The organism is Neobacillus sp. NPDC097160, assembly GCF_044762155.1.
GTDB lineage: Bacteria > Bacillota > Bacilli > Bacillales > Cytobacillaceae > Neobacillus.
On sequence record NZ_JBIWDU010000008.1, the window covers coordinates 57,672 to 173,014 of the forward strand.

The window sequence follows — 115,343 nt, forward strand, 5'->3', positions numbered from 1 at the left end:
GCCGCCAAATAGACGAGGAGAAAGTTTTACATTTGACCTTGCAAACAGAAATCCTGTTCCTTTTGGGCCATTAATTTTATGGGCAGAAACGGATAATAAATCAATCAAGCTCTCATTGACATCAATGTCTTCCACCCCATAAGCCTGAACCGCATCGGTATGGAAGATGGCAGGATGATTTTTTAAAAGTTGTCCAATTTCCGAAATCGGTTGAATCGTTCCGACTTCATTGTTTCCATACATAACAGAAACAAGAATGGTATCATCCCTTAATGCTGCTTGGAGGTCTGCTACAGTGATTCTTCCAGTTTCATCGACTGGCAAATAGGTGACCTCAAAACCGATCTTTTCTAATTTTTGGCAAGCATGGAGAACGGCATGGTGTTCCACCTGGGTAGTAATAATATGCTTGCCGTTATTCTGGAAGCTTTCAGCGACCCCGAATAAAGCCATATTATCCGCTTCGGTTCCACCGCCTGTAAAAATAATCTCACTTTCCTTTGCCCCAATGCTTTGGGCCATCGCCGCACGTGCTAAATCAATATAATGGCGGGCTTCCCTGCCATATGAATGAATGCTTGAAGGATTCCCAAAAGTCGCATTCATGACTTCAAGCATTTTTTCTATAACCCTTGGGTGCATCGGAGTGGTTGCCGCATGGTCGAGATAAATTCGTTCCATCATTACACCTTCAATCAAAATAAGTCTCTAGCATTACTTTTTACATTAAATATAAAACATATAACCGTCTGGTTCATGATCCTCACTATGACTTGCCAAGTCTTCTAATGTCGTATTATCCAATACGTCTTTAATGGCATCGCGAATGCGGATCCAAAGCTCACGCTTGGCCGGTTCCTCATCTTCAATTCCTTCCACGGGAGTAATCGGTCCTTCTAGCACGCGAATCACATCCCCAGCCGTAATTTTAGAGGGCTCATTTGTAAGAATGTAGCCGCCGTAAGCACCCCTGATGCTCTTTACTAATCCGGCATTCCGAAGTGGAGCAATTAACTGTTCTAAATAATGTTCCGATAAATCATTTGCTTGGGCAATCGTTTTTAAGGAAGTAGGACCTTCACCATGTTTTTTCGCAAGTTCAATCATGATAGTCAGACCATAACGTCCTTTTGTAGAAATTTTCATCACTTGCACCTCTATTCATAATCTATATATAAAAATATCTCAGTAAATTGATAGGCTTTAGAAATTATATCATATTCTTCTTCAATATGCTTTTGCAAGGGAAAATGGTATTGTAATAAGTAGGGAACTTTGTTTTTTGGAGAGATGATTATGCAGCAAAAACCATTAGCTTTTCGTATGCGTCCTAGAACGATCGAAGAAGTTGTCGGCCAACAGCATCTGGTTGGCGACGGAAAAATCATTGCCAGAATGGTAAAAGCGAAACAGCTGACATCAATGATTTTATATGGACCGCCAGGAATTGGCAAAACTTCGATTGCCAGCGCTATTGCCGGTAGTACGAAATATGCCTTTCGGACACTAAACGCGGTCACCAATAATAAAAAAGATATGGAAATCGTCGCTGCAGAGGCAAAAATGTCTGGGAAAGTGATTCTGCTTCTTGATGAAGTCCATCGGTTAGATAAAGCGAAGCAGGATTTTTTACTGCCTTTTTTGGAAAACGGGATGATTGTGTTAATCGGAGCAACCACGAGTAACCCTTATCATGCAATTAACCCAGCAATCCGCAGCCGCTGTCAAATTTTCGAGCTAAAACCGTTAACACCTGATGAAGTGAAGCAAGCATTGTTGCGCGCCGTTGACGATGGAGAGCGCGGCTTTGGCGGATTGAAAATTGAGATTTCCGATGAAGCTTTACAGCATTTTGCCCAGGGCTCTAATGGGGACGTAAGAAGCTCTTTAAACGCACTGGAATTGGCGGTGTTATCAACGGATCAAGATGATGACGGCATCATCCAAATCGATGTGGGGACAGCCGAAGAATGTTTGCAAAAGAAAAGCTTGGTTGCCGATAAAGACGGGGATGGGCACTATGACGTCCTATCAGCTTTTCAAAAATCAATTCGCGGAAGTGACGTTAATGCGGCTCTCCACTATCTTGGCAGATTAATCGAAGCGGGCGACCTTCCAAGTATCAGCCGTCGTCTAATTGTCATAGCGTATGAAGATATCGGCCTAGCCAATCCGCAAGCAGGTGCACGTACATTGGCTGCGATTGAAACAGCAGAAAGAATTGGCTTTCCCGAAGCAAGGATTCCATTGGCCAATGCCGTCATTGAATTATGCTTATCACCAAAGTCTAATTCTGCAGTCATGGCGATTCAAGCAGCCCTTGATGATATTCAAAAAGGAATCGTCGGCGAAGTCCCAGACCATCTTAAAGATGCACATTACAAAGGGGCAAAAGAACTTGGCAGAGGGATTGGCTATATGTACCCACACGATTATGAAAATGGCTGGGTCCCGCAGCAATACCTACCGAACAAATTAAAAAACAAACAATACTACAAGCCCAAAAAAACCGGGAAATTCGAACAAGCCCTAGCCACAGTCTACGAAAAGTTAACAAGATCGAAAAAGTAGTAATAGTAGCTAAAGTAGTAAAGGTGACAGGCACCATGTGAAAATTTCACATGGTGCCCGTCACCTTTTACATTATCCAGATATTATTATGCGGCTACGTCTCGTTTTTTGAAGACGTAGAAGGCTAGGAATTGGAATATCGCAAAGTAGAGCAGCAGCATGATGACGGAGAAGGATATGGTCATCCCTTCTACCATTGGCGTGCCCTCGAAGTATTGCATCAGATCTGTGTTAGCAAACAAGATGTATTTTGCCCAGTCAAATTTCATTGATAACAACGCTGTAAACTGCCCGCCAGTAAACAATAAGAACAGTGACAACCCAATTGCCAGTGAGCTATTTCGGAATACAGACGAAATCATGAAGGCCATTGTCACTAACATAATCGTGTCGATCGAACTTAAACCGTAATAGATTAACAAATGAACAACCGTATTTTGCTCGGTCACTTGACCATTGAAATAATTTAAATACGGAACGGCTTTTTCCGGCATCCCAAACATGATCGCACCAAGTGCAGTTGAGAAAGCAAACAAAATCGCTAAAATAAATAAAGCAAACAATAACACCGTCAAATATTTCGATAGGAGGATTTTCGTCCGATTGATAGGCCGAATCAACAACAGCTTGATGGTTCCCCAATTAAACTCACTGGCAACAATTCCGGCAGAAACAATGATGATAAATAATCCTGCTAGCATGATCAACTGTGAGGTATCTTTTACGAATGACCAAACCGTATATCTTTCACGCGGTGGAATATCATGCTTGATCCGATAATCATTGATGGCGATTTCCTTTTTGAAAAATTGCTTTTCTACCTTGGTTCGACTTTGCTCCATCTGCTGTTTTAACGCGTTATTCTCATCTTGTAATACTTGCTGCCAATTTTTATCCTGAACAAAGTCCTTTTGTTGTGTCTTAACCACGATCCCGACTAAGGTAATGGCAACGATAAGGATCCCAATCATCACAAAGGTACCTGGGCGTTTGAAAATTTTCATCCATTCATTTTTGATTAAATTAACCACGAGTTGCAGCCTCCTTTTCCGATGTCACTTCAAGGAAGCGATCTTCCAACGTTTTCGCCACTTCTTTGATTCCAAAAATTTGAATATCTTCGCCTACCAATTTTTTCACGAGATTCGGTATTTCTTCTTTAGGCAGCTCCACTGATAATCCGTTTCTCGAACGGTTGGCCCTTACTTCGGGATAATTTGTCTCAATAAGTTTTAATGCCTTGTCGGTTGGAACAACCTCCAATTCATAGGTAACTTCGGTACCATGAACAAATTCCTGAACAAGCTGTACATCTATCAATTTACCATTTTGGATAATCCCGATCCGATCACACATCATTTCCATTTCCGATAGCAAGTGGCTGGAAACGATCACGGCCATATTTTTTTCACGGGCAAGCTGGCGGACATAGTCACGGATCTCCCGGATCCCCGCCGGATCGAGCCCATTTGTCGGCTCATCAAGGATAAGGACATCCGGGTCATGCAAGAGACATTGCGCCAAGCCTAGGCGTTGTCTCATTCCAAGGGAATATGTTTTTACCCTGTCATTGATTCGTTCTGTTAAGCCGACAAGTTCAACCGTTTCGGCAATTTTCTCCTTGGTGATACCTTTTGACATTCTGGCATAATGAACAAGATTTTGATAGCCGGTCAAAAATTTATACATTTCTGGATTCTCAACGATGGCTCCTACATGACCAACAGCATCTTCAAAATTAGTTTTAATGCTTGAGCCGCCGATGGTAATATCACCCGAGGTAATGCCCATTAAGCCGACGATCATTCGAATCGTAGTTGTTTTTCCCGCTCCATTTGGGCCAAGAAATCCAAATACCTCACCTTTATTCACTTGGAAGCTGATATCGTCAATGATCGTTCTTCCTTTAATTACTTTTGTTACATTTTTTAATTCAACTATGGTTTCCAAAACCTCTCTCCTCTCGATATGTCCCAACATAGTTTAACTGTTTGTCATGGAAAATTCCTATTTTAAGTATAGCCTTGTTACGTTATTTTCAAAAAACGTCTGTAGGTGGATTCGTGTCTAAGTCTGAAGACTGAGAAGTGTTAACAAAATATTCGTACATTTCTTTATTATGGAGCAAATTTTTATATAAAATAAATATGGAGCTTTTAAAATGCGGGAGGAAGTGGGACATGATATTACAAACTTTAAAAACTCGTTCCGAACCTACGGAATTAATTAAATTAAGATTTCTAAACGCACGAATGATGCTTGGACCAAAAGAAAAAAGGTATTATTTTAATCTTGAAAAAGGGTATCAAGGTGAGGTTATGTTTGACCAATTAACTCAGAAGCTCCAAAATGATTTGTATATAATTAATGATTTACGCCTGGAATCTAATAACGCTGAGTTTCAAATTGATACCCTAATTATTGCTCAAGAAACCATTTATCCTTTTGAAGTTAAAAATCATGAGGGTGATTATTATTACGAAGCAGGTAATTTCTTTTCAATGTTAACTGAGGATGAAATTAAGAATCCATTGGACCAATTAAAACGCAGCAAGTGGTTTCTACCTCTTCGGGCATTATTAGCCCTTTCTTTTTACCTTGGCTACAGCCCTTCAACCTCTTCGGGCATTATAATACCCTTTCTTTTTCAAAAAAGCCCTGAACCATTAAAGTCCAGGGCTACCAAAAAGGTTATTTCTCATCCGAAACACGATGAATCTTAATATCTTTCAGTAATTCCATCACCACATAGCTCGCCATGATCAAACCGGCAGCGGAAGGGACGAAGGCATTGGATGCAGGCGGCATTTGCGCTTTGCGAATTGGGGCATTTTCATTCCCTACTTCTTTCTTAATGTCTTCGCGAATGACAATCGGGCTCTCATCAGAAAAGACAACGGGGATACCCTTGTGAATACGTTCCTTACGCAACTTAGTACGAATTACCTTCGCAATCGGATCCGTATGTGTTTTTGAAATATCGGCAATCTTAAAACGGGTTGGATCCATTTTATTGGCTGCTCCCATGCTAGAGATGATTGGAATTCCCCTATTTAAACACTCTTTCATCAAATGGATTTTGTAAACAATCGTATCAGAGGCATCCACAACAAAATCAATATTGTAGTCAAAAATTTCTTCATATGTTTCCTCTGTATAGAACATCTTTAGCGCAATGACCTCACAATCAGGATTAATATCTTTAATCCTCTCTTGCATGATGTCTACTTTCGGTCTGCCAATCGTTGACAGAAGCGCAATAAGTTGACGGTTGATATTGGTAATATCCACATCATCTTTATCGATTAACACTAAACGGCCAACTCCGGATCGCGCTAGAGCTTCAGCAGCAAAAGAACCGACACCGCCGACACCTAACACAGCAACCGTACTGTTTTTCATAATTTCTAATCCTTCTTTACCAATCGCAAGCTCATTTCGGGAAAATTGATGCAGCATGTATGTTCACTCCAAATTAAATATCAATTTACGTTTATTTTTTCACCATAAAAATATATCATACCACCCTATAAAAGCAAGTATTTTTATAGGAATTATCAAAAAGGTAAACTCGACATTACACCTATGCCAATAGGATTTTTCGACAATCGCATCCGCCAATAAAAGCAAAATCCTTCCGACATCTGCCGGAAGGTTAATTTTACCCATAAGAAAAGAGTCCCAATGGTGCCGTTGCTTCTTGATCCTTAGTTTTGATCCCGCACTCAGCAGGGGGGTGTCCTGTTTCCGGTATTGTAAGTCCCCATACCCGAAAAGGGCGAGGCATTTACGCAATCAGAAAACTCTAGACTCCCGAATAAAAAATGTTCGGTCAAAACTTCAGGTAACACAACGTACATTTCAGGACTCTTCTTTAATTGCTTTTTATAATAGCATATTTTCAAGCGTTCTTCAAGGGATTCATGAAAGCGAATTCCTGTTATTTTTTAACATTTAGTGACAAATTTAATTCCTTTAATTGTGCCTCGGAAACTTCGCCAGGTGCATTCGTTAACAAGCAACTTGCGCTGGCTGTTTTCGGAAAGGCAATCGTATCCCGTAAGTTTGTGCTGCCGGCAAGCAGCATTACTAAGCGGTCAAGGCCAAGTGCGATTCCTCCGTGCGGCGGTGTTCCATATTCAAAAGCATTCATTAGGAAGCCGAATTGTTCCTTCGCATCCTCTGGTGAAAACCCAAGGACACTAAACATCTTTTCTTGAATCGGACGTTCAAAAATCCTCAAAGATCCGCCGCCGAGCTCATAGCCGTTCAACACAAGGTCGTACGCTTGAGCACGGACCTTAGAAGGGTCAGAATCTAAGTATTCAAGGTCTTCCCTAAACGGCATCGTGAATGGGTGGTGGGCTGCATAATAACGGCCTTCTTCCTCATCGTATTCCAAGAGCGGCCAGTCCGTAACCCATAAGAAATTAAACAGACTTGGGTCGATTAATCCTAATTCTTTCCCTAGCTTTAGTCTTAAAGCTCCGAGCGCATCAGCAACAACACTTTTCTTATCAGCAACAAACAGGAGCAAATCTCCTTCTGAAACCTCAAGGGTGGCCATCAGGTCTTTTGTATCTTCCTCAGAGAAAAATTTCGCTATCGGGCCCTTCAAGCCATCAACATCCACTTTAAGCCAGGCAAGACCCTTTGCACCATAGACAGCAACAAACTCTGTTAAGGCATCAATATCTTTACGTGAATACTTGTCTGCTGCCCCTTTGACATTTATCGCTTTAACTTGTCCGCCGCCAGCGACAGCGGAAGCAAACACTTTAAAGCCGGATTCTTTGACGATTTCAGAAAGGTCAACGAGTTCCAAGCCAAAGCGAGTATCCGGTTTATCGGAACCAAAGCGGCTCATTGCTTCATCATAGGTCATGCGCGGGAAAGCGTGCGGAACTTCCACACCCTTAACTTTTAGCATCAGCTGGGACATCATATTTTCCATCATGCCCATGATATCTTCTTGGCTCATGAAGCTTGTTTCAATATCGATTTGGGTAAATTCAGGCTGACGGTCTGCACGCAAGTCCTCATCACGGAAACAGCGGGCGATTTGATAATAGCGTTCAATTCCGCCAACCATGAGCAGTTGTTTAAACAATTGTGGTGATTGTGGCAGCGCATAGAATTCACCTGGATGAACACGGCTTGGCACCAAATAATCACGCGCCCCCTCAGGCGTGCTTTTTGTCAAAATTGGTGTTTCAATATCTAAAAATCCTTCGCCATCGAGGAAATCTCTCACTTGCTTCGTTACTTGATGACGCATTTTTAATGTTTCAAAAATAACCGGGCGGCGGAAATCTAAGTAACGGTATTTTAACCGGATATCTTCTGACGCATCTGTTTTATCAGAAATCGTAAATGGCGGTGTTTTCGCTTCATTGATAATCGTTACTTTTTCCGCATGTACTTCAATTTTTCCCGTTTTAAGGTTTTCATTGATGGTTGAAGGCTCACGGCTGACGACCGTTCCAACCACATCAAGGACATATTCATTGCGGATTTTTTCCGCTGTCTCTAGTGCTTCCTTCGATAAATCAGGATTAAACACGACCTGAACAATGCCGGAACGATCACGCAAATCGATAAAAATTAATCCGCCAAGGTCACGTCGCTTTTGAACCCAACCTTTTAATGTTACCTTTTCCCCTACCGAGGACTCTGGAACTTCACCACAAAAATACGATCTACCAAACATTGTTTTTCCCCCTTTAAGATTGCAATTCCTGAAATTGTTTAATGAAAGTGTCTAGGCCTAATTCTACTTGTTCACCTGTAGCCATATTTTTTACATTAATTTTGTTATTTTTAAGCTCATCGTCCCCAAGAACGACAACATATTTCGCGTTTAAGCGGTCAGCTGCTTTAAATTGCGCCTTAATTTTTCGATCTAAATAATCTCTTTCAGCGGAAAAACCGGCCATCCGCAGCTGCTGCAATAGCCCTACCGTGTAATCCTTTGCTTCCTCACCAAGAGCGGCGAGATAGCAATCAATCCCTTGATTCACCTCAAGCTCAATGCCTTCCGCGTTAAGCGCAGCGATAAACCGCTCAATACTTAAAGCAAAGCCAATCCCCGGTGTTTCCGGACCTCCAATTTCTTCCGCTAATCCGTTATACCGGCCGCCGCCGCAAAGGGTAGTAATGGCGCCAAATCCTTCGGCGTTACTCATAATCTCAAATGCCGTGTGATTATAATAATCCAAGCCCCGCACTAAGTTAGCATCCACCTCAAATGGAATATCGAGCTGCGTTAAATACTGCTGTAATTTTTCAAAATAGGCCTTGGAAAAATCATTTAAATATTCAAGGATCGATGGTGCTGATTTCATTAATTCATGATCGCGATCTTGCTTACAATCAAGGATTCTAAGCGGATTTTTTTCTAGACGGTTTTGACAATCATGACAAAACTCTCCGATCCGCGGTTTAAAGTGATTCACCAATGCCTCACGGTGTGCGGTGCGGCTCTCCTTGTCACCAAGACTGTTAATCATCAGCTTTAGCTGCGTCAAGCCCATTTCTTTGTATAGATTCATCGCAAGGGAAATAACCTCAGCATCAATCGCCGGATCGTTACTGCCTAATGCCTCCACGCCAAATTGGACAAACTGACGGAAGCGCCCTGCCTGCGGGCGTTCATAGCGGAACATCGGTCCCATGTAATAAAGCTTTACAGGCTGGTTGGCTAGCCCGAACATTTTTTTCTCGACAAACGAGCGAACGACTGCTGCCGTTCCTTCCGGTCTTAGGGTGATACTGCGTTTCCCGCGGTCCTCAAATGTGTACATTTCTTTTTGAACAATATCGGTAGAATCGCCCACACCTCTTGAAAAAAGATCGGTGTGTTCAAAGATTGGTGTACGAATCTCCTGGTATTGATATTTCTCACAAAGCTCGCGTGCTTTTGCTTCGATCAGCTGCCACTTTTCTACCTCTCCAGGCAGAATGTCCTGCGTGCCTCTAGGGATACTTATAGACATTGTGGAAAACCTCCTCTTTTAAAAAAAATTTTTATGTGAATATTTTTTAATACAAATAAAAAAACTCCCATCCCTTGTATAAAATACAAGGGACGAGAGTTCTGATCCCGCGGTGCCACCCTAGTTGAAAAGCATGTAAATGAATGCCCTTCCTCTTGAACAGTTAACGCCTGCTCACGTTCTTCTCCTAGTAGAGCCTTTAGCTTTTTCAGAGAGAAGCCTACGGAGTGTTCATTCATTAAGGCACATGCAGAAATGCTTTCAGCCTAAGGCATTTCCTCTCTTTTCATGGGTTAGCTTAATTACTATGCTCCATCATTGGTTATATCTTTATGTTTTATATTTATATAATAATACGGAGCATCGATAGTAATGTCAAGAGAGATTTACGACCTTTCTAAATGTTTTTTTAACTTTCTGACATCCGCCATCGATAAACCAAATTCGGATGCAAGCTCAAACGAGGTTGCATGCTGTTCTTTTTGAATAAAATCATGAAAATCCACACCAAATAGGCGGCCATCCATTGATTGAATGTTCATTCCTTTTTCACTCGACCTCATACCAAATCACCTCTGTCTTTTTTTCTATTATTTCCATCTATGGTGAAAAACTTGCATGTTAACAAGATATTTAGGCCCATCTTGGTCTTTTTTAACAATTAAGGAATGATTTTCTCTCCATTTTACGATAAAATAAATGACAAAGGAGGGAACCGATGTTCAAAAAGTTTATTCTTCTATTATTGTCTATCATTCTAGTTTTCGGGACTTTCCTGCCGCAAGGAAAAAGCAGTGCTGCGAGTGGTTCGCTAACCATTTCCAGTGATACTGTCAATGTTCGCGGTGGTCCGAGTTTAAGTTATCCCCTCGTAAAAATAGCAAAACGGGGCGAAAAGTATTCAATTGTGAAGGAAAAAGGTGATTGGGTCGAGATTCAATTATCACTTGGAAAAACAGGCTGGGTCGTCAACTGGCTTGTAACAAAAGACAACGCGCCCAAAACGACAGCTGCCGCATCGTCAGGTGGGAGCAAAAACACAATAGCCAAAGCCAACACTGATCAATTAAGAGTTCGCTCCGGACCTGGGACAAGCTTCCAAATTATCGGCTTCTTAACGAAAGGGCAAGTAGTCACTATCCTTGACCAGAATGAAAACTGGTATAAAATAACCTCTTCCTTTGGTGAAGGATGGGTTGTTAGAGATTTTTTAGAGCTTAAAACCGATAAGCAGGAAAACAAGCAAACTCCCGCCCCTTCCAAGAAAACGACCGATACAGGTGTGGTAAATGGCGATACCTTAAATGTAAGAAGAGAACCATCCGCATCAAGCCCTATTATCGGAAAACTAGCCAAAGGTACAAGCGTAACGATTTATTCCAAACAAAATAATTGGCTCGAGATTGGTTTTTCAAATCTTAAAGGATGGGCAAATGCTGAATTTATTAACACGGAAACAGGGGCATCAAAGGACACACCCACACCGAAGAAAGAATTGAGCGGGATCAATGGAACGATAACTGCCGGCAGTCTTAGTGTCCGCTCAGAGTCATCAATGGATTCCGACATTATTGGGACTGTGACAAAGGGGCAAAGCTTCGCTATTTTGGAGGAGAAAAACAATTGGGTAAAAATAGAATTTAAGAATGGTAGTTTCGGATGGGTTGCCGGTTGGTATCTTGATAAAACAACTGGAAAATCCCAATCTGGACAAGCTCAGAAGGAAAGTAAGATTACCATCTTACATAATGGGACAAATATCCGAAAGGAAGCAGACGGCCAATCAGATGTCGTCGTCCTGGCAAACGAAGGTGAAGTTTTTCCTGTTAAAAGGATTGTGAATGACTGGTATGAGGTACAACTAAAGGACGGAGAAACAGGGTATGTTGCCGGCTGGATTGTTTCGAATAACGGGACGAATTCACAGATTCAGAAGTCAGGTGCCGAAAGCTATCTTAAAAATAAAACCATTGTCCTTGATCCCGGACATGGTGGTGTCGATAATGGTACAACAGGTGCAAGCGGAACATTAGAGAAGGAGCTAACACTTAGAACAGCCCGGCTTCTGTATGATAAATTAAGGGCTGCCGGTGCAAATGTCTACCTTACGAGAAACAATGACTCTTTTATACCGCTTCCTTCCCGTGTAAGTGCGGCGGAGTCCTATAATGCAGATGCCTTCGTCAGTATTCATTACGACAGCAGCCTAGATCAAAGTACCCGCGGGATGACCGGCTATTATTATCATATTTATCAAAAATCACTTGCAGATACGCTATTTGCCTCAACGGTCGGGCAAACAAAATTAAATGATCGCGGCGTAAGAATTGGTGATTTCCATGTCATTCGTGAAAACAATCGAAAGGCTGTCCTGATGGAACTTGGCTATTTAAGCAATCCGGAGGAAGAAATGACGCTAAACTCGAGCGGATTCCAAGAAAATGCCGCTTCCGGTTTGTATAATGGATTGGCAAGATTCTTTAAAGCAAATTAAAAATGCACAAGGCACCAGAAGTTGGACAATTCTCAAAGTCGAAATTTCTTTCTTATTTCACAAAAAAAAGCTTGGCACTTAAATTAAAGTGCTAAGCTTTTTTATGCTTTACTTTCCAAAATCAACGTCACTGGACCGTCATTGGTTATTTGAACATCCATCATCGCGCCAAAAACACCTGTTTCAACAAGGATTCCTTTTTCACGGAGCATACCGTTAAAAGCATCATAAAGTTGTATTGCCTGCTCTGGTCTGGCTGCGTCGATGAAACTAGGTCTTCTTCCTTTTCGACAGTCACCATAAAGGGTGAACTGGGAAACGGAAAGAATTTCACCGCCTACGTCCATCAACGACAAATTCATTTTTCCAGCCGCATCTTCAAAAACCCTTAAATTGGCAATCTTATCTGCTAAGTATGCCGCGTCCTCTTCTTTATCCTCATGTGTCACACCAACCAGGAGGACAAATCCTTTTGAAATCTGCCCTGTTACTTCACCATCGACGGTTACTCTGGCCGCTTTGCTGCGTTGAACAACCACTTTCATACTTAAAACACCTTACCTTAATTCATAATCCGGCGGACCGAATAAATATCTGGGATTTGTTTAATTCGTTCAACCACCCTTTGCAAGTGGTTAACATTATGAATGGCAATCGTCATGCTGATCGTGGCCATTTTATTTCGATCTGTTTTCCCTGTAACAGCATTAATATTCGTTTTTGTTTCATAAACCGCCTGAAGAACCTCATTTAACACTCCTCTACGGTCAAAGCCGCTAATTTCAATATCAACGTTATACTCTTTTCGATCATTTAAGGAGGATTCCCACTCAACCTGAATTAATCTTGACTGGGCATCATTGGAATCAATATTCGTACAATCGGAGCGATGAACAGAGACACCGCGTCCTTTCGTGATAAAACCAACAATTTCATCTCCCGGAACAGGATTACAGCATCTCGATAAGCGGATTAATAAGTTATCAATTCCTTGGACGCGGACGCCCGATTCCCGTTTCTTATTAGATGGAAACGATTTTAAATCGGAAATCACATTCGTAATATTCGCGGACTGTTCTTGGTCGCGTTTTTTCCGCCATTTCTCGGTTAAGCGGTTGGCAACCTGCAATGCCGTTACACCGTTATAACCGACTGCGGCATACATATCCTCTTCATTGGAAAAATTAAACTTTTCAGCAACCTTTTTCAGATTGTCCAAAGTTAAAATTTCTTTCAGTTCGAACTCCATATTCCGGATTTCTTTTTCAACCAGCTCTTTGCCTTTAATTACATTTTCATCACGGCGCTGTTTCTTAAAGAATGCCCGAATCTTGTTTTTCGCTTGAGAGGTTTGCGCCAGCTTCAACCAGTCCTGACTTGGACCGTATGAATGTTTTGATGTGAGAATTTCGATAATATCGCCGGTCCTGAGCCTGTAGTCCAGTGTCACCATTTTACCGTTCACCTTAGCACCGATGGTTTTATTACCGATTTCGGAGTGAATCCGATAGGCAAAATCGATCGGAACAGACCCGGATGGCAATTCAATCACATCGCCTTTTGGTGTAAACACAAACACCATATCGGAAAACAGATCAATTTTCAATGATTCCATAAACTCTTCGGCATTGGCAGTATCATTCTGGAACTCGAGAATTTCCCTGAACCAGGTTAGTTTTTGTTCAAATGTTGAGCTATCGCTAATGATTTTTCCTTCTTTATACGCCCAGTGGGCCGCAACCCCGAATTCTGCAATCCGGTGCATTTCATACGTCCGAATTTGCACTTCAAGCGGGTCACCCTTTGGACCGATCACAGTAGTATGCAGGGACTGATACATATTCGGCTTCGGCATCGCGATATAATCTTTAAAACGGCCGGGCATTGGCTTCCAGCAAGTATGGATAATACCTAGGACCGCGTAACAATCTTTAATACTGTTAACCACAATTCGTACGGCCAGCAAGTCATAAATTTCACTGAATTGCTTATTTTGCAGCGCCATTTTTCGATAGATGCTATAAATATGCTTCGGACGGCCGGAAAGCTCAGCTTTAATCGACACTTCACCCATCCGCGATTTAACTTCTTCGATAACATCCTCTAAATATTGCTCCCGTTCTGCACGTTTCTTCTTCATTAAGTTTACAATCCGATAATATTGCTGCGGATTTAAATACCTTAATGCGGTATCTTCCAACTCCCATTTAATCTTAGAAATACCAAGACGATGTGCTAAAGGTGCAAAAATTTCAAGTGTTTCATTTGAAATCCGACGCTGTTTTTCTAAAGGAAGATGTTTAAGCGTACGCATATTATGCAAACGGTCGGCAAGCTTAATAAGAATAACCCGGATGTCTTGTGCCATAGCCACAAACATTTTTCGGTGGTTCTCTGCCTGCTGCTCTTCGTGAGATTTATATTTTATTTTCCCTAATTTTGTAACACCATCGACAAGCATGGCCACTTCGTCATTAAAAGCTTCCGCAATATCCTTTAAGGATATATTCGTATCTTCTACAACGTCATGGAGAAAACCAGCAGCAACCGTTGCCGGATCCATCTCAAGGTCTGCTAGAATACCTGCAACCTGTATCGGATGAATAATATACGGCTCTCCCGATTTTCGATATTGTTCACGATGAGCATGTTTGGCGTATTCATATGCCTTTTTGACTAATTCAACATGCTCGTCATTTAAGTAATTCCGTGTCTTGTCGATGACTTGGTCGGCTGTTAACACTTGATCATTCGCCATGAAATCACCTTTATTTTCATCTCAATTTATTTACTATATAAATGTCATCCTATAAAAAACGTTCCTAAATTAGAATGATTGTTTCTATTATCGAAAAAAATAGCGAAGATGTAAAGAGAATGGGATGTTTTTTCTGCAAATTATGAAAAAATAGGTCGAAAAATTATTATTTTCATTAAACTTCGATCATTTTCCAGTTTTAAAGGCCCGTGTACTTTCCTAAACTGGCGCATCCATTTTGCTCTATATAAAGAGAGCACTCGTTTTCTGAGTGCCCTCTTGCATCATTTAATAGTGCATTAATGTTAAAATATCATAGCCGTCAAGTTTTTTACGGCCTTCTAAATAACTTAACTCAACTAAGAAAGCGATACCAGCTACAACACCGCCTAACTGTTCCACTAATTGAATGGTCGCTTCAATTGTGCCGCCAGTTGCTAACAAGTCATCTGTAATTAATACTCGCTGCCCCGGCTGTATCGCATCTTTATGAATGGTTAGAACGTCTTTTCCGTATTCGAGCCCGTAGCCAACTTTGATCGTTTCCCTTGGAAGTTTACCATCTTTGCGGACTGGAGCAAAACCTATTCCAAGTGAATAGGCCACAGGACAACCAATAATAAATCCACGTGCTTCAGGTCCAACAATCAAATCAATTTCTCTTTCTTTTGCATAGGCAACGATTTGATCTGTTGCATATTTATAGGCTTCACCATCATTCATTAATGGGGTAATATCTTTAAATTTGATTCCCGGCTTTGGCCAATCGGGTACGATCGTAATAAATTTCTTTAAATCCATTCTGTAATTGCCTCCTCAGTTTCAACCGACTCTTGAATGACTTGATCGAACCAGCCTTTTAATTCCTGAAAGGAAGAAAATAATAAATCCCGTTCAAGAGCATATTGTGCCTGTTTTTTTTGATAGGTTCTTGAGTCAGTTAAATCACGCTTTTGCGCTTCAGTATTCAAAGTAATAAATCCATTGTTTATTGTAACAAAATCTAGTTCAGAAAACACCTTTGACATAAAATAAAGCGTTTCCTGTGACCAGCCACGGTGCTTGGCAATTGCATCCCCATGACGTTTTAGATCAAGCGGGCCTTTTTTCAAAAGATAGCCATAGAGCCATTTAAAATGGTCGCGAGTTGGAACCGTGCTGAAAAAGTCACTGGATTCTTTATAAAAATAGGCATAAATCCTTGACGGCCGTTTGCCATCGAATAAAACTTTTAGCATCTCTTTGGATGGTGGAAAATCAACTAAGGCGATATTTGCCCCGCAGGCATCAAATGCCTTTGCTTCTTCGAAATCTTGAATAAGGATTGTCTCAGCCTTCAAATCGGCGTCAAATTTTTCAAGATACTCTTTATTAAATAGTATGAATCTCCTGTTATCAGCAGGTACCTTGTTTGCAATGTTGTTGATCCGTCTCTGGCCGCGATAATCAAATAACTGCCATGATTCCACCTTGATATCGTGGATAAAAATTTGTGGTTTACGTATATTGTTCCATTCATTAATAGATAATTCCCCAATTAATGAAATTTTAGATGCAGGTGAAATTTGGTCAGCTAACGCACCCAAACCAAAGCCTACCCCATCAAGATTTGCACCATTTTCATTCACTAAAACCTTTAAATGGTTTTGCTCACTGCCAATTTTTCTCATACTCGTAATTTCAACATTATTTATTAAAACTTTTGGCTTAGGGTTGTCCATGCCAAAAGGAGAAAGCAAATTCAATTCTTCCAATGACGATAAATGAATATCTTCGAGTTGAATTTCCTCGTCAAGATACGTAACAGGGATAAAATCCTCTGCAGTCAACTGCTCTTCAGCAAGATTATTTAATCTTGTTCGAAGTTCGGCAACATCTTCAAGCTTCAAGGTCATCCCTGCAGCCATTGGATGGCCGCCAAAGTGCGGGAGAATATCGCGGCAGGTTGATAGGTTTTTAAACAAATCAAAGCCAGCAATGCTCCGGGCAGAGCCCTTTGCCACCCCTTTTTCCGGATCAAAATTTAACACAATGGTCGGACGGTAGTATTTTTCTACAAGCCTTGATGCGACAATGCCGATCACACCGGCATTCCAGCCTTCCTTGCCGATCACAAGAACATTATTCGTTTCAATCGGAAAATTGGTTTCTACTTCTTCGATTGCCTCGGCTGTAATTGTATTGACAATCGATTGCCTTGTCTTATTTAAGCCGTCCATTTCTTCTGCTAATTGTTGCGCTTCTTCCGGATCATCTGTCAAGATCAGTTGAACAGCTAAATCAGCATCTTCTAACCTGCCGACAGCATTAATTCTCGGTGCCAGCGTAAAGCCGATTGTTTCTTCATTGATGGCCATTAGGTCGACCCCAGCCAATTTTAGGATGGCTTTAAGACCAACATTTTTTGTAACTTTCAGTTTTTCAAGACCTTTTTTGGCTATCAAACGATTTTCGCCTTTTAATGATACTAGGTCCGCTATGGTCCCTATAACAGCTATCTCAAACAAATGCTCAGGAACTTCTCCGTAGAGGGCATGAGCAAGTTTAAACGCGACTCCTACACCTGCCAGTTCCCGAAACGGATAAATGCTATCAGGCAGCTTTGGGTGGATAATCGCAAGCGCTTCAGGTAAGATCGGTCCTGGTTCATGATGGTCGGTAATGATGAGGTCCATTCCCAGCTCTTTCGCAACGGCTGCCTCACGGACGGCAGATATTCCAGTATCAACAGTAATGATCAAATTTATTCCATTTTCCGCAGCTTGACGGAATGCTGGTTCATTCGGCCCATAACCTTCTGTAAAGCGATTCGGAATGTAAAATTGTACATTGGCTCCAAGGTCACGAAGTGTGATCATTAACACCGATGTACTGCTTACGCCATCAGCGTCGTAATCACCAAAAATAAGAATCGGTTCCTGCTTTTCAATGGCTTCTCGTATTCTTTTAACAGCAAGATCCATCCCTTTTAAGAGATATGGGTCATGGAACTCATCCTTCCCAAATAAAAAATACCGTGCAGAATCTACGGTATCCAAGCCACGATTGACGAGCAATGACGCAACTAGAGGTGTTATTTTCAATTCATTTGCGAACAGGTTGACTAGATTGTTATCAGAACTGCGAACAATCCATCTTGTTTTTGACTTTAACATTTGCTTGTTCACCCCTCAGACTTATTCATTATACAGGAGTGATAAAAACTCTTCAATAAAAAGAAAAACCGCAGATAAACTGCGATTTTTCTAAATTATTATACTTGTGGTTGATCAGAGTATTTTTTCTTTTCTTTTTCAGTTTTAATGGTGCCCTTCTTTTTCAACTCTTTACATTTCATAACATACCATAATGAACTTGCAATAAAGAGGGAAGAGTACACCCCTACAATTAAACCGACGAACAACGCGATCGAGAAATTACGGATTGATTCACTTCCAAAAATTATTAAGCATGTAGTAGTAATTAATACTGTTAATACAGTGTTGATTGAACGGGTTAATGTTTGATGAATACTAACATTTACTACATTAGCAATTTCCTGAACAGTTTTGAGACGCTTTTTCTTATGCAGATTTTCACGAATTCGGTCAAAGGTTACAATCGTATCATGGTTCGAATAACCAACAATCGTCAAGACCGCAGCTATAAAGGTTAAGTCGACCTCAAGTCTTGTAATACTGAAAAAGGCAACCATAAAGAACGCATCGTGAAGCAGGGAAATAACAGCCGCAATCGCCATGTACATTTCAAATCTAATGGTAACATAGAGAATTATTCCAGCGGACGCAATCAAAACTGCGATAAAAGCATTTTTCGCTAACTCTTTCCCAACTGTTGGAGAAACAGTACTGACATTCGGCTCTGAGCCGAATTCCTTTTTAAACTCTGCTTTTAAATTGGCAATTTCGTTTTTCGATAAAACACCAACCAATCGAGCAGCACCGATTTGTTTTTTATCACCCGATATGACTACATCATCTGTTTTTAAATGAAGCTTGGTAAAGGCCTTTTCAACCTGTTGCGATGTTAAAGGTGTCTTTGATAGAATTTCAACGCGCGTACCGCTTGAAAAATCGATACCAAGGTTCAAACGGAAAATGGAAAGAATGATTATACCAGCAACAAGAAGCACTCCTGAAAAAATGAAGAACTTGTTTCTCATTTTTACAATATCTAGTTTATCAAATCTAGTTGGGAGATCTATTGTATCAAAGTTTTCAGCAATATCTTTAATTTTGGACGGGTGTACTCCGAACCAGGTCGTTTTTTTAGTAAATAAACCACTGTGCACCCATAGCCCTAATAAAAACCTTGAAGCGTAAACATTGGTGAGAAAGCTCATAAAGATACTCACGAGCAACATGGTAGCAAACCCTTTCACTGAGCTTGTTCCATAGAAAAACAAAACACCCGCTGTCAGCATCGTTGTCAAGTTGGCATCAAGAATGGTCCTAAATGCATGGTTTTCACCAGCCTGAAATGCTGATTTAATCGATTTACCAACTTTAATCTCATCTTTTATACGCTCGTAGGTTATGATATTGGCATCGACGGCCATCCCAATCCCGAGGATAATCGCGGCGATACCCGGCAAGGTCAGGACACCGTTCATCCAGTCAAATATTAATAGGACTAGATAGATATAAATGGATAACGTAACAGTGGCAATGAAGCCAGGAAAACGATAATAGAAAAGCATAAATAGGTAGATGATTGCGACACCGATGATTCCGGCCAATATCGTATCATTTAATGCTTGTTCACCAAATTTTGCTCCGACTGAAGTAGAGTATACTTCCTTCAGTTTTACAGGTAATGACCCGGCATTTAAAAGATTCGCTAAGGTAGTAGCCTCTTTCGCAGTAAAGCTGCCGACAATCGAAACTGTATCTTGATTAAAAATTTGCCTTACGGTTGGAGCTGATAAAAATTTAGGATTCGGTTTTGTTATTTCCGTTTTAAAGGAGTCCTTCCCTTCTTCAAAATCAAGCCAAATGACAAGCACGTTGTTTGGAGAAGGCATGTTCATAATTTCTTCAGAGACTTTACGGAATTTATCGGCACTTTTTAATGTCAACGAAACGCTTGGAGCACCATTTTCATCAAACGTTTGTTTTGCCCCGCCTTGCTTTAAGTCTGACCCGTCCATCATTAGACGATCATTCGCGTCCCTGAATGTTAAATTTGCCTGTGTAGACAACATTTCACGAGCCTTGTTTTGGTCAGTGACCCCGGCAAGCTGAACACGAATTCGGTTCGTCCCTTCAATTTGGATATTCGGTTCACTTACACCAAGGACGTTGATCCGCTTATCGAGTGCTTCAGCGGTACTTGCCAACACTTCCTTGTCGATTTTTTGACCCTTCTTCGCTGGCTTAACCTCGTACAAAACCTCAAATCCACCTTGAAGGTCCAGTCCAAGCTTAATATTGTTTAAAATGTTCTTGGTTGTTGCTCCCATTGTGCTTCCGATAATTAGAACCAGAAGAAAGAAAGCAATAATTCTACTACGCTTCACCATTATGTATTGTTCCTCCTTAGTGCCTGTGCAATTGCACTGTTACAGACTAGCCTTATAGTAAAATAATTTAAAAGTCACTGTTTCTATTATGGAATAAGTAGGAATAGCTGTCAATTTGAAATAGGTAGGATTATTTCAACAGTTCTTTCAATTCAGCTTCATCGTCAATGGAAAATTCGGCTGTTTTATAGGCTTCAATCGTTGCGAAGCTAAGATAATCACTTACTTTTACAGAGAGAATTTCTTGGATCATTTCGTAAAGTCGTTTTTCTTCCTTTACTTTTTTCCACTTTTTTTTCAATAAGAATTCCCAAAGCTCTTTTTCGGTTACTGAATTAATCCCTAGCAATCGGAATTCAGCGAGTTTGCTTGCCAATGCAGGTTGTACTTGGGTACGAAAATGATCAAATTTGGAGCTACTTTCCATGCTAACTGCCTCCCCCGGGCCTCAAGGTGTCCTAATTATTAAAACCATTATAAAAAGCTTTTACTACTTGTCATGCTTTGTCCACCATAAGGCATATAGTTAATTGTATATGAATTCTTCTTTTTTGAGAAGGTGGGAAACAGCATGTCAAAGTTTTTAAAAGGGACTTTTATCCTTTTAGCAGCAGGATTCGTTACACGAGTTCTTGGTTTTATTTATCGAATTGTCCTTGCACGCAGCATTGGTGAAGAAGGCGTCGGCTTATATATGATGGCATATCCAACGTTTATTCTTGTCGTAACGATCACACAGTTAGGGCTGCCGGTGGCCATTTCTAAAAATATTGCTGAGGCGGAAGCCAGAAGGGATTATGCTGAAATAAAAAAAATCCTTGTTGTATCCCTTGCAATAACGATTGGCTTATCAATTATTATTACACCTGCATTACTCTTACTTGCTCCAATTCTATCTACGACACTGTTCACCGATCCAAGGACGTACTATCCTTTAATGGCGATTGCGCCGGCACTGCCGATTATCGCGATTTCTTCTGTTTTAAGAGGCTACTTCCAAGGACGGCAAAACATGCGTCCATCAGCGATTTCTCAAGTTTTAGAGCAGATTGTGAGAATCACCTTAATCGCTACAGCGACAAAAACCTTTCTCCCATATGGGGTTGAATATGCAGCAGCAGCAGCAATGGGCGCTTCCGTTTTGGGTGAATTACTCTCGCTAGTATACCTACTAACAACGTTTAAATTAAAAAAGCGGTTTAGACTGAGAAAAAATTTCTTTCAATTTGTTCATAAAGGAAAGCGGACGTTCAAAGAATTAATGGAGATTGCCCTGCCCACAATGGGAAGCAGGATGATTGGTTCAATTGCCTGGTTTTTTGAGCCAATTGTTGTTGCTCACAGTCTGGCACTTGCAGGGGTCATAGCGGTGAATGCAACAAAACAATATGGGTCCCTAACCGGCTATGCCATGCCACTGTTAATGCTGCCGTCATTTGTTACTTTTTCTTTATCTACATCACTTGTCCCGGCAATCAGCGAGGCCAATTCCAAAAATAATCATAAATTGATTGAATACCGCCTGCAGCAGGCATTGCGATTTGTCTTTTTAACCGGAGGACTTGCTGTCATTATCCTATATGTATTGGCAGACCCGCTCATGCAGCTCATGTACGGCTCAACAAAGGGTGCATATTTTATCCGTATTATGGCACCATTCTTTTTGTTTTATTACTATCAAGGCCCGCTCCAAGCCGTTTTACAGGCATTAAACCTTGCAAGGGCTGCGATGATTAACAGCCTTATTGGCGCTGTGATCAAAACGGCTGTGATATTTTTACTCGCTTCCCAGCCATCCTTCGGAATTACCGGGGTAGCGCTTGGGATTCTCGTTGGCTTTGTACTTGTTACGATTCTGCACTTTGCAACGGTATTGAAAAAAGTGGCGTTTTCCATTTATATCCTTGACTATTTGAAAGGATTTTTCGTGATGGGGGTATCAGGCTGGTTAGGCTATTGGATTTTCGAAAATATCTTTAAAAATGAACACCTGATTATCAGAGTGTTCACCGCAGTATCCGTCATGGCCGTTTCCTATTTCCTCATGTTGGTTTTTTTCCGCTTAATTAAAAAAGATGAGCTAAGCCGCATCCCCTGGATTGGGAATTTGTTTTCAATATAAATAAAGAAGACATGCCATTTATATACAGGCCTGTCTTCTAATTATTCATCCTGTAAATCAATAAAGAACTTCCCATTTTCATAGCTGCAAAAGGAAATTTTTTTTACATCGCGATATCCCTGTTTTTTCAATTCCTGGCGAAGCCACAGATTTGTCTTGTTAATTCTTTTTAAATTTTCTTCTTCAATATTGCCATCTAAAATGAGTGGAATCGTAATATCACCATTTTTAGATGGATTCTTTGGCTTGTTTGGGTCCTCTAATTTTTCAATGACAGATAAGCTTCCGGACGATTCTAATATGGCAAACTCCACGTCTGCAATACTGCGGATGTCCTTTTCTCGTAATTGGGTCATTAAATCATCGAAATTATAACGCTGCTTTCGCATTGCCACTTCGTCTATTTTCCCTCTGTTAATGATAATGCTGGGCTTACCCTCTACAAGATTACGAATTTTTTTGCTCTTTAATGAAATGATTGCCATGATGATTTGGATGATCATTAAAATAGCCATTGGTAATATCGCATGAAAAATCTTTACATTCGGTCTTTCTATGGCAACGACTGCTAATTCGCCTATCATGATAAAAACAACCAGATCGAGGATACTTAGTTCCCCAATTTCCCTCTTCCCCATTAAGCGGAAAATGACCAGGATGAGTAAATAAAATATTATCGTACGAACTAAAATCGTTAAATAATCTGCCACAGCTGTCGCTCCTTTTTTTCATTCTACGATATTGTTTACAATTCGAAGAGAAAAATGAGAGGAATTAACTACCAATCAAATCATTTCATGAAAAAGTTCTCAATTATTCATTCTACTTTTCCCACTTCATGAATACGCTTGTACTAGGAAAGAAACTTGTATTTACGGCCCTGCACTATAAAAAGAAGAAAAATCATGCAGGCCTAAAAGTTGTGAAGGGGGAGAGTCAAAATCGAATCGAAAAGCTTTGGTACATCCATTTTGTACGGATTGATTTTTATTTTTGCATTCGCCGTGTTAGTCAGCCTTATTTTTGCTTTTATCCTAAGGTTTACGTCCGCTCGAGAAGGATCGCTACAATATATTATAACGGCCTTATCATTCATTGGGCTATTTGGAGGCGGTTTTCTTTCAGGTGGAAAGCGGAAAGAAAAAGGCTGGCTTATTGGCGGAATAACGGGGCTTATTTATTCCCTTGTTGTCTTTTTATTTCAATACCTCGGCTATGATCGTTTGTTTGACGCAGAGCAAGTTATTTACCATACCTGCTACACGTTAATCGCGATGATGGGTGGAATTTTAGGGGTTAATATTGCAACCAACAATTCCAGGCGCTCAGCGTAAAATAAAAAGGAAGCCATAATATGGCTTCCTTTTTTGTTTACTATTTAGAAAGACTTACGCCTTCACCGGCGCTAGCATCAGTGACCTCACGAATAGCATTGCGGTCATATGTAAGACGGCTTCCGTCTCCACATTTAATCACGACTTTATTATCATCGATTGAGTCGATAAAACCATGCAACCCACCAATCGTGACAATTTTATCACCCTTCTTCAATTCGCTTTGCATATTCTGTACCGCTTTTTGGCGTTTTTGCTGCGGGCGAATTAATAGGAAATAAAATAACACAAACATTAATATTAATGGAATGATTGTACCCAAACCTTGCATCTTTGTTTCCCTCCTTTCAAAAATGTTCTATTAGAAATTTTTCGCGTTCGGTTTATTAAAACCATAACGTTCAAAAAACTCTTCTCGGAAATCACCAAGCCGGTCTTCCATAATGGCTTGTCTGACTTTCTCCATTAATCTTAACAGAAAATAGAGATTATGGTAAGACGTTAATCTTATTCCAAATGTTTCATCACATTTTATCAAATGCCGGATATAGGCTCGGCTATAATTTCGGCATGTGTAGCAATCACATTCCGGGTCAAGCGGCCCAAAATCTCTTGCATATTGGGCATTCTTCACCACAAGACGGCCATTGCTTGTCATTAATGTACCATTTCTGGCAATACGTGTTGGCAGAACACAATCAAACATATCAATTCCGCGAATGGAGCCGTCAATTAAGGAGTCGGGAGAACCCACGCCCATTAAATATCTTGGTTTATTTGCCGGCAGCAGCGGTGTGGTGAACTCAAGCATCCGATTCATGATATCCTTTGGTTCACCGACAGATAATCCGCCAATAGCATATCCAGGGAAATCAAGGGAAGTAAGATCTCTTGCACTTTGTTTACGAAGCTCCGCAAATTCTCCCCCTTGAACAATCCCAAACAGGCCCTGGTCTTCAGGGCGCTGATGCGCATGTAAACAACGCTCCGCCCATCTGGATGTCCGCTCGACCGACTTCTTCATGTATTCAAATGTAGCTGGAAACGGCGGGCATTCATCAAAGGCCATCATGATGTCAGAGCCAAGGGCATTCTGAATTTCCATCGCCTTTTCCGGTGATAAAAATAATTTTTCACCACTCATATGGTTGCGGAAATGAACGCCTTCCTCTTCAATTTTACGGAATTCACTTAAACTGAACACCTGGAACCCGCCGGAATCTGTTAAAATTGCACGGTCCCAATTCATAAATTTATGGAGTCCGCCAGCCTCCTTAATGATTTCATGCCCTGGTCTGAGCCATAAATGGTAGGTGTTGCTTAAAATAATCCCGGCGCCCATTTCTTTTAAATCTTCGGGCGACATGGTTTTCACGGTCGCAAGGGTTCCAACCGGCATAAATGCCGGGGTATCAAAGGACCCGTGCGGTGTATGTACACGGCCAAGCCTTGCCCCTGTTTGTTTACATGTTTTAATTAATTCATAGCGAATCGCAGTCAAATTTGTGTCTCCTTCCTTGTATTAAGGCGCTCCTTTAGATGATCATCATCGCATCACCAAAGCTGAAGAAACGATATTCTTCTTCAACAGCCGTATTATAGGCGTGCAGAATATTTTCTCTTCCTGCTAATGCACTGACAAGCATAATCAAGGTTGATTTTGGCAAATGGAAATTGGTGATCATACCATCGATGGCTTTAAATTCATACCCTGGATAAATAAAAATACTTGTCCAGCCGCTGCCCTCCATGAACTGTCCATCATTTTGGGAGGCAATTGTCTCCAATGTTCTCGTCGAGGTTGTCCCGACGGTAATAATTCTTCCGCCCTTATTTCTTACATCGTTCAGTAATTGTGCAGTCCCTTCTGTTACCATATAAAATTCGGAGTGCATATCATGCTCTAGCACATCATCAACACTTACTGGCCTGAAAGTACCAAGGCCCACATGCAGCGTAATAAAGGCGATATGGACTCCCATTTCTTTTATTTTTCCCAATAATGTCTCAGTAAAATGAAGCCCGGCTGTAGGAGCTGCTGCTGAACCAGGTTCACGTGCATAGACTGTCTGATAGCGGTCCCGATCATCCAACTGTTCTTTTATGTAAGGCGGCAGCGGCATTTCACCCAATTGGTCAAGCACCTCGTAAAAGATTCCTTCATATTTGAAGTCCAATACTCTTCCGCCATGGTCTGATGTCCCAGTGCAAATGGCTGTCAGAAGACCATCACCAAATTCAATTTCTGTTCCTTCCTTCACCCGCTTCGCAGGTTTGACAAGCGTTTCCCATTGGTCGCCCTCACGCTGTTTTAGCAGCAGGACTTCAATTTTGGCCCCTGTATCTTTTTTCACACCAAAAAGGCGTGCAGGCAATACCTTAGTATCATTTAAGACAAGGCAATCCCCTTCACGCAAATACTCGGTGATATCTTTAAACACTTCATGCTTAATCTCGCCAGTTTGCTTATTCAACACCATTAATCGGCTGTCTGTCCGATTTTTCAGCGGTACTTGGGCAATTAATTCTTCAGGCAAATGAAAATCAAACAAATCTACTTTCATCGTATGTCATCCTAATCTGTATTAAATTAATTACGGGGCAGGGATCTCCATCCCAAAATGTTGATATACTGCCGTCGTAACGACTCTGCCACGTGGTGTTCTTTGAAGAAATCCGATTTGAAGCAAATACGGTTCATACACATCTTCAATCGTTTCGGCTTCTTCTCCAATCGATGCGGCAATTGTATCTAAACCAACAGGGCCGCCGCGGAATTTTTCAATAATGCCTTTTAATAGTTTGTGATCGATATGATCAAGGCCAAGGCGGTCGACCTGCAGCAGCTCAAGCGCTTCTCTTGCAAGAGCAAGGTCAATTGTACCATTTCCCTTTACTTGAGCAAAATCTCTGACCCTGCGGAGGAGCCGATTGACAATCCTCGGGGTCCCTCTTGCTCTTCTGGCAATTTCTGCTGCAGATGGTTCATCAATTTCCGTATCAAATAACTCAGAGGTTCTCATGACAATATTTTTTAACTGATCTTCCTTATAATACTCGAGCCGGCTTAAAACTCCAAATCTATCCCGTAACGGGGCTGATAACGATCCAGCTCTTGTTGTCGCACCGACAAGCGTAAACGGCGGGAGGTCAAGACGGACAGACCTGGCACTTGGTCCTTTGCCGATCACGATATCAAGGCAGAAGTCCTCCATCGCCGGATATAGTACCTCTTCAATTGTTCTTGGCAGCCGATGAATTTCATCAATAAACAGCACATCCCCCGGCTCCAATGCCGTTAAGATTGCGGCTAAATCACCTGGTCTTTCAATCGCCGGTCCAGAGGTGGTCCGAATGTTCACGCCCATTTCATTGGCAATAATGACAGCAAGGGTCGTCTTCCCCAATCCCGGCGGGCCGTAAAGGAGCACATGGTCTAACGTTTCCTTCCGAAGTTTTGCCGCCTTTATAAAAATTTCGAGGTTTTCCTTCACCTGATTCTGCCCAATATATTGCTTTAAGGTTTGCGGCCGAAGGCTTTGTTCTATACTAATCTCGCTTTCGTTCACTTCACTAGAAATTATCCGCTCATCCATGAATGATCACCTATTTCAAAAGCCGCTGGAGGGCTTTTTTTATGTATTGGTCGGTTGACAGCTGTTCTTTTCGTAACTCAGGTGAAATCTTTTTAATCTCTTTTTCTGAATAGCCAAGGGCCTTCAGGGCAAGGATGGCTTCGTCAAAAGCCGTATTATTAGCATGTGCAGATAATGGAAGTTGATCGGCATTAAATAGATTCGGGAAGTAATCGGGCACAATATCCTGTAATTTCCCTTTTAGATCAAGAATCATTTGCCGGGCTGTTTTTTTACCTACACCCGGGAATTTAACAAGGAAGCCTTCGTCTTCATTTTCAATCGCCGTAACCACCTGCTGCACTTCACCAGAGGCAAGGATGGCGAGTGCCCCTTTTGGTCCGATACCTGAAACATTTAATAGTTTTGTGAACAGCCTTTTCTCTTCTCTTGTTTCAAAGCCGTATAGTGCCATAATGTCTTCACGAACGTAATGATACGTATAGATCGTTATCATTGTTTCCATTTTTCCAGCATAAATAAACGGATTTGGTGTAGAGATTTGAAATCCAATTCCATTATTTTCAATGACAATATATTCTGGACCGACAAATTCGACGGTTCCTTTTATAAATTCATACAATCGTATTCTCTCCCCCAGTTTCACTAAACTACATTCTACCATACAATTTCATGTTAGTTGTAGAAAATAGCTGCTCGGGGAAAGGTCGAACTATTCAGTTTTAGGCGATTCGCCGATATATCCTGAAATTCGCCGATAAAAGTTTAGAATTCACCGATATATCCTGAAATTCGCCGATATCTGATCAAAATTCGCCGATAAACTTAAATTGAGTTTAGAAAAAGTGCATGGAAAGGAAGATTCGCAAAAAAACAGGCTGATTTTTCTCAATCAGTCTGTTTAGGGGGCCGTTTCTATTCTATTTTAACGGAATAAGGCTTAAATGTTTCCAAAACTTCTACATAATGATCTTTTGATTTGATCGGGATACCTTGAATCAACTCTTCTTGTTTTTTACTTTCGAGCTTCTTAATATCTATTTGAAAAAAAGATTGAATGATTCGTGATTGACCCGGTCTTCCATTAAAAATGGTCAAAATACCATTTTCAGTAACTCCAAAAAACCCATTAGCTTTTAGCAATGGCGAAATATCATCCACTTGTTTTCTAAAGACAAACGTCGATTCATCCATGTCAGTTAGCTGCCACTGGTCATATTTAGCCCAAAAATTCTCCATTGACCAACAAGTCTCGTGGATCACTTCCTGACTAATTTCTCCATCAAGATAGATTCTTTCCAAAATAACCGTCATATTCAGCGGTAGCGCCTTTTGATCTGTTTGATGGTTATCTTGTTGTGCAGCCAGGCCTATAGGTACAGTCCCTGAAATGCTGCCGATAAACATGAAGAGAATAACAGTAAAAACGGCTATACCCAACCGGTACATTGCTATCCAATTGACCCTCATGTTACTCACCTCTTATTGTTAAAAATTGAACAATCTCTACAATCCTAGTTTAGCCTTTTTTTGCCTTTTTATCCGAGCCAGAATAAAAAGAGGGCAAAGCCTGAATGCTTTGCCCCTTTTTGACTTTAAGAATTGTCCAGCTTCAGCGTTTCTAATTACTTTCCACCCTTGTTGCGCTGAATATCATTATGAATGTTACGGTCGCGGCCGATGGTTCCCTCATCTGTAATAACGGTTACAGCTCGCCCCATCGCGTAAGGCTTTACCGCTTTTTTTATCGCTCTTTTTGTAGCAGCAGCTTTGTTGTTATCACGTAATGTCACTGATACAATGACTGTATTTCCGTAGGCTACGGACCTTACATCCTGGACATTATTAACAGCTGCCACTTTGTTTCGAATTTTATTGGAAAAATTGTCTTGGAAATCCGGATTCGTCGCAACTCCAGTATTTCCAATATTTGTACTTAAATGACCGTGATAATTCATATCGCTTGTACTGAAACGATTATCCCGCTGGAAAAAGTTTCGATCCTTCGTTGCTAACGGGGTCGTTGGATTTATGGGATTCCCATTTTTGTCCCTTTTTTGCAGCTGCCTTCTATTTTGTTCGTTGATTACTTGATCCTCAGCTCCAAGACTGTGGTCCATCATTTCTGTAATCGCACCATCATTATCTCTTACTAATTTATTACCATTATTCGGGTGGTTTTCATTAGAGTAATATCCAATCGGTCGTACCGGATTGTTAATATTTTCATTCACTCCGGCACGATTATTATTACTTGCACATCCCGCCACACCTAACATCAAAAAAGCGGAAAGAGGAATCATCCACTGTTTCTTGTTCAAGCGAAAAACCCCCTCGAAACAATCTGAGCATACATAACATGCTCATTTATAGGGTGTTATTATTGAGGGGATTTCATTCAGTCAAAATCATTTTTTAATAATTCCTGTAAATGGTCAATAAATTTTTTTCTTGTGTAAAACTGACTAATTGATAAATCCATTACTTGCCTGAGTTTTACAGGATCGGTATATGATTTTTCACGAATCAATCGGTTCCATTCGCGAAAAATATCGGCAGGAAAGGCTAAGGCATATAAAAAAGCCTCTTCCCGTAAATATTTTTGAATTTGTTTTAAACCTGCAAGCTTTTCAAATGACCAGTCGATATAGGGAAGAATCCGGTTAGCATATTGTAAATAATCGAATGACGGTGGACCGATACTGATTAAATCAAAATCAATTAAATGTAAACTTCCGTTCCTGTCTCGTAAAAAATTGTGATGGGCAACATCACCATGGAGGATGACAAAAGGCCCTTTTCGAAAAAAATCGCGATGCTTTTCCATGCCAATCAATGACCATTCGGCCCATGAAGTCATTTCCGAAATAAACGGTTCATTCATAAAATATTTAAGAAAGGGAAGATTATTTGAAAAAATATGAAGCCGCTCCGTCCATTTTTCCATTAAATGACCTTTTGGGAGCAATGTCCGATAGCGAGTCTCAAAAGCCGCTGTAGTCTTATGAAATTGTTCTATAAGTTCAATCCCTTCCCGCCGATTTTTTTGGGAATGAAAAGAAAAAGCCGTTTTATTTGGAGGGATGTACTCGATACAGCCAAAGTAATTCCCTTCAAAAAAAAGCTGTTCTTTTACAAGAGGGGCTAAAAATAAATATGTTTTTAAAAATCCTTCTTTCTTAAGTGTTGCGGTAAAAGCTTCTTGGAGCTTCAGCCTGCTATTCGTTTGATACCCTTTTATAATATAAGTATGTTTTTCTGTTTTTAGTAAAAAAACAGATTTTCGAATCGGGACCAGCTCGACGATTTCTTCAAAAAACTGTGACTGAAAATAAGAGAAGAGACGATTAAAATAATCATCGTCTCCTTTTTGGTTTACTGACCTATTAATTACTTTCATCTCGGTAACCCGGCATACCGTAGGGATTTGTTCCGACCGGCTCCATTCCATATGGATTCATATAGGGAGGCTGCGCAACATTGACTGGCCCCGTATATGGTGCACTGTAAATCGGCGGTGTTGGCGGGACAAAGTTATTCGGTATAGCATTAGGTGTCGCTCCGGCTGGCTGCATGGTACCCATAGAAGGTGCAGGCCCACAGCCGCAATCACCCATTGCACCTGTTCCTACAGGCAGCCCCTGCGGTGGAAGGCTCTGCATGGATGGCATTTGTCCATATGCAGCAGATGCAGCCAAATCGGACGATTCAAAACCGTGTACGCCCATTACTTGTGGTACTTGGCCACCCATTTGCGGATAACCGTATGGGGAACCTCCCGTCCCGTAAGGACTTCCTACTCCGGGATTTCCGTACATCGTTCCAGGCATGACTGGTGCTGATTGACCGAACTCAACCGGATTCTGTGCCGGAAACTCTCTTGCTGCAGGGTAACCAGTTGGCATCTGGCCGTATCCCGCTGGCATTTCTCCATAACCAGTCGGCATCTGGTCATATCCGGTTGGCATCTGGCCATAACCTGCTGGCATTTGGCCATAACCTGCTGGCATTTGGCCGTAACCTCCGTGCATTTGGTCAAATCCTGTTGGCATCTGGCCATAACCTGCCGGCATTTGGCCGTATCCTCCTGGCATCTGGCCATAACCTGCTGGCATTTCTCCATATCCTGCCGGCATTTGGCCGTATCCCCCTGGCATCTGGCCATAACCTGCTGGCATTTCTCCATATCCTGCCGGCATTTGGCCGTATCCTCCTGGCATCTGGCCATAACCTGCTGGCATTTCTCCATATCCTCCCGGCATTTGGCCATAAGCGGCTGGGTCCATCATCTGCTGCTGAAATGCCGGGTTTTGAGCACCCATCATAGCTCCCGGATTGTATGCCGGATTCACGACAGGCATTTGCGGCATAAAGGATGACGATTCATCATGGTAATATTGTCCTGGCATGTTTGATACACCAGCTACTGTTGGAGCAACGCCCGGAGTACCATGTATCATTCCCTGCGGCGGCATCATGGGCATTCCCTGCGGCGGTGCCATGGGCATTCCCTGCGGCGGTGCCATGGCCATTCCCTGGACAGGTGGATATGGCATCATTGGCGACACCGGGAACCCTCCACCAAACGGCGGACAGAAGCCTGGTCCCGGCATGACCGGTGTAACAGGGACACAATAATCTTCACAAGGCACTTCCTGTACAGGCAGTGGTGCTGGGATTGGAATTTCCTTCTTTGGAACTTCTTTTACTTCGGGAAGTATATTAGCTGGTTTAGGCGGCAAATTAGGCTGCATATTCGTCATGTTGGACATGTAATAATTGTTAATATCAATTTCTGGGACTACTTTCAGGGGCATTTTCGGAGTATAGGGTACTTTTGGTGCTTCTTTTAGTATAGGCTGTTCTTTAATTGGTACTTCTTTAATTGGTACTTCTTTAATCGGTATTTCTTTTTTTGGTATTTCCTTTAAGGGCATCTCCTTTTTCGGCATTTCTTTAATTGGTGCTGGTATTGGCTTCTCTTTGGCAAACGGATGCTCAGCGATTGGCATTTCTTTCTTTGCTCCCATTTTGATTGCAGTTCCGGATTTAGTTGTTCCCATAGGTGCTTCTTTTTTTATTGTTCCACCTGTTGTTGGGACTTTTATTTTCATACCGGGCATAATCATATCAGGGTTGCTGAGCTGTGAATTCATCTTTTTCAGATCTTCAAAATTCACGCCGTACTTCTTGGCGATCTTCCAAAGAGTATCCCCTTTCTGTACGATATGGATCTTCACTCTGATTTCCCTCCTATGGCATAAGTCCATATAGTGTATGTGGTAATGGGCAAAGTGCTAACATTCTTCAAAAAAACTTATGCTTATTTTTTGAAAAATATGAATAAGTCATGGAATAAAGGGGATTAATTCGATTCGCCGATAAATGCTCTTAATTCGCCGATAAAATGAAAAATCCGCTGATATAGTGGAAGGATTCGCCGATAAAGCGGCAATTTCCGCCGATATAGCAATTTGGAATGGGATATAGAACATAAAAAAGATGCAATTGGCTAAAATTGCATCTTTTTTTCGCTGTTTATGAATGTAGTAACATTTTTTCAAGTGCTACTTTTGCATTTTCCGCAATCTCGTCACTTACTTTAATGATGTTTTGATTATTTTCATCCTCAAGGGTATCCAAGCTCCAAACGAGGTGAGGCAAGTCGATTCTGTTCATCGTTAAACATGGACACATATGTGGATTTAACGAAAGAATCTGCTGCTCTGGATGATTTTTTATAAGCCGCTTAACCAAGTTCATTTCCGTTCCAATCGCCCACTTAGAACCAGGTTCAGCTGTTTCAATCGCATTAATAATATAACTCGTTGATCCCGCCATATCGGCTAATTCAACCACTTCACGACGGCATTCAGGATGAACAATGATTTTCATATCTGGATATTGGTAGCGGATATCGATGACATTTTTAACAGTAAAGTTTTCATGGACTGAACAATGTCCTTTCCAAAGGATCACTTTTATCCGTGAAACAACGCCCTCATATTCAAGTGTATGAGAAATTGGGTTCCAAATGGCCATTTCATCGAGACCTATTCCTAAATCAGCAGCCGTGTTTCTGCCTAGATGTTGATCTGGTAAAAAGAGAATCCGTTCCTTCTGGTCAAATGCCCATTTTACCATCGTCTCGGCATTGGAGGAGGTTACGGTTGCTCCGCCATTCGCTCCGACAAACGATTTTATCGCGGCAGTCGAATTGACATATGTTAACGGAAGAATCGTATCACCAAATATCCCTTGCAACATTTCCCAAGCTCTTTCGGTTTGCTGGATATCCGCCATATCGGCCATTGAACAGCCTGCGCGCATATCAGGTAAGAACACCTTTTGCTTTTCACTCGTTAAAATATCTGCCGTTTCCGCCATAAAATGAACACCGCAGAACACAATAAATTCGGCATCGGTATTTTCTGCCGAAACTTGAGCTAATTTTAGCGAATCACCGGTCGCATCAGCAAATTGAATCACTTCATCTTTTTGATAGTGATGACCCGGGATAAATAATCGTGAGCCCAGCTTGTTTTTTACCTCAAAGACACGCGCTTCTAATTCTTCCCGGGACATCTGCTTATATTTTTCCGGGATCATCTGATTGGTTTGTAAGGAAGCTAAAATGTTCATATTATGCCTCTCCTTTGTTCCAATTTACTTTTACACTAATGTCTAACGCTTTATAGGAATGGGTTAAAAAGCCAAGGGAAATATAATGAACTCCTGTATCACGATAGTCCTCAAGTTTCGTTATTTGGATTCCGCCGGAGGCTTCTGTAATGATTCCTTTAGGGACTAATTGAATAAGTTCCTTAATTTCATCTGGTGTGCGATTATCAAACATGATGACGTCAGCCCCTGCATTTACTGCCTCAATCACCTGTTCTTCCGTCTCGACTTCGACTTCAATTTTCACCATATGTCCGGCCTTTTTCCGAACGGCTTCAACGGCTCCCCAAATCGAACCCGCAAAGGAAATATGATTATCCTTAATCATGACGCCATCATATAAACCAAAGCGGTGATTAAAACCGCCGCCGCACCGGACCGCATATTTTTCAAACATGCGAAGGCCCGGGGTTGTTTTTCTCGTATCACAAATTCTTGTGAATTCGCTGTTCAGCGTGTGAACTGCTTTATGAGTAAGTGTTGCAATCCCGCTCATCCTTTGGACAAGATTAAGGACAACTCGTTCTCCTTTTAATAAGTCAGCAATTTTCCCTGAGACAATCGCAAGTTGCTGGCCGTATTGGATTGGCTCTCCATCTTTCACGAGTACCTGTGTTGTCATTTCATCATTTAACAGCTTAAAACCTGTTTTGATAATTTCTTCTCCGCAAAAAATCCCCTCGTCCTTTGCAAGGAAGACGATCTCTCCGTTCGTGTTTTCTGCAAAAATCAAGTCTGTTGTAATGTCCTGTTCCCCAATATCTTCAATAAAAAAACTCTCAAGTTGTGAGCGCAGTTTTAATTTGTTCACGTTTGTTCCCCATTTCACGTTTTTTCTTATGAGAGATTGATCTCCGTAACCAATTTTGGTCATCTTCAAACGGATAATCACTTCTAAAATGGCCGCCGCGGCTCTCTGTCCGCTTCAATGCTGAATCAGTGATCAGACTTGCCGTCAATACCAAGAAAATCTTCGTTAAATCTTGAACAGTGAACGAGTCCAGCCCACTTATTTCTTGGACCTTAAATTGACTTAGCCATTTTTGCTGCTTCTTTAGATCCACTTCATTTCGGACAATGCCGACTCGCTCCATCATGAAATCCTTTAATTCCTCGACAGAAGGCAGGTTGATTTTTTTCCGCATTAAACCATGATTAAAATGGTACAGTTCTTCGGTTTGAAAAGGTTCCTTCCCTGCTATTTTGATCCATTCGGATAGTTTTTTCCCTTGATACAATCCCTCTAATAGGGAATTACTCGCTAATCGGTTCGCACCATGGAGACCTGTGCAGGCGACTTCTCCAATGGCATAAAGTCTGTCAATGGAAGTTCGGCCAATTAAATCTGTTTTGATGCCGCCCATTAAAAAATGGCTTCCTGGCGCAACCGGTATTCTTCCTTCGGATAAATCGATTCCATTTTGCTCACAAAGGTCTGTGATCTGCGGAAATCGCTTTTGAAAATCTTTTATCTTCCTAATATCCAAATATACATTATTGCCTTTTTTCAAATATTCATAGATGGTTTGCGATACCACATGCCTTGGAGCTAGATCTTTATACGGATGTACACCTTCCATAATCGATGTACCATCATCCGTAACGAGGATGGCTCCCTCTCCTCTTACCGCTTCGGAAACTAGCCCTTTTGTTTCACCGTTTATATATAAAAGCGTCGGGTGGAATTGATTAAATTCCATATCCACGATTTCGGCACCCGCCAAATAGGCAAGAGCAATTCCATCACCGCTCACAGTTTTTGCATTCGACGTATAACGGTATAATTGTCCGCAGCCGCCAGTAGCCAAAATAATATGATGTCCACAAAAAATTTGAATGGTATCATCCGCCCGCTTCACTTTTACACCGATGCAGCGATTTTTCTCGGGATTTACTATCAATTCAAATGCAAAAGCATCTTCTTCGATGATTACATTTTCCGGAAGTCCGCTGATCAAAAACTCCATAACATTTTTCCCAGTAGCGTCTCCGCCGCCATGGACGATTCGATGTTCGCTATGGGCGCCTTCCATTCCAAGAAGCAATCCGCCCTTTTGATTTTTATCAAATACATCACTCTGACGGGAAATTTCCTCAATAAGCGATGGTGCTGCATAAATAATTTCCCGAACCGCTTCCTGGTTATTGTGAAATCTTCCGGCTTCTAATGTATCCGCCAAATGCTTTGATGGATGATCGTGTGTGCCAATTGCTGCGGCAATCCCGCCTTGGGCTAAATAGGAATTAGCCATTCGAATTTTCGACTTTGTGAGAACCCTCACATTCAAATCCTTACTTAAATGGACAGCTAACTGTAGAGCCGCTACCCCGCTTCCAATTATTACAACATCATTATTTATCATAGGTTGAGCCTCCTGGATTAACAGGTGTCTTGACATATATATTTACACAGAATTAAACTAAAAACAAGTACTATATTAAAAGTTATGGGAGAAAAAAATATGATCTATTTTGATTTTGCTGCCACAACTCCATTGGATCGGGAAGCTGCTGAGGTTTATGTGAAAGCTGCGACGGAATACTTTGGTAATTCCAGCAGCCTTCATGACATCGGGGGTCAGTCCACGGCACTACTTGAAAATTGCCGCGGGGAATTGGCTGCTCTTTTAGAGATTGATAAAAAAGGGCTCTATTTTACAAGCGGCGGGTCTGAGGGAAATTTTTTAGCGCTTGAGGCATTATTGTCTGCTCCTTTAAAGAATGGCAGACATATTATTTCAGGACTAGCTGAGCATTCTTCCGTCCATGGGGTCTTAAAAAGATTAGAAAAGGCTGGATATGAAATCACACTCATTCCGCTGGATGACTCGGGCCTCATTAATCTAGAACAATTAGTGGATTCGATAAGACCTGACACGATCGTAATATCCATTCAGCATGTGAATTCTGAAATAGGGACCATCCAGCCCATCGGGGACATTGCAAAAATTTGCAAGAATCAACAAATTCATTTTCACAGTGATATAGTCCAATCCTATGGGAAAATAGATTTAAAAAGTATTGCTCCGCTTGTAAGCAGCTTTTCTTTTTCTGGCCATAAAATCTATGGACCAAAAGGAATTGGCGGTGTTTATATTGATCCCCGCATTCCGTGGGAGCCGTTTTTTCCCGGTGGCTCACATGAACGAGGATTCCGGCCAGGTACCCTGAATGTTCCAGCGATTGCTGCTTTGACAGTTGCAGCGCAAAAAATAATGAAACACATTCCAGAGAATTTGGAAAAATTTTCGAGACTACGTGAGACTTTTATTGAGAGTCTCAAGCCGATTGAAGATCACATAGTCGTTTATTGTGGGAGTAAGCATTCACAGCTTCCGGGCATTATTGGACTTAGAATCTTAGGAATCGAAGGACAATGGATGATGCTTGAATGCAATCGTGCGGGATTCGCGATTTCAACAGGAAGCGCCTGCCAAATTGGCATGCAATCCCCTCTAAACGTCGCACAGGCATTGGGCTTAAAGAATGAGGAAGCAAAAGAATTTATCCGTATTTCTTTTGGACATTCCACAACGATGGAAGAGGTTTTACTACTTGGGGAAACCATCGTAAAAATCGCCCATGCATTTGCGGCGCCTCCTGTTATATAAATTTGGAAAGGTATGCTAGAATAAAAAAACAGATACGCTATGGGAGGTTACTATGACTGATCAGAAAAAAATATTGGGAGAGGATCGGAGGTCCTTAATTCTCCAGCTTCTCAAAGACAGCCTTGCACCACTTACGGGAAGTGAATTAGCGGCAAGGACGAATGTCAGCAGACAAGTCATTGTTGGGGATATTACACTTCTTAAGGCAAAAAATGAACCGATTATTGCCACGAGCCAGGGCTATATGTATTTAAAGCAAAATACCAGTATGCCTTTATTTGAAAGGACAATTGCCAGCAAACATACACCAAAGGACACAGAAAAGGAATTAAATTTATTAGTAGATCACGGTGTTTTAGTGAAGGATGTCAAAATTGAACATGCCGTTTACGGCGATTTGACGGCATCTATTATGGTTTCAAACCGCCAGGAAGTGAAGCAGTTCCTAAATAAGCTGCAAACAACCAATGCAGCTTTATTATCAGAACTGACAGGTGGTATTCATCTTCATACCATTTCCGCCTCGAGCGAAAAAATTCTCGATAAAGCAGAAGAAGCGCTGAAGTCTGAAGGATTTTTAATGGAATCGTAAAAGGACCCAATTTGGGTCCTTTTTTTGTGCATCTTCCTATAAACCTATATTAATCCAAATCCACGATAATGGATGGATAGCTTCCTAAAACTTTGACACCGCAGCCTAATGCCTCAAGTTCCGCAATCGCACCGGGAATCAATACCTCATCGAGCTTCATTTCCAGATCAATAATGAAAAAGTAATTGCCAATCCCTGTTTTCATTGGCCGAGATTCAATTTTAGAAAGATTTAATTTTCTCCAGGCAAAGGCCGATAACACTTGATGAAGGGCACCCGCCTGATCCGACGGCAGGGTAACCATAAGCGTCGTTTTGTAATGCGCTGAACCGCTAATCAACTCAAAATCCAAGTTCTGTTCTGACAGCACAAAAAAGCTTGTATGATTATAATCAAAATCATGAATATTTTTTTGCACGATTGCCAATCCGTATTCCTTCGCAGCTAATTCATTGGCAATTGCCGCTGCATTTATTCCAGGGCTCTCCATCACCATCTTTGCGGCGGCTGCTGTGGACGACACACTATCGATTGGCACGCCCTGAAAATGGGTATGCAGGAACTTATGACACTGGGCAATGGCGTGGGAGTGGCTGTATACCACGCTCACATCATGCCATCTTTCCATATTTCCCGGATGAACCATCAAATGCTGCTTGATTGGCAGTGTAATTTCGCCAACAATCGGTATTTGAACGACGTGGGTTAAATAATCGAGGGTGATATTTACTGAGCCTTCAAGGGCATTCTCAACAGGAACCACGGCTAAATCCACTTTTATATCGACAATTGCATCCATACTTTCAGGAATCGTGCGATACGGCTCAAGCTCGTATCCTGGAAAAACCTTTTTCACCGCGAGTTCGGTAAATGTTGCTTTTGGTCCTAAAAAACCGACTTTCATTGCTTCCACTCCCCTTATAAATATGAGCAAGCGCTCGTTCGGCGCTAATCCTCTTTTTCATAATTTTGCGTCAAATTCCTTTAAAAAGAAAGCTGAGAGCGGGCCTCAGCAGACATTAGTCCACTAGGCACCAGTTCCCAGCACTTCAACCTTCTCGACAAATTCAAGTTTTCGCAAGTTTGTAAGTAAATCGTCGAGGTCTGTTATAATATTCGACGTGTTTAACGACAAGGTCACATTGGCTCTGCCTTGCAGCGGGATCGTCTGGTGTATCGTTAATACATTACACCCTGACGACGCCACAACGCTTAACAAGTTGGACAGAGTGCCAGAGCGGTCTTCTAAGTGAAAGAAGAGCGAGATGATTTTTTCCTTCTGAATCGTTGAAAAAGGAAAGACGGTGTCCCTGTATTTATAAAAGGCACTCCTGCTTAAATCCACTTTTTGAACGGCATCTGCAATCGATTCTGCCTTGCCGCGTTCAAGCATGTCCTTCACATCAATCGTTTTCTTCATCGCTTCCGGCAAAACATCCTCACGAACCAAATAATATTTTTTATCAAAATTATCCATTTTCACTCTACCTCGATCTCTTACAAAACGTAGAAGGCGTTTCACGCCGCAATCATTACGACAATTTTACTGACTCGCTATTGCGGCGCTCAAACTACTCAATGAACTCAAATTCGAATTCTAACAATTTCACGATATCCCCATCTTTTGCACCCCGTTGTCTAAGGGCATCATCAACACCAAGTCCGCGAAGCTGGCGGGAGAAACGACGGACAGATTCTTCGCGTGAGAAGTCTGTCATCTTAAATAATCTTTCAAGTTTTTCACCTGAGAGGACGAATGAGCCATCCGGTTCCCTTGTGATCGTGAAGTTTTCTGGATCAGCCTCGTGTTTATATAGAACACGATGAATTCCGGTATCTTCCTCTTCATGCTCAAGCGGAAACTCCGGTGTTTCCTCAATTTTATCGGCCACAGCGAATAACAACTCACGCAGACCTTTCCGCGATACAGCGGAAATAGGGAAGATCGGATAATCCTCTTCAAGCTGCTCTACAAACTTTTCAAGGTTTTCTTCTGCATCAGGCATATCCATTTTATTGGCAACGATAATTTGCGGGCGCTCCGTCAACCTTAGATTATACTCTTTTAATTCACGGTTAATGGTCAGGTAATCCTCAAATGGATCCCTGCCTTCCGTCGCCGCCATATCAATCACATGAACAATAACCCTTGTCCGTTCAATATGACGTAAAAATTGATGACCAAGACCGACACCTTCACTTGCTCCTTCAATCAATCCCGGCAGGTCGGCCATGACAAAACTTCTGGCGTCCTCTGTTTCCACCATTCCGAGATTCGGAACAATGGTGGTAAAATGATATTCAGCGATTTTTGGCTTTGCCGAAGATACAACGGATAATAATGTCGATTTTCCAACACTCGGGAAACCAACAAGACCAACGTCGGCTAGTAGCTTTAACTCAAGAACAACGTCGCGCTCTTGTCCCGGCTCGCCATTTTCCGCAATCTCCGGTGCTGGATTTGACGGTGTAGCAAAGCGGGTATTTCCACGGCCGCCGCGGCCGCCTTTGGCAATGACAGCCCGCTGACCGTGCTCAACTAAATCGGCAATTACCTCATTCGTTTCCGCATCCATGACAACCGTTCCAGGCGGTACCTTGACAATCATATCCTTAGAGCCTCTACCATGCTGACCCTTTGACATGCCATGCTCACCACGATCTGCCTTAAAATGGCGCTTATAGCGGAAATCCATTAACGTTCTCAGCCCTTCGTTCACTTCAAAAACGACGCTGGCACCTTTTCCACCGTCACCACCGGCCGGACCACCATTTGGAACATATTTTTCACGACGAAACGCGACCATACCATTGCCGCCGTCTCCGCCTTTTACATAAATTTTGACTTGATCGACAAACATCTTATTCCTCCAGTCCTTACACATTAAAAAGCATCGCAGCTTTTTACAGTATAGGCATAAAAACTTCTAGTGTAAGTTCACTATTGCTAAATTCCTTGACCATTAGATCAACTATTCGGTCAGCGAAGAATTTTTCAATCAGTTCCCTTTTTATTATTATCCCGCTAAAATCAAAAAAGAAACGAATACCATCTGATTGCGGTTCAATTGTTATCGATAAATGATTTTCTTGAAATGGTTCAATTGCTTCATTTAAGCATGAAAAAAATAAAGTTGTCCAGCTTGTCATGATACCGTCGTCAACTTTTATTGATTCCGATTCGAGAAGCACCTCATATTCCAGTTTAAACGAAGGATTGATCCAATTAGATTTTAACAGCAGGGAAGCAAACAATGGCATGTGTAAATTCGAAAGCTTTGTCTCATGCTGTGCCTCGATCACTATTTCATCAATGACCGCTTTTGCCCGGTCGATTCGATTTAAATCCAAGTTCCCCTTTATTAACTGCAGCTTGTTTAACCAATCATGTCGTGAGTGCCGCAGCACCTCAACGATATCCCAATCTCTCTCCATACCCACACTCCTACAATACATGTCGGAACACTGTTTGCTGTTAGTATATCAAAAAAGTATCCATGAGTAAGCATTTTTATGCGAATGATTTCCTTTAAGGGGGAAAAAAAGTACCCTGAAGAGTAGTATAGAAGGGTTTCGCGGCAAAAAGAAAACTCTAACCAAACAGGTTAGAGTTTCCTTTTGATGTAATCCTTAAGCTTCTTGAGCTACTGGATAAACGCTCACTTGTTTACGGTCACGACCTAAACGTTCGAATTTCACGACGCCGTCGATTTTTGCAAAAAGAGTGTCGTCACCACCGCGGCCTACATTTTCACCTGGGTAAATCTTTGTACCGCGTTGACGGTAAAGGATTGAACCACCAGTAACAAATTGACCGTCTGCACGCTTAGCACCAAGGCGCTTTGCGATAGAGTCACGTCCGTTCTTTGTAGAACCTACACCCTTTTTAGATGCAAACAACTGAAGATCTAATTTTAATAACATTTATTCCACCTCCTGCTTTTTGAAGGTAATCTTTATGTGCTTTCCGTACTCTTCTTCAATCGTTCGTAATGATACAATCATAGCTTCAAGGATGAGCTGTACCTTCTCATGGATATCATCCGGAAGATCTTCCGGGACAACACAGCGGAGAAACCCATCTGCTCGATGTTCAAGGTCGGGAGTGATACCCGTCAGTTCGTGCACAGCGTTGATGGCACCTACCGAGACAGCAGATACGCCCGCACAAACGATATCCTTACCACGATCAGCAAATAAAGCATGACCGCTCATTTCGAAAGACTTAAGTCTTCCGGACTCAGTACGAGTAATCGCAATTCCAATCATCTATATCCAACACCTTACGCGTTGATTTTTTCGATGATTACTTTTGTGTAAGGTTGACGATGACCTTGCTTCTTACGGTTGTTTTTCTTCGCTTTGTACTTGAAAACAACGATTTTCTTCGCACGGCCTTGTTTTTCAACTTTAGCTGTAACGGTAGCGCCTGCAACAACAGGGCTTCCAACTTTTACAGTTTCACCGCCAACGAAAAGAACCTTGTCAAAAGTAACTGTTTCACCAGCTTCAACATTTAATTTTTCAATGTAGATTGCTTGGCCTTCTTCGACTTTAAGTTGTTTACCGCCAGTTTCGATAATTGCGTACATGAACTGCACCTCCTTATAAACTCAGACTCGCCATCCACAGGCGCCTTGCGAATCTCGCAAAATCTTACTACCTGTTCTGTGCGGTTGTAGCACGGGTGCGCTACAAACATAACATTAGAATACTAACATAATTTAGCGAAGAGTGTCAATAGCTTTTAGGGAGATATCCCGATCATCGCCAAATTGCTTCAGGATATAATACGGTTTCTCCGCCTGCTGTATGGAAAAATAAAGCTTTATATGAAGCAATTCTTCTAATGTCTCTCTATGAGCTTCATTTTTGCCTATAAGAGCATCTTTTACCTCTTCGGTTGTCTCAATAAGAATTGCCTCGAAATCAGCATGACGGTGCTCGAGCAGCTCTCTTTCAAGTCGGAACGCCATAGTTTCCGCACTAAGAATGCGGCCTGTGCCTTCGCAAACAGGACATTTCACTTGAAGTGCCTCTGATAATGAGACTTTTGTTCTTTTTCGAGTTAGCTGCAGGATTCCCAGCGGGGTAAAGCCGATGATTTTAGTCCTTTTTTCATCTTTGGTTAATTCGGTTTCGACTGTATCGAGGATCGATTGCTTGTCCTTAGCGCGTGCCATATCAATAAAATCAATCAGAACAATCCCGCCGATATCGCGAAGTCTGAGCTGTCTGATGATTTCCTTCGCAGCGAGCTGATTAGTTTTGAGAACGGTATCCTGATAATCACTTTTCCCGGAGAATTTCCCCGTGTTCACATCAATGATGGTAAGAGCTTCGGTTTCATCAAAAATAAGATAGGCACCCTGATCAAGCCAAACTATCCGCTTGAGGGCTTTGTCAATTTCATGCTCTACTTGGTTTGCTGAAAAAATATTCTCTTTTTCACTGTAGTAGGTGTGCTTTACTTTCGAGTTTTTCTTCTCGAGCATTTTTTTTACGGCTAGATCATCGACGATGACTTCGCCTGACTTCATCCTCGCTACTTGATCCAAAATAATTTCGATAAAGGTATCTTTTTGAAAAATTAATCCTGGCTTTTTTAGCGTTTTCTGTAAGAGTTCTTGGTAATGCTGTCTTAAAGATTGAAGCTCTTCTTGAATTTCTTCCTCCGTGCTTGAAATGCTGGAAGTGCGAAAAATTAAGCCCTCTTCTTCCGTTTTAAGACGGCTGCCGAGGCGGCGGAGCGCTGCCTTCTGGGATTCATCAGCGATTTTTTTCGATACAGCGACATAGCGTCCCTTGGGCATGTAAATAAGATTGTTTCCCTGTATTTCAATCAGCCCCGTTACTTTCGGCCCCTTTGTACCGGTTGCATCCTTGTCCACCTGAACGAGCATCTTTTCGCCTTGGTGAACAAATGAAGTGACGTTCTTTTGTTTTTCAGAGGAAAGGACGTACGATGGGAGGTTGTCACGGTGCAAATAGGCATTTTTCTCTTCGCCAATATCGATAAAAACAGCATTCATCCCCGGCAAAACCTTTGTAACAGTCCCAAAATAAATATTACCGACCAGCGAACGATGCTCTGGTCGGTCAAAAACGATATTTTCCACACGATTTGCGTTGATATAAGCAAATCGTTTTTCCCGTGCATTGTAATTAACAATTAATGTATCCAAACCTGGCGTCCTCACTTTATAAAAATAGCTCACTGCGCAAGCGCTCGGTTCCGGGCGCTTGCGCTTTTTTTCTATTATACCCTTTTTTAATATAAAAAGAGAAGGTCGCTGATTTTGTCAGTTAGGCGCTTTTCCGTGAAATAGGCGTGCAGGAGCTCGTTTTCATCCAATGTGCCTGTTTCCTTGCCACCCGCTTCGACAATAATTGGATGCTTGCAGCCGCGTTGGAATTTTTCCAATACATGGATGAGCAAATCCTGTTCATTGGCCTGGATCGGCTTCAATGCCTGTAAGCCTGATTTTTTTCCATAATAGCGCTCCAGTAAAAATCTCATAAAAATAAAGCGCCGCTGTTTCCACTCGTGATACAGCGAGAAAAACAAGAAGGCAATCACTACCCATACATTTATATGGGACGGGGCAGCCAGTAGAATGATGATGGAAAACATAAATAAGCTGACAAAAGAGATCATTAGTGTCAGACGATGAGCACTTGGAAAAGAATTTTTTAATGAGAGCAGTAAGAATACAAGCTTCCCGCCATCGAGTGGCCAAACTGGAAATAGATTGAAGACAAAGATCATTACGTTATAGTTGATAAATAGCTTACATAAATCCTCCGGGATCAAGTGCACGGTAAATAAGACGTATGCAGCCGCGACCATCCACACATGCTGAAGCGGCCCGGCAACAACGACAATCGTTTCTTCCTTTAGGGGACGATTGCCGTGTTCATCCATTTCGGCCACCCCGCCAAACGGCAGGAGAGTGATTTTTTTGATTCTCCATGAAAAAAAAGAAGCCGCAGCAGCATGCCCCATTTCATGTATAAAAATAATCGCGAGCAGCAGGCAGACTTCCAAGAAATACCCGGTAGCAATCGCTAGGGCAATCACAATCCACAGCAATGGATGGATATGGACATGTCGAAGTAAAATAATCGCTCTATTCAAAGCGAATCACCTGAATGGGGTCGATGAAATCATCGTCTTTTTTGATGGCAAAATAATACTTACCTTTTGTTTTATCTTCGCCAGTTGAAGTGGAAACAGTCCCTACGACAGCTCTTTTATCAATATGATCATATTTGTTGACTTTAATTTCTTCCAAATTCCCATACCAAGTTTCCGAATTATCGGGATGCTGGATAATGACGGTTTTCCCCAAACCATCTTTGACTCCCACGAAGGTTACAAATCCATCATCAATGGACTGAACAGCGGCACCTTTCCCTGTTTCGATCATGATGCCTTGGCCATTTTTTTCAAAGTTTTCAAGGATTTTTCCCATCGCCGGGACGGAAAAATTTGTCTCTTTGACTACTGACTTCTTGCCTGCTTGATCGTCCTCGGAAAATGGAAGCAGGGCCAGTGGTTTGCCGAACTTGTCTTCGTACCAGTTTGAAACAGTGGCAAACTTAAAATCCGTATCCATTTGCTTCACAACAAAGTCCCTTACCGGCTCAAAGGTTACGGTATGATTGCGAAACAAAATGGCAACCGTTAAAAAAAGAAGAACAGACGCCAATATTTTGAAAAAGAATACTTCTTTCTTAAATAATGGATGCCCGTCATCCCCGCCGCCGTTTCCGGAAGGGCTAATATAATTATAGCCGTATTTTTCTTCATCACCAGGCCAAGCAATTTGGCGTTCCGGTGTTTTGGCAGTTGACCCCTGTTCCCTTTTCCTTTTGGCGATGCGTCGCCGTATTTCCTCCGCTGAAGACCGCGCCATACTATCAACCCTTTTCCCACTTTTTTGTACAAGTCTATGAAGCGGAATGGCCGAGTATGACAATCGTAAATTTTATTGTTGTTTGGTCTAAAAATAAAAATAGCCTGTCCACTTATAAGCGGGCAGGCAAATCTATTTAGTGATAGGAAAGTATAAGTTTTCGACTTCGAGAATTGTCCAGCTCCAGACCATACGCCGCTGACCAGGGCGCTTGCGCTTTTCTTAACGAACGCCAAAAAACTTCTTAATTTTTGTAAATACGCCTTTGTTTGCTTCCTCAAGCGGCTGCAATGGGATTGATTCGCCAAGAATTCTTCTGGCAATATTCCGGTAGGCAATGGAAGCCCGGCTGTTTGGATTTAGGGCAATCGGTTCGCCGTGGTTAGAGGCTTTAATGACTTCTTCATCATCGGCGACAATGCCAATAAGCTCAATGGACAAATGCTGGGTGATTTCATCAATATCGAGCATATCGCCGCTCTTCATCATTTGATAGCGAATACGGTTGACCACTAATTTAGGCGCTTCCATATTCCTTTGTTTTTCAATTAGGCCGATGATTCGGTCGGCATCGCGCACTGCGGAAACCTCCGGCGTTGTCACGATAATCGCTTTATCGGCTCCGGCCAGCGCATTCTGGAAGCCCTGTTCAATACCGGCGGGGCAATCAATAATGATATAATCATAGTCTTGCTTTAATTCGGTAATCAGTTCCTTCATCTGCTCGGGCTTAACGGCTGATTTATCAACGGTTTGTGCTGCCGGCAGTAAATATAATAACCCATCAAAGCGTTTGTCCTTGACCAATGCCTGATGGACTTTGCATCTTTTTTCCACTACATCGACAAGATCATAAATGATTCTGTTTTCAAGTCCCATGACGACATCCAAGTTTCGAAGACCGATGTCTGTATCCACTAAGCATACTTTTTTGCCTTGAAGGGCCAATGATGTACCAATATTAGCAGAAGTAGTGGTTTTCCCTACTCCGCCCTTACCGGATGTAATTACTATTGCTTCCCCCACTTTAATGTCCCCCTTCGAATCTGTTCAGATTAGGCCTTAAATGAATTAAAACTTGTAATCTATCTACTATTATTTGCTGGTCCTCATCTATGTAAGCACATTCCATTTCCCGTTTTTCATTGCCTTGTACGGTGTCCGGCGCTCGATTGATAGAATCACTAATCTTAAGCTGAGTTGGTTTCATACTCGACGCGGCAATGACTGCCTGCTCGTTGCCAAAGCAGCCGGCATGTGCCACTCCTTTTAACGACCCCATGATAAAAATATTTCCGCCGGCAACCACCGTTCCACCTGGATTGACATCACCAATTAAAAGAACATCACCGGGGGCTTTGAGAACTTGTCCAGAACGAATAATACTGGAAACCGTCATGACCTCGTTTTCGGCCTTCAGCCGCTCCGCTTCTTCCTTTGTGATAACATCCGATTCAATATCATCCACCATTAAATTTTTCTTTTGGCGAATTAAGTCCTTTAGCTCTTCCCGCTGCACATCAGTTAAATAGCGATTGCCAACATTTACTTTCACAGAGATTAAGTTGCGCTCCTCCTGTGTCCTGGAGTTGGCCGAAAGCTTTTGATCGAGTTCCTTTTTTAGTTCCTCGTAGGAACATGTATCATCAAGATGAAGGACAAGTCCTTCCTTCGTTCCTTTTATTGTAACATTTTGCCGTTTTTTCATGGAGAAAATTCACCTCATAATTAAAAAAGCAATTTCGGAACAAGCAAATTTATTCAAAAATGAAAATTTGCTTGCCTTCATGCCCATTCCGAATCGAAAGTATAGACATCTTAATTAAAATTCGACATGATGCGTCCAATCTCCTCTTTTTTAAAAAGAAAACTAGAGACGACTAATAAACTATTCGGCTCTAAGTGATTCGGCATGCTTTTCAAAAAGCCGCTTGAAAGGATACCCCGCAATGATGATAAAAATGGCATTTAAGATAAGGGTTGGGTAAAAACGCAGCTTAATAAAGCTCATAAAATCGAGGTTTGTGATATGGATTAAATGATCCATTTCGTAAACCCCCACTTCCAATAAGGCGATGCCCAAAAGAGATACGAGGAAGGCAATCACAATATTGGTCTGCATGATATGCATGATTTTTGAAACAAGATAACAAATAAATGGATAAAGAAAAAGGTAGATCCCAATAATTTCGATGTAGACAATATCAAACAATAGTCCCAAAATAGCCGCATAAATAATTCCGTGTTTCTTCCCTACAAAAATCGTTAGAAACAATAGGCCGGCAAAGAGAAAGTGAGGAGCAATAATGCGGTTTTGACCAAACATCTCCGCTGGTGAATATTGAACAAAAAGACTTTCAACAATAAATAAAAACAGAAATAAAAGAGGAAGAAGGAACTTTTTCACGATTCCTCCTCCTTCCCATCAGTCGTTTCGGCTGCATCAACCGGTATCATGTTTGTTTTCGTGATGATCACATTTTTAATATCATAAAAATCAGCCCCAGGTTTCACGAGTGCGGTCTGGTTTAATCCATACTGATCCTGTTTCACCTCGACAACTTTTCCAATCATTAACCCTTCCGGAAAGATCCCGCCTAACCCTGAGGTGATAACGGTTTGGTCTTTTTCAATTTTCGCCCCGGATGGAATGGCTTTCACCATAAGCAATTTCTTTTCTTTATCATAGCCTTCCACAAGTCCATACACTTTGGTTTCGCCTTGGACGATAGCAGAGATTCGGTTCTTCGGATCCATGGAACTCAACAGCTGCACAGTTGAACTAAATTGCGTCACATTTTTTACTTTTCCAATCAGGCCGCTTGCCGTGACAACAGCCATATTTTTTTTAACACCTTGTAATTTACCTTTGTCGATTATAATCATTTCATGCCAACGATCAGGGTTTCTGCCAATAACAGTAGCTGGAAGTGGTTCAAAATCTCTCAGGGTCTTTTTTTCATCGAGAACGTCACGCAATTCTTTATTTTCTTGTTTTAACCCTTGAACTTGTGCTTCAAGGCTGGCAAGATTTTCGATCCGTGATTTTAATTCCTTATTCTCATCATATGTATTTGTCAAGTCCTGAAGATTTTCAAAAAAGCCTGCAACATAGTTGGTAGGCTTTGAAACCAGGGATTGAACCCAGCCGGTCGTGTCTTTGACAAATTGCTCCGGCCAGGATAGTTTACTTCTCTCCCTTAAAGAAAACCCAATCAATGCCACGAGAACAATAATGCTGACAAGCAAAATAATCAGTCGTTTATTCAAAAAGAACTGTGGCATGATTATACACCTCTATTTTTCTAAAAAATGATTTCAAAAATTATCGAGAGTCTCTCGCCTTATTTTTAAATAAATGAATATGGTCTAAGGCCTTACCAGTTCCAATTGCCACGCAATCAAGCGGGTTTTCGGCAATCAAGACAGGCATTTTCGTTTCTTCGCTAATAACCCTGTCCAAATTGCGAAGAAGCGCGCCCCCACCGGTTAAGACAATCCCCCGGTCCATAATATCGGCAGCCAATTCCGGCGGCGTTTTTTCTAACGTATTCTTCACGGCTTCGACAATCGCAAAGACTGTGTCATTTAAGGCAGAGGCAATTTCTTTAGCAGTGATTTCAATCGTTTTTGGCAGACCTGTTAGTAAATCACGGCCGCGGATTTCCATATTGTCGACACCTTCAGGAATACCTGCAGAGCCGATTTCCACTTTAATCGTTTCCGCCGTACGCTCACCAATCATTAAATTATAATTTTTGCGGATATAAGAAATAAGCGAATCATCCATTTCATCACCGGCAACCCGAATCGAAATGCTTGTCACGATTCCCCCTAAGGAAATGATGGCAACTTCGGTCGTACCGCCGCCAATATCCACGACCATACTTCCGGTCGGCTCCCAAACGGGCAAGTTGGCGCCAATCGCTGCTGCAAATGGCTCTTCAATCGTATAGGCATCCTTTGCACCAGCTTGTCTTGTCGCGTCAATGACTGCTCTTTCCTCGACCGCTGTTATGCCTGAAGGTACGCAGACCATAACATATGGCTTTCCGGAGAAAAGATTGTTACTCTTCTGGGCTTGGCGAATGTGGTGCTTCATCATTGCTGCCGTTATTTCAAAATCAGCAATAACCCCATCTTTCATTGGCCGCATTGCTACAACGTTTCCCGGCGTCCGTCCAATCATATTTTTCGCATCATTCCCTACAGCTACGATGCTTTTTGTATCAGTTTGCATCGCCACTACCGATGGCTCCCGTAAAACAATTCCTTTTCCTTTTACATATACAAGGGTATTTGCTGTCCCCAAGTCAATCCCAAGATCTCTAGGTTTAATTCCAAACATAATGTTGTATCTCCCTTTCTGATACGAAATGCACAAATTCCTATAGGCAGGTAATCACCTTATTTATCATGTCTTTTTTCGTACTATTTATATAGTTAATTTAAAAACAGTCCTAAAAAATCATACCCAATATTATAGCGTAACGTCAAATATTATCCTAGTGTTATAAATAACCTTTTTCCTTTAAACTCACAAACTTGTTTTCACCGATGATCAAATGGTCAAGGAGGTCGATGCCGATAATTTTACCGCACTCTACCAAGCGCTTGGTCACCTCAATATCCTCGCGGCTTGGAGAGGGGTCTCCGGAAGGATGATTATGCAGCGCGATAACGGATGCCGCCGACCGTTTTAATGCCTCGCGGAACACCTCTCTCGGGTGCACGATCGAGGCATTTAGGCTGCCGATAAAAATAGTTTGTTTATGAATTACTTGATTCTTCGTGTTTAAATACAAACAAACAAAATGTTCTTGGGTCAAGAAGCGCATATCGTTCATGACGTACTTGGCTCCGTCTTCAGGGGAGCGGATTACATAGCGGTCAGAATAGTTAAGGTTGGCAATTCTTCTGCCGATTTCAACGGCAGCAAGAATTTGAATCGCCTTTGCAGAGCCAATCCCTTTGATTTCGGTTATTTCCTCTAAGGTGGCCGATTTTAACAGCCGTAACCCTTCGAAATGGGTAAGCAGTCGATTCGATAATTGCAACACCGATTCATCCTTTGTTCCGGTTCGAAGAAGGATGGCAATCAGTTCATGATTCGATAAGCTCTGAGGGCCATGTTGAATAAAGCGCTCCCTTGGCCGCTCGTCTTGCGGAAAATCACGGATCATTAATGTATTTGTGGACACATTTTTTCCTCCCTTTTGTCGAGGGAGTTAATGAACCTTTTAAAAATTTTTTATTACAACTGGTAGCCTGCCTTTTTTAATTCCCTTATGGTCCTGGCAACTGGCAGACCAACAACCGCAAAATAGTCTCCATTTATTTTTTTGACAAGCATACTTCCAAGCTGTTGAATGCCATATGCACCTGCTTTATCAAGCGGTTCACCAGTTTGCACATAGGCTTTAATTTCGTCGTCCGTTAACTCCCAAAACCAAACTTCTGTTTTTTCAAAAAACGTAGTTGAACTTTCCGGAGACAGAATTGACACACCTGTAAACACATCGTGCTGCTGACCTGACAAACTTTTTAACATACTTATTGCTTCTGCTTCATCAGCTGGCTTTCCTAAGATTCGACCATTCAGCGCGACAATCGTGTCCGAACCAATCACAAAGGCATCCTGATTTTTTTGAAAAACTGCCTGTGCTTTACGCTCGGCTAACTCCATCACTACATCCTCCGGGGTGAGCGCTGGATCAAAGCTTTCATCAACTTCACTGCTTGAAATCGCGAATGTTAAGTGGAGATTTTCTAGAAGTTCCTTTCGCCGTGGAGAAGAAGAGGCTAAAATGAGGTTCTGCATTCAATCACCTTACCTTTTTGCATTTGTATAGGGAGATACAATTCAATCCTATCAGAAATTGCACAAGCAAACAATTTTTATATGATTAAAATTTGAAGAAATATGTAAAATTATGCAAAGATAATCATTTTATGTCAAACTGAAAAACCTGTCCCAAAATGGACAGGCTTAATATTGTTCCTTATTTCCCAGAAAATATCGAGCTTTGTCGTTTACATAGTATAATAGTACGACAAAAAGTTTAATAAATGCTGCTGTGCATCGTTCAAACTCTTTGGATCTTTTGATTTTTGATAGGCTTTTACTTTTTCCTCGGCACTGGTTAATTCTGCTTTTAGATTTTTTACGTTCTCATTTTTAATACCGCTAACCTTTAATTGTTCTTCAATGCCTGCTAAGGCTTTTACAGACTCTTCCGGAATTTCTTTAGTTACTAGACCACTAGAAGTCGCTAAGGAAAGAGTTTGGTAAATGGTTGGCACAGCATCGAGAAAGTCCTTTTCTTTGGTAGTGATATCAGAAACTTTCTTTTCATCAACTAACAGCGGTTTGGCAAATGCACCCTCGACCCCTTTATCTTTATATTGTGTACTGAGTGATTTAGCTGTTTCGATCGAATCTGCTATACCTAGAAATATTAAGTGTTTGCCATCTATTTCTACTACTTGCGATGGAATTCCTTTAGCTGTAATCTGAGTTGAAACTTCCTTTGCGCCCTCTTTCGACGAATAAACGCCGCCTTGAATGACATATGCTGTTAATTGCTTCAAGTCTGCAGATGTCCCCTTACTGGCAGTGGATTTCTTATCAGTTCCTCCGTTATCGACAACAACTGGTGATTCAGTGACCGTCTTTTCAGGAGATCCTGTAATCACCAGTTTTAGCATAACTACACCTATCGTAGTACCAATCAAGATAGCGAAAATGGCGGAAATGGCGATCGCCCCTAATGGCCGGCCATTCTTCTTTATAGAATTGGTTGAAAAAGAAGCTATTTTAGGTAAGCTGCTTTTCTTAGACGGTTTGCTGCTGACAATTTTAAATTCCTCTATATCATTTTCGGAGGATTCAGGAATGATCCAGTCAAAGCTTTCATCGACAGATTCCTGAGCTGCGGCCGTCTCCAAAAAAACATCCGAATCTTTTCTTTTCGAATCTATTTTAATCACTCTTGTCACTGGCTCGATGTTCGCTTCCGGCTCAATTATTTTCGGTTCTTCCCGAACAGGCTGGGTCTCTCCATTTAACTTGATCGTAATTGTATTGCCTTTTTTAGGCTTGTCCACTAATCGTACTCCTCTCTCTACCGACGCGTATTTGGTTTCATCCTATCATAAAGGCAAAAAAAAATAACAAGACTTTTGTCGTCTTGTTATCGTAGACTTTCGCCAAATTATTTGTTTGTTCGTCATGTTGTTAACTATTGCTGTGTTTGTGCGGTTGCAGGGAACTGGCTTAATGGATTATCTTTACCAGCCGGTGCAGGTGCATCGATTTTCGGCAGTTCTGCCGCCAAGTCCGCTAAACTAGGCATATAAAAAGCAGAGATTGTCAGGCTGTAACTGAGTGGCTGGTCTTCTTGCTCCAAACTCGTTACCTCCTGCCCGCCTGAATAACTAATCGATTCTACCACCACAATCCGCTTTAATGATTCTAAGGTTTCAATAAACTTTTCGAAATCCTTATAGGTTGGTGATTCAACACTCAAGGAAACAGTCATCTTCTTAAGGGTAACAGGTTGAGGTTGAGCCTTTTCCCCGGCTGCTGCATCCTGATTTTGATTGGCAGTAGTTTGATTAGCCGCAGCTTGATTTTCAGCTGTTTGTTGTCCATTAGCATTTTCAGCATTTGTTTGGTCAGCAGCCGTATTGGCATCAGCATCTTTTGAAAAACCCATCGAACCAATCTTACTATTAGATAGCGTTTCTGCCTTTTCTAAGTCTAAAATTAACTGCTCCTGCAAAGGCTTTACCGGCAGTATCTTTTGTAATTCCCGGGTATCTTCAGCCGTTTTTTTGCTATCTTCAGCCTTTTTTTTACTAACAACATCTAATAGCTTTTGCTCGGTTGTTAAGGCTTGCTGCTTCAGCCCTAAATCTAATTTTAATGGCGAAAGCGAAAAGAATTGAGCATAAACGATGAGTAAAACTAGCAAAAGAGCGGCGACTCCAAGAATAAGTTTGTCTCTTTTTGAGAAACGAAGCTTCATGAACCAGCCACCCCTTTCTCATCCTTCTTGCTCTTTTTGATATTATCTTTGACGAACTCTTTATTTAGCATAATTTCAAATTGACCGGTGTAACGTGGAAGAATATTTGACTTCTTACTTGTTGCCGTCTTCGTGGTGGTTGCTGCAGTACCAGTATTATTTACCGTATTAGCATTTGCTGTTGGATTAACGGTATTGTTTTGAGTAGTTGCCGTTTCGGAAGGGGTATTTGTCTGGCTACCAGTATTTGCAGTTACTCCAGTTGTAACCTGACCAGGTTGAGTCTTGTAGGTTGTCATTTTTTGATTTGTTGCATTTGCTGCTGAACCAGTTGTAGTTGTTTGATTTGTTACATTTGCTGTCGACTCTGTTGTATTCGTTTGAGTTGCGGTTCCTGTTGTGTCAGCTGTTGGATCCACCGCTGTAGCCAGTGAACTTAAGCTTGCTTCTGCAATCCATTTTGACTCATTCAGATTATCTAAAAAGTAAGCAGCTTCTCTAGCACTATCAAATTGTACTGATAACGTAATCGTTCCTTCTTCTGTATAGCCAAAGCTCTGAATAAATCCGCGCTCCGGCAGTAACGAGGTAAGGTGACGCATGACTGGAATCGTTTGAATCGTGTATTCATCTGCCCACTCAATTGCACTCTTTAATTGATTTACTGAGTTGGTTGATGCCACAGTTTGGCTATTCTGCTCTTCTTTTTCAGCAATCTTTTTTGTCATCGCGATTTGTCTGTCTAAAGAAGCAACCTCACTCTTTGTAACAATGATTTGCCAAAGATAATAGGTACTGACAAGAATCATCACCATTAATATACTCGACATGGTAATAATAAAGCTAAGCTTCTTCGGTTCCTTCTGGGGAAGCAGGTTAATTTCAACTAACATTATTGCACCCCTTTTAACGCAAGACCTAAAGGAAGTAATTGACTAATAGGAGTTCTATCAATTTTACCTTTCGTTTCTATCTCAAGTGAAATCACATCGACAGGAATTTCAAATCGCTCTTGCATTTCATCAAAGATGGCCGTCAGCATTGGATGATCACCGTTTAGAAGGAATTTAGAGATATCCTGGTTTTCATTATGAAGTGTGTATCGATAAAAATCGATTAACTTATTGATTTCTCTAATAATATCTTCAAACTGAATCACAAGCTCATCTGTAGCGCCTGTATATTTGTAAACAATGGATCCTGATAAATCTGTTTTAATCTCCCAGAGGTCCACGTTAAATGGCAAGGCATATTGGCGCATAACGAGCGGAACATTTTCTTCAAAAATACACAAATTTACACTCGTCATGTCAAACTGGACCGAAAATAAGACTTCATTAGCACTTGCATGGTCAAGCTGGGAATACAGCCGGTACAAGGCAAGCGGTGAAATATCGGCTGCAACCGGGTTAAGCTTTAGCTTTGAGAGGAGGTCAGCATATTCCAAAACATTTTGTTCCGGTGCCGCAAATAAGAGCAGTTCCCTTGTTTTCCCATTATTACTTATTGGATAAAAGTCAAATACCGGCTCTTCAAATGGTAAATGGATACTCGACCCTAGCTCTAAGTAAAGGTATCCATGCATCTCGTCATCCTGAATTTCAGCAGGAACGGAAACCTTCCGGATAATGACAAGCTGGTCCGGCACGATGAAGCGAACCTGACGTCTCTGAATCTTCCATTCATCGACACACTGTTCCAAAATATTTGCCAGCAAATCGAAATCGGTAATTTTTCCATCGCTAATAATTCCAGGCGGAAGAAAGCGCTCATACCACCGCTGTGCAGACGGTGGACTCACCTGTTTTAATTCAAGCAGGCGAATGGAATGGTCATTCAACACCAAGTTAATTATGCGGTTTTTAGGTGTAAAGAGGGAAAAAGCCATATTAAAAACCCCTTAGTTAAAATCCTTGATTAAGGAAAAGTATATAAAAATCAATAATTTCCGATCCCCAATAATACGCGGCCAATGTGCCAGCAGCAATAAACGGTCCAAATGGAACAGGCTGCCGCCTTTTGACAATTTTTAAAAGCAAAGCCAAGACGCCAATAACAGCTCCAAATAATGTAGATAGAAAGAAGGACAAAAGTACTAGTTTTACACCTAATACTAAACCGAGTACTGCGTACAGTTTTACATCGCCTCCGCCCATCCCGCCTTTACTGACAAAAGCGACAATTAAGAGAAGCGTGAATCCTATAACAGCTCCTAAAAGGCTGTCCCACCAAGGGTTAAGCGGCCAAATCATTCGTTCCAATAAAAAAATCCCTGCAAACCAAATCAGAATTTTATCAGGGATGATCATATAGTGAATATCAGAAACCACGATAATCATAAACATTGAGATTAGCGTAAGTGCCACCACTAATTCCCAAGACCACCCAACAACTAACGGTGCTGTCATAAACAATAAGCCAGTAAGCAATTCAAAAATTGGATAGATAGGAGAAATCCGCGACTGGCAGCCGTGGCATTTTCCCCGTTGAATTACATATGAAAATACTGGTATTAGTTCGTATGCTTTTAATTGATGCCCGCAGGTTGGACAAGCTGAACGTGGGACGATGATTGATTTTTTTAATGGAACTCTGAAGCTTACTACATTAAAAAAAGAACCTAATATAATTCCATAAAAAAACAAAATTGTTACCATTACTTAGGATTTACAGATCCACGAACTAGTCCAGTAGGAGGTAAAGGATTTTTAGTTGAATCTTGTACTCCTCTAGTAGCATTAACTAGTTTAACAGCAGTTACTTTTCCCTTTTCAATCTTAACAAATGAAACCGCGTCTGTTTCGGTTAGGTTAGTTAATACGCCCGTACTTGTGCCTATTTTGTATCCTTCGTTATCTGGATCCTCGACTGTCTCTAAATACTTTTTGTCCTGCAAATATTTCAAATCTAGGAAAGCTATAGGATATTCTTGTAAATTTGCATCAGAAGCAATTGCCATTTTTGCTGAATTAACCATTTGCTGAGCATTTGCAACGTGTGCATCTTTCTTAGTATTATCGATTAAGCCTAAAATTGACGGTACTGCAATCGCGGCAATAATTCCTAAAATAACAATTACTGCAAGTAATTCAATTAATGTTAATCCTTTTTGGTCTTTTAACTTCATTTTTAACTTTTGAAGCATTTTTTCAACTCCCTTTATGGTTCTATGAACCTAGTAATATTGTCTCTTGTATTATACAGTAACCGAGAGATGGGTGAAAAGAGAATTTATTGGTATATTGTCTTTTTCACTCATTCTTTCAGGCTTCTTGTCTTTTTATTGATTCATCTGTTGGAATTGGTCGAACATGCTAAACATCGGCACCATGATAGATGTGACAATTGTACCAACTAGACCTGCCAAAACAACAATCATGATTGGTTCTATTAACGATTTTAATCGATCTGTCCCTGTTTCTACTTCTTTTTCATAGAATTCGGCAATTTTCGAGAGCATAGCATCTAATGCACCTGTCTCTTCCCCAATTGCAATCATCTGAGTGACTAGTGGTGGAAAGGCCCAATGCTTCTTCATCGGTTCAGTCATCGAGCGGCCTTTTTCTAGTGAATCACGTGATTCTCGAATTATCTTAGCTAAAACCTCATTTTCAACAACTTTTTCAACAATTGACATGGATTGTAGAATCGGAACAGAACTTGAAAATAAAGAACTAAGTGTTCTCATCATTCTTGCAAGTGCAGCTTTTTGCAAAAGATTGCCGAATATTGGCATTTTCAGAAGAAAATAGTCTAAATAATATTTTGTCTGATTATTTTTATTAAGATAAGTAATGATAAATACAATTGCAAATAAAGCAAGTACAATAAGCCACCAAAAGGACTGCATGAAGCCACTTGTTGCAAGAACAAACTTAGTGATTGCCGGCAACTCCCCGCCCATATCATCAAACATTGTTACAAATGTTGGAACAACAGTAACAAGCAAAAAGATGACAACTGCAATGGCAATAAAGCCAACTACTACCGGATAGGAGAGAGCAGAAATAATTTTCTGCCTTGTAAAGCGCTGTTTTTCAAAATGCTCCGCCAACCGTTCAAGCGTCTCATCCAAATTACCGCTGACTTCTCCCGCTTTTACTAAGTTAATAAACATTTGATTAAATATTTTTTTATGCTTAGCAACAGCTTCTGATAGAGGATTACCTTCACGTAATTCCTCCTCCACATCGAGTAATGCCTTTTTTAAGGCTTTACTTTCAGTTTGATCAGCTAAAATAGATGTTGCATCAACGACTGTTACCCCTGCCTTGATTAACGTAGAAAATTGTCTTAAATAGATGACAAAGTCCTGTAATTTTACCGGATTTCCAAGCGTAATATCTTTAGTCAGTAAAGTTTCAGGAACCTCAGTCATTTCGATGACACGAATCCCATCTTCCTTTAGCTTCATCATGGCTTCACGCTTAGAACCTGCATTTACGGTGCCCTGCCGTTTTCCTTTTCGGTCTCGCCCAGCATATTTAAATCTAGCCATTCATTAACATCTTTTCATGTAAATATTGCGATGCCGCTTCTCTTTGAATCGCATTTCGATCAATTAAATCTTTGATACTCATTTCTAACGTATGCATCCCCTGGGCCCGGGACGTTTGCATCGTGCTCTGGATTTGGTGGATCTTTTCATTTCTAATTAGGTTTGCAATGGCCGCGTTATTAACCAGTATTTCCGTGGCCGCTTTTCGACCTTTTTTATTAGCGGTAGGAAATAACCGCTGCGAAATAACGCCAACTAATACTGATGCCAATTGAATACGGATTTGCGGCTGCTGTCCCGATGGGAAAACATCGATGATCCGATTAATCGTTGTCGGTGCACTTGATGTATGAAGCGTCCCTAACACTAGGTGCCCTGTTTCCGCAGCGGTTATCGCAATGGCCATCGTTTCTAAATCACGCATTTCCCCAACAAGAATAACATCAGGATCCTGCCTGAGTGCCGCTTTTAAACCACTTGCGTAGGTACCGGTGTCAAAGCCGACTTCTCGCTGATCAATAATTGAATTTCCATGACGATGAAGATATTCAATCGGATCTTCTAACGTAATAATATGCTTCCTCATTGTCTTGTTCATGTAATCAATCATTGATGCCAGTGTCGTTGATTTCCCACTACCAGTTGGACCGGTGACAAGAATTAGACCGTAGGGTTTCTCCACCAGTTTTGTAACAATGTCAGGCAATTGGAGGTCTTCTATCGATGGTACCTTAGATGAGACTACCCTAAGAGCAATCGATACACTTTTCCGCTGATGATAGGCATTTACACGGAAACGGGAACTCCCTGGGACACCATAGGAGAAATCAAGCTCCCCTTTCTCAATAAATGAATCCCACATATGCTCCGGAATAATCGCTTTAGCCATGCTTTCCGTATCATCTGGCAATAATTTATCTGTTCCGTACCTTCTTAAATCACCATTTATTCGCATAACCGGAGGGACACCAACAGTTAAATGAATATCAGATGCCTTATATTCAACTGCTGCCCGTAAGAATGCATCAATTTTTTCTTTCATGGTATTGTTCTCCTACTCCAGAATTGCTACTTTTAAAACCTCTTCAGTGGTTGTTAACCCTTGTTTTATTTTGATTAAACCATCATCTAGTAAAAAGATTGTTTTATTTTTCGTCGCCATTTCCTTTAGCTTTTGGAAGGATTCGCCGTTCATCATCGCTCGGCTCATTTCTTCATTTATGACAAGCACTTCATGAAGGGCAATTCTGCCTTTATAACCTGTCATGTTGCAGGAAGGGCAGCCTTTTCCCCGAGATATTTTTTCAACTTTCATCCCGCGCCTAGCAAAAATCTCTACTTCCCGTTTTGATGGTTCTTGTAGTTCAGCACAATCACGACACACTTTCCGCACAAGGCGCTGAGCAACAATACCACTTAAGGAGGAGGCAAGTAAAAACGGCTCTACTCCCATATCAATCAGCCTTGTGACAGTTCCAATTGAATCATTCGTATGAAGGGTGCTTAACACCAAGTGGCCTGTTAAGGAAGCACGGATGGCTACTTCAGCTGTTTCCTTATCACGAATTTCTCCGACCATAATGATGTTTGGATCTTGGCGAAGAATCGATCTTAAACCAGCAGCAAAGGTCATCCCGACATTCGTGTTCACTTGGATTTGGTTAATTCCCTCCAATTGATACTCCACAGGATCCTCAATAGTAATAATATTAACTGCTTCACTGTTTAGTCTATTGAGTGCTGCATATAAGGTCGATGATTTACCAGAGCCCGTTGGTCCTGTAATCAGAACAATTCCTGTCGGCTTTTCAATCATTTCGTTAAATCTCTTCATATTAAGAGCATTAAATCCTAATTTATTTAAATCATTTAACGTTGAAGCCATGTCAAGGAGACGCATAACAATCTTCTCACCGTAAACGGTTGGAAGAGTGGATACACGAAGATCGACAGGATGAAAATCAAGATTTATCTTAATCCGCCCATCCTGCGGAATTCTGTGTTCAGTAATATCAAGATTGGACATAATTTTGATTCTAGCCGTTAGTACACTTTGCATATTCTTAGGAAGAACTTTTTCGTTTCGTAACACTCCATCAATCCGGTATCTGACAATCACCCTTGTCTCCTGAGGATCGATATGGATATCACTTGCCCGTTGAATAACCGCATTTGTCAAAATCTGATTCACCAGCCGAACAATCGGTGAGTTCTGATCTGTGACATCGTCATTTTTTTCCTTGGCATTCTGCGGCAAATCACCTAGCAATTCATCGAGTCCATCATCGGAATCATAATGTTTATTGATAGAGCGAAGAATATCGTCCTTTGTCGCAATCGCTGCCTCAATATGAAACCCTGTTGATAAACGTAAATCATCGATGACGATAAAGTCCATTGGATTTGCCATTGCTACGAAAAGCTTATTTCCTTCCCTTTTTAACGGAATAATTAAATTCCTTCTCGCTAACTCTTTCGGTATAAGGGAAAAAAGACTCGTATCAAATGGGTAATGAAAAAGGCTGACGTGTGGAATACCAAGTTGAAATTCCAGCACTTCGACTAACTGTTGTTCTGTTATATACCCCCTTTGAATGAGGGTTTCCCCTAGTTTTTGACTCGGAGCTTTTTCGTTTATTGCCGTTTCTAGCTGACCAGATGTAATTAATCCTTCTTCAATTAACAAATCACCTAGTCGCTTTCGTAATTGCCTCATTTAACATCCCTGCTTTTATTTTGGTTGTTCATTTGGCTTTCCCCATAAGTCGCTGTCATTTGAATTCTGCTGTCCGGTTCCAGTCTGTGACGGTGTTTGGGTGCTATTTGAATCGGAATTAGTGGTCGTTTGGTTATTATTTGTTGTCCCTGGCTGGGGTCCTTCTATTCCAGTGGTTTGGTTCGTATCTTGCTGACTTTTTTCTAGTCCGTGGACTTCCACTTGGAAAACTGGCGGATAATAGTCCTCCGAGATCAATTCCATTTTTAGCAACTGACTGCCTTGATAGACTTCCCGGTATATCCTGAGCATTTGCCCGTCCAAACCTTTTGTTTGAATCTTTGTTTTTCCTGGAAGAAGCAGGGGACTATATTGAATAATCGTCTTAGGCTTTAACTGCTGTTCATCCTTTGAGGTAATTTTATACTCGTAGATAAACTGTTCACCTTTCAACGTAACCTTTAACTGGTTGTTTTCCAACTTTAATTCTAGAAGATACTTTGCTTTATTTGGATTCGATATGACTAAATCAGCCATTTTACTTTGATTAACCTTTGCTTCATATCCCAACTTAGCATAACCTGGAAGTGTGCTGCCAATGTTTCGCTCCGCAATTGCGAAATTAGAAGGTAAGATAGCCTGATAAATTCCTGTTGCGATTATATTCAATGCATCGGCATTGGCTATCTTTTGTTCCCTCGCAAACTCCAGCAGTGAAAACGTTGATTCTTCCGGAAACTGAATTGTCGGTTTTTTTTCAATTAAAGTTCGTAAATCAACTGGAACATTTTTCATTTCAACAACCGCTACATTAAGCACTGCATCCTTTGTATGTTCTGCTAAAAAATAATCATTATAAAAATTAAAGGTATAAGTACCGACCTTAAAATGTGACGCTGTTTCATTTAAACTTTTCAGGAGTTTATCTAAGTCAAGGTCACTGTTGTTTATTTGTGGAAAGAGAATTTTGACTTGTTCTCCAACCTGTAATTTGTCAACAGTAATAAACGCAGGATTATTTTCTCCGTCCTTAATGGAGCTCACTGTTCGTTGTGAATCTAAATGGAATTGGTTTAACTCAAATGGAGCCGTTTTTTCCCCATATTGCAGTTCCATGGTTGTATCTTTAAGCCAGTGAAGATATTTTTCCTCTAACAAACTTTTTGCATCTTCTTCACCCATTCCGGAAACATCTAACGCCCCGATTGTGGTACCGTCAGAGTATTTCCCATTCGGATTTGTCATTTTTTCAAATGCCTTAGCACCATAATGGGAGAAACTAAAAATAAATGCAGTACCGATGAACAATACAACAAATAATTTTATCATTTGCTGATTTTTACCCAAACTCCATGCCTCCCCAGGTACCTTTTACTTTTGTAAACTTACCTTTTCCTTAACGTCCATTTTATCTAAGACTTCTTTATTTTCTGAAGCTACTTCATTTTGGGCAAGCAGGAAATCGAAAAGGGAGTCATCAAATGTAGCCTCTGTATCCCTATTTTGTTCTTGAACTTTCACATCTATGGCGATTGGTGATAAATCTTGGATATCTTCCTGCAAATCCCCTTGCTCTTGCTCCTTCTCTTTACTCCGAGTTTCTTGATAGAAAGAATCAGACACCACTATTTCCTCATCTATTTCCATTACATTCATTGATGTACTGGGATGATCAAATTTTTCTTCCAATACTTCCTCATAAATAGGGTTTTCTTTGATGATTAAGTTGCCCATACGGTTGTTCATAAAATATGACGTAAAAAAGATAAGTCCGAACAGAATGATGGCTGTTTGCCACATCGGAAAGGTAGAGGCTGCAGCAAGTCCACCAAGTGATAAAATAAAACTAACAAATACAATAAAAAACTTCCCTTTTAAGGTGTATCCTAAAGGTAAAAAAGATATGATTAACATAAGTCCAGCCATAGAACTTATGGCCCATACAATCGTTTGCATTCTTTCACTCCCCTTTTCATACCTTTCTTACTATTAAACTACAATTTCTTTCAAAGAATTAACTTTTTGGGCGATTTCTTATAATATTAGACAAAATTTGCCTACTAAATATTGTATAATACTATTAAGTATTTTAAAAGAAGGCGGAGAATTTTTATGAAGGAAAATTTCAAAAGCCAACAAGGACTTACGTTAATAGAAGTCCTTGTCTCCATAGTATTATTGGCGATAATTTCGACTTCTTTTATGGGCTTTTTTACCCAGTCAGCATTATTTACCAAGAAAAACGAACAAAAACTGGATACAATGCAAACAGCTCAAAAAATAATAAACATGATAGAAGTCGATTTAACTAAACAAGATTTACTAGATAATTCCTTCATTGATGCAAGTGGGAATGTCCTTAATAAACCCAAAACATTATCGGCTGCAAATATTAACCAATTATTGGATGATACAATTGCTACAAATTATAACTTTAGTGCCATTATCACAAATAATAGTTCAGAAAATCTGATTATGTTTAAGATAATAGTAGAGGATCCTAAAAATAAGGGGAGCAAATCTGAAACTTACACTTATATTCGCAGGTGAAATATGAAAAATCAAAATGGGATCACATTAATAGAACTTTTAGCTGCTGTTTCAATACTTCTTATCATTTCAAGTGTTGTTTATGGCATATTAATAAGTTCAAATAAAAACTACAAGAATATTTCTGAAAAAGTTAATTTAAACCAAGAAGCCAATCTTTTATTAGCTACGATACGAAACTATCATCAAAAGGAAGCTCTCCACACTTTTGATGCGAATGGTAAAGAGATTTATAAATTAAAGTATGACTCTACTACGAAAAAAGCCTATATTGGTGTTTCCAGCCCTACTACCGAATTACAAAAAGAAGGTCTTAATATTATTTTAAAAATTGACGGCAGTGAGTTTTCGGGTGAAAAAACCATTTATACCGCGGATCCACTTTACATTTACATTAAACTTTATAATCAACAAGGACAGTCTTATGAAATAGAAACAGTCATTAAACAATATTAAGGGGGAATCATTTTGAAAAATGAAAAAGGCTATACTCTGATTCTCGTTTTAATTATTATATCAGTAACCATGATTGCAGTACTTACATTAAGTAGTGCTGCATTAACAACTAGAGCACAATTGAACAAAACCGATACTCGAAATAAAATGATAGATATTGCAGAAATGGGGATTACTTATTATCAACCTGTCGTTACGAGATATATTACAAGTGCCAAAGCAAGCGCAAGAGACAAACTGGCAAAATCAACCGCTAAAACTTTTGATGAATATTTTTACGGCGATCTACTAGCAGTATTACAAACGAGTGTTCTTCCAGTTGAAGTCGATACAGCCACTAACAAATTTGAAATTACCTTTAAAACAATTGATAAATCTGTTGCCAATAAGATGATCATTAACTTTGAAAGCAAAGGTATGTCAGGATCACAATCAGCAACAATTAACGGTTTTTTTACAATTGATAAAATTTCAGGAGTTAGTAACGCTGGTCAACAAAACCCAGCAAAAACTGCCTATGCTATTAATGAGAGTAGGTCATTATATTTAAACCCACCCTCAAAATTAACACCTTATAATGCTTCAACTTATTTTAGCAGCTTTATTCAAATTCAAGGAAACCATACCTTGAAGATTGATGGGAATGCCTATTTTACAGATTTGAAATTGGCCGGTTCGGCAAAACTTAACATTACAGGAGATGCAATTTTTGGAAAAGATATTTTTATCCAAGACAATGGTGTTCGAATTTGCATTACGGGTAAAACATATAAAATAGATGCCAATAATAAATTAGTTGATTATCCGATTGCAAAGAATACTTGTTCAAAACCTTCTACTAGTGATTGGTTTTTTGATGCCAATAAAGGTATAAAAGTAAAATACTAAAAAAACTGCCAGTTCAAATGGAACCGGCAGCTTTTTTATATTGAGAGTCTAGCAAATTAACACGACGAATACTCCGCAACCCGATTCCTTCCAGCCCGCTTCGCCCCGACATACAACGCCCTGTCTGCATGACGAATCAATGCTAATGAATCCTCGGCATCCTCAGGTGCTGTTGCAATCCCAATCGAGGCTGTAATCATTACTTTTTGCTGCGGTTTGTCTAAATCCATGGTTTGTTGAAGGGTAAATGGCCAATTAGAAATCATTTTTCTTATTTGTTCAGCCATTTGATAGGTCTCTTCTTTCGATAGATCCGGTAAAAGCACGACAAATTCCTCGCCGCCGTATCGCGCTACAGTTCCCCGGCCGCCGACCAGCTTACTTAACCTGCTGGCGAGTTCGCGGAGAATTTCATTTCCACTTTGGTGGCCATAGGTATCATTAATTTGTTTAAAGTGGTCGATATCCAGGATGACTAGGGAAAGCATTTGTCGCTCGAACCTATTTAGTTTTTCGAACTCCTCGGTCAGCATCGTTTCAAAGTAGCGGTAATTATAAAGGTTTGTTAAGGCGCAGTGTTCACTTTGCCTTTTGGTTTGTTCATAATTGTTAGCGTTTTCTATTGCTACCGCAAAATGTGAACAAAGAATGTCGATAATCATCAGCTGGGATTTTTCATAGGCACGTTTTCGCTTGGAAGCAAGCAATAACACACCGATTAGCTTTTTACTTCTCATAATCGGCACGCCTATCATACTTTCGACATCATTTGGAATGTTGTCCGCTGCATACTGCTGCCATTCTTTCCTTGATGTAAATAAGAAGGACTTTTGTTTCGCCCAAACCATTCCGCTAATCCCTTCGTTTTTTTTCAATGAAAGGATTTCGTTTGGCATCACCGCTCCTGCCTCCATCCGGCGAATCAATTGGAGCTCATCGCCGTCAGCCTCCAGTATATAGGCATAATCAACGGGAAGCATTTCACTAAGTTTCTGGATAAACAGGTCAAGGACATCATTTACATACAGACGCTCGGCCATTTGATGGCCAATTTCCGCCGCTTTTTTCAAATTCTCATTAATTTTTTGACTAGAATAATAGAGATTAAAGACAATCGATAGGCTGACAAATGGAATTCCCACAAATAAGAGTGCTAATATCCCTACCTGATGATAAAGGATGTATAAAACAAAACCGATGGGGAATGTGATGATCGTTGTAATCGTTTCGACGAAAAAATCCTTCCCAAAATAGGATTCTTTAATTTTATAAATAAAATAAAGATTACAAGAAATAATGATTTGATTTAATAAATAGTTTACGACAACATATAGGGCCGCGAGCCATAATGAACGGGTATCATGGGTTAAACTAGGGCCTGGCTGCCCGCCAAGATAGTAATAGAACATTCCGCTGATAAACGAAACGAGAAAGAACATATTTAAATTAAGCGGCAGCCGAAATAATTCTCCCTTACGCAGTATTCTTAGCTTGAGAAGTAAGACAACAACAGCTATTTGGGCAAAAACGATTTCGACAAATAAACCAAAGCGTAAAAAGGTAGCAAGCGCTACCCATTGGATCAAAAAAATAAACATGTTATTAATAACAATCGGCATGGTGGCTACGATTGAGGTTAATAGCAAAAAGGCCAAAATATCGATCCAATGCCCAGAGATATCAGGGGGATAAGTGTTATAGGTAAACCACAAACCTGCTGGAACCATTAGCAGCCATACAAGAAATATTGCTTGTTTCATTTGCGGTTTTACATCCATCTTAATCCCCCTCACAGACAAGACTCATATGGCGTTCTACGCCACCATTTACCATGGAAATAAAATTCAAACACTTTTAATTCAAGATAATATTATTTTACCATTTATAATAAAACTTGTCATAAGGAAATGGTTATATTTTTCAGAAATTTACATATCTTTGGTTTGGCCTCTGAAATAAAGTAGAGAGAACCTGTCACTACCAATATGTCATTCGCTTCCAGCATTTTCATTTCTTCTAAGAGATAGGACTGCCAATTGTCGACTGCTAGTTTGTTCTGCGATTGGCTTATGTTGAGCAATTGTTCCGCTTTGGCGGCACGAGGAAAATCAAAGCTGACAAATGAAATCTGGTTGGCAATATGATCAAGCTTGCCGATCATTTCGTCAAGCTTTTTATCGGTTAATGCCGCAAATACAATATGAATATTTCGGTCAGCGAACCTGGTTGATAGTTCATGTGTTAACGCGGTTATTCCTTCCTCATTATGTGCACCATCAATGATAACGAGAGGGTTTTCTGAGAGTACTTCAAATCTTCCGGGCCAATACGCCCGCATTAATCCGACTCGAATTGCTTGCTCAGTTACCGTGAATAAGCCTTTTTCCTTTAAATATTGGGCAGCTAAGACGGCAAGTGACGCGTTTTCAGTTTGATGCTGGCCGATCATGTTAATCTCTAGCTGTTTTATTGGTTGGAGCTGAGTTTCTAATGTGAATTTTTCGCCTCTTGCTAGTGATTCATATCCGCTAATTGCATATTCCCGATTTAATCTGTAAATTGGCGCTGACTTCTCATCAGCCTGCTCTTCGATAACCGTTAGCGCCCCTGGATGTTTAACCGCTGTAAATATTGGTGTCTTCTCTTTAATAATTCCAGCCTTTTCAAAAGCAATTTCCTCATACGTGTTGCCAAGGATATTGGTGTGATCGAGACCGATGTTGGTAATGATCGAGGCGAGTGGTTGAATAATATTGGTGGAATCAAATCGCCCCCCAAGACCTACTTCAAAAATAACGATGTCAACTTTAGTTACATTGGCAAAATAATAGAACGCCATTGCGGTAATGACTTCAAATTCAGTTGGGCCGCCAAGCTCGGTTTCCTCCAAGTCATCAGCCAATGGACGAATAACGTTCGCCAACAGTAAAATTTCTTCGTCGCTGATTGGTTTTCCATTAATACTAATCCGCTCGTTAAATTGTTCAATATATGGTGAGGTAAACGTACCAACCGTATATCCCCCAGCTTCCAGAATTGAGCGTAAAAAGGTAACTGTTGAACCTTTGCCATTTGTCCCGCCAACATGGACAGCCTTCATCTTATTTTCAGGATTGTCGAGCTTGTCCATCATCCATTCCATTCGTTTCAAACCAGGCTTTATTCCAAGTCTTAGCCGCGCATGAATCCAGTCCAGGGCTTCTTTATATGTAGTAAACATTATGTGTAACACCCCCATTTATTTTATATAATTCGCTGATATAAGTGGAAAATTCGCTGATAAAATTGAAAATCCGCTGATATAGTGCTCGGATTCGCTGATAAACTACTGAAAACCGCTGATATATTGTTTTTACATGTAAATTTGGGTCGTTCAAACACCATTTTGATTGGTTCTTCATCAGATGAGACGAATCCATTTCTGGATTCGCCGATATAACTGGAAAATTCGCCGATAAAATCGAAAATTCGCCGATAAATTGCTCAGATTCGCCGATAAACTCCAAAAATTCGCCGATATATTGTTTCCCCGCGTAAAATCGGACCGCTCACAACGGGCTCTTGTTCGTTTTTCAAAAGATTTTCATAGAACGAGACGAATCCATTGCTGAATCCGCCTCACAATACTCAATTATCCTCTTAACTCTTTAATCCGTGCCTCGACAATGTTTCTCTTTTCGAGATAATCTTGCTCTTTGGCACGTTCCTCTGCAACCACACTTTCAGGTGCTTTTTTCATAAAGCCTTCATTGCTTAATTTCTTTTGAACTCGATCAACTTCTTTATTTAATTTTTCGTATTCTTTTTCAAGACGGGCAATTTCTTCATCGATGTTGATCAAGCCTTCAAGCGGCAGGATGATTTCTAACCCTGTAATAACGGCGGTCATTGCTTTTTCAGGTACTTCGATGTCAATACCCATTTGCAATTCTTCCGGATTACAGAAACGTTCAATATAGCTGCGGTTATTTTCAATCGCTTTTAGAACGGCACCATCCTTCGCTTTAACCAGCATTTTAATTTTCTTGCTCATTGGCGTGTTTACTTCGGCACGGATATTCCGTACAGAGCGTATCATTTCCATCAGAAGCTTCATTTCCTGGGCGGCTTGCTCATCAGAAAGTTCAGGTTTTACTGTCGGCCATGCTGCTGCCGTAATCGATTCGCCATTGTGAGGAAGGTTTTGCCAAATTTCCTCGGTAATGAACGGCATGAACGGATGCAGCAAACGCATTGTGTTGTCTAATACATAGGCAAGAATCGAACGGGTTGTTTTCTTAGCCGCTTCGTCTTCACCGTATAACGGCAGCTTCGCCATTTCGATATACCAATCACAGAAGTCATCCCAGATAAAGTTGTATAACGCACGGCCTACTTCACCGAATTCATAGCGTTCGGAAAGTCTTGTCACATGTTCAATGGTTTCATTTAGTTGAGTTAAAATCCACTTGTCAGCAACCGATTTTTCACCGCTAAAATCAATTTCTTCGTATGTCATGCCATCCATATTCATTAAGGCAAAACGGGAGGCGTTCCAAATTTTATTAGCGAAGTTCCAGGTTGATTCTACTTTTTCAAAACTGAAGCGTAAGTCCTGGCCTGGAGAGCTTCCGGTTGACAAGAAGTAACGTAATGCATCGGCACCGTATTTTTCAATGACATCCATTGGGTCCACACCGTTACCAAGTGACTTACTCATCTTGCGTCCTTGCTCGTCACGAACGAGTCCGTGAATAAGTACATCTTTAAATGGACGTTCGCCGGTAAATTCGATGCTTTGGAAAATCATCCGTGATACCCAGAAGAAGATGATGTCATAGCCGGTCACAAGGGCACCTGTTGGGAAATAGCGTTTGTAATCTGCAGCTTCTTGGTTTGGCCAGCCCATAGTCGAAAAAGGCCATAATGCTGAGCTGAACCATGTATCCAATACATCATTATCCTGGTTCCAGTTCTCTTCATCCGCAGGTGCTTCAAGACCAACATATACTTCACCTGTTTCCTCGTGGTACCAAGCCGGAATTCGATGGCCCCACCAAAGCTGTCTCGAAATACACCAGTCACGAATATTTTCCATCCAGCGCAAGTACGTTTTTTCAAAACGATCAGGTACAAAGTTTACTTTATTCTCTTTGTTTTGCAGGGCAATCGCTTCGTCAGCGAGCGGCTGCATTTTTACAAACCATTGGGTTGAAAGGTATGGTTCAACAACCGCACCGCTTCGTTCGGAGTGTCCAACGGAATGCAGATGATCTTCAATTTTGAAAAGAACCCCTAATTCTTGAAGATCTTTGACAATTTGCTTACGGCATTCAAAGCGGTCTAAGCCTTGGTATTTACCTGCTTTTGCATTCATTGAACCATCTTCATTCATCACAAGAACGCGCTCAAGATTGTGGCGATTACCCACTTCGAAGTCATTCGGGTCGTGTGCTGGGGTAATTTTAACCGCCCCTGAACCGAAATCCATATCGACATAATCATCACCGACGATTGGAATTTCGCGGCCTACGATTGGCAGGATAACGGTTTTTCCAATTAAATGTTTGTAACGATCATCTTCCGGATGAACTGCAACGGCCGTATCCCCAAGCATCGTTTCCGGACGTGTTGTCGCAATCTCAATGTGACCGGATCCGTCTGCTAATGGATATCTCATATGATAAAAAGCACCTTGAACATCCTTGTAAATTACCTCGATGTCAGATAACGCAGTTTTTGTGGAAGGATCCCAGTTAATAATATATTCGCCGCGGTAAATGAGGCCTTTTTTATAAAGGGTAACAAATACTTCTTTGACAGCGTCTGATAAGCCTTCATCAAGGGTAAAACGTTCACGGCTGTAGTCAAGACCTAGACCTAATTTTGCCCACTGCTGACGAATGTGTGAAGCATATTCTTCCTTCCACTTCCATGTCTCCTCAACGAACTTTTCACGTCCTAAATCGTAACGGCTTTTGCCTTCGTTCCGAAGCTTTTCTTCAACCTTCGCTTGTGTCGCAATTCCAGCATGATCCATACCAGGAAGCCAGAGAACGTCATAGCCCTGCATTCTCTTCATACGGGTAATGATATCTTGCAAGGTTGTGTCCCATGCATGGCCTAAATGAAGTTTCCCGGTAACATTTGGCGGTGGGATTACGATGGTATATGGCTGCTTGCCTTCATCATCTTTTGCCTCGAAAAATTTACCCTCTAACCACCATTCATAACGACCTTTTTCAATCGATTGCGGGTCGTATTTAGTTGGCATTGTTAATTCCTTTGTTTCCATTTAAATTCCTCCTTCGTTAAACGTAAAAAAACCCCATTCGTCATAAAAGGACGAATGGAGTTTGCTTCGCGGTACCACCTTTTTTCCAATCAAAAAACATGATTGGCTCTTAAATCAGATAACGGATTTCATCCGTCTTCAACTACTGGGGCTCTTGGCCTTTTCGCAGAAGAAGCTCATGGGCGACGTTCTGATGTTCCTCATAGGAAACCTTTCAGCTAATGATTTCCCTCTCTTTAAGCAGGATGGCATCGTACTCTTCCCTGTCTTTGCTTTAGTTTTTAAATTATATTGTTATACTACCCAAAAAAGGGGATGGACGTCAATCAGGATGGCCAAATTTTTTATATTTTATACTATATGCATAATTTAAGGGAACAAACTGGGTATTTTGAATATACATAGATAAATGGGTTTTTAGGGGGGGTTTCAGTGAAGAGAAATTTTAATAATTACAAACACCGACCCTGGTTTCGAACGTTTCGGAGATTTTGCGGACAATTAATTATTCCGTTTGTGATTTTTCAATTTATTCGGACGATTTTTTTACCAACAGTTTTTGATGTGTTATTGTTATCGTTTTTTATTTTTATCGCCATTTCCATTTACTTTGAAATTATTTAAGGAGCCCATTTTGCAGGTGACTACTGCGGCTGGGCTCCTTCTTTTACTTGTTTCTGCTGATTTTCAATTTCCGTCATCCGCATGACAATATACTCGGAATTTTTTAAATGCCAATAGCGGTGCTGCAGCTGGCGGACAAATTTCATTTCATTTTTTGGCCTCTGTTTGCGGTAATAGCTTTCCGCCACTTGCATGATGGGAATCGGCAAGGCTAAATAGCTGTTGAATAATAATTTTTCATCTTCTTTAAAAGGGAAGTATTTAAAATAATGATATGCCCAGTCAAGGGCCGTATCGTTCCGTTTTGGGCTGGTATTTAAGGCCCGTGATAAATAGGGCAGGAGATCATGAATCGGCGAACCGTACCGGGCATTTTCAAAATTAATGAAAAAGCCATAGCCCCTGTCATCAAAGAGAAAATGTTCTGATGACAATTTGCCGTGGGTAATCACCATTCGTGCCTTATCGCTTTCCTTTGTATTTTCATACCATTCTTCAAATTTTGATTTGGAAAAGCGCAGTGCCTGATTTATTTCGTTGTAATATAAGCAGTAAAGCAATTCAAAGGGCGACATATAGGTCTTTTTTTCACATTCATCAATGAAGCCATCAAGGAATTCTTGGTGTTTATCAAGCTGTTGAATCGTCTTTTCATAGTGCTCTGTTCGTTCTTCTTTGCTGACTGTAATTTCTTTGGAAGAAAGGGTATGGAGCCTCGCTAATTCTCGGAAAAGCTGTTGGCTTTTGTGCTCTCGGTCTTCTTTTTGATCGTTCGGCATCCATGGCATGAGGTAATAAAGATTATTCTCATGTAAAACGGCATACCTGCCATCCATTGTCGGATAAATCGGCACGATGCGGTTAAACCCCTTTTGGTATAGGAGGTGAACATGGCGGATGAAATCCGTCCCGATGTTTGGCGGGATTTTTTTTAGAGCAAAGGTTCCTTTGTTTGAATAAATTTTTTGGACGATGCCAAAATCTTCAACAAAATAAGGTTCAATAAAGTAATTTTTTAAAATCGGTGAAACGGATTCTAGTCGATTCAAGTCACTCATGTGATTTCAACTCTCTTTCCAAGCAGAGGGGGGTTCTTTTAAAAGAAGAGCAGGTCAAAGAAACCCGCTCACCTTTTCGTCATTCGATTATTTTTTCGCAAGAGCTCCTGGAATATATAATACTTGACCTTCGAATACATCTTGATTCAGTTCTAGATTGTTGACGCGGAGGAGGTTTTGAGCCGAGACGTCATAACGGTCTGCCAAACTATCAACGGTATCACCCTTTTGCACGATGCATACCTTTAATTTTGTTTGACCGGTATTTTCATCCTTCCGGGCAAAAAACTCTGTCAGCGTCATACTCTTCTTTTTACCGGACAGCTTTTTCTTTACCTTTTTAATCATATCATCGGAAGAGGAAGAAGAACTTTCTTCTTCAACCGGATGTTTTTCCACTTGATGATGATGATGGTGATGATGGTGGTGGTGCTCCGGCTCAATTTCTACTACAACTTCCTGTTCTATTTCCACCTCAACATGCTTGCTGCCTTCACTTCTTCCTTCTTGGAAATTCCAAGCAGGCTCATAGTCTTCTTCTTCTTCCTGTGGCTGGTAGTTGAAGGTCGGGAATTTTGGTAATACCTCAACTGGTTCTTCTTCTTGCGGTTTTCTTGCCTCTGCTTCGAACAAGAAGTTATTTTGGTAGCTGCTTTGAACTGTGGGCTGTTCAACCCCTGCCTCTTCTTCTTCGTATCCTGATTCAGAACGGTGAAGTACTTCATACTCCGGTTCTTCTTGCTGCTGTTGCTGCTGTTGCTGCTCGCTTCCGTATAATCCGCTGATGGTCAGCTCTGCCGAAAGCTTCAAGCAACTCCGCTCAGGCAGGGAGTAATCAAATGACTCTACGAGGACGTCGATATCATAAATGCTCTGTATCCGATTGTTCGGAATCGTGATATCAACGGGGAATCGATGTGAAAATTCACAGCTTCCTTCCTCTTCAAGTTCTGCTACCCTCTCGACAAATTTTTGAGAGGTAAAACCTTCATTTTCGCTGGCATCGCTTGCTTCGTAACTTTTATATTCGCCGGTGAGTTCCAGCGAACCACGTATGGTTACGTACTGATCGTTTTCCTGGATGGTGATGTCGGGGTCTAGGGAAATCGAAATAAGCTCTTCGACTTCCTGTCCTTTTCTAAACCACAGCGACTCCTCCAAGGAAAATCGCAGGCACGATTGATTCTCCTGGGACAAAGCGACTCCTCCTTTCGTATCCTCCACGCAAAATCACTATGTCACTTACACTCTATGAAGAAAGGTTTTTATTTATGATAAAAAACGTATTGTTGATGGGAAAAAGAATTGGAGTTTTGAGGATACTTAGTGGTATGGAGTACTAGCTGGTGGGAGTTTCCGCCGATTTGGGCCGGAATACCGCCAAACAGCTTTTTAGTTACCATTTTTAGGATTTTTCAAGCCTAGATTCGTCGCCGGCCACCTCTTCTTATGATTTACTCGTCTAAATTCTGGATTTACTCGTTTACTCGTCACCCCGAATTCAAGTAACAAATTGACAGCAAAAAGCCAGGCGGCGAGCCTGGCTTAGGTAACTTTTATTAAAATTTGTATTATTTAAGCTTAGAAAAAGCAACTTCAGCTGCTTGAATGGTCTTTTCAATGTCCTCATCTGAATGCTCAGTAGATAGGAACAGACCTTCGAATTGTGAAGGCGGTAAGAATACCCCTTGGTTTGCCATTTCGCGATAATATGCGGCAAAGAATTCCAAATTAGAGGTTTTTGCTTTTTCATAGTTGATGACGGCTTCGTTTGTAAAGAAGAAACCAATCATCGACCCAGCGCGATTGAAAGTAATAGGAATATCATATTTTTCCGCAGCTGCTTCAAATCCTTTTTGAAGCAAGTCGCCTTTACGGATAAACTCTTTATAATGTTCCGGTGTTAATTGGCTTAATGTTTCGAGACCTGCAGTCATCGCTAATGGGTTCCCTGAAAGGGTTCCTGCTTGATAAATTGGGCCGCTTGGAGCGATTTGCTGCATGATTTCTGCTTTACCGCCATAAGCTCCAACAGGAAGCCCTCCGCCGATTACTTTTCCAAGGCAGGTAATATCTGGTGTTATATTAAAATAGCCTTGTGCACAATTATACCCTACGCGGAAACCGGTCATCACTTCATCGAAAATAAGTAATGAACCGTTTGAAGAAGTAATTTCACGTAAACCTTCTAAGAATCCTGGAAGCGGTGGGACAAGGCCCATGTTTCCGGCAACAGGCTCAACGATGATACACGCAATATCGTCGCCAAATTGTTCAAAAGCATATTTGACACTTTCAAGGTCATTATAAGGCACGGTGATTGTGTTTGATGCGGTCCCTTCTGGTACCCCAGGGCTGTCAGGCAAACCAAGTGTAGCAACACCAGAACCGGCTTTAATCAATAAGGAATCACCGTGACCATGGTAACATCCTTCAAATTTTAAAATCTTGTTGCGGCCGGTATAGCCTCGTGCTAAACGAAGGGCACTCATCGTTGCCTCAGTTCCCGAGTTAACCATCCGTACCACTTCGATGGATGGCACACGTTCAATCACAAGCTGTGCCACCTTGTTTTCTAATAATGTTGGAGCACCAAAGCTTGTACCTTGTTCCGCAGTTTTTTTCAGCGCCTCGACAACACGGTCATTAGAGTGTCCGAGAATGAGCGGCCCCCATGAAAGCACGTAATCAATATATTCATTGCCATCAATATCATAAATCTTTGACCCTTTGCCTCTTTCCATAAAAATAGGACTCATATTTACGGATTTAAAGGCGCGCACCGGGCTGTTTACACCGCCGGGCATTAGGTTTTGGGCTGCTTTAAATGCTTCAATCGATTTAGTATACGAACGCATTCTATTCCCTCTTTTCAGATAATGTTTATTCTTCCTCTTTTAGCCAGCGGCACGCATCTTTTGCAGCGTATGTAATGATGAGGTCTGCTCCTGCACGCTTCATTCCAATCAGCATTTCAAGCACAGTCTTTTTCTCATCAATCCAACCGTTAAGGGCTGCTGCTTTAACCATTGCATATTCACCGCTTACATTGTAAATAACGATAGGCAGGTTAAAAGTATTTTTCATATCACGAACAATGTCAAGGTATGGCATACCTGGTTTCACAATTAAAAAGTCAGCGCCCTCTTGAACATCTGATTCCGCTTCTCTAAATGCTTCCATCCGGTTAGCAGGGTCCATTTGATAGGTTTTACGATCGCCAAATTGCGGTGCACCCTCTGCGGCCTCACGGAATGGACCGTAGAAAGCTGAAGCATATTTAACGGCATAGGACATAATTGGAATGTCTTGAAACCCAGCTTCATCCAACCCGGCACGAATGGCTGCAACGAAGCCGTCCATCATGTTGGATGGGGCAATAATGTCAGCACCCGCTTTTGCTTGGGCAACTGCTGTTTTTACAAGTAATTCTAAAGACTCATCGTTAAGGATCTTCTCCCCTTCAACCACTCCACAATGCCCATGGTCTGTGTATTCACATAAGCATGTATCAGCTACAATAATGATATCCGGATAGTTTTCTTTAATATATCGCGTTGCTACTTGGACGATTCCATGGTCATGATAGGCCTGCTCTCCACATGCATCTTTCGTTTTCGGGATGCCGAATAACAAAACAGACTTAATTCCATGTGCGACGATATCATCCATTTCTGCTTTAAGATTATCCATCGATACTTGGAAAACACCAGGCATGGAGGATACTTCATTACGGATATTTTCACCTTCATAAATAAACAGCGGATATATAAAGTCCTCTGGCTTTAAGTGATTTTCTCTTACAAGTGAGCGCATACTGGCACTTGAGCGTAAACGGCGATGCCGTGAAAATTGTAAATCCATTATATTTACCCCCTAAAATAAGTAACATTGCTTTTACTGGCGGATAACCGGTCTCAATTGGCGCATAACCTCTCCCAATTGGCGGATCGCTCCCCCAATCAGCGCATAACCTCATCCAATCAGCAGCCCCATTCACCCGCTAGTTTTTTCTAAAAAGGCTATCAAGCTTTTCATCATTTCTTTCACGGTGTACTCCTCCGGAGATGCATGCACCGCCAACCCATAATCATGTAACTTTTTTTCGGTTATCGGCCCGATGCAGCCAATCACACAGTGCCGCAGCTGCTGCACCAGACCATTTTCCCTAACAACATCCATCAGATGGTCGACAGTCGATGGACTTGTAAACGTGAGGATATCTAGCTGGTGATCAGCCAACATCTGAAACAGCTTCACACGGCTTTCTTCCGGCATGTATGTTTCATAGATAACTACCTCGTCCACCACAGCACCAGCTTCAGTTAAAGCACTGGCAATATATTCACGGGCAAGATTTCCTTTTGGTAGCAGCACCCGTGTACCACGATCAATAAGCGGCAAAAATTCTTCAACAAAAGACTCCGCCACATAAGCAGACGGAACAAAGTCGGCATGAAGCCCCCTGCAATGCAACACCTCGTCAGTCTTTTTCCCGATTACAGCAATCCTTGGAAGACGCGCTGCACCGCCATCAAAAAAAGAAAAAAAGGTTTCCACCGTGACGTTGCTGGTGAAAATAATCCAGTCATATGTATCAAGGGCCTTCAAACAGTCTTGAAGGCGCTGATTTTTTTCAATTGGACGAAAGGCGATTAGAGGGATTTCCACTGGAGTCCCTCCGTACCTTTCAACCAAATCAGAAAAGGATTTCGCTTGATCTTTTCCTCTTGGAACAAGAACTTTTTTATCAAGCAAAGGTAAGGATTTTATCATTGACCCTCGAGCTCCCGTTTAACCCTATCAATCAGGTCCTTAGCTCCTCTTTCGATTAATAAATCGGCAGCCTGGATCCCAAGCTCTTCCGGATTTTGCCCGCGAAGTTCTTCCTTGAAGACATCATGACCTTCAGGAGAAGCAACTAATACATTTAACACGACTTCATTATTTTCTTCTACACGAGCGAAGCCGGCAATTGGTACTTGACATCCACCTTCCATTTTTTGCAGGAAGGCACGCTCGGCACGAACCGCTCTTTCTGTCTTTTTACAAGTAAATTTATCAAACAGTTCAAGCAGTTCTTTATCATCTTCACGGCATTCAATTGATAATGCCCCTTGGCCGACTGCCGGGATACAAATATCGGCATCAAGGAACTCCGTTACAACGTCGCTCGCCCAGCCAAGACGGGAAAGGCCTGCTGCCGCTAAAATAATCGCATCGTATTCTTCTGTCTCTAATTTTGCTAATCTCGTATCAACGTTTCCACGAATCCATTTAATCTCTAAATCCGGGCGCTGCACCAACAGCTGTGCACTGCGGCGAAGGCTGCTTGTACCGATGATTGCACCTGGCTTTAAATCTTTTAATTTCACATGGCCTTTTGAAATCAGGGCGTCACGGTGATCCTCACGGAAAGGAATACAGCCAATCGTCAACCCTTCAGGAAGAACAGCAGGCATGTCTTTCATACTATGGACCGCCATATCAATCTCTTTATCAAGCATTGCCTGCTCGATTTCCTTTACAAATAGCCCCTTGCCGCCAACCTTGGAAAGGGTTACGTCGAGAATTTTATCCCCTTTTGTAACAATTTCTTTGACTTCAAATTCGAATGATGGGTCAATCTGTTTAAGCTGATCCATCACCCAATTTGTTTGTGTTAACGCCAGTTTGCTTCTTCTAGAACCAACAATAATTTTTCGCATGACTGCCTCCTAAGGTGGTTACGAGTACCATAAATGAAATGATGATAATTGACCAAATAAGAAAAAGTTAATTAAAACGATTAAAAATGATGCGGAATTCCAAAGGGCTAATTTTTTTCCTGATAGATTTTTCACACTTCTTAGATACAAATAAATACTGTATGCCGTAAGTAACAGGAACGAACCGATAATTTTCATATCGTACCAAGGCATCCCGGGAACCTTGAGGAATGCCCACTGCAGGCCTAAGATTAAGCTTAGGAGCAGCATTGGAACACCAATGACAGCCAATATGTAAGATGATTTTTCGAGTTTTTCTAAATCCGCCAGCCGGACAAGGCGTGTACCCCATTTTTTCCGTTTTAATAAATCATATTGAAGCAGGTATAATGTTGAAAAAACAAAGGATAGTGAAAATGCCCCGTAGGATAAAATCGCCATCGTAATATGGATTAAAAGCAATTCAGACACAAGCTGCTTGGCCATGATATGCGAATGGTATTGCATCGGTGCAAAAGTATGGATCGCCATGACGGTAAAGCCAAGGATGTTTGTAAAAAAGACGATAAAATCGACCCGTAATAAATGATTTATACCAATTGACAATGTTACTAATACCCAGGCATAAAAATAGAGGCCCTCGAAGATGGTTAGTACAGGGAACCTGCCTGTTTTCGTCATATAGATCGCTAGGAAAACCGTTTGCAAAATCCATACAAATGCAAGTAACCAGAAGGCAATACGGTTTGCCTTCCGGTTATGGTGAATGAAGTCGAAAAAATATAACAACACACTGAAGGCATATAGAACAACGGTTAATTCATGAAGCCTTGTCATAAGTAGGTCAAACATAACCCGGGCCCCTTATGACTGAAAAGAAGCCTGGACTTCTCTAACCGGCATTTTATTTGTTTCGGCTGCTTTCGAATGTTGTTCCTGAACAAGTTCTTCAATATTAAATATTTTCATAAAGAATTCCATTGCCTGATCTGCATCCGGTCTTGCCGCCAATTCTTTCGCTTGTAAGATGGGATCTTTTAAAAGCTGGTTAATAATGCTTTTTGTATGCTTATTTAACACTTTTATATCGCGATCAGAAAGGTTTGGCAGCTTTCTTTCCAAACTAACCATTGTTTCGGTCTGAATCGCAAGGGCCTTTTCCCTAAGTGCAGAAATAACCGGAACCACTCCAAGCATACCAAGCCATTGATTAAAGTCGACAATTTCCTTTTCAATCATGAGTCTGATTTTTGCAGCGGCTTTCTGGCGTTCATGAAGGTTGGCCTCGACAATACCCTCTAAGTCGTCAATATCGTATAAAAAGACGTTTTCGAGTTCGGCGATTTTTGGATCCAAGTCCCTTGGTACGGCAATATCAACCATGAATAATGGTTTACCTCTGCGCTTTTTCTCCACTTTTGCTATCGTTTCTTTTGAAATAACAAAGCCCTTTGCACCCGTTGAGCTGATCAGGATATCTGCTTCCACGAGAGACTGCTCTAAATCCGCTAAAGTTCTTGCTTCACCGTTAAAACGATTTGCGAGTACCTTTGCTTTATCATACGTACGATTGATGACTGTTACTTTTTTAACACCATTGCCATGCAGGTTTTGAGCTGCGAGTTCGCCCATTTTTCCCGCTCCGAAAATTAACACATGCTTATTCGCAAGGGAACCGAAGATTTTCTTCGCCAATTCTACTGCTGCATAGCTGACAGAAACGGCATTGGCACCAATATCTGTTTCTGAATGACCGCGTTTGGCCACAGTAATAGCTTGTTTAAACAAATGGTTAAACACCGATCCAGTTGTTTCTTCCTGCTGTGCCAGCATAAAGCTTGTTCGCACCTGTCCAAGGATTTGGGTTTCCCCTAAAACCATTGAGCTGAGTCCGCAAGTCACATTGAATAAATGTTCTACCGCACCATCGTCCTCATAAACGAAAAGAAACGGTGAAAATTCCGTTTGTTCCAATCCGAACCATTCAGACAGAAATTCTTTTATATAATAGCGGCCAGTATGTAGCTGATCGACAACCGCATAAATTTCTGTTCGATTACATGTAGACAAGATGATATTTTCTAGGATGCTTTTTTTAGAGTTTAACTTTTTTATCGCATCCACAAGATCGGCTTCATTGAATGTCAACCGCTCACGGATTTCAACAGGGGCAGTTTTATAGTTAAGACCAACGACTACAATATGCATTTTAGTTAAGTACACCCCCAATAAGATTACAGTATTAACTAGTACGATTATATCACGAGCAATTTCGACTTTTGCCCGAAAAATGTGAACAGAAAACGAAACTATGTGATAAGATATAGTAAAACTTTCCGAATAGCTTGCCAAGTCGGATTTTGTATTATAATTTTATACTAAAAAAAACAAATTACTTCCCTATGTACAGTATCAAAAAAATGAATGAGATTCAAGTGAACCTTATTGGAAGTGGTGTTTCAATGAAAAATCAACGAATTTTCCCTGGGATTATTCTAATCGGATTTGGGGCTTACTTTTTATTACAGCAAACAGGCATTACGCTTTTTCAAGCATTTTTTACTTGGCCGACATTGCTTATCATTGTCGGGATTGCCTTTTTAGGTCAAGGCTATTCAGCAAGGGAATACGAAGCCATTCTACCTGGAGTCATTATGAGCGGATTTGGTCTTCATTTCCATTTTTCAGGTCATTTATCATTCTGGCCCACGAATACGATTGGTATGTTAATCCTCATCATTTCAATTGGCTTTTTTCTTCGCTTTCAAAAAACAAACAATGGTCTGTTGCAAGCATTCCTTTTTCTTATTTTAGCAGTGCTGCTGCTATTTTATGATAAAATTGCCGGATATTTTGGTTTGCTGCAAAACGGAATGAATTTTATTTGGAAATTTTGGCCCGCCCTTTTAATTGTTGTTGGTATTTATTTTCTACTAAAAAGAAAAAAATAACCGCCTGGCGCATAATAATGCGCTTTAGCGGTTATTTTTCTTACATATAACTTTGCAGGATCTGCCAAGCTTGATCTTTTCCTTCCCCTGTTTCAGAAGAAAAAAGTATAAGATGGTCATTTTTATCAAGTTCTAATGTCTCGCGTGTTACCTTAAGATGTTTTTGCCATTTCCCTTTTGGAATTTTATCGGCCTTTGTGGCGATAATGATGCAGGGAATTTCGTAATGCTTTAAAAAGTCATACATCATGACATCGTCATTTGTCGGCGGGTGTCGTAAATCAACAATCAAGACAGCCGCCCGCAATTGCTCACGCCTCGTAAAATACGTTTCAATCATCTTTCCCCAAGCAGCCCGCTCAGTCTTAGACACCTTTGCATACCCATAACCAGGGACATCAACAAAATGGAGAATTTCATTTATCAGGTAAAAGTTAAGTGTTTGCGTCTTACCAGGCTTCGATGAAATTCTTGCTAACCCTTTCCGGTTCAGCATCTTATTGATAAAAGAAGACTTCCCTACATTTGAGCGGCCAGCAAGGGCAAATTCAGGCAGATTTGTTTCCGGGTACTGCTCAGGTTTCACCGCACTAATAACAATATCTGAACTAACTACCTTCATTGGGTGTCACCATCCAATAGGGCATGCTTCAGAACTTCATCGACATGTGATACCGGTACAAATTCTAATTCATTCCGGACACTTTCAGGAATATCATCAATATCCTTTACATTATCCTTCGGAATAATTACCTTCGTCAGCCCTGCGCGATGGGCGCTAAGTGTTTTTTCCTTCAAGCCGCCAATCGGAAGGACTTTGCCACGTAAAGTAATTTCGCCTGTCATCCCGACTTCACGGCGAATCGGCCTGCCTGTTAATGCCGATACGAGTGCCGTCGCCATTGTGATCCCTGCGGATGGGCCGTCCTTCGGAACTGCTCCCTCTGGAACATGAATATGGATATCATATTTTTCATGGAAATCTTCTTCAATCCCAAGCACTTTCGCTTTTGAACGAATATAACTAAAAGCTGCCTGTGCCGATTCTTTCATTACATCCCCAAGTTTCCCCGTTAGTACAAGCTTACCTTTACCGGGTGAAAGTGATACCTCAATTTGCAGGGTGTCGCCGCCAACAGTGGTATACGCTAAACCTGTCGCAACCCCTACTTGATCTTCAGCCTCCGCCATTCCATAGTGGAATCTTGTTTTCCCTAAAAATTCCTCTACATTCTTCTCGGTAATAATGACACGCTTTTTCTCACCGGAAACAATGATTTTCGCCGTTTTCCGGCAAATGGTAGCCATTTGACGCTCGAGGCTGCGCACCCCGGCTTCACGAGTGTAATATCGAACCACTTTCAGGATCGCCTCATCACGGACTTGAAGAATTCCTTTTGTCAGACCATTTTCTTTAATTTGCTTTGGCAGTAAATGGTCTCGGCAGATGTGGACTTTTTCAAGCTCGGTATAGCCGGCAATCGTAATGATTTCCATTCTGTCTAATAACGGCCCTGGAATCGTCGATAAATTATTGGCTGTCGCAATGAACATAACCTTCGATAAATCGTATGTTTCTTCTATATAATGATCGCTAAAATTGTGGTTTTGCTCAGGGTCTAATACCTCAAGCATCGCGCTTGATGGATCTCCGCGGAAATCACTCGACATTTTATCAATTTCATCAAGCAAAAAGACCGGATTAATCGTTCCCGCTTTTTTCAGGCCTTGGATGATTCGGCCTGGCATCGCACCGACATAGGTTCTCCGATGGCCACGAATTTCGGATTCATCACGAACACCGCCAAGGGATACGCGGACGAAATTACGATTGAGCGATGTGGCAATCGAACGGGCAAGACTTGTTTTCCCAACACCCGGAGGTCCTGCAAGGCAAAGAATCGGGCCTTTTAAGGAATTCGTCAGTTTTTGTACCGCTAAATATTCAAGTACACGTTCCTTTACTTTTTCAAGCCCGTAATGGTCTTGATTTAAAATCTTTTCGGCACGGAGAATATCAATATCATCCTCCGTCTTTTTCGACCATGGGATCGAAATCAGCCAATCAATATAGTTTCGGATGACGGCACTTTCGGCGGAGCTTGTTGGCACCTTTTCATAACGATCAAGCTCTTTCATCGCTGCCTTAAGAGCATGTTCCGGCATGCCTGCCTGCTCAATTTTTTTCGTAAGGTCAGCAATTTCACCTGTTTTGCCTTCTTTATCGCCTAATTCTTTTTGAATCGCCTTCATTTGCTCGCGAAGGTAGTATTCTTTTTGCGTCCGTTCCATCGAACGTTTTACTCGCTGACCAATCTTCTTTTCAAGATTTAAGACTTCTTTTTCATTATGGATCGTATCAATGACGCGGTTCACACGTTTCTTGATATCAATCATTTCAAGTATTTCTTGCTTTTCCTTCAGCTTGATTGGTAAATTGGATGCGATGATATCCGCCATCCGGCCCGGTTCCTCAATATCCGTGACAGATGCATACGTTTCCGCAGAGATTTTTTTCGATAATTTTATGTATTGCTCGAAATAATCAAGCATCGTTCTCATCAAGGCTTGGTCTTCTACATCCTTTGTATCTGAATCCTCATAGGTAATGATACTAACGGAATAATAGTCATCCTCATCATAAATAGAAACAATTTCCGCTCTATTTAAGCCCTCTACCAATACGCGAATCGTTCCATTTGGCAGCTTTAGCATTTGCTTAACCTTTGTTAACGTACCAAGCCTGTATAAATCCTCTTCAGAAGGATCATCAATGGAAACATCCTTTTGAGTGGTTAAAAATATTAAGTGGTCATCTACCATTGCTTTTTCAAGTGCCTGCACAGATCTTTCACGGCCTACATCTAAATGAAGAACCATAGTCGGATATACCAGCAATCCTCGAAGCGGCAGGAGGGGGACGATCAATTCGTTCTTTTTCGCCAAAATACTGCACCTCCACATGCAAAAATCCATTATTTCTACTGTAAAGCAGAATAGTCTTTGTTGTACAATTCTATCTTATTTGTTTTTACGTGTCTATTTTTAGTGAATGGAGACTAATCTCTTTTTCAATATAATTATGTTTCCCAATAATACCGTTTTCTTTCTAACAAATCTACTATGTCGTTTCAGGCACTTGTACCATGGACATAAATTCAGAAACTAAAAAACTCCGATTTGATTTTCAACCAAACCGAAGCTTTTTCAATTAAATGGACTCTTTTTTCGATAATTCTATAGATGCCGGAATGGCTTCATTTTTAGGATAAGAATTGACTAAAGCAATTTCAAACACTTCATGTAGATGGGAAACAGGGATAATGTTAATTCCATCGATTTCATTTAAAATGGTTTGCCTATTTTCCTCAGGGATAATGACCGTTTTGGCTCCGGCCTTCTTCGCTGCCTTTATTTTTGGATAGACGCCGCCAATTGGTTTCACATTCCCATGGATACTTATTTCACCAGTCATTGCTACTGTGTTATCAATAGGAATTTTATAAATAGCGGAATAAATTCCTGTTGCCATCGCGATACCTGCTGATGGACCGTCGATTGGAACACCGCCGGGAAAATTAACATGGATATCATAGTCGTTTGCCGGTACACCCATCGATCTTAATACCGTAATGACATTTTCAATCGACCCACGTGCCATACTTTTTCGGCGAATTGATTTACCTTGACCGCCAATGCTTTCCTCTTCAACGATACCCGTAATGTTAATCGAGCCCTTATCCTTTGCCGGGATAACAGTCACTTCTATTTCAAGCAGCGCCCCGGAATTCGGCCCATATACAGCAAGTCCATTCACAAGTCCCACATGAGAAATATCGTTTATCTTTCTTTCCATTCTCGGCGTCAGCTGACTGGAATGAATCACCCACTCGATATCCTCGTCCTTGATGTAATCACGGTCTTCGGTAATCGCAAGGCCTGCCGCAATCTGAATCATGTTGACCGTTTCACGGCCATTTCGTGCATATGTAGATAAAGTGTCAACACCGGTTTTATTAATTTTTAATTTTACTTTATCAGCCGCCTTTTTCGCCACTGTCACAATCTCTTCCTGATTTAAATCGCGGAAGAATACCTCCATACAACGTGAACGAATGGCCGGAGGAATTTCGCTTGGCGTTCTGGTCGTGGCCCCAATTAACCGAAAATCAGCCGGAAGGCCATTTTTAAAAATATCATGAATATGTGTTGGGATTTGATTATTTTCTTCATGATAATAGGCACTTTCAAGGAAAACCTTGCGATCCTCCAGTACTTTTAGCAGTTTGTTCATTTGAATCGGATGCAGTTCCCCAATCTCATCGATAAACAGGACACCGCCATGCGCGTTCGTAACTGCCCCTTGTTTCGGCTGTGGGATTCCAGCCTGTCCCATTGCCCCTGCCCCTTGATAGATAGGATCATGAACCGAGCCGATTAGCGGGTCGGCAATGCCTCTTTCGTCAAATCGTGCGGTTGTTGCATCTAATTCAATAAAAACTGAAGCCGGTTTAAATGGCGATTTCGAATTCTTTTTTGCTTCCTCCAATACGAGGCGGGCTGCCGCTGTTTTTCCGACACCGGGCGGGCCATAAATAATTACATGCTGTGGATTCGGTCCGCAAAGGGCAGCTTTTAATGATTTTATTCCATCTTCTTGGCCTACAATGTCATTGAAGCTAGTAGGGCGAACTTTTTCGGATAATGGCTCTGTTAATGATATTGATCTCATTTTGCGAAGCTGTTCCATTTCCTTCCGGGATTCCCGATCAATGGACACTTTTTGCGTACGCTGGTTCCTAAGCAAATTCCAAAAATACAGCCCAATGATGATCCCGAAAAATAGCTGTATAAATAAGGCAATCCCCGTCCAACTCATATTTTTCCCTCCTACAACTAAATACTCAATATATATTAATAAGTATTTCCTGCAGGATGGCGGAATAAACTACAAAATGAAAAAACAGTCTTTGATGTATGCTGATTAGATTCGCTCATTTGACCCTGAAATTCGCTCATTGGACCCGCAAAGTTGCAAAAAGACCCGGCGTAGTGCCGGGTCTTCACTATATTATGCAGATTTTTCTTCAGCAATAACGGTTCCATCTTCTAAAACTAGCTTTGGAACGCTGTCGCCGATAACGGTTTCCTTGGTAATAATACACTTGGTGATGTCTTCGCGCGAAGGAAGGTCAAACATGACATCAAGCATGATTCCTTCAATGATTGAACGTAATCCACGGGCACCCGTTTTTCGCTCAATTGCTTTCTTAGCGATTTCAGTCAGTGCACCTTCCTCGAATTGCAGCTCGACATCGTCGATTTCAAGCATTTTTTGATATTGTTTAACAAGCGCATTTTTTGGCCTTGTTAAAATTTCAATTAATGCCGCTTCATCAAGCTGTTCAAGGCTTGCAATTACCGGAAGACGACCGATAAATTCTGGAATCAATCCAAAACGGAGTAAGTCCTCTGGCAATACTTTTGAAAGAAGCTCTTTTTGGCTAATTTCTTGCTGTTTAACATCTGAACCAAAACCAATTACCTTTTGGCCTAAACGACGCTTAATAATCGGTTCAATTCCATCAAATGCTCCACCGCAAATAAATAAAATATTGGTTGTGTCGATTTGGATAAATTCTTGGTGCGGGTGCTTTCTGCCACCTTGAGGAGGAACGCTTGCAACCGTACCTTCAAGAATTTTTAATAAAGCCTGTTGAACACCTTCACCGGAAACATCCCTTGTGATCGAAGGATTCTCGGATTTGCGGGCAATTTTATCAATTTCATCAATGTAAATAATACCTTTTTCGGCTTTTTCCACATCATAATCAGCAGCTTGAATTAATTTTAATAAAATGTTTTCAACGTCTTCACCAACATACCCAGCCTCTGTAAGAGAAGTAGCATCGGCAATGGCAAATGGTACATTCAAAATACGCGCTAATGTTTGCGCCAATAATGTTTTACCGCTTCCAGTTGGGCCAATCATACAAATATTACTTTTTGAAAGCTCAACGTCATCAATTTTGCTATTCGAATTGATCCGCTTGTAATGGTTGTAAACCGCAACAGACAGCGACTTTTTCGCTTGTTCTTGGCCGATGACGTATTCATTTAGAATTTCACAGATTTCCTTTGGCTTTGGAACATCTTTAAATTCTACTTCTTCTTCTGTTCCAAGCTCTTCCTCCACGATTTCTGTGCAAAGCTCGATGCATTCATCACATATATATACACCCGGCCCGGCAACTAATTTACGAACTTGATCCTGTGTTTTACCACAGAAGGAACATTTTAATTGTCCTTTTTCATCATTAAATTTAAACAATCCTTTCACCCCTCACAACATGTTAAACCCCTAATAAAGCTCGTGAATTACACAAACAAAGTCCGAGTTTTTTCTATTTTTCAATGGTATGTATTTTGCATTGTATCACATTTAGCCAATGGACTGGAAATAAAACGCTTTACAGTATTATGTTACTTTCCTCGTATTTGTTTGTGTCAATTCAATGAAAAAACGTATGTACTCATTAATCTTAACCATAATTTTAAAAAATAAATCTAAAACCCTTATGGAAATTATTTATTCGCTATGTCTGTATTAATTTCCTGCCCATTGTTAAAAAGGTTTCCCTGACCTTATTATAATATGTAATTGAAAAAATGTATAAAAACAAGGCACGATTTTTTATCGCGCCTTGTTTTTTATTCACAATTTGTTAATTATTTCTTATTTTCGACAAGAAAGTTGACTGCTTTTTGAAGTTTTAGGTCTGATTTGATGCCATCTAAGCCGCCAAGAGCTTGTTTAATGCTGTCAACAGGCATATTGTACATGCCAGCCATTTTCTCAAGCTCAGCATTAACATCTTCGTCCGTTACTTCAAGGTTTTCAGCTTTAGCAATCGCTTCTAATGTTAAGTTAATTTTTACACGATTTTGTGCTTCTTCCTTCATTTGCTCGCGAAGTGCCTTTTCATCTTGACCTGAGAATTGGAAGTAAAGCTCAAGGTTCATACCTTGCATTTGAAGGCGTTGTTCGAACTCTTGAAGCAAACGGTTTACTTCGTTAGTAACCATGACTTCTGGGATCTCAACTTCTGCATTTTCAGCAGCTTTTTCCACTACAGTGTCACGTAGGTGGTGTTCAGCTTCATGCTTTTTGCTGTCTTCTAAACGAGTTTTGATTTTCTCTTTAAGTGCATCTAATGTTTCAACTTCATCGTCAACATCTTTTGCAAACTCATCATCTAATGCAGGAAGCTCTTTGCCTTTAATTTCATGAATTGTTACTTTGAATGTTGCTGGTTTACCAGCTAGTTCTGCCGCATGGTATTCTTCTGGGAATGTTACTTCCACGTCTTTTGATTCCCCAGCAGCTAGGCCTACTAATTGCTCTTCAAATCCAGGAATGAAAGAACCTGAACCAAGTTCTAGAGAGTGGTTTTCAGCCTTTCCGCCTTCAAAAGCTTCGCCATCAACGAATCCTTCAAAGTCAAGAACAACTGTATCACCGTTTACAGCAGTGCCTTCTTCTTTAACAACAAGCTCAGCTTGGCGCTCTTGAAGTGTTTTTAATTCGTTAGCAACGTCTTCTTCAGTAACGGTTGCATCTAATGCTTCCACTTCTAAACCTTTATATTCGCCTAATTTCACTTCAGGCTTCACTTGAACAGTTGCCTTGAAGATAAGGTCTTTGCCTTTTTCCATTTGCTCGATATCGATGTCAGGACGATCAATTGGCTCGATTCCTGTTTCATCAATTGCATTTCCGTATGCTTCAGGAAGAAGAATATCTAATGCATCTTGATATAGTGATTCTACACCGAAACGCTTTTCGAACATCCCACGAGGCATTTTTCCTTTACGGAAGCCTGGAACGTTAACTTGCTTAACAACTTTTTGAAATGCTTCGTCTAAGCCTTTGCTTACTTGTTCAGCACTTACTTCAACTGTAAGGACACCGCTGTTTCCTTCTAATTTTTCCCATTTTGCTGTCATACCTTTTCCCTCCAACAAATCTATTCTCATTTCATTCGATAACGAATTTGAGTCGGAATATGTCTTGTCCATCAAGCCATTTTTCCATTTTTTAAATGTAAAATATAATTTTTTACACAATGCAACCCCTACATTATATCATAGGTTTGCTTTCTTTCAACAGCGAGACCTAAATATTAGGATAGGAAATTTTCTCAATGATCTCGATTTGCTCCCTCGCTTGCTCTATTTCTTTTGGTTCAGTGCCATACTCACTTGCTATTTTACTAATTTCCGGTTCGATTCCCAGGTATTCCTGTGCGAGTATATGAAAGGCAGCAGCCCATGCCGCGGGATTTGCCGGCTCCAGTTCAAACGGATAGCTGATAAAAAACGTCCGCTCCACCATCCCGATGGTATTTTCAAAAAGACCCGGATTTTCACTTTCCAAACGATCTTCTAGTAATGCTTTTACCTCTATCATTCGTGGCAGTACTCGAACTTCCGGCAGCTCAGTTGGAATGAATGGTTTTTTTTCGAAAAATTTATCTACTACTAGTTCCTTATTAATTTCTTGTTCTTTTAAGAGAGTTAATAGCATTGTTTTTAAAAATGGATGCCCTGTTTCATCTTTTAAGTAATCGGCAATTTCTTCTAAGTAGGGGCGGATGTTTTTCTCCGCCAAACCGGCAACAACCAGCAATTGCTCATTTAAGTTGTTTGTTGATAAGAGATTCAATGCTTGAACCTCAGGCGGGATTTCTACTTCTACTTCTGCAGGCTGACGATTCTCGGCCATCCTTCGACTGAATTGAAGAATCGTTATGAAATGATCATGTTTCTCCGGCGGAATCTCTTTTTCTTCTAATAAGACTTCGATGGTCGAAACAATTTCCTGGTATTCGTGTAGCTGAATCAGCACGGTCAAGTAAAGATCAACCATTTGGAAATAGTCACCGATTCCTTTTAACAGCATTTCATTCGCCAGAACCTTTGCCTTTTTAAATGAACCCGCTTCAAAATAGGCAAGGACAAGCCCAATTAAAATATCATCATTATCCTGGTCCAACTCCCTTGCCTCTTCCAACAGGGTGATGGCTTCATTGAATTTTTTCTTTTCTAGGCTTTCTAAGCCTTTAACGGTTAGTCTCTTTTCAATTCCGGGAAAATAGACTACATTATCTTTTCGTTTAATTTGTTCCCGTTTTTTCATCTGTTTTCGTCCTTCGATCCGTCATTGGAAAATAGTGTAGCACAAATTGGGCACAAAAAAAACTCACCAGCATTGGTGAGTTGATATTATGGTATGTAGTGTAAATGGCGTCCCAGGAGAGATTCGAACTCCCGACCGTACGCTTAGAAGGCGTATGCTCTATCCGGCTGAGCTACTGGGACGTATTCATGTCATGTATCAAAGACAAGATTTATTATATAATCCTAACATCGAAAAGTCAACAGGTTTTTGTGCATTTTTTTAGGGGGAAAATATCCCCCCTCTTTTTACATGATAAATTCCCTTGTCAGGTCTGGCATTTCACTGCCATTTACCTCAAAAACTGACATCTTGATTTTATCGGTTAGTAAATCAAGAATGACATATGTTTTTTCTAAGCGCTCACGCGGAAGGCGGATGCTGCCTGGGTTTAAGAATAAGGTTCCATCTATTACTTCCGCACCAAGAACATGCGAGTGGCCGAAGCAGACGATATCGGCCTTAACTTCCTGCGCCTTATATTTTAAATTCATTAACGTTGATTTCACCGAGTACCGGTGTCCATGGGTAATAAAGAATTTCCGGCCTGCAGCCTCAGAGATGGTATCCATTGGATAACCGCCGCCGTAATCACAATTTCCCCTGACGGCGAGGTAACCGTTGATTGCTTGATCGTCTGGCATCAACTCTGAATCACCGCAGTGAATCATTAAATCAACTTCTTGCAGATGCCTTTCCCTGATTATTTCGAGTTCCTTCGTCAATCCATGGCTATCGCTGACGATCAAAACCTTGCTCATGATTGTTTTGCACTCTCTAAAATAGAATCTAAGATCACATCAAGCTTTTTCAAGGCATTAGCCCGGTGGCTAATGCTATTTTTTTCATCTGCATTTAGCTCTGCCATAGCCACGCCTTTTTCCGGCACATAAAATACCGGGTCATAGCCAAAGCCATTTGTACCACGGTGTTCTTCCAGAATGCGGCCTTCGCAGGCGCCTGACACCGTCCTCGTTTCTTGACCTGGCACAGCTACAGCTAGGGCGCAGTAAAATCTTGCCGTTCTTTCGCCTTCCGGAACGCCTTGTAATTCGGATAACACTTTATCAGTATTGTTCTGGTCATTTTTTGGCTCGCCGGCATAACGGGCAGAATAGATTCCCGGTCTTCCTTCAAGGGCGTCCACCATAAGGCCTGAATCATCGCCAATGACCATTTTATTAAGGGCACGGGAAACCGCTTCTGCTTTGAGAATGGCATTTTCCTCAAAGGTCATGCCTGTTTCTTCAACCTCTGGAATTTCAGGAAAATCAAGCAGCGTCCGTACTTCGATTCCTCTGCTAGCAAAAATATGTTCGAATTCCCGCGCTTTTCCAGGATTTTTTGTTGCAATAATAACTTCTTTCATCGTAATCGCCTCTTATTTTAGTATTCTTTTTTGAAGTTTGTTTTTTCAAGAGTAAACACCTGTAATTTAAAAGTCTTTCCGCTGATTGGCGGAGTCTATCCGCTGATTGGCGCAGTTTATCCGCTGATTGACGATGCTTATCCGTCGATTGGCAATGCTTATCCGCCGATTGGCGATGCTTATCCGCCGATTGACGATGCCTATCCGCCGATTGGCGCAGTTTATCCGCCAATTGACGATGCTTATCCGCCGATTGACGATGCCTATCCGCCGATTGGCAAACCCTGCAAACTATTTCTTCCGTCTTCCCTCAATTTTCCGAGTAATGTCTTCACCAAGTGCAGCTTTTTGCTGCTCAAATAGCTCCATGATCCCTTCTTGTGCCGCATGCAATAAGCTTTGGAGCTGATCATAGGAAAAGGTTGATTCCTCGCCTGTTCCCTGCAGTTCAACAAACTCACCGGTTCCGGTCATCACGACATTCATATCAACGTGGGCGTTGGAATCTTCTGCATAGTTTAAGTCGAGTACGACTTCGCCGCCCTGCAAAATTCCTACACTTGTTGCCGCTAAATAATCGGTAATTGGGAATTTTGAAAATGACCTTTTCTCGGCCAACGCATTCAAGGCTAGTGACATTGCGACAAATGCACCCGTGATGGAGGCAGTTCGTGTACCGCCGTCTGCCTGAATGACATCACAATCTATCCAGACGGTTCTTTCACCGAGTGCACCAAGGTCGACGATCGCGCGAAGGGCACGGCCGATTAAGCGCTGAATCTCCATCGTCCGGCCGGTCACCTTCCCTTTTGAGGATTCGCGAATGTTTCTGGACTCTGTTGCCCTTGGCAGCATCGAGTATTCTGCTGTGATCCAGCCTTTGCCTTCGCCTCTCATAAAGTGAGGAACTCGTTCTTCAATGCTCGCGGTACAAATCACCTTTGTATTCCCTACAGAAATTAGGACTGAACCCTCTGGATGCATTAAATAATTGGTTTCAATATGTATTGGTCTTAGCTGTAATGGCTCTCTTCCATCAACGCGCACAAAACCTCCTCCTTCATCAAATACTTTTTTTCCACACAAAGAAGAGGCGGCATCAGGGCCAACCTCTTTTATTGTCATTATATAGTATAACAAAAATGCTTTTTTAAAAACTACCTGTATTGACTTTTTCTGGTCGTGTGACCGGCTCAGATAGTTTTTTCCCTTTATCATTTTTGATTTCTGCTTTACCGTCAACTTGAACAGCAACCTTTTCAACGCCCTGCTGTTCCGTTAAGGAAAGCACGAGTGCATCTAGTAACGATTGTGAAATTTCCTTTTTATCAAAGCTGTCATAAATATTCTTATTGAAGTTTAAGGTAACTGTACCGTCTTGATATTTTGGAGCCTCAAGCAGTTTTATGTCAGACACAAATTCAGATACAAGGGTTGATTTTTCACTAGGGCCTTTAACTAGTTCATTGACGATCGCTGCATAATTATCCTTCTCGTTGTTGCTTACGCGGCGGGTAACTGGAACGTAGTAGTAGGAACCTTCTTCACCGCCAATATAGTAAACCGTTACAGGCTTTGTATTGGTGATATCCACAACATCGTTTGTATCGATATTGATTCCTGTCGCTCTTGATAGATTTTGGCTGATTGGTGTGCTATTGACCGGCATTTCCGTCAGTTCATGGCCGTTCATTTTTAGCTTGACTGATTTGACATTATCAAATTGGGTCAGTGTCCAAGTTACTGATTGGAGAATCCTCGACTCATCTTCCGGTTTGTAGTCTTTAAATTCTTTTGAAAAATTAACCGTTGCGACGCCGGTATTTTTATCAATGTTGACAGACAGCGTTGTATCTTCAGGGAGGACGGCTCTAAAGTCATTTGGGAGCATGTTCGACACAGGACCATTTGCAACTAAATATTCAAGCGCCTGTTTTGCTACCGATGTTGTTTTCGGCAGATTTAATGTTTGCGGTACGACATAGCCGTCTTTATCAATCAGGTACAGTTCTGTCTTTACGACGTTTTCCACCTTGCTTTTTTCTTTAGCCGTCGTTTCTTTACTTGCTTTTTTATCGGCGACAGTTACACTCTTTGGCGGATCAATTTTCTTTTGCGTTTCACCGCCAAACAACCCGCAGCCGGAAAGCAGGACTGCCGAGCCAAGCATGGTCACACCCAGTATCTTTGCTTTATTTTTAGACACATTAATTCCCCCCTAAGACAGTTTGTACTATCATGTATACGAGCCTTTTTTAGAATTAGACCGCTTTGGGAAAGAAAAATAGGACAAATTTTTATATGCAATCACTTTTTGGCGAGGATTTATGTTTACTCGTCTATTTTCATGATTCACTCGTCAAAAATCGGAATTTACTCGTCAACATTTCCATTTTACTCGTCAGTTTTGACTTTTTACTCGTCACTTTCCCCATTTTACTCGCCGAATCAAAAAACCCCTATCATTTTTGATAGGGGGCTCCGATTTATAGTTTTATTTTATGAACATTGTCTACAGGGAATCCTAGCCACTGGGAAGCAATTTTTGAAAAGATCCGTATTGAGCCAGTCGTGTAAAATTCATGTTCCGGTTCAACCTCAGATTCGTCCAGCTGGCCGTTATATTGGAGAATCGCGCTAATCTCACGAGCTGTTTCATCACCTGAACTAATAACTTGAACGGTTTCACCCATTACCTTCTTTACAAGAGGCTCAAGCAATGGATAGTGGGTGCAGCCTAATATTAATGTATCTAAATTTTGATCCAATAATGGCTGCAGTGCTTCGTCCACGATCTTCTCAGCAATCGGTCCATTATATTCGCCGCTTTCCACAAGAGGGACAAATTTTGGACAAGCATGACTTGTGACAAAAAGCCGGCTGTTTAGCGATTTCAATGCTTTTTCGTAAGCATCACTTTTAACTGTACCTACTGTGCCAACAATGCCAACTCGATAGTTTTTCGTCCGCTTAATCGCCGCACGTGCCCCTGGATTAATAACCCCAAGGACAGGGATAGTCAATTCATTCCGAATCTCGTCAAGGGCAGCTGCTGTTGCGGTGTTACAAGCAATCACCAGCATTTTGATGTTTTTTTCTAATAAAAAGTTGGTCAATTCCCAAGTAAATTTCTTTACTTCCTGCCTCGTTCTTGGACCATACGGGCATCGGGCGGTATCTCCCAAATAAATGATTTTCTCATTGGGAAGCTGCCTGATAATCTCCTTGGCGACGGTTAATCCACCGACACCCGAATCAATTACACCTATTGGTTGTTTCAAACTTCTCGCCTCATTTTAACGCATTTCCTGATGTAGTTTCATCAAGCTAGTTTGAAGTAGTTGAATTTCTTCTATTGAGAAGTTTTTCAATACTTCCTCTAAGTATACCTGGCGCTTTTTGATGACTTCATCAATAATCCTCTTTCCCTCATCGAGCAAGTGAATTCTCACAACTCGCCGATCGCTGGGATCCTTCACCCGTTCAACGAGTAAATTTTTCTCCATCCGGTCAACAAGATCGGTTGTGGTGCTGCATGCTAAATACATTTTATTCGAAAGCTCACCGATTGTCATATCTCCTTCTTCAAAAAGCCATTGCAAGGCCACAAATTGGGGAGGAGTAATCTTATAGTTACTTAACATTTCCCTTCCCTTTTGCTTGATAATGCCAGATATATACCGTAAATCCTTTTCTACATTTGCAAAAATATCTCCAGGTACTTTTAGCGGATTTTCGAGTTCCATTTATTTAACACTCCTAAAATATGCTTTCCTCAAGACCAATAATGATAAATATCAGCAATTCCAAGTAAAATATTTAAAGCTTGTCTTTATTTTCTACTTTTTTTTCTAAAATTTCAAGCTGAATCTATTTGAAAAAACGTTTGTTTCAAGAAAATTCCCACCACTTATTTTCATGAATGGAAGAATCAAATTAGTTTCATATTGTTTGGAGATAATATAGAATGTGAACAGATAAATAAGTGTAAATAAAAAACTAAAGGTGAGAAAATAATGGAGATTGTCATAAGTAATGCGGCATTAAAATGGTTTCAGGATGAAGTTGAGTTAAAAAAGGGAAATAAAGTGAGATTTTATACGCAAATATACGGCAGCAGTCCCATTCAAGAAAACTTTGCACTTGGCTTTACGGTGGATAACGAACCAGTTGATATGTCTGTTAAAACCGAAAAAGAAGGCATTACATTTTTTATAGAAGGAACAGATTTATGGTTTTTTAATGGTCATGATTTACATGTTGATTACAATGAAAAAAAGGATGAATTAGAATTTAGCTATACGAAATCGAAGGAATAATTTGATAAACCGGCCTCCAATTGGATGCCGGTTTTGTTTATGTTCATGTGCTCCCATTCATAGGAGGTCTAACCTGCTTATGTTTCGCCATTGGTAAAATCACCTCGATAATGGTTCCCTTTTGGTCACTCCAAAAGTGAATTGTACCGTCATGGTTTTCGACAATTTGTTTGGAAATCATAATCCCGAGTCCAGTGCCGTCCTCCTTCGTGGTAAAAAACGGTTCTCCCAGACGTCTTAAAATATCCTGTGGCATCCCTTCTCCAGTGTCTTTAATGATCAACTTCACCTTATTAAAGCTGTGTTTTTTCAGCTCAATTGTGACGGTACCGCCTGTAGGCATTGCTTCAATGGCATTTTTTAAGATATTGATAAACACTTGTTTCAATTGATTTTTATCACATTTTATCGTGAAATTTTTAGAATTATAAATCGTTTCAATATGAACTCCATTCATTATTGCCTGGGTATTAATTAACGTTTTTACACTTTCGATGAGTGAAATTAAATCCACTATTTCAAATTTTAATTCATGCGGCTTGGCTAACACTAATAACTCACTCAGAATCAGTTCTATTCGATCTATCTCAGATTGGATAATCCCAAAATATGGCTTATTATTGTCTACTTGGGACTCCATTAACTGAAGAAACCCTTTAATCGCAGTGAGGGGATTTCTTACTTCATGGGCAATCCCAGCTGCCAGCTGTCCTGCCACATTTAATTTTTCTGAGTTTAGCAAGAGTTCCTGTGTCTTTTTCCGTTCCGTTATATCCCTAAAAATAATATGTCGTGCGGGTTTATTTTTGAAAATAGTTGGAATTCCTTTGACTTCCGCTATTAAAACAGTGCCGTCCAAACGGATGAGTTTGTATTCATAAAACTCTGTTGCATCCCCGCTTGAAACAATACTGTTTCTTTTTTTTGCCATCTCGTGATAATCCGGATGAAAAATATCTAAAATCTTCTTTTTAAGAATATCCGCCTTTTTTGTTGCACCTAATAATCTTGCACCTGTTTCATTAATAAAAAGTATTTTATTCCCTCTGGCGATAAACACGGCATCGGGTGAATACTCAACTAAATCCCGATATGTATCTTCGATTTTTTTAGCATCTTCTTCTACTTTTGTTTGCTTCGAAATATCTCTAATAACACTTACCACTTCTAATACATGAAGGGTTTCAGGGTCAATGACTGGTTTACAAAGAGACTCCACCCAAATATAATTCCCGCCCTTTTTACGAATACGATAACAGGACCTTCCATTTTTGAGGCTGCTTATGCACTTTTTACGATTCATATAGGCCTTTTTCGTATCATCCGGATGAATAAAGGTTAAAACATTTTGTTTGATTACCTCATCAGAAGTATAGCCGAGAATATGTTCACAGGATGGGGAGACATAGAGAATTTCCCCCTGTAGGTTGGTGCTAATAATGAGATCTAGTACATTATCTGTTAAGATCCGCTGCATTTCTTCTATTTTTCTTACTTCTTCTTTCTTCCTTTTTAATTCGGTTATATCCCTTGCAACTACACATACCCCAACAATTTGGTCTTCCACGCTTATCGGGATATTCGTTACATTTAAATCAACAAGTATGCCGCCTTTGTTCGTCATTTTACAATCAAAGTTTTGGAATTGACCTAATACAGCTTTATGAAAATGATGAAATACCTTATTTACATGATCGATTGGAAAAAGGAATTGGAGTTTCAACTGCTTTGCTTCTTCTGCAGCATAACCTGATATTTTTACGAAAGCCGGGTTCCCTTGTACAACATGTCCTTCAATATCTAAAATGAACATACTATCTTTGTTACAATTGAACAACGTTTCACATCTACTAATATTGTCATCTAAATATTTGATTAAAAGCATTCTCTTTTCACTTTTTATTGCTTCAACAGGACCGTTCATCTCTCTCTATCAGTTCCTTTCTCCCCAAAATGAATGAAAAATATGAAAAGCCAAGATGAGTAAGACTCCCATCTTGGCTTGTGTCTGGCTCTATTGTCTAACTCACTTCCGCCTCTATGCTGTTGGGTATTTCTTTTATCCTAATTTTCATTGTAAATTTTACTGATAAAACTTTCAATAGATTTCTACTATTTCCCATTAAGTTATGAAACTTTTGTTCAATTTTGCAGTAATAAATGTATATAAATGATGAACCGGCTTCCAAAATTGGAAGCCGGTCATCTTTAAAGTTCTAGTTCTCCCATTCGAAGGAGCTCTACAACAGCTTGTGAACGCCCCTTAACACCAAGCTTTTGCATGGCATTTGATATGTGATTCCTTACAGTTTTTTCGCTTATAAATAATTCACCAGCGATTTCTTTCGTTGTTTTGTCTTGTACTAGTAGTTCGAATACTTCTCTTTCACGTTTGGTGAGTAACGGCTTGTGATTATAATCATTCTCCTTCAAGTATTGTAACCCTCCTTGCCTTCGCCAGTAATGAATCGTTGGGTGGGTATATATTTAGTCACCATATCTTATGTGAACGAACCTAATGTAGTGACTATATTTGCTTTAAGGAGAATGATTTTATAAAAAAATTTCTCAAACGCCAAAAACCTTCTTTTCCGAATCAGAAAAGAAGGTTTTTTTAAATAGGCGCTTTTCTTTTTAGTCGTTGTCACTGCCGAAGAAGTTCCTAAATGCCTGCATCGTAGCGTCACGGTTAATGGCTGCAATAGAAGTCGTAATCGGAATCCCTTTCGGACATGCTTGCACGCAGTTTTGTGAATTACCGCAGCCTTGCATTCCGCCATCCTCCATAAAGGCATTTAAACGTTCTGCTTTGTTCATTTCACCTGTTGGATGTGCATTAAATAAGCGAACTTGGTTAAATACAGCAGGTCCCATAAAGTTGGTTTTGCTATTTACATTTGGACATGCTTCTAAACAAACTCCGCATGTCATACATTTTGAAAGCTCATATGCCCATTGACGTTTCTTCTCAGGCATACGCGGCCCTGGTCCTAAATCATAGGTTCCATCAATTGGGATCCAGGCTTTTACTTTTTTCAAGGAATCAAACATTCTGCTGCGGTCAACCTGAAGGTCACGGACAACCGGGAATGTTCGCATTGGTTCCAAACGAATTGGCTGCGTTAATTGATCCACTAATGCCGAACAAGATTGGCGCGGCTTACCGTTGATCACCATTGAACAGGCGCCGCACACCTCTTCAAGACAGTTCATATCCCAAGTGATTGGGGTAGTAGCTTGTCCCTTTGCGTTGACAGGGTTTTTACGAATTTCCATTAATGCCGAAATAACATTCATATTCGGACGATATGGAATTTCAAATTCTTCCTCATATGCAGCAGAATTTTCGCTATCCTGACGCATAATTGTAAATTTAACCGTTTTATTTTCTGCCATTCTTTCCTACTCCCCTTTCTATTAATGTTTTTTCGTGTAATCGCGCTCACGCGGTTTTAGCAATGAGGTATCGACTTCAGCGTAATGGAATTCCGGTGCAGTCTTTGCATCCACGAATTTTGCCATAGTCGTTTTTAAGAATTCTTCATCATTCCGTTTAGGGAAATCAGGCTTATAATGTGCTCCACGGCTCTCATTCCTGTTGTAGGCACCAATCGTTATTACGCGGGCCAGTTGCAGCATATTTTGCAATTGACGAGTGAATGCTGCTCCTTGGTTGCTCCATTTAGACGTATCATTAATGTTAATGTTTTGGTAACGTTCCAAAAGTTCCTGAATCTTTTCGTCTGTTTTTAACAACTTATCGTTGTAGCGGACAACGGTTACGTTATCTGTCATCCATTCCCCAAGCTCCTTATGAAGCACATAAGCATTTTCGGTACCATTTAGCGACATAATCGAATTCCATTTATCTTCTTGTTCTTTCACATGACGGTCAAACACGGAAGATGAAACCGCCTCAGAAGTCTTCTCAAGTCCATCAACGTATTTAACAGCGTTTGGTCCTGCAACCATACCGCCATAAACAGCTGAAAGCAATGAGTTTGCACCTAGTCGGTTTGCACCGTGCTGTGAATAATCACACTCACCGGCAGCAAATAAACCTGGAATGGTCGTCATTTGGTCGTAATCAACCCATAGTCCACCCATTGAATAGTGAACAGCAGGGAATATTTTCATAGGTACCTTACGTGGATTATCGCCCATGAATTTCTCATAAATCTCAATAATTCCACCTAATTTTACATCTAGTTCATGTGGATCCTTATGGGATAAATCAAGGAATACCATGTTTTCGCCATTAATTCCAAGTTTCTGTGAAACGCAGACATCAAAAATTTCACGGGTAGCAATATCCCGTGGTACAAGGTTTCCATATGCAGGATATTTTTCTTCTAGGAAATACCATGGTTTTCCATCTTTATAGGTCCAAATCCGGCCGCCTTCACCACGTGCTGATTCACTCATTAAGCGCAGCTTGTCATCACCAGGGATAGCAGTAGGATGGATTTGGATCATTTCACCATTCGCGTAAGTAGCACCCTGCTGGTAAACGATCGATGCAGCGGAGCCGGTATTAATAACAGAGTTGGTTGACTTACCAAAAATAATCCCAGGGCCGCCTGTTGCCATGATGACAGCATCAGCAGAGAATGACTTAATTTCCATTGTTTTAAGGTTTTGAACAACAACCCCGCGGCATATGCCATCATCATCCACAACGGCACCTAAGAATTCCCAGCCTTCATATTTTGTAACCAAACCGTCCACTTCATGACGACGGACTTGTTCATCTAACGCATATAGCAATTGCTGTCCGGTTGTTGCACCGGCAAATGCGGTACGGTGATGCTGTGTTCCACCAAAGCGACGGAAGTCGAGTAATCCTTCGGGAGTACGATTAAACATAACTCCCATCCGGTCAAATAAATTAATAATAAATGGTGCAGCTTCACACATAGCTTTAACTGGAGGCTGATTCGCTAAGAAATCGCCGCCATAAACAGTATCGTCAAAGTGAATCCACGGTGAATCACCTTCACCCTTTGTATTTACAGCTCCATTAATACCACCTTGGGCACAAACAGAGTGAGAACGTTTTACCGGAACAAGAGAAAATAGTTCTACTGGTGTTCCTGATTCTGCAACTTTGATGGTAGCCATTAAGCCAGCTAAGCCGCCGCCGACTACGATCACTTTACCTTTACCCATTCGTGACTCACTCCCTCAATCCAAAATACAATATTTTTCCGAACAATCAGTAATTATTAAACAAATGCGATTAGTGTTTGAATGGCAATAATTGATAAAACTAGAAAAACACCAATTGTCACGTATGTAGAAATGACTTGTGAACGTGGTGACACAGTAATCCCCCAGCTAACCATGAATGACCATAAACCATTAGCAAAGTGGAAAATCGTCGAAAGGATACCTACTAAATAGAAAACAAACATAACTGGTGATGATAAAATATCATGCATCATATCATAGGATACCTCGGCACCAAATGCTGCAGCCACGCGGGTTTGCCATACGTGCCAAGCAATAAAAATCAGTGTAATGACGCCTGATATACGTTGCAATATGTACATCCAGTTCCTGTATGTACCAAACCTGTTGACATTGCTATTCGCGGTAAAAGCAATATAAAGTCCGTAGATTGCGTGAAATAGTATAGGTAAATAGATAACTACAGTTTCCAGAACAATCCGGAAAGGCAGATTTCCCATAAAACCTGCAGCCTTATTGAAGGACTCCGGTCCTCCTGTTACAAAATGGTTGACTACAAGGTGCTGCACCAGGAATAACCCGATTGGAATAACGCCCAGCAGCGAATGCAATCTGCGATTAACAAACTCTCGATTACCCGCCATTTTTTTACCCCCCTTTAATTTTTAAAAAATAATGTTAGGTTTCTTCCCTTTTTAATTCCCCTTAAAGAATTCTAACTTAGCACCACTGTGACAATAATGTGACATGTCCATTTTACTCCCAACAACTTGGAGCGTCAAGAAAACGGATACACAATCTTAAGTAAAAAATAAAATTTTTAAAATATATTGATATTATAATAGAATGGTGTAGAACACTTAATTCGATTGGATTTTTTTAGATATACAACCATTTTTTTGTATTTAATTACCAACATCTAAATGCTAATAATTTTACCTTTTAGGAAAAAGTAATTATGATGGTACATGAAATTAGATATTGCACAATAATATTACTTTTTCCATTAAAACTGTACTGAAACATAACACAAATTGTATATAATAGAATGATAGAAAGAGGGGAAACATGTGAAAGAAAGTACAGTCATTGATTTAAATGTGAATGCTGCTGAACCACGAACGATTTCGATATTCGGATATGAATTAATCAGGGAAATCCTTTTGCCTGAGATTTTAGGGAAAGATACCCCTGAAATCTTGTATTGGGCAGGGAAACGTCTGGCAAGGAAATTTCCTTTAGTTGATTTTGATCAAGTCGTTGAGTTTTTCGCTAATGCTTCATGGGGCCAGCTTGAAATAAAAAAAGAAACAAAAAATGAAATTGATATTGAACTAACGAGTCCTCTTATTGTGTCCCGTGTGAAATCAAAAGCTGAGCACTTTTTCCAGCTCGAGGCCGGTTTTCTTGCCCAGCAGATTGAGCTTCAAAAAGAAGTCGTCGCCGAAGCCTTCGAACACCCAGTCAAAAAAGCAAATAAAGTACAATTCACTATCAAATGGGATACAAAAGATCCCATCAAATAAAGTGAAACCAACGAGCATAAAGAGCCTTTAACCTATAATTACTGTTAAAAGGGTGTCAGGTACCTTAATGGTGCCTGTCACCCTTTTTACTATTTGCTTAGTTCGAATGCTGCGTGTAGGGATTCTACTGCTTTTAGCATTTGTTTCTCTTCGACGACGGCGGAGACTTTTATTTCGGATGTGCTGACCATTTTGATTTGGATGTTGTTAGCGGCAAGGACTTCAAACATTTTTGCAGCTACACCTGGATTAGAGATCATGCCTGAACCAACAATCGATACCTTTGCTAATTTATTTTCCGCATCAAGCTGCTCGTAACCCAGCACTTCCTTATTGTCCTCTAGTACCTTCAATGTCTCTAATAAGTCATTTGTATGAATGGAGAACGACAGATTGGCACTTCCTCCCTCTGTTGTGCTTTGAATAATAATGTCAACGTTAAGATGATTCTGTGCTAAGGTTGTAAAAATGGTTGACAGGCTTGTTAGTGAATTGCTAAGCCCTAATACAGTTACCTTTGTTATTTCATCTTCAAATGCGACACCACGTACGACTAAATTTTGTTCCATTGTTGCTTCCCCCTCAATGACTGTTCCTTCTATTTTCTCCATACTTGAACGAACTTCAAGCTGTACTTGATAGTTTTTAGCAAACTCCACTGCTCTTGGATGCAATACTCCCGCACCTAAATTAGCAAGCTCGAGCATTTCATCATACGAAACAGATAATAATTTGCGTGCCGACTTGACATACCTTGGATCCGTGGTGAACACCCCGGTTACATCGGTATAAATATCGCATTTATCTGCTTTTAGTGCTGCTGCTAATGCTACTGCCGTCGTATCAGAGCCACCTCGGCCAAGTGTGGTGATTTCACCCTCTTCTGTTACACCTTGGAATCCCGCAACAATAACAACCTTTCCATCAGAAAGCTGGGTCTGGATTGCCTCAGTATTAATTTTTGAAATTCTGGCGTTTCCGTGAACCGGTTCTGTAACGATTCCCGCCTGCCATCCTGTGAAAGAAACGGCATTAAGTCCTTGTTGATTTATGGCCATGGACAATAATGAGATGGTTACCTGTTCTCCAGTAGATAACAGCATGTCCATTTCCCGCTTATTTGGCTGCGAGGAAATTTCCTTTGCAAGGCCGACAAGTTGATCCGTGGATTTCCCCATTGCCGAAACGACGACAACAACATTGTTCCCTCGCTCGGTCTCCTCTTTTACACATGCTGCCACATTTAATATTCTTTCTACATTGGCTACGGAGGTTCCCCCGAATTTTTGTACAATTAGTCCCATTGCTGCCTTCCCCTTCTTTCATTTGATTAAGCTTAGATTCTCCCAAAAACGCAAAAAAGCAATGAGAAGGGCATCTCATTGCTTCAAGAACACGAAAAAATAAATTCTCGTACAAACAATGTAAGATAGCTCTCCAAGACATAGGTCTTGACAATCCTGCATTTATTCAATGCAGAACCAGCAAAGAAAGAAATGAGACCTTCTTCACTTCGGCGAACATTCCCTTTCATGATCCTTCTTCGAAGCTCATCCTTCTCAGAACCACTACTCTTGAAGCTCGCACCTCTACCTTCACTTTAGTACTATAAAGTGATAGTAATGTAAATTTTCACTCATTATAGCATGTTCTTTTTTTTCTGACAATGCTTATGAGTGAAGTTTATTGATTAATTCTTCTACCGCATTTGCTGGAATTCCGAGGGCTCGAAATTCCTCAAATGTTGCTTCTTTCATTTTCTTAACGGAGCCGAATTCCTTTAGCAATTGTTTTTTTCGCTTTTCCCCTATTCCCGGGATATCGTCAAGTACCGATTGAAAAGCAGACTTCCCGCGGATTTGCCGGTGAAAGGTAATCGCAAAGCGGTGAACTTCATCTTGGATTCTTTGCAATAAATAAAACTCCTGGCTGTTCCTAGCAAGTGGAACAATTTCCAAAGGATTCCCGTAGAGAAGCTGCGATGTTCGGTGTTTTTCATCCTTCACAAGCCCTGAAAGCGGGATATCCAAACCTAATTCATTTTCGAGGACATCTCTTACAGCCTCAACATGGCCTTTTCCGCCATCAATGATAATTAAATCAGGAAGCGGCAGGTCATCCTTCAAGGCTCTCGAATATCTTCTTCTGGTGACTTCTCGCATCGATTCATAATCATCTGGGCCTTTAACCGATTTTATTTTATATTTGCGGTATTCCCGTTTGTTTGCTTTACCATCAATAAAAACGACCATCGCCGATACGGGGTCTGTCCCTTGGATGTTGGAGTTATCAAATGACTCAATTCGGTGCGGGGTATAGATCCCAAGCAGCTCCCCAAGGTTTTCAACTGCCTTAATGGTTCTTTCCTCATCTTTTTCAATCAAGGAGAATTTTTCATTAAGGGCAATTTTGGCATTTTTAATCGCCATTTTGACAAGGTCCCTTTTTTGCCCGCGCTGCGGCTGCAGCACCTTCACTTCAAGCAGCTGTTCCGCCATAGTCAAATCCACTTCATCCTGAATAAGAATTTCTTTTGGTTTAAAGTGATTCGCTTTTGTATAAAATTGGCCAAGGAAGGTTAAAATTTCTTCCTCCGGCTCATTGTAGATGGGAAACATGGAAACATCCCGTTCAATAAGCTTTCCTTGGCGGACAAAGAAGACTTGGACACACATCCAGCCTTTGTCGACGGCATAGCCAAAGACATCACGGTCGGTAAAATCCGTCATCGTTATTTTCTGCTTTTCCATAATCGTTTCTATATGAACAATTTTATCGCGATATTCCTTTGCACGTTCAAAATCAAGTTCCTCTGCTGCCGCAGTCATTCTTTCCGTGAGCTCTTTCTTTATCTCCTTATACCCGCCATTTAAAAAGCGCGTAATTTCATCGGTCATTTGCTTATACTGTTCTTCGCTCACTTCGTTCACGCATGGTGCCAAGCACTGTCCTAAATGGTAATACAGACAAACGCGGTCGGGAAGAGTAGAGCATTTGCGCAGTGGGTATATACGATCAAGCAGCTTTTTGGTTTCGTTGGCAGCTCCGACGTTCGGGTATGGGCCAAAGTATTTGCCCTTATCCTTTTTCACTTTTCTCGTGATGATCAGTTTCGGATGTCTTTCCGCAGTCAGCTTGATAAACGGATAGCTTTTATCATCCTTCAACATGATATTGTATTTCGGATCGTATTTTTTGATTAAGTTTAATTCCAGTAAGAGTGCTTCTATATTTGAAGAGGTAACAATATATTCAAAGTCCTCGATTTCATTAACAAGTCTTAATGTTTTCCCATCGTGCGAACCGGTAAAATAGGACCTCACTCGATTCTTTAATACTTTTGCTTTCCCCACATAGATGATTGTCCCCTGACGGTCTTTCATTAAGTAGCAGCCAGGCTGATCAGGCAGCAGTGTCAGTTTTTGCTTTATTGTTTCATTCATTTCCGGCCACTCCACTCCGTCTCTTTTTTTTCGCTATCTTATAAAATATTAATGCAAACGACCGATAAAGGGAAGTGGGAGGTTTTTCATAAAAAAACCTTAGCCGGAAAAAATCCAGCTAAGGTTTTTTTAATCTCAACTTATACGTGCTTTTCTAACACACTTGCTAATGCTTCTTTAGGTTGGAAGCCGACTACTTTGTCAACAACCTCGCCATTTTTCATCACTAACAATGTTGGAATGCTCATAACACCAAAGTTTGCAGCTGTTTGTGGGTTGTCATCCACATCAAGCTTAGTGATTTTTACTTTATCGCCCATGTCTGCGTCAAGTTCTTCAAGAACTGGAGCAATCATTTTACAAGGTCCGCACCATGGTGCCCAAAAATCTACAAGAACAAGGCCTGAACCTGTTTCAGCAGAGAAGTTTTGATCTGTTACATGTGAAATAGCCATTTTTTATTTACCCCCTAATTAATACTGAAATACTACGGAAAGTATATCATTGATTGGAATATCATGCTAATAAACTGCTCTACTTGTTATTTTCCCCCCTTCATTCAAAATTAAACAAAAAAACGAACGGAAAATTCCGCTCGTTTTCCATCATTTATTAAGAATGAACCTTAAGCTTTTTAAACTCTTCTGTTAATAATGGAACAACTTCAAACAAGTCGCCTACGATGCCGTAATCAGCAACTTTAAAGATGTTTGCTTCAGGGTCTTTGTTGATCGCTACGATTACTTTTGAGTTAGACATGCCGGCTAAGTGCTGGATAGCTCCGGAAATACCACAGGCAATATAGAGGTCAGGTGTGACAACTTTACCGGTTTGGCCAATTTGTAGGGAGTAATCACAATAGTCAGCATCACACGCACCACGTGAAGCACCAACTGCACCGCCTAGTACATCAGCCAATTCTTTAAGCGGTTTAAACCCGTCAACACTCTTTACGCCGCGGCCACCTGAAATAACCACTTTTGCTTCACTTAGGTCAACGCCTTCACTCGCTTTTCTTACTACTTCTTTAATGATGGCGCGAAGGTCTTTGATGTCAACAGATAGGGAGGAAACCTCACCGGTTCTGCTTTCATCTTTTGCTAATGGTGCAATGTTATTAGGACGTACCGTTGCAAAAATTAAGCCATCGGTAACGATTTTCTTTTCAAATGCCTTTCCGGAATAAATAGGTCTTGTAAACACGATATTTCCGCCAGCTTCTTCAACCGCAGTTGCGTCTGAAATTAAACCGGATGAAAGTTTACCGGCAATTCGTGGTGCTAAGTCTTTGCCAAGAGCTGTATGACCTAAAACGAGTCCTTCCGGTTTTTCTTGATCAATAACAGCTAGTAATGCTTGTGCATAACCATCTGATGTATATTGTTTTAATTTCTCATTTTCAACAACGACAACGCGATCTGCTCCGTTTTGGATGAACTCAGCACCTAAAGCGCTTACAGATTCGCCAACTAATACTCCAACAACTTCTCCGCCCTCTGCAACTGTTTTTGCAGCTGCTACTGCTTCGAAAGAAACATTACGTAATGAGCCGTCACGAACTTCTCCTAATACCAATACTTTTCTTGACATGTAAGTTACCTCCTGAAAAAACAATTTTTATGAAATAACGATTAAATTACTTTTGCTTCAGTATGAAGTAGGTGAACAAGTTCTTTAACCTGATCATTTAAATCACCGGCTAATACTTTTCCTGCTTCTTTTTTAGGCGGTAGATAAATTTCAATCGTTTTTGTTTTTGCTTCAACATCATCTTCTTCAAGGTCAAGATCATCTAATTCTACTTCTTCAAGCGGCTTCTTCTTTGCCTTCATAATTCCAGGTAAAGAAGGGTAGCGCGGCTCATTCAGGCCTTGTTGTGCTGTAACTAAAAGTGGTAAAGTCGTTTCAATGACTTCAGCATCCCCTTCAACGTCACGGGTAACGGTTACATTTGTTCCGTCGATTTCTAATTTCGTAATCGTTGTTACGTAAGGGATGTTAAGAAGTTCAGCGACACGAGGGCCAACCTGTCCAGTCCCGCCATCAATCGCTACATTTCCACCTAAAATTAAATCAGCATCCTTATCCTTTAAGTATTCAGCAAGGATTTTCGCTGTTGTAAATTGGTCGCCATTTTCAACATCGTCTTCGGTATTAATAAGGACAGCTTTGTCTGCTCCCATTGCAAGTGCTGTACGCAATTGTTTTTCCGTTTCTTCGTTACCGACAGAAATAACGGTTACTTCACCGCCATTGGCATCGCGGACTTGGATCGCTTCTTCAATTGCATATTCGTCATAAGGATTGATGATAAATTCAGCACCATCCTCATTGATTTTTCCACCGGAAATTGAAATTTTTTCTTCAGTATCAAAGGTTCTTTTCATTAACACATAAATGTTCATGGTTTACCTCCTAAAATTTCGAGCATTCGCTCAGTTTGAAAGATTGAGAAAATTTTTTAGAAAAAAAATGTTTATAATGCCTTCTTTAAGCAGGCGCGCTGCTTAAAGAAGTTATTCCCCTTTAAAGTTTGGCTCTCTTTTTTCAAGAAAGGCTTGGATTCCTTCTTTGCCGTCATTCGAGACAAATACTTCTCCAAATAATTCTGCCTCTTTTTTAGTGCCTTCATAAAACTCTTCTGTTTTCGCATAGTTCAATAATTGAATTGCCGCACCAATTGAGATCGGGCTTTTCTTAGCGATTTTTCCGGCTAACTTATAAGTCTGTTCTAATACATCGGCTTCTGGGAAAGCACGATTGGCCAGCCCGAATTGTACTGCTTCTAAACCTGTGATTGGCTCAGACGTGAATAGCATTTCTGCTGCACGGGCAACTCCAACATATTTTGGCAGGCGCTGTGTACCTGCAAATCCTGGAATTAAACCAAGCTGCAGCTCCGGTAGACCAAGTTTAGCTGTTTCGCTAACATAGCGGATGTGACAGGCCATTGCCAGTTCAAGACCGCCGCCGAGGGCCGCCCCATGAATCGCCGCAATAATCGGTTTCGGAAACTTTTCCATGCGGTCAAATAAATCTTGTCCAAACCTGCCAAGGTTAGCAAACCCATCTGAAGAGGTAACCGTGGTAAATTCTTTAATATCCGCACCTGCGGAGAAAAAGCGTCCTTCACCGTGTAGAACAATTACTCTAATCTCACGGTTTGACTCAATTTCATCCAGTACAGCCGACAGTTCCCTTAAAAGGCCTGATGAAAGGGCGTTTGCCGGTGGACGTTGAATCGTAATCGTGGCAATACTGTCTTCCGACGACCATTTTAAATATTCCAAAATTATTCCCCCTTTTCTACTAATCTACCGAACCCGCAGCCATTAATCAAGAGACGATGGACTGGGGATGCCAGTGCAAGCAAATTATACTTTTCCTCGTTCATAACCCATGATGTCGCGGTTTCATCAATCGTACCAAAAATCATCTGACGGGCAAGGCGAACATCGAGGTCAGGCGAAAACTCTCCCGTTTCTATGCCTTCTAAAATAATTTTATCAATCACCTGTAAGTAACCCTTTAGAACATTATTAATTCTGAGTCGCAAATCTTTGTTGGATTGGCGTAATTCCAGCTGGGTTACGATTGCAAGGTGATGATCCTCATAAAGCATACTGAAATGGGCTTCTATCATCATTAATAACTTCTCCGTCGCCGTCCCTTTTCCTGCTATCATTTGATCTATTTTTTCAATAAAATTCCCCATTTTTTCTTCAAAGAGAGAGATTAGGATGTCTTCTTTGTTCTTAAAATAAAGATAAATGGTGCCATCTGCCACTCCTGCCTGTTTCGCAATTTTAGAAACTTGGGCTTGATGATAGCCATTTTCTGCGATGGCAATGACTGCTGCATCAATAATTTGCATATATTTTGGCTTACTTTTTTTCACGTTTATCCCTCCCCCTTGAAGAAATTTATGTACAATAACTTATTAGCAAAAAGAAAAATATGAATGAATCATCATTCATATTTCAATAATAAATTTTATCTTTATTTCTGTCAAGGTTTTCTGAGCCAACTTCATCATCCTATTATAAAATTAATGAACGGACAAGCCTATTGGTTCAAAAAAAAATTTAAATTTAGGCGTGTTTTTGGCTTTCTTCCTCTATTTTTTGTTTTTCCTCCTCCACAAGCATTCTTCGGAGAATTTTTCCAACTGCCGTTTTTGGCAATTCCTCTCTAAATTCATATAGCCTTGGAGCCTTATATGCAGCCAGATATTTCCTAGCATATTGGTTCATTTCATCTCCGGTTACTTTTGAACCTTCTTTTAACACAATGTACGCCTTTACGGTCTCACCGCGATATGGATCAGGAATACCTGCTGCAACTGCCTCGAGCACATCCGGATGTTCATATAATACCTCTTCTATCTCTCTAGGATAAATATTGTATCCGCCGGCAATAATCATATCCTTTTTGCGGTCGACGACATAAAAATATCCATGTTCATTCATATAACCCAGGTCACCGGTATACAGCCATCCGTCTTGCAGAACTTCCTTTGTTTCCTCAGGGCGATTCCAGTAGCCTTTCATAATTTGCGGTCCTTTGATGACAATTTCGCCAATTTCCCCTATAGGCATTGGTTCACCTGTTTCAATCGACACGATTTTCACATCTGTATCAGGGTATGGAACACCAATACTGCCCTTTACTCTTTCCACGTCCCACAAAAAGTTGGAATGTGTTACAGGTGATGCCTCCGATAAACCATAGCCTTCAACAAGCTTTCCACCGGTCACTTCCTCAAATTTCTCCTGTACTTCCAGCGGAAGCGGTGCTGAACCACTGATGCATGCATTAATTGAGGATAAATCATATTTTTTTAAATCAGGATGGTTTAATAGGCCAATATAAATGGTTGGTGCACCTGGAAATAGGGTCGGACGCTGTTTATGAATCGTTTTTAACGTTGTCAGTGCATCAAATTTCGGCAGTAAAATCATTTTGCAAGCCATCTTAATTGATAAAATCATGCATACTGTCATCCCGTAAACATGGAAAAATGGGACGATCCCCAGCATCGATTCTTCACCAGGCTTAGCTTTGTATAACCATGTCTCACTCATAACTGTATTAGACATTAAATTTTTATGGGTTAACATGACTCCTTTTGGTGAACCCGTTGTTCCACCGGTATATTGAAGCAGGGCAATATCCTCTTCGGGATTGATATCGTACTTGGTTAATTTTTTTGGACTAGCCTTTAAAATTTCCGTCAGTAAATGGGACGTTCCCTCATGTTTTACTTTCACGACAATACCATATTGTTTTTTCTGGATGAAGGGATAGACGAGATTCTTTGGAAATGGCAAGTAGTCTTTGATAGCGGTTACAATAATATGTTGTAACTTTGTCTGCGGCATAACTTTCGAGACTCTAGGGTAGAGGATGTCTAAGGTGATAATGGCTTTGGCTCCGGAATCCTTCATTTGATACTCAAGTTCGCGTTCCGTATACAATGGATTGGTTTGCACGACAATTCCGCCAGCCATTAATATACCAAAATAACTAATAACCGCCTGTGGAGTATTTGGGAGCATGATGGCAATTCGGTCATCTTTTTCAATTCCAAGATTCCCCTGCAGGTAACCAGCAAAACGTAATGCATCTTCATAAAGCTGTTTGTAGGTCATTTCTTTACCCATAAAATGAATAGCTATTTTTTCCGGAAACGTTCTTGCTGCATTTACTAAGTATTCTTGTACTGGTTCTGAGGAGTATTCAAGTGTGGCAGGAATATCTTTTGGGTAAAGTCCCAACCATGGTTTAGACTCCAACATAAGTAACCTCCCTCTTTTGTCTATATAATTGTAAAAATTCTAAACTCTCTTCTATTATAGTACAGTATTTCACAATAAACAATTGCAGTTATGTGGCAAAAAAAATCACCGCTGATTGAATCTCAGCGATGATTTTTTCTTATACAAAAAACACCAAATAGATAATGCCAATTAGCAAAAACAAGCCGCATAATCCAAGAAGTACCTTAGCTAATTTCTCCACTGTTACTCTCCCCTTACGAAATTCCTGCACCAATTACATATGATAATCCTACTGAGATAATCAGCGAAATCAACCCAACAGCGCGGTTATCATTTTGAATTTCTTCGTCAATCTTAAATTTGGGCGTTAAAAATTCAAAGATGAAATAGCCTGCAAGTAACAGCACAAAACCGTAGATGCCCCAGCCAATCATTTCAAGCAGGGAATTGTGCTCCTCAACCGATGCGCGGAATATATTAGCTACCCCAAATATTTTCCCCCCGGTTGCCATCGCTACGGCCAAATTTCCTTTTTTTATTTCTTCCCAATTTTTATATTTGGTTACCATTTCAAAAATGGCAAGAAAGACAACCATACATAGTATTACTACACTATAGTAAGCCGCAATCTGAATATACTCGTTCTCCCAAAACTGGTTCATTGAGGCTATCTCCCCGGACATTATTTAAATTCTACGATGGTTACACCTGAACCACCTTCACCGGCTTCTCCAAAGCGAATTTTCTTAACGGAACGATGGTTTCGTAAATATTCTTGAACACCCTGCCTTAAGGCACCAGTCCCTTTCCCATGAATGATTGATACACGAGGATAACTGGATAGAAGGGCATCATCAATATATTTTTCCACTTTCAACAGGGCATCTTCATACCTTTCCCCGCGAAGGTCTAGTTCCAGTTTAACATATGAATCCCGCCCTTGGACAATAGCCATTGGCCTTGTTTCCACTTGTTTTGGTGTGCTCATATATTCCATGTCTTTCTCTTTAACCTTCATTTTCAAAATGCCGATTTGAACCTGCCACTCATTTGTCGAAACTCTTTCGACCAACGTACCTTTTTGGTCAAAGGTTAAAACCTTTACTTCATCACCTGGCATGTAGGTGTGCTTTTTGTTTTTCTTATTGGCAAGATTTACTGATTTCTTAATTTCCGGTGCAGCTTTTTCGAGACGCCGTTTAGCATCAATTAATTCATGTTCTTTAATTTCTGCATGTTTTTCCGTTCTCATTTTACGGAGGTCACGGATTACCTGCTCTGCTTCTTGCTTTGCCTCATCCACGATATCTGCTGCTTTTTCAGCTGCTTTTTCAAGCATCGTGTCTTTTTTCTCGTAAAATTCGACCATTTGTTTTTGCAAGTCCTGATGAAGCTTCTCAGCCTGCTTCAAATAATCTCTGGCTTCCTGCTGCTCAATTTCCGCCAGTCGCTTACTTTCTTCCAATGAAGCAATCATCTTATCAATCTGATTCGTATCTTCACTTACATGCGAGCGCGCTGACTGAATAACCCGTTCATTTAACCCTAATCGTTTCGATATTTCAAAGGCATTACTCCGGCCCGGCACTCCGAGCAACAGCTTATAGGTCGGGCTTAATGTCTCGACATCAAACTCGACGCTGGCATTTAATACACCTTCACGATTATAGCCATAGGCTTTTAATTCTGGGTAATGGGTCGTGGCAATGACCCTTGCCCCCCGATTGTGAACTTCATCTAAAATGGAAATCGCCAAGGCTGCGCCTTCCTGGGGATCCGTTCCCGCTCCAAGCTCGTCAAATAGCACAAGACTGTTAAAATCAACACTATTTAAGATGTCAACGATATTAACCATATGCGAGGAAAATGTACTTAAGCTTTGCTCAATCGACTGTTCATCCCCAATATCAGCATACACCGCATCAAAGACGGCCAGCTCGGAGCCGTCCAAGGCAGGAACCTGCAATCCTGCCTGTGCCATCAAGGAGCACAAGCCAAGCGTTTTTAATGTGACAGTTTTACCGCCAGTATTCGGACCGGTTATGACAATGGTCGTAAACTCTTTCCCGAGCATGATGTCGTTTGCGACCACTTCATCGATCGGAATTAACGGATGCCTTGCCTTATATAAGCTGATTCTTCCCTCATTATTCATCGCTGGTCTGGATGCCTTTATTTTTTTCCCATATCTTGCTTTTGCAAAAATAAAATCCAAATTTGCTAAGACTTCCACGATTACTTTGAGCTCGCTCTCATACTCCGCTGCTTTTGCAGAAAGCTCAGTTAGAATCCGTTCAATTTCAAGCTGTTCCTTCACCCGGATATCCTGTAATTGATTATTTAATTGGACGATAACCTGCGGCTCGATAAACAGGGTTTGTCCGGATGAGCTTTGGTCATGAATGATTCCGCCATAGTGGCCGCGATACTCTTGTTTTACCGGAATAACAAAGCGGTCATTTCGAATCGTAACAATTGCATCCGACAGCATTTTTGCAGCATTCGACGAACGAATCATGCTCTCTAATTTT

At 40.9% G+C, this 115,343-nt stretch carries 108 protein-coding genes, 1 tRNA gene, 1 other RNA gene, 1 riboswitch and 3 other annotated features (2 of these 114 cut by a window edge); of the genes, 15 read left to right on the forward strand and 95 right to left on the reverse strand.

Going from position 1 to position 115,343, the window contains the following annotated elements:
- Both ACIQXV_RS12905 and cymR read right to left on the reverse strand, forming a co-directional pair.
- A protein-coding gene (locus ACIQXV_RS12905) for a cysteine desulfurase family protein (protein WP_402959385.1) crosses the window boundary here: on the reverse strand, positions 1-681 show its 5' portion. 462 nt of this gene lie to the left of the window's left edge; 681 of the gene's 1,143 nt are visible here — the first part of the coding sequence; it begins with the start codon at positions 679-681; the stop codon falls past the left edge of the window.
- A 45-nt stretch (positions 682-726) separates the two neighbouring features.
- Entirely contained in the window at positions 727-1,146 is a 420-nt protein-coding gene (gene cymR / locus ACIQXV_RS12910; protein ID WP_402959387.1) for a cysteine metabolism transcriptional regulator CymR, read from the reverse strand.
- 150 nt (positions 1,147-1,296) lie between these two features.
- On the opposite strand from cymR, the gene ACIQXV_RS12915 reads away from it, so the two are divergent.
- Complete coding sequence (locus ACIQXV_RS12915; RefSeq protein ID WP_402959389.1) at positions 1,297-2,571, forward strand: replication-associated recombination protein A; 1,275 nt, start codon at positions 1,297-1,299, stop codon at positions 2,569-2,571.
- A gap of 86 nt (positions 2,572-2,657) precedes the next feature.
- Here the strand turns inward: ACIQXV_RS12915 and ACIQXV_RS12920 are convergent, their stop codons facing one another.
- Both ACIQXV_RS12920 and ACIQXV_RS12925 read right to left on the reverse strand, forming a co-directional pair.
- Positions 2,658-3,602 carry an ABC transporter permease gene (locus tag ACIQXV_RS12920; RefSeq protein WP_402959391.1) on the reverse strand — a complete coding sequence of 315 codons (945 nt, stop codon included), beginning with the start codon at positions 3,600-3,602 and terminating at the stop codon, positions 2,658-2,660.
- Positions 3,595-4,521 (reverse strand): ABC transporter ATP-binding protein, encoded by a 927-nt coding sequence (locus tag ACIQXV_RS12925; RefSeq protein WP_402959393.1) that lies wholly within the window; start codon positions 4,519-4,521, stop codon positions 3,595-3,597. The genes ACIQXV_RS12920 and ACIQXV_RS12925 overlap by 8 nt, the downstream gene beginning before the upstream one ends.
- 230 nt (positions 4,522-4,751) lie before the next feature.
- On the opposite strand from ACIQXV_RS12925, the gene ACIQXV_RS12930 reads away from it, so the two are divergent.
- Positions 4,752-5,294 (forward strand): nuclease-related domain-containing protein, encoded by a 543-nt coding sequence (locus ACIQXV_RS12930; protein WP_402959395.1) that lies wholly within the window; start codon positions 4,752-4,754, stop codon positions 5,292-5,294.
- Here ACIQXV_RS12930 and ACIQXV_RS12935 read toward each other — a convergent pair.
- From ACIQXV_RS12935 to ACIQXV_RS12955, 5 genes are all read right to left on the reverse strand, one after another.
- Positions 5,263-6,030: a tRNA threonylcarbamoyladenosine dehydratase gene (locus tag ACIQXV_RS12935; protein WP_402959397.1), complete on the reverse strand. Its 768-nt coding sequence runs from the start codon at positions 6,028-6,030 to the stop codon at positions 5,263-5,265. The two genes, ACIQXV_RS12930 and ACIQXV_RS12935, sit on opposite strands and share 32 nt — an antisense overlap.
- Positions 6,031-6,245: 215 nt before the next feature.
- A non-coding RNA gene (gene ssrS, locus ACIQXV_RS12940) (6S RNA) lies at positions 6,246-6,442 on the reverse strand.
- Positions 6,443-6,511: 69 nt separating this feature from the next.
- A complete protein-coding gene (gene aspS, locus ACIQXV_RS12945) occupies positions 6,512-8,281 on the reverse strand; it encodes an aspartate--tRNA ligase (RefSeq protein WP_402959399.1) in 1,770 nt (589 codons plus the stop codon).
- A gap of 13 nt (positions 8,282-8,294) precedes the next feature.
- On the reverse strand, positions 8,295-9,566 hold the full coding sequence (gene hisS / locus ACIQXV_RS12950; RefSeq protein ID WP_402959401.1) for a histidine--tRNA ligase: 1,272 nt from the start codon (positions 9,564-9,566) through the stop codon (positions 8,295-8,297).
- A gap of 85 nt (positions 9,567-9,651) precedes the next feature.
- Positions 9,652-9,894: a binding site (T-box leader), on the reverse strand.
- Between the two features lie 58 nt (positions 9,895-9,952).
- Positions 9,953-10,129, reverse strand: coding sequence for a hypothetical protein (locus tag ACIQXV_RS12955; protein WP_402959403.1), 177 nt, complete (start codon positions 10,127-10,129; stop codon positions 9,953-9,955).
- A 155-nt stretch (positions 10,130-10,284) separates the two neighbouring features.
- Here ACIQXV_RS12955 and ACIQXV_RS12960 point away from each other — a divergent pair, with 155 nt between their 5' ends.
- A complete protein-coding gene (locus ACIQXV_RS12960) occupies positions 10,285-12,060 on the forward strand; it encodes an N-acetylmuramoyl-L-alanine amidase family protein (protein WP_402959405.1) in 1,776 nt (591 codons plus the stop codon).
- A gap of 101 nt (positions 12,061-12,161) precedes the next feature.
- On the opposite strand, the gene dtd is transcribed toward ACIQXV_RS12960, so the two are convergent.
- The 6 genes from dtd to ACIQXV_RS12990 all read right to left on the reverse strand — a co-directional run bounded on the left by dtd (position 12,162) and on the right by ACIQXV_RS12990 (position 20,766).
- Positions 12,162-12,605, reverse strand: a complete 444-nt coding sequence (gene dtd / locus ACIQXV_RS12965) for a D-aminoacyl-tRNA deacylase (RefSeq protein ID WP_402959407.1) — start codon at positions 12,603-12,605, stop codon at positions 12,162-12,164.
- A 17-nt stretch (positions 12,606-12,622) separates the two neighbouring features.
- The gene (locus ACIQXV_RS12970) at positions 12,623-14,818 is read right to left on the reverse strand and encodes a RelA/SpoT family protein (RefSeq protein WP_402959409.1); all 2,196 of its coding nucleotides are present in this window, start codon (positions 14,816-14,818) and stop codon (positions 12,623-12,625) included.
- Positions 14,819-15,106: 288 nt separating this feature from the next.
- Positions 15,107-15,619 carry an adenine phosphoribosyltransferase gene (locus tag ACIQXV_RS12975; protein WP_402959411.1) on the reverse strand — a complete coding sequence of 171 codons (513 nt, stop codon included), beginning with the start codon at positions 15,617-15,619 and terminating at the stop codon, positions 15,107-15,109.
- Positions 15,610-17,973 carry a single-stranded-DNA-specific exonuclease RecJ gene (recJ, locus tag ACIQXV_RS12980; protein WP_402959412.1) on the reverse strand — a complete coding sequence of 788 codons (2,364 nt, stop codon included), beginning with the start codon at positions 17,971-17,973 and terminating at the stop codon, positions 15,610-15,612. The genes ACIQXV_RS12975 and recJ overlap by 10 nt, the downstream gene beginning before the upstream one ends.
- Before the next feature lie 98 nt (positions 17,974-18,071).
- A complete protein-coding gene (secDF, locus tag ACIQXV_RS12985) occupies positions 18,072-20,339 on the reverse strand; it encodes a protein translocase subunit SecDF (RefSeq protein ID WP_402959414.1) in 2,268 nt (755 codons plus the stop codon).
- A 130-nt stretch (positions 20,340-20,469) separates the two neighbouring features.
- A complete protein-coding gene (locus ACIQXV_RS12990; RefSeq protein ID WP_402959416.1) occupies positions 20,470-20,766 on the reverse strand; it encodes a post-transcriptional regulator in 297 nt (98 codons plus the stop codon).
- A 144-nt stretch (positions 20,767-20,910) separates the two neighbouring features.
- On the opposite strand from ACIQXV_RS12990, the gene spoVB reads away from it, so the two are divergent.
- The gene (spoVB, locus tag ACIQXV_RS12995) at positions 20,911-22,461 is read left to right on the forward strand and encodes a stage V sporulation protein B (RefSeq protein ID WP_402959418.1); all 1,551 of its coding nucleotides are present in this window, start codon (positions 20,911-20,913) and stop codon (positions 22,459-22,461) included.
- A gap of 41 nt (positions 22,462-22,502) precedes the next feature.
- On the opposite strand, the gene ACIQXV_RS13000 is transcribed toward spoVB, so the two are convergent.
- Entirely contained in the window at positions 22,503-23,171 is a 669-nt protein-coding gene (locus ACIQXV_RS13000) for a DUF421 domain-containing protein (protein WP_402959420.1), read from the reverse strand.
- A gap of 261 nt (positions 23,172-23,432) precedes the next feature.
- Here ACIQXV_RS13000 and ACIQXV_RS13005 point away from each other — a divergent pair, with 261 nt between their 5' ends.
- Positions 23,433-23,795, forward strand: a complete 363-nt coding sequence (locus ACIQXV_RS13005) for a TIGR04086 family membrane protein (protein ID WP_402959422.1) — start codon at positions 23,433-23,435, stop codon at positions 23,793-23,795.
- A gap of 40 nt (positions 23,796-23,835) precedes the next feature.
- Here ACIQXV_RS13005 and yajC read toward each other — a convergent pair whose 3' ends face one another.
- The 12 genes from yajC to nadB form a co-directional block, all read right to left on the reverse strand.
- On the reverse strand, positions 23,836-24,126 hold the full coding sequence (gene yajC / locus ACIQXV_RS13010; RefSeq protein WP_402959425.1) for a preprotein translocase subunit YajC: 291 nt from the start codon (positions 24,124-24,126) through the stop codon (positions 23,836-23,838).
- Between the two features lie 30 nt (positions 24,127-24,156).
- Entirely contained in the window at positions 24,157-25,296 is a 1,140-nt protein-coding gene (gene tgt / locus ACIQXV_RS13015) for a tRNA guanosine(34) transglycosylase Tgt (RefSeq protein WP_402959427.1), read from the reverse strand.
- A gap of 34 nt (positions 25,297-25,330) precedes the next feature.
- Positions 25,331-26,359 (reverse strand): tRNA preQ1(34) S-adenosylmethionine ribosyltransferase-isomerase QueA, encoded by a 1,029-nt coding sequence (gene queA / locus ACIQXV_RS13020; RefSeq protein ID WP_402959429.1) that lies wholly within the window; start codon positions 26,357-26,359, stop codon positions 25,331-25,333.
- Positions 26,360-26,389: 30 nt separating this feature from the next.
- Complete coding sequence (gene ruvB / locus ACIQXV_RS13025; RefSeq protein ID WP_402959431.1) at positions 26,390-27,391, reverse strand: Holliday junction branch migration DNA helicase RuvB; 1,002 nt, start codon at positions 27,389-27,391, stop codon at positions 26,390-26,392.
- A 10-nt stretch (positions 27,392-27,401) separates the two neighbouring features.
- Positions 27,402-28,013, reverse strand: a complete 612-nt coding sequence (gene ruvA, locus ACIQXV_RS13030) for a Holliday junction branch migration protein RuvA (RefSeq protein WP_402959433.1) — start codon at positions 28,011-28,013, stop codon at positions 27,402-27,404.
- 293 nt (positions 28,014-28,306) lie between these two features.
- On the reverse strand, positions 28,307-28,861 hold the full coding sequence (locus tag ACIQXV_RS13035; RefSeq protein WP_402959435.1) for a BofC C-terminal domain-containing protein: 555 nt from the start codon (positions 28,859-28,861) through the stop codon (positions 28,307-28,309).
- Between the two features lie 155 nt (positions 28,862-29,016).
- Entirely contained in the window at positions 29,017-29,712 is a 696-nt protein-coding gene (locus tag ACIQXV_RS13040) for a YhcN/YlaJ family sporulation lipoprotein (protein ID WP_402959437.1), read from the reverse strand.
- Between the two features lie 77 nt (positions 29,713-29,789).
- A complete protein-coding gene (locus ACIQXV_RS13045) occupies positions 29,790-30,791 on the reverse strand; it encodes a phosphotransferase (RefSeq protein ID WP_402959439.1) in 1,002 nt (333 codons plus the stop codon).
- Entirely contained in the window at positions 30,778-32,631 is a 1,854-nt protein-coding gene (safA, locus tag ACIQXV_RS13050) for a SafA/ExsA family spore coat assembly protein (RefSeq protein ID WP_402959441.1), read from the reverse strand. The genes ACIQXV_RS13045 and safA overlap by 14 nt, the downstream gene beginning before the upstream one ends.
- A 298-nt stretch (positions 32,632-32,929) precedes the next feature.
- The gene (gene nadA / locus ACIQXV_RS13055) at positions 32,930-34,033 is read right to left on the reverse strand and encodes a quinolinate synthase NadA (RefSeq protein WP_402959442.1); all 1,104 of its coding nucleotides are present in this window, start codon (positions 34,031-34,033) and stop codon (positions 32,930-32,932) included.
- Between the two features lies 1 nt (position 34,034).
- Positions 34,035-34,883 (reverse strand): carboxylating nicotinate-nucleotide diphosphorylase, encoded by an 849-nt coding sequence (nadC, locus tag ACIQXV_RS13060; protein ID WP_402959444.1) that lies wholly within the window; start codon positions 34,881-34,883, stop codon positions 34,035-34,037.
- On the reverse strand, positions 34,852-36,435 hold the full coding sequence (nadB, locus tag ACIQXV_RS13065; RefSeq protein ID WP_402959446.1) for an L-aspartate oxidase: 1,584 nt from the start codon (positions 36,433-36,435) through the stop codon (positions 34,852-34,854). The genes nadC and nadB overlap by 32 nt, the downstream gene beginning before the upstream one ends.
- 99 nt (positions 36,436-36,534) lie before the next feature.
- Between nadB and ACIQXV_RS13070 the strand changes: the two genes are divergently transcribed.
- Together ACIQXV_RS13070 and ACIQXV_RS13075 are read left to right on the forward strand one after the other, a co-directional pair.
- Entirely contained in the window at positions 36,535-37,683 is a 1,149-nt protein-coding gene (locus ACIQXV_RS13070; RefSeq protein ID WP_402959448.1) for an IscS subfamily cysteine desulfurase, read from the forward strand.
- Positions 37,684-37,735: 52 nt separating this feature from the next.
- Positions 37,736-38,275, forward strand: coding sequence for a transcription repressor NadR (locus ACIQXV_RS13075; protein WP_402959450.1), 540 nt, complete (start codon positions 37,736-37,738; stop codon positions 38,273-38,275).
- Between the two features lie 49 nt (positions 38,276-38,324).
- Here the strand turns inward: ACIQXV_RS13075 and pheA are convergent, their stop codons facing one another.
- The 28 genes from pheA to ACIQXV_RS13215 form a co-directional block, all read right to left on the reverse strand.
- On the reverse strand, positions 38,325-39,179 hold the full coding sequence (gene pheA / locus ACIQXV_RS13080) for a prephenate dehydratase (protein ID WP_402959452.1): 855 nt from the start codon (positions 39,177-39,179) through the stop codon (positions 38,325-38,327).
- 123 nt (positions 39,180-39,302) lie between these two features.
- Positions 39,303-39,752 carry an ACT domain-containing protein gene (locus ACIQXV_RS13085; protein WP_402959454.1) on the reverse strand — a complete coding sequence of 150 codons (450 nt, stop codon included), beginning with the start codon at positions 39,750-39,752 and terminating at the stop codon, positions 39,303-39,305.
- A 94-nt stretch (positions 39,753-39,846) separates the two neighbouring features.
- On the reverse strand, positions 39,847-41,136 hold the full coding sequence (obgE, locus tag ACIQXV_RS13090) for a GTPase ObgE (RefSeq protein ID WP_402959456.1): 1,290 nt from the start codon (positions 41,134-41,136) through the stop codon (positions 39,847-39,849).
- A 43-nt stretch (positions 41,137-41,179) separates the two neighbouring features.
- A complete protein-coding gene (locus tag ACIQXV_RS13095; protein ID WP_402959458.1) occupies positions 41,180-41,710 on the reverse strand; it encodes a Spo0B C-terminal domain-containing protein in 531 nt (176 codons plus the stop codon).
- Between the two features lie 195 nt (positions 41,711-41,905).
- Positions 41,906-42,199, reverse strand: coding sequence for a 50S ribosomal protein L27 (gene rpmA, locus ACIQXV_RS13100; protein ID WP_101652028.1), 294 nt, complete (start codon positions 42,197-42,199; stop codon positions 41,906-41,908).
- The gene (locus ACIQXV_RS13105; protein ID WP_402959460.1) at positions 42,200-42,544 is read right to left on the reverse strand and encodes a ribosomal-processing cysteine protease Prp; all 345 of its coding nucleotides are present in this window, start codon (positions 42,542-42,544) and stop codon (positions 42,200-42,202) included.
- Positions 42,545-42,558: 14 nt separating this feature from the next.
- Positions 42,559-42,867, reverse strand: a complete 309-nt coding sequence (gene rplU, locus ACIQXV_RS13110; protein WP_402959462.1) for a 50S ribosomal protein L21 — start codon at positions 42,865-42,867, stop codon at positions 42,559-42,561.
- Between the two features lie 13 nt (positions 42,868-42,880).
- Positions 42,881-42,963 (reverse strand) — a sequence feature (ribosomal protein L21 leader region).
- Positions 42,964-42,999: 36 nt separating this feature from the next.
- On the reverse strand, positions 43,000-44,460 hold the full coding sequence (locus tag ACIQXV_RS13115) for an Rne/Rng family ribonuclease (protein WP_402959464.1): 1,461 nt from the start codon (positions 44,458-44,460) through the stop codon (positions 43,000-43,002).
- A gap of 86 nt (positions 44,461-44,546) precedes the next feature.
- Entirely contained in the window at positions 44,547-45,413 is an 867-nt protein-coding gene (locus tag ACIQXV_RS13120; protein WP_402959467.1) for a M50 family metallopeptidase, read from the reverse strand.
- Positions 45,406-46,194 carry a peptidoglycan DD-metalloendopeptidase family protein gene (locus ACIQXV_RS13125; protein WP_402959469.1) on the reverse strand — a complete coding sequence of 263 codons (789 nt, stop codon included), beginning with the start codon at positions 46,192-46,194 and terminating at the stop codon, positions 45,406-45,408. The genes ACIQXV_RS13120 and ACIQXV_RS13125 overlap by 8 nt, the downstream gene beginning before the upstream one ends.
- 222 nt (positions 46,195-46,416) lie before the next feature.
- The gene (minD, locus tag ACIQXV_RS13130; protein ID WP_402959471.1) at positions 46,417-47,220 is read right to left on the reverse strand and encodes a septum site-determining protein MinD; all 804 of its coding nucleotides are present in this window, start codon (positions 47,218-47,220) and stop codon (positions 46,417-46,419) included.
- Between the two features lies 1 nt (position 47,221).
- On the reverse strand, positions 47,222-47,902 hold the full coding sequence (minC, locus tag ACIQXV_RS13135) for a septum site-determining protein MinC (RefSeq protein WP_402959473.1): 681 nt from the start codon (positions 47,900-47,902) through the stop codon (positions 47,222-47,224).
- A gap of 180 nt (positions 47,903-48,082) precedes the next feature.
- A complete protein-coding gene (mreD, locus tag ACIQXV_RS13140) occupies positions 48,083-48,601 on the reverse strand; it encodes a rod shape-determining protein MreD (protein WP_402959475.1) in 519 nt (172 codons plus the stop codon).
- Positions 48,598-49,479: a rod shape-determining protein MreC gene (gene mreC, locus ACIQXV_RS13145; RefSeq protein WP_402959477.1), complete on the reverse strand. Its 882-nt coding sequence runs from the start codon at positions 49,477-49,479 to the stop codon at positions 48,598-48,600. The genes mreD and mreC overlap by 4 nt, the downstream gene beginning before the upstream one ends.
- 40 nt (positions 49,480-49,519) lie before the next feature.
- Positions 49,520-50,542: a rod shape-determining protein gene (locus tag ACIQXV_RS13150; protein WP_402959479.1), complete on the reverse strand. Its 1,023-nt coding sequence runs from the start codon at positions 50,540-50,542 to the stop codon at positions 49,520-49,522.
- Between the two features lie 163 nt (positions 50,543-50,705).
- On the reverse strand, positions 50,706-51,395 hold the full coding sequence (radC, locus tag ACIQXV_RS13155) for a RadC family protein (RefSeq protein WP_402959481.1): 690 nt from the start codon (positions 51,393-51,395) through the stop codon (positions 50,706-50,708).
- A gap of 53 nt (positions 51,396-51,448) precedes the next feature.
- On the reverse strand, positions 51,449-52,015 hold the full coding sequence (locus ACIQXV_RS13160) for a Maf family protein (RefSeq protein WP_402959483.1): 567 nt from the start codon (positions 52,013-52,015) through the stop codon (positions 51,449-51,451).
- Between the two features lie 212 nt (positions 52,016-52,227).
- A complete protein-coding gene (locus ACIQXV_RS13165; RefSeq protein WP_402959485.1) occupies positions 52,228-53,301 on the reverse strand; it encodes an SPOR domain-containing protein in 1,074 nt (357 codons plus the stop codon).
- 134 nt (positions 53,302-53,435) lie between these two features.
- Positions 53,436-54,224 carry a pilus assembly protein PilO gene (locus ACIQXV_RS13170; protein ID WP_402959487.1) on the reverse strand — a complete coding sequence of 263 codons (789 nt, stop codon included), beginning with the start codon at positions 54,222-54,224 and terminating at the stop codon, positions 53,436-53,438.
- Positions 54,221-55,117: a PilN domain-containing protein gene (locus ACIQXV_RS13175; RefSeq protein ID WP_402959489.1), complete on the reverse strand. Its 897-nt coding sequence runs from the start codon at positions 55,115-55,117 to the stop codon at positions 54,221-54,223. The genes ACIQXV_RS13170 and ACIQXV_RS13175 overlap by 4 nt, the downstream gene beginning before the upstream one ends.
- A complete protein-coding gene (pilM, locus tag ACIQXV_RS13180; RefSeq protein ID WP_402959491.1) occupies positions 55,117-56,112 on the reverse strand; it encodes a type IV pilus biogenesis protein PilM in 996 nt (331 codons plus the stop codon). Before pilM ends, ACIQXV_RS13175 begins: the two co-directional genes overlap by 1 nt.
- Positions 56,113-56,128: 16 nt before the next feature.
- On the reverse strand, positions 56,129-56,881 hold the full coding sequence (locus tag ACIQXV_RS13185; RefSeq protein ID WP_402959492.1) for a prepilin peptidase: 753 nt from the start codon (positions 56,879-56,881) through the stop codon (positions 56,129-56,131).
- Complete coding sequence (locus ACIQXV_RS13190; protein ID WP_402959494.1) at positions 56,881-57,369, reverse strand: type II secretion system protein; 489 nt, start codon at positions 57,367-57,369, stop codon at positions 56,881-56,883. The genes ACIQXV_RS13185 and ACIQXV_RS13190 overlap by 1 nt, the downstream gene beginning before the upstream one ends.
- A gap of 135 nt (positions 57,370-57,504) precedes the next feature.
- Entirely contained in the window at positions 57,505-58,722 is a 1,218-nt protein-coding gene (locus ACIQXV_RS13195) for a type II secretion system F family protein (protein WP_402959496.1), read from the reverse strand.
- Positions 58,715-59,764, reverse strand: a complete 1,050-nt coding sequence (locus tag ACIQXV_RS13200) for a type IV pilus twitching motility protein PilT (RefSeq protein ID WP_402959498.1) — start codon at positions 59,762-59,764, stop codon at positions 58,715-58,717. The genes ACIQXV_RS13195 and ACIQXV_RS13200 overlap by 8 nt, the downstream gene beginning before the upstream one ends.
- A 12-nt stretch (positions 59,765-59,776) precedes the next feature.
- The gene (locus ACIQXV_RS13205; RefSeq protein ID WP_402959500.1) at positions 59,777-61,438 is read right to left on the reverse strand and encodes a GspE/PulE family protein; all 1,662 of its coding nucleotides are present in this window, start codon (positions 61,436-61,438) and stop codon (positions 59,777-59,779) included.
- 15 nt (positions 61,439-61,453) lie between these two features.
- Complete coding sequence (locus ACIQXV_RS13210) at positions 61,454-62,785, reverse strand: VanW family protein (protein WP_402959502.1); 1,332 nt, start codon at positions 62,783-62,785, stop codon at positions 61,454-61,456.
- A 24-nt stretch (positions 62,786-62,809) separates the two neighbouring features.
- Positions 62,810-63,394: a hypothetical protein gene (locus ACIQXV_RS13215; RefSeq protein ID WP_402959504.1), complete on the reverse strand. Its 585-nt coding sequence runs from the start codon at positions 63,392-63,394 to the stop codon at positions 62,810-62,812.
- A gap of 156 nt (positions 63,395-63,550) precedes the next feature.
- Between ACIQXV_RS13215 and ACIQXV_RS13220 the strand changes: the two genes are divergently transcribed.
- From ACIQXV_RS13220 to ACIQXV_RS13230, 3 genes are read left to right on the forward strand one after another with little or no spacing between them, the layout of a single operon-like run.
- Positions 63,551-63,988: a PulJ/GspJ family protein gene (locus ACIQXV_RS13220; protein ID WP_402959506.1), complete on the forward strand. Its 438-nt coding sequence runs from the start codon at positions 63,551-63,553 to the stop codon at positions 63,986-63,988.
- 3 nt (positions 63,989-63,991) lie between these two features.
- The gene (locus tag ACIQXV_RS13225; RefSeq protein WP_402959508.1) at positions 63,992-64,444 is read left to right on the forward strand and encodes a PilW family protein; all 453 of its coding nucleotides are present in this window, start codon (positions 63,992-63,994) and stop codon (positions 64,442-64,444) included.
- Between the two features lie 12 nt (positions 64,445-64,456).
- Positions 64,457-65,332 carry a hypothetical protein gene (locus tag ACIQXV_RS13230; protein WP_402959510.1) on the forward strand — a complete coding sequence of 292 codons (876 nt, stop codon included), beginning with the start codon at positions 64,457-64,459 and terminating at the stop codon, positions 65,330-65,332.
- A 56-nt stretch (positions 65,333-65,388) separates the two neighbouring features.
- Here the strand turns inward: ACIQXV_RS13230 and ACIQXV_RS13235 are convergent, their stop codons facing one another.
- From ACIQXV_RS13235 to ACIQXV_RS13245, 3 genes are all read right to left on the reverse strand, one after another.
- Complete coding sequence (locus ACIQXV_RS13235; protein WP_402959512.1) at positions 65,389-67,110, reverse strand: sensor domain-containing diguanylate cyclase; 1,722 nt, start codon at positions 67,108-67,110, stop codon at positions 65,389-65,391.
- A 119-nt stretch (positions 67,111-67,229) separates the two neighbouring features.
- Complete coding sequence (locus ACIQXV_RS13240; protein WP_402959514.1) at positions 67,230-68,552, reverse strand: bifunctional folylpolyglutamate synthase/dihydrofolate synthase; 1,323 nt, start codon at positions 68,550-68,552, stop codon at positions 67,230-67,232.
- 411 nt (positions 68,553-68,963) lie between these two features.
- Positions 68,964-71,606 carry a valine--tRNA ligase gene (locus ACIQXV_RS13245; RefSeq protein WP_402959516.1) on the reverse strand — a complete coding sequence of 881 codons (2,643 nt, stop codon included), beginning with the start codon at positions 71,604-71,606 and terminating at the stop codon, positions 68,964-68,966.
- Between the two features lie 43 nt (positions 71,607-71,649).
- Positions 71,650-71,885 (reverse strand) — a binding site (T-box leader).
- A gap of 153 nt (positions 71,886-72,038) precedes the next feature.
- On the opposite strand from ACIQXV_RS13245, the gene ACIQXV_RS13250 reads away from it, so the two are divergent.
- A complete protein-coding gene (locus ACIQXV_RS13250) occupies positions 72,039-72,230 on the forward strand; it encodes a hypothetical protein (RefSeq protein ID WP_402959518.1) in 192 nt (63 codons plus the stop codon).
- Positions 72,231-72,250: 20 nt separating this feature from the next.
- Here the strand turns inward: ACIQXV_RS13250 and ysxE are convergent, their stop codons facing one another.
- The 8 genes from ysxE to hemA form a co-directional block, all read right to left on the reverse strand.
- A complete protein-coding gene (gene ysxE, locus ACIQXV_RS13255; RefSeq protein WP_402959519.1) occupies positions 72,251-73,288 on the reverse strand; it encodes a spore coat protein YsxE in 1,038 nt (345 codons plus the stop codon).
- An 87-nt stretch (positions 73,289-73,375) separates the two neighbouring features.
- Positions 73,376-74,485 carry a stage VI sporulation protein D gene (gene spoVID, locus ACIQXV_RS13260; protein WP_402959521.1) on the reverse strand — a complete coding sequence of 370 codons (1,110 nt, stop codon included), beginning with the start codon at positions 74,483-74,485 and terminating at the stop codon, positions 73,376-73,378.
- Between the two features lie 374 nt (positions 74,486-74,859).
- Positions 74,860-76,146, reverse strand: coding sequence for a glutamate-1-semialdehyde 2,1-aminomutase (gene hemL, locus ACIQXV_RS13265; RefSeq protein ID WP_402959523.1), 1,287 nt, complete (start codon positions 76,144-76,146; stop codon positions 74,860-74,862).
- A gap of 25 nt (positions 76,147-76,171) precedes the next feature.
- Complete coding sequence (gene hemB, locus ACIQXV_RS13270; RefSeq protein ID WP_402959525.1) at positions 76,172-77,152, reverse strand: porphobilinogen synthase; 981 nt, start codon at positions 77,150-77,152, stop codon at positions 76,172-76,174.
- A 132-nt stretch (positions 77,153-77,284) separates the two neighbouring features.
- Positions 77,285-78,064 (reverse strand): uroporphyrinogen-III synthase, encoded by a 780-nt coding sequence (locus ACIQXV_RS13275; protein WP_402959527.1) that lies wholly within the window; start codon positions 78,062-78,064, stop codon positions 77,285-77,287.
- Positions 78,061-78,996: a hydroxymethylbilane synthase gene (hemC, locus tag ACIQXV_RS13280; protein ID WP_402959529.1), complete on the reverse strand. Its 936-nt coding sequence runs from the start codon at positions 78,994-78,996 to the stop codon at positions 78,061-78,063. The genes ACIQXV_RS13275 and hemC overlap by 4 nt, the downstream gene beginning before the upstream one ends.
- A gap of 18 nt (positions 78,997-79,014) precedes the next feature.
- Positions 79,015-79,848 carry a cytochrome c biogenesis protein CcsA gene (gene ccsA / locus ACIQXV_RS13285; RefSeq protein ID WP_402959531.1) on the reverse strand — a complete coding sequence of 278 codons (834 nt, stop codon included), beginning with the start codon at positions 79,846-79,848 and terminating at the stop codon, positions 79,015-79,017.
- Between the two features lie 12 nt (positions 79,849-79,860).
- Positions 79,861-81,204 (reverse strand): glutamyl-tRNA reductase, encoded by a 1,344-nt coding sequence (hemA, locus tag ACIQXV_RS13290; RefSeq protein WP_402959533.1) that lies wholly within the window; start codon positions 81,202-81,204, stop codon positions 79,861-79,863.
- A 254-nt stretch (positions 81,205-81,458) separates the two neighbouring features.
- Here hemA and ACIQXV_RS13295 point away from each other — a divergent pair, with 254 nt between their 5' ends.
- On the forward strand, positions 81,459-81,947 hold the full coding sequence (locus ACIQXV_RS13295) for a LiaF transmembrane domain-containing protein (protein WP_402959535.1): 489 nt from the start codon (positions 81,459-81,461) through the stop codon (positions 81,945-81,947).
- A gap of 40 nt (positions 81,948-81,987) precedes the next feature.
- Here ACIQXV_RS13295 and yihA read toward each other — a convergent pair whose 3' ends face one another.
- The 9 genes from yihA to ACIQXV_RS13340 all read right to left on the reverse strand — a co-directional run bounded on the left by yihA (position 81,988) and on the right by ACIQXV_RS13340 (position 92,554).
- Entirely contained in the window at positions 81,988-82,569 is a 582-nt protein-coding gene (gene yihA, locus ACIQXV_RS13300; RefSeq protein ID WP_402959537.1) for a ribosome biogenesis GTP-binding protein YihA/YsxC, read from the reverse strand.
- A complete protein-coding gene (lon, locus tag ACIQXV_RS13305) occupies positions 82,566-84,893 on the reverse strand; it encodes an endopeptidase La (RefSeq protein WP_402959539.1) in 2,328 nt (775 codons plus the stop codon). Before lon ends, yihA begins: the two co-directional genes overlap by 4 nt.
- Before the next feature lie 265 nt (positions 84,894-85,158).
- Positions 85,159-86,826, reverse strand: a complete 1,668-nt coding sequence (gene lonB / locus ACIQXV_RS13310) for an ATP-dependent protease LonB (RefSeq protein ID WP_402959541.1) — start codon at positions 86,824-86,826, stop codon at positions 85,159-85,161.
- 192 nt (positions 86,827-87,018) lie between these two features.
- A complete protein-coding gene (gene clpX, locus ACIQXV_RS13315; RefSeq protein ID WP_402959543.1) occupies positions 87,019-88,278 on the reverse strand; it encodes an ATP-dependent protease ATP-binding subunit ClpX in 1,260 nt (419 codons plus the stop codon).
- Positions 88,279-88,676: 398 nt separating this feature from the next.
- Complete coding sequence (gene tig, locus ACIQXV_RS13320) at positions 88,677-89,954, reverse strand: trigger factor (RefSeq protein WP_402959544.1); 1,278 nt, start codon at positions 89,952-89,954, stop codon at positions 88,677-88,679.
- A 169-nt stretch (positions 89,955-90,123) separates the two neighbouring features.
- Positions 90,124-91,146, reverse strand: coding sequence for a tetratricopeptide repeat protein (locus tag ACIQXV_RS13325; protein ID WP_402959546.1), 1,023 nt, complete (start codon positions 91,144-91,146; stop codon positions 90,124-90,126).
- 105 nt (positions 91,147-91,251) lie between these two features.
- Positions 91,252-91,328: transfer RNA gene (locus ACIQXV_RS13330), tRNA-Arg, on the reverse strand.
- Positions 91,329-91,433: 105 nt separating this feature from the next.
- Positions 91,434-91,946, reverse strand: coding sequence for a metallophosphoesterase family protein (locus ACIQXV_RS13335; RefSeq protein WP_402959548.1), 513 nt, complete (start codon positions 91,944-91,946; stop codon positions 91,434-91,436).
- Positions 91,943-92,554: an XTP/dITP diphosphatase gene (locus ACIQXV_RS13340; RefSeq protein ID WP_402959550.1), complete on the reverse strand. Its 612-nt coding sequence runs from the start codon at positions 92,552-92,554 to the stop codon at positions 91,943-91,945. The genes ACIQXV_RS13335 and ACIQXV_RS13340 overlap by 4 nt, the downstream gene beginning before the upstream one ends.
- Positions 92,555-92,584: 30 nt before the next feature.
- Here ACIQXV_RS13340 and ACIQXV_RS13345 point away from each other — a divergent pair, with 30 nt between their 5' ends.
- A complete protein-coding gene (locus tag ACIQXV_RS13345) occupies positions 92,585-92,917 on the forward strand; it encodes a hypothetical protein (protein ID WP_402959552.1) in 333 nt (110 codons plus the stop codon).
- On the opposite strand, the gene rph is transcribed toward ACIQXV_RS13345, so the two are convergent.
- From rph to ACIQXV_RS13365, 4 genes are all read right to left on the reverse strand, one after another.
- A complete protein-coding gene (gene rph / locus ACIQXV_RS13350) occupies positions 92,846-93,601 on the reverse strand; it encodes a ribonuclease PH (protein ID WP_402959554.1) in 756 nt (251 codons plus the stop codon). The genes ACIQXV_RS13345 and rph overlap by 72 nt on opposite strands.
- Positions 93,602-93,704: 103 nt before the next feature.
- Positions 93,705-94,760, reverse strand: a complete 1,056-nt coding sequence (locus tag ACIQXV_RS13355; RefSeq protein WP_402959556.1) for a GerMN domain-containing protein — start codon at positions 94,758-94,760, stop codon at positions 93,705-93,707.
- A 280-nt stretch (positions 94,761-95,040) separates the two neighbouring features.
- Entirely contained in the window at positions 95,041-95,835 is a 795-nt protein-coding gene (gene racE / locus ACIQXV_RS13360; RefSeq protein ID WP_402959558.1) for a glutamate racemase, read from the reverse strand.
- A gap of 15 nt (positions 95,836-95,850) precedes the next feature.
- Entirely contained in the window at positions 95,851-96,300 is a 450-nt protein-coding gene (locus ACIQXV_RS13365) for a MarR family winged helix-turn-helix transcriptional regulator (RefSeq protein ID WP_402959559.1), read from the reverse strand.
- Positions 96,301-96,570: 270 nt separating this feature from the next.
- Between ACIQXV_RS13365 and ACIQXV_RS13370 the strand changes: the two genes are divergently transcribed.
- Positions 96,571-96,873: a HesB/YadR/YfhF family protein gene (locus ACIQXV_RS13370; RefSeq protein ID WP_402959561.1), complete on the forward strand. Its 303-nt coding sequence runs from the start codon at positions 96,571-96,573 to the stop codon at positions 96,871-96,873.
- A 43-nt stretch (positions 96,874-96,916) separates the two neighbouring features.
- Here ACIQXV_RS13370 and ACIQXV_RS13375 read toward each other — a convergent pair whose 3' ends face one another.
- The 5 genes from ACIQXV_RS13375 to ACIQXV_RS13395 form a co-directional block, all read right to left on the reverse strand.
- Positions 96,917-98,797, reverse strand: a complete 1,881-nt coding sequence (locus ACIQXV_RS13375; protein ID WP_402959563.1) for a PAS domain S-box protein — start codon at positions 98,795-98,797, stop codon at positions 96,917-96,919.
- A gap of 284 nt (positions 98,798-99,081) precedes the next feature.
- Positions 99,082-99,306 (reverse strand): spore germination transcription factor GerE, encoded by a 225-nt coding sequence (gerE, locus tag ACIQXV_RS13380; protein ID WP_007087335.1) that lies wholly within the window; start codon positions 99,304-99,306, stop codon positions 99,082-99,084.
- Between the two features lie 201 nt (positions 99,307-99,507).
- Positions 99,508-100,269 (reverse strand): succinate dehydrogenase iron-sulfur subunit, encoded by a 762-nt coding sequence (sdhB, locus tag ACIQXV_RS13385; RefSeq protein ID WP_402959565.1) that lies wholly within the window; start codon positions 100,267-100,269, stop codon positions 99,508-99,510.
- A 21-nt stretch (positions 100,270-100,290) separates the two neighbouring features.
- The gene (gene sdhA, locus ACIQXV_RS13390) at positions 100,291-102,042 is read right to left on the reverse strand and encodes a succinate dehydrogenase flavoprotein subunit (RefSeq protein ID WP_402959567.1); all 1,752 of its coding nucleotides are present in this window, start codon (positions 102,040-102,042) and stop codon (positions 100,291-100,293) included.
- A 56-nt stretch (positions 102,043-102,098) separates the two neighbouring features.
- Positions 102,099-102,707 (reverse strand): succinate dehydrogenase cytochrome b558 subunit, encoded by a 609-nt coding sequence (locus tag ACIQXV_RS13395; protein ID WP_402959568.1) that lies wholly within the window; start codon positions 102,705-102,707, stop codon positions 102,099-102,101.
- Positions 102,708-103,133: 426 nt separating this feature from the next.
- On the opposite strand from ACIQXV_RS13395, the gene ACIQXV_RS13400 reads away from it, so the two are divergent.
- On the forward strand, positions 103,134-103,589 hold the full coding sequence (locus ACIQXV_RS13400; RefSeq protein WP_402959570.1) for a YslB family protein: 456 nt from the start codon (positions 103,134-103,136) through the stop codon (positions 103,587-103,589).
- An 89-nt stretch (positions 103,590-103,678) separates the two neighbouring features.
- On the opposite strand, the gene ACIQXV_RS13405 is transcribed toward ACIQXV_RS13400, so the two are convergent.
- The 10 genes from ACIQXV_RS13405 to ACIQXV_RS13450 form a co-directional block, all read right to left on the reverse strand.
- Entirely contained in the window at positions 103,679-104,893 is a 1,215-nt protein-coding gene (locus ACIQXV_RS13405; protein WP_402959572.1) for an aspartate kinase, read from the reverse strand.
- A gap of 118 nt (positions 104,894-105,011) precedes the next feature.
- Positions 105,012-105,189: riboswitch (Lysine riboswitch) on the reverse strand.
- 70 nt (positions 105,190-105,259) lie between these two features.
- Entirely contained in the window at positions 105,260-107,032 is a 1,773-nt protein-coding gene (gene uvrC / locus ACIQXV_RS13410) for an excinuclease ABC subunit UvrC (protein ID WP_402959574.1), read from the reverse strand.
- Positions 107,033-107,172: 140 nt separating this feature from the next.
- Entirely contained in the window at positions 107,173-107,487 is a 315-nt protein-coding gene (gene trxA / locus ACIQXV_RS13415) for a thioredoxin (protein ID WP_402959576.1), read from the reverse strand.
- 157 nt (positions 107,488-107,644) lie between these two features.
- Positions 107,645-108,622, reverse strand: coding sequence for an electron transfer flavoprotein subunit alpha/FixB family protein (locus ACIQXV_RS13420; protein ID WP_402959577.1), 978 nt, complete (start codon positions 108,620-108,622; stop codon positions 107,645-107,647).
- A 41-nt stretch (positions 108,623-108,663) separates the two neighbouring features.
- On the reverse strand, positions 108,664-109,437 hold the full coding sequence (locus tag ACIQXV_RS13425; RefSeq protein ID WP_402959579.1) for an electron transfer flavoprotein subunit beta/FixA family protein: 774 nt from the start codon (positions 109,435-109,437) through the stop codon (positions 108,664-108,666).
- Positions 109,438-109,548: 111 nt separating this feature from the next.
- A complete protein-coding gene (locus tag ACIQXV_RS13430; protein ID WP_402959580.1) occupies positions 109,549-110,322 on the reverse strand; it encodes an enoyl-CoA hydratase in 774 nt (257 codons plus the stop codon).
- A gap of 2 nt (positions 110,323-110,324) precedes the next feature.
- Entirely contained in the window at positions 110,325-110,930 is a 606-nt protein-coding gene (locus tag ACIQXV_RS13435; protein ID WP_402959582.1) for a fatty acid metabolism transcriptional regulator FadR, read from the reverse strand.
- 193 nt (positions 110,931-111,123) lie between these two features.
- Complete coding sequence (locus ACIQXV_RS13440; RefSeq protein WP_402959584.1) at positions 111,124-112,830, reverse strand: AMP-binding protein; 1,707 nt, start codon at positions 112,828-112,830, stop codon at positions 111,124-111,126.
- 236 nt (positions 112,831-113,066) lie between these two features.
- Positions 113,067-113,474, reverse strand: a complete 408-nt coding sequence (locus ACIQXV_RS13445; RefSeq protein WP_402959586.1) for a DUF350 domain-containing protein — start codon at positions 113,472-113,474, stop codon at positions 113,067-113,069.
- Positions 113,475-113,494: 20 nt separating this feature from the next.
- A protein-coding gene (locus tag ACIQXV_RS13450) for an endonuclease MutS2 (protein WP_402959588.1) crosses the window boundary here: on the reverse strand, positions 113,495-115,343 show its 3' portion. The gene runs 509 nt beyond the window's last position; only the last 1,849 of its 2,358 coding nucleotides appear in the window; the start codon falls outside the window, past its right edge — the gene reads right to left on this strand; the stop codon is at positions 113,495-113,497.

Excerpts from the sequence above, each read along its gene's own strand:
- ACIQXV_RS13425 (WP_402959579.1), bottom strand. The coding sequence starts at position 109,437 with ATGAACATTTATGTGTTAATGAAAAGAACCTTTGATACTGAAGAAAAA.
- ACIQXV_RS12915 (WP_402959389.1), top strand. The coding sequence starts at position 1,297 with ATGCAGCAAAAACCATTAGCTTTTCGTATGCGTCCTAGAACGATCGAA.
- ACIQXV_RS12935 (WP_402959397.1), bottom strand. The coding sequence starts at position 6,030 with ATGCTGCATCAATTTTCCCGAAATGAGCTTGCGATTGGTAAAGAAGGA.
- ACIQXV_RS12990 (WP_402959416.1), bottom strand. The coding sequence starts at position 20,766 with ATGGAAAGTAGCTCCAAATTTGATCATTTTCGTACCCAAGTACAACCT.
- hemB (WP_402959525.1), bottom strand. The coding sequence starts at position 77,152 with ATGGATTTACAATTTTCACGGCATCGCCGTTTACGCTCAAGTGCCAGT.
- ACIQXV_RS12975 (WP_402959411.1), bottom strand. The coding sequence starts at position 15,619 with ATGGATTTAAAGAAATTTATTACGATCGTACCCGATTGGCCAAAGCCG.
- ACIQXV_RS13225 (WP_402959508.1), top strand. The coding sequence starts at position 63,992 with ATGAAAAATCAAAATGGGATCACATTAATAGAACTTTTAGCTGCTGTT.
- ACIQXV_RS13070 (WP_402959448.1), top strand. The coding sequence starts at position 36,535 with ATGATCTATTTTGATTTTGCTGCCACAACTCCATTGGATCGGGAAGCT.
- aspS (WP_402959399.1), bottom strand. The coding sequence starts at position 8,281 with ATGTTTGGTAGATCGTATTTTTGTGGTGAAGTTCCAGAGTCCTCGGTA.
- hisS (WP_402959401.1), bottom strand. The coding sequence starts at position 9,566 with ATGTCTATAAGTATCCCTAGAGGCACGCAGGACATTCTGCCTGGAGAG.
- ACIQXV_RS13125 (WP_402959469.1), bottom strand. The coding sequence starts at position 46,194 with ATGGCGCGGTCTTCAGCGGAGGAAATACGGCGACGCATCGCCAAAAGG.
- spoVB (WP_402959418.1), top strand. The coding sequence starts at position 20,911 with ATGTCAAAGTTTTTAAAAGGGACTTTTATCCTTTTAGCAGCAGGATTC.
- ACIQXV_RS12930 (WP_402959395.1), top strand. The coding sequence starts at position 4,752 with ATGATATTACAAACTTTAAAAACTCGTTCCGAACCTACGGAATTAATT.
- mreC (WP_402959477.1), bottom strand. The coding sequence starts at position 49,479 with ATGCCACAGTTCTTTTTGAATAAACGACTGATTATTTTGCTTGTCAGC.
- ACIQXV_RS13185 (WP_402959492.1), bottom strand. The coding sequence starts at position 56,881 with ATGGTAACAATTTTGTTTTTTTATGGAATTATATTAGGTTCTTTTTTT.
- ACIQXV_RS13035 (WP_402959435.1), bottom strand. The coding sequence starts at position 28,861 with ATGAGGGTCAATTGGATAGCAATGTACCGGTTGGGTATAGCCGTTTTT.
- nadB (WP_402959446.1), bottom strand. The coding sequence starts at position 36,435 with ATGATAAATAATGATGTTGTAATAATTGGAAGCGGGGTAGCGGCTCTA.
- recJ (WP_402959412.1), bottom strand. The coding sequence starts at position 17,973 with ATGTTAAAGTCAAAAACAAGATGGATTGTTCGCAGTTCTGATAACAAT.
- ACIQXV_RS13420 (WP_402959577.1), bottom strand. The coding sequence starts at position 108,622 with ATGTCAAGAAAAGTATTGGTATTAGGAGAAGTTCGTGACGGCTCATTA.
- ACIQXV_RS13075 (WP_402959450.1), top strand. The coding sequence starts at position 37,736 with ATGACTGATCAGAAAAAAATATTGGGAGAGGATCGGAGGTCCTTAATT.
- cymR (WP_402959387.1), bottom strand. The coding sequence starts at position 1,146 with ATGAAAATTTCTACAAAAGGACGTTATGGTCTGACTATCATGATTGAA.
- ACIQXV_RS12955 (WP_402959403.1), bottom strand. The coding sequence starts at position 10,129 with ATGAGGTCGAGTGAAAAAGGAATGAACATTCAATCAATGGATGGCCGC.
- nadA (WP_402959442.1), bottom strand. The coding sequence starts at position 34,033 with ATGAACATTTTAGCTTCCTTACAAACCAATCAGATGATCCCGGAAAAA.
- hemL (WP_402959523.1), bottom strand. The coding sequence starts at position 76,146 with ATGCGTTCGTATACTAAATCGATTGAAGCATTTAAAGCAGCCCAAAAC.
- hemC (WP_402959529.1), bottom strand. The coding sequence starts at position 78,996 with ATGCGAAAAATTATTGTTGGTTCTAGAAGAAGCAAACTGGCGTTAACA.
- ACIQXV_RS13370 (WP_402959561.1), top strand. The coding sequence starts at position 96,571 with ATGGAGATTGTCATAAGTAATGCGGCATTAAAATGGTTTCAGGATGAA.
- ruvB (WP_402959431.1), bottom strand. The coding sequence starts at position 27,391 with ATGGATGAGCGGATAATTTCTAGTGAAGTGAACGAAAGCGAGATTAGT.
- ACIQXV_RS13105 (WP_402959460.1), bottom strand. The coding sequence starts at position 42,544 with ATGATTGGAATTGCGATTACTCGTACTGAGTCCGGAAGACTTAAGTCT.
- ACIQXV_RS12970 (WP_402959409.1), bottom strand. The coding sequence starts at position 14,818 with ATGGCGAATGATCAAGTGTTAACAGCCGACCAAGTCATCGACAAGACA.
- ccsA (WP_402959531.1), bottom strand. The coding sequence starts at position 79,848 with ATGTTTGACCTACTTATGACAAGGCTTCATGAATTAACCGTTGTTCTA.
- ACIQXV_RS13150 (WP_402959479.1), bottom strand. The coding sequence starts at position 50,542 with ATGTTTGGAATTAAACCTAGAGATCTTGGGATTGACTTGGGGACAGCA.
- ACIQXV_RS13045 (WP_402959439.1), bottom strand. The coding sequence starts at position 30,791 with ATGAAAGTAATTAATAGGTCAGTAAACCAAAAAGGAGACGATGATTAT.
- pheA (WP_402959452.1), bottom strand. The coding sequence starts at position 39,179 with ATGAAAGTCGGTTTTTTAGGACCAAAAGCAACATTTACCGAACTCGCG.
- minC (WP_402959473.1), bottom strand. The coding sequence starts at position 47,902 with ATGAAAAAACGGCAAAATGTTACAATAAAAGGAACGAAGGAAGGACTT.
- ACIQXV_RS13440 (WP_402959584.1), bottom strand. The coding sequence starts at position 112,830 with ATGTTGGAGTCTAAACCATGGTTGGGACTTTACCCAAAAGATATTCCT.
- ACIQXV_RS13170 (WP_402959487.1), bottom strand. The coding sequence starts at position 54,224 with ATGAAGCTTCGTTTCTCAAAAAGAGACAAACTTATTCTTGGAGTCGCC.
- ACIQXV_RS13245 (WP_402959516.1), bottom strand. The coding sequence starts at position 71,606 with ATGGAAACAAAGGAATTAACAATGCCAACTAAATACGACCCGCAATCG.
- ACIQXV_RS13335 (WP_402959548.1), bottom strand. The coding sequence starts at position 91,946 with ATGAGCAAGGTTTTGATCGTCAGCGATAGCCATGGATTGACGAAGGAA.
- ACIQXV_RS13215 (WP_402959504.1), bottom strand. The coding sequence starts at position 63,394 with ATGCAAACGATTGTATGGGCCATAAGTTCTATGGCTGGACTTATGTTA.
- ACIQXV_RS13240 (WP_402959514.1), bottom strand. The coding sequence starts at position 68,552 with ATGTTTACTACATATAAAGAAGCCCTGGACTGGATTCATGCGCGGCTA.
- ACIQXV_RS13160 (WP_402959483.1), bottom strand. The coding sequence starts at position 52,015 with ATGCAGAACCTCATTTTAGCCTCTTCTTCTCCACGGCGAAAGGAACTT.
- ACIQXV_RS13340 (WP_402959550.1), bottom strand. The coding sequence starts at position 92,554 with ATGAAAGAAGTTATTATTGCAACAAAAAATCCTGGAAAAGCGCGGGAA.
- obgE (WP_402959456.1), bottom strand. The coding sequence starts at position 41,136 with ATGTTTGTCGATCAAGTCAAAATTTATGTAAAAGGCGGAGACGGCGGC.
- ysxE (WP_402959519.1), bottom strand. The coding sequence starts at position 73,288 with ATGAGTGACTTGAATCGACTAGAATCCGTTTCACCGATTTTAAAAAAT.
- lonB (WP_402959541.1), bottom strand. The coding sequence starts at position 86,826 with ATGAGTTGGACGGGGATTGCCTTATTTATACAGCTATTTTTCGGGATC.
- trxA (WP_402959576.1), bottom strand. The coding sequence starts at position 107,487 with ATGGCTATTTCACATGTAACAGATCAAAACTTCTCTGCTGAAACAGGT.
- ACIQXV_RS12960 (WP_402959405.1), top strand. The coding sequence starts at position 10,285 with ATGTTCAAAAAGTTTATTCTTCTATTATTGTCTATCATTCTAGTTTTC.
- dtd (WP_402959407.1), bottom strand. The coding sequence starts at position 12,605 with ATGAAAGTGGTTGTTCAACGCAGCAAAGCGGCCAGAGTAACCGTCGAT.
- sdhA (WP_402959567.1), bottom strand. The coding sequence starts at position 102,042 with ATGGGTAAAGGTAAAGTGATCGTAGTCGGCGGCGGCTTAGCTGGCTTA.
- secDF (WP_402959414.1), bottom strand. The coding sequence starts at position 20,339 with ATGGTGAAGCGTAGTAGAATTATTGCTTTCTTTCTTCTGGTTCTAATT.
- ACIQXV_RS13295 (WP_402959535.1), top strand. The coding sequence starts at position 81,459 with ATGAAAAATCAACGAATTTTCCCTGGGATTATTCTAATCGGATTTGGG.
- ACIQXV_RS13200 (WP_402959498.1), bottom strand. The coding sequence starts at position 59,764 with ATGAAAGAAAAAATTGATGCATTCTTACGGGCAGCAGTTGAATATAAG.
- rplU (WP_402959462.1), bottom strand. The coding sequence starts at position 42,867 with ATGTACGCAATTATCGAAACTGGCGGTAAACAACTTAAAGTCGAAGAA.
- uvrC (WP_402959574.1), bottom strand. The coding sequence starts at position 107,032 with ATGAATGAAACAATAAAGCAAAAACTGACACTGCTGCCTGATCAGCCT.
- tig (WP_402959544.1), bottom strand. The coding sequence starts at position 89,954 with ATGACAGCAAAATGGGAAAAATTAGAAGGAAACAGCGGTGTCCTTACA.
- ACIQXV_RS13085 (WP_402959454.1), bottom strand. The coding sequence starts at position 39,752 with ATGGATAATTTTGATAAAAAATATTATTTGGTTCGTGAGGATGTTTTG.
- ACIQXV_RS13235 (WP_402959512.1), bottom strand. The coding sequence starts at position 67,110 with ATGGATGTAAAACCGCAAATGAAACAAGCAATATTTCTTGTATGGCTG.
- rpmA (WP_101652028.1), bottom strand. The coding sequence starts at position 42,199 with ATGTTATTAAAATTAGATCTTCAGTTGTTTGCATCTAAAAAGGGTGTA.
- yihA (WP_402959537.1), bottom strand. The coding sequence starts at position 82,569 with ATGAAGGTAGTTAGTTCAGATATTGTTATTAGTGCGGTGAAACCTGAG.
- ACIQXV_RS13095 (WP_402959458.1), bottom strand. The coding sequence starts at position 41,710 with ATGGAGAGAGATTGGGATATCGTTGAGGTGCTGCGGCACTCACGACAT.
- ACIQXV_RS13195 (WP_402959496.1), bottom strand. The coding sequence starts at position 58,722 with ATGGCTAGATTTAAATATGCTGGGCGAGACCGAAAAGGAAAACGGCAG.
- ACIQXV_RS13395 (WP_402959568.1), bottom strand. The coding sequence starts at position 102,707 with ATGGCGGGTAATCGAGAGTTTGTTAATCGCAGATTGCATTCGCTGCTG.
- hemA (WP_402959533.1), bottom strand. The coding sequence starts at position 81,204 with ATGCATATTGTAGTCGTTGGTCTTAACTATAAAACTGCCCCTGTTGAA.
- ACIQXV_RS13205 (WP_402959500.1), bottom strand. The coding sequence starts at position 61,438 with ATGAGGCAATTACGAAAGCGACTAGGTGATTTGTTAATTGAAGAAGGA.
- yajC (WP_402959425.1), bottom strand. The coding sequence starts at position 24,126 with ATGCAAGGTTTGGGTACAATCATTCCATTAATATTAATGTTTGTGTTA.
- ACIQXV_RS13190 (WP_402959494.1), bottom strand. The coding sequence starts at position 57,369 with ATGCTTCAAAAGTTAAAAATGAAGTTAAAAGACCAAAAAGGATTAACA.
- ACIQXV_RS13405 (WP_402959572.1), bottom strand. The coding sequence starts at position 104,893 with ATGGGACTAATTGTACAAAAATTCGGGGGAACCTCCGTAGCCAATGTA.
- ACIQXV_RS13275 (WP_402959527.1), bottom strand. The coding sequence starts at position 78,064 with ATGATAAAATCCTTACCTTTGCTTGATAAAAAAGTTCTTGTTCCAAGA.
- queA (WP_402959429.1), bottom strand. The coding sequence starts at position 26,359 with ATGAAAGTAGATTTGTTTGATTTTCATTTGCCTGAAGAATTAATTGCC.
- ACIQXV_RS13220 (WP_402959506.1), top strand. The coding sequence starts at position 63,551 with ATGAAGGAAAATTTCAAAAGCCAACAAGGACTTACGTTAATAGAAGTC.
- pilM (WP_402959491.1), bottom strand. The coding sequence starts at position 56,112 with ATGGCTTTTTCCCTCTTTACACCTAAAAACCGCATAATTAACTTGGTG.
- ACIQXV_RS13375 (WP_402959563.1), bottom strand. The coding sequence starts at position 98,797 with ATGAACGGTCCTGTTGAAGCAATAAAAAGTGAAAAGAGAATGCTTTTA.
- ACIQXV_RS13445 (WP_402959586.1), bottom strand. The coding sequence starts at position 113,474 with ATGAACCAGTTTTGGGAGAACGAGTATATTCAGATTGCGGCTTACTAT.
- ACIQXV_RS13175 (WP_402959489.1), bottom strand. The coding sequence starts at position 55,117 with ATGTTAGTTGAAATTAACCTGCTTCCCCAGAAGGAACCGAAGAAGCTT.
- sdhB (WP_402959565.1), bottom strand. The coding sequence starts at position 100,269 with ATGGCAGAAAATAAAACGGTTAAATTTACAATTATGCGTCAGGATAGC.
- ACIQXV_RS13325 (WP_402959546.1), bottom strand. The coding sequence starts at position 91,146 with ATGAAAAAACGGGAACAAATTAAACGAAAAGATAATGTAGTCTATTTT.
- ACIQXV_RS13365 (WP_402959559.1), bottom strand. The coding sequence starts at position 96,300 with ATGGAACTCGAAAATCCGCTAAAAGTACCTGGAGATATTTTTGCAAAT.